The following is a 115,343-nucleotide window of genomic DNA, read 5'->3' as shown; positions in this document are numbered from 1 at the left end:
GTCCTTTGTGATGTAATATCTTGCAGGGCGGAGTCCGTTTCTGTCAAGACAAGCGCCCATAACGTCGCCGTCGGTGAAAAGTATCGCCGCAGGACCGTCCCACGGCTCCATCATTGTAGCGTAATATCTGTATAAGTCGCGTTTTTCACGGCTTATATTTTCGTCGTTTTTCCACGGTTCGGGAATTGTTATCATAACCGCAAGAGGAAGAGGCATACCGCTCATAACCAAAAATTCCAGAACGTTGTCAAGCATAGCCGAGTCGGAACCTTCTTTGCTTATAACGGGCAGAATTTTGTCCATATCGTCTTTTAATACTTCCGACTGCATTGTTTCCTCGCGCGCCGCCATTCTGTCGGCATTTCCGCGGATTGTGTTAATCTCGCCGTTGTGCAGAATAAATCTGTTCGGGTGCGCTCTTTCCCAGCTCGGGAACGTGTTTGTGGAAAATCTCGAATGTACCATTGCAACGGCGCTTTCGTAGTCTTTATCCTGCAAATCCATATAGAATTTGCGGAGCTGATTTACCAGAAACATACCTTTGTAAACTATAGTCCTCGACGAAAGCGACGCAACATACGTGTTTTCCACGCTTTGCTCGAAAAGACGTCTTACAATGTATAATTTTCTGTCAAAATCAAGGCCTTTTTCCACATTTTCGGGACGTTTTATAAAGCACTGCGCAATATACGGCATATCTTTTTTCGCGTTTTCCGCAAGTACCGACGCGTCAACCTCTGCCTCTTTCCAGGCTAAAAATTCAACGTTTTCCTTTTTGCATATTACCTCAAACATTTTCTGCGCCTGTTTGCGCAAAAGCGCGTTGCGCGGAAAGAAAAACATTCCCACGCCGTAGTCGCCCTCGCCGCCCAAATCTATGCCGAGCTTTTTGCCCGTCTTTTTAAAGAATTTGTGCGAAACGTGAAGCATAATGCCCACGCCGTCGCCGATTTCGCCGGCAAAGTCTTTGCCGGCGCGGTGCTCAAGCTTTTCAACAATCAGAAGTGCGTCCTCAACAATTTTGTGTGACGCTTTGTTATCTATACTCACAACCGCGCCGATACCGCACGCGTCGTGTTCAAACGAAGGTTTATATAAGCTCTTATTATTCCCGTTATTATCCATAATACGGTTACTCCTTCCTCTTTATTTTCCGCTGTCGCCGTAGTTTGACAACACCCTTGCCGACGGGTCGTCAACCTTACAGCCCTCCCACTCTTTATTGGGCATCCAGAAATCTTTAACCATTTCCGCCTGACCTTCATAATATTCCTCGAAAAGTTCGCGGTACAAAAGCGACTCTTTTGTAAACGGCTTTGCAAAAGTGTATCTTTCGCGAAGCTTTGCATATTCGGTGTCGGTATACATATCGTTTGCGTATTCTTTCAAATCGTCTACCATAGAATGACCTACCGCGTCCGAAAACGCCGCCTTTTCACGCATCAGAATGTCATACGGCAGATAGTCGCCCTCAAAAGCGTGACGGAGAAGATATTTTCCTTTGTTATAAGTATTCATCTTAATTTCGGGTTTTATGCTCATAACATACGACGCAAAATCAAGGTCGCCGAACGGAACGCGCGCCTCAAGCGAGTTTACCGAAATACATCTGTCCGCACGCAGAACGTCATACATATAAAGTTCGGACACCCTTTTTTCCGCCTCTTTCTGAAATTCCTCGGGCGACGGTGCAAAATCGGTGTATTTGTAGCCGAAAAGCTCGTCCGAAATTTCACCTGTCAAAAGCACGCGCAAATCGGTGTTTTCGTGAATGTATTTGCACACAAGATACATACCGATTGACGCTCTTATTGTGGTGATGTCGTATGTTCCCAAAAGTTTTACAACCTCGGGAAGTGCCTTTATAACGTCATCACGCGAAATGATAACCTCGGTATGCTCCGCACCGATGTAGTCCGCAACCTCTTTTGCGTATTTTAAGTCAATCGCGTCTTTGTCCATACCGATTGCAAAGGTTTTAATCGGTTTATCAGAAAGCGACGCCGCAACCGAACATACCAGCGACGAATCAAGACCGCCCGAAAGCAAAAATCCAACCGGTGCGTCCGCGTCAAGACGTTTTTTAATACCGCTTATAAGTTTTTCTCTTATCTTTTTGCACGCGGTTTCAACGTCATCATCCGAAAATTTGTCAACCTTTGAAATGTCGCGGTAGCACACAAATTTTCCGTCCTTATAATAATATCCCGGCGGAAACGGAATAACCTTTTTGCAAAGCTTTACAAGGTTTTTCGCCTCAGACGCAAATATGATTTTGCCGTTTTCGGTGTATCCGTAGAAAAGCGGTCTTATGCCGAACGGATCACGCGCGGCAACAACGCTTTTGTCTTTTTCGTCGTAAATGATGAGAGCAAATTCCGCATCCAGCATTTTAAACATATCGGTGCCGTATTCTTTATACAACGGAAGAAGAATTTCGCAGTCCGAGTCGCTTTTGAATTTATAGCCCTTTTTAATAAGCTCCTCTTTGAGCGGACGGAACAAATATATTTCGCCGTTGCATACAAGATGTGCGTTATCAAAATTAAAAGGCTGCATACCCTCTTTTGTCAGTCCCATAATTGCAAGACGGTGAAAACCGAGTCTTGCGCCGTTGTAATTTTCTACTTTTGACATATCGGGACCTCGTGATTTTGTTCTTTCAAACCCGTTTATAAAATCCTTCTCGGAAATTTTTTCGTCAAAGCAGCCCATAACAGAACACATAGCTAAATCCTCCTTGAATGTATTAAAGCACATTTTAACGGCTTGCCGTTTATGCCGAGACAAGCCGAACGTAACGGTTCGGCTTATCATAATTTATTATTTTTTCTCTGCTTTTTGCCTTATCTTACACCGAACAAAAGCTCGCCGTAGGAAGGATAAGGCCAATCTTTCTTGGAGGAAATAGCCTCTGCACTGTCAACGCTTATGCGGAGCGCCGCCATATCGGGAAGGATTTTATCCTTGCAGTACATTGCGTATTCGGGTGCGGAGGTGATGTCTTTTGCCGCACTCAAATCCTCCTCCAGTTTCAAAACGTGTTTGTAAGCTTCTTTTGTCATATCGCCGAGCTTTTTAACCGTTTCTTTTTCATATGTCAAATCAACATCGGCAACAAACTCTTTCTTTTCGAGCGCCGATTTTGAAAGTTTCTTTGCAAATTCGCTCATTGCGGGGAGAATGTCTTTTCTCGCCATATCAAGCATTGTAAGCGCCTCAATGTTGATAATCTTGCCGTAACTTTCGTTAAGCACTTCATAACGTGCGGTAAGCTCCGCCTTGCTGTAAACCTTGTGGCTCTCAAAAAGCCTGATGTTCTTTTCGTCAAGCAAATGTGCGAGCGCCTCGGGTGTGGTTTTAAGGTTCAAAAGTCCGCGCGACTCTGCCTCTTTAACCCACTTGTCGTCGTAGCCGTCGCCGTTGAAGATGATGCGTTTGTGCGCCTTGATTGTATCTTTGATAAGGTCGTGGAGCGCTTTTTCAAAATCGTCCCTGCCCTCAAGATAATCTGCAAATTCTTTGAGCGTTTCTGCAACCGCAGTGTTCAAAACCGTGTTTGCGCACGATATTGACGACGCAGAACCGAGCATACGGAACTCAAATTTGTTACCCGTAAATGCAAACGGGCTTGTTCTGTTTCTGTCGGTGGTATCTTTCGGGAATTTCGGGAGCGTGTGAACGCCTATTCGCATAATCTCTTTTTCTTTCGAGTCATAAGCTGTGTCGTTTACGATTGCGTCGAGGATTTCCGAAAGGTCGGTGCCGAGGAACATTGAAACAATCGCCGGGGGCGCCTCGTTTGCACCGAGACGGTGGTCGTTGCCTGCGCTTGCAACCGAAATTCTCAAAAGGTCCTGATATTCGTCAACCGATTTGATAACCGCCGCAAGGAAGAGCAGGAACTGCGCATTTTCGTAAGGCGTTGCACCGGGTTCCAAAAGGTTTGCACCCGTGTCGGTGGAAATCGACCAGTTGTTGTGTTTTCCGCTTCCGTTTACACCGGCGAACGGTTTTTCGTGGAGCAGGCAAACCATATCGTGTTTCTTTGCGACTTTCTGCATAATTTCCATCGTAAGCTGGTTGTGGTCAGCCGCAATATTGGAGGTTGTGAAAATCGGTGCAAGCTCGTGCTGTGCCGGCGCAACCTCGTTATGCTCTGTTTTTGCCAAAATTCCGAGTTTCCAAAGCTCGGTGTTAAGCTCTTTCATAAACTCCGCAACTCTCGGTTTGATTGCGCCGAAGTAGTGGTCGTCAAGCTCCTGTCCTTTCGGGGGACGTGCGCCGAAGAGCGTTCTGCCTGTGTAAATCAAATCTTTTCTCTGGTCGTAAAGCGCCTTGTCAACAAGGAAATATTCCTGTTCGGGTCCTACCGTTGTTTTAACCGATTTAACGTCCTCGTTGCCGAAAAGTTTAAGAACTCTCAAAGCCTGTTTGTTAATTGCCTCCATAGAACGAAGGAGCGCTGTTTTCTGGTCGAGCGCCTCACCGCCGTATGAGCAGAAAACTGTGGGTATGCACAAGATATTGTCTTTAATAAATGCATAAGATGTAGCGTCCCACGCGGTGTAGCCTCTCGCCTCAAAGGTTGCGCGGAGTCCGCCCGACGGGAAAGACGATGCGTCAGGCTCGCCCTGAATAAGCTCTTTTCCCGAAAATTCCATAATAACCTTGCCGTTATCTCTGGGTGAAATAAAACTGTCGTGTTTCTCGGCTGTAACACCCGTCATAGGCTGGAACCAATGCGTGAAATGTGTTGCGCCCTTTTCAACCGCCCAGTCCTTCATCGCGTTTGCAACAACCGTTGCAACCGACAAATCAAGATGTTTTCCGTTTTTAATGGTATTTCTGAGCGCTTTGTATGTTTCCTTGGGTAAACGTGCCTGCATAACCGCGTCATCAAATACCATTGAGCCAAATTCGCTTGAAACTGTGTTCATAATATCTACCCCTTTTCTTAATAAAAAAAGCGGCAAGGGTATTAAGGATAAACTCCTTAAGTGACTTCCTTGTCGCTTTAAATTCCTATGTAAAAACAAAAAATGCCACAGACATTTTTTCCCTGTCTGCGGCGTCCTTGTCGCTTTATGGGTAAAGTATAGCACCGAAAACGAAATATGTCAAGTGTTAATTTAATTTTTTTGACGTTTTGTGCAAATTGAATTATTGACAACAAATTCGCGGTGTGATATACTGTTAAAATCAAACAAAGGCTAAATTTTTTGCTTTTCAAAGGAGCTGAAAATCTTATGTATACCTATTCTTATGAAGATGTTTTGGAGTTTATAAACGACGAGGACGTTAAGTTTATACGTCTTGCGTTCTGCGACATTTTCGGAAATCAGAAAAACATTTCCATTATGCCCGACTCGTTAAAACGCGCGTTTGAGGACGGCATTTCGTTTGACGCGTCCGCGGTTCTCGGCTTTAACTGCGGAATAAAGTCCGACCTTTTGCTTTTTCCCATTCCGTCGACAATAAATATTTTGCCGTGGCGTCCGTCACAGGGCAAGGTTGTGCGTATGTTCTGCGATATTAAATATCCCGACGGCACACCGTTTGAAAACGATTCGCGCCACATACTCAAAAAGGCAGCGGAATACGCAAAGAGTAAGGGAATTACCGTGAATTTCGGCTCGGAATTTGAGTTTTATCTTTTCAAAACCGACGACGACGGCGAACCCACGGGAATACCGTTCGACACCGCCGGATATATGGACGTTGCGCCCGAGGACAAGGGCGAGAATATAAGACGCGAAATCTGCCTTACACTTCTTGAAATGGGAATTTTGCCCGAAAGCTCGCACCACGAGGAGGGTCCCGGTCAGAACGAAATCGACTTCCGTTACAGCGACGCAATGTCGGCTGCGGACAACGCAATGAATTTTATCACCGTTGTAAAAGCCGCGGCGGCGCACAACGGACTTTATGCGTCGTTTATGCCCAAGCCCATAAAGGGAAAAAGCGGAAACGGTATGCACATAAACATTTCGGTAAAATGCACCGACGGCAAAGACAGAAACGCGCCGTTTATGGCAGGAATTATGGAGCATATCAGCGAAATTACAATGTTTTTAAACCCGTGCGAAACATCGTATGAGCGTTTCGGCGAATTAAAAGCGCCCAAATACATCACGTGGTCGCACGAAAACCGCTCACAGCTTATAAGAATACCTGCCGCAAAAGGCGATTTTGAGCGTATTGAGCTTCGTTCGCCCGACCCGATGGCAAATCCGTATCTTGCATATGCGCTCATAATTTACGCCGGAATTGACGGTATAGACAACAATATGCAGCCGCCGTATCCGGCAAATATAAACCTTTATCAAGCCGACGCCGACGCGCTTAAAAATTACAGAACCCTTCCGCAAAACTTTGCCGAGGCTTATGCCGAGGCGAAAAACAGCGCCTTTGTGGCAAAATATCTGCCCGAGGGCTTTGCGGATTTATTCGCACAGTCGCACATTAAATAATTCTTTTCGGAGGGGCGAATATGAAACCTGAAAAAGAAAAATTAAGGGTTGTTGTTGCGTCGGGCGCGGACAAAGCGTTTGAATATATAGCAAATCTTCTTCCCGTCAGCGAATTTATGCCTGCCGTGCGCGCGAAAAGCGCCGGCGAGGCAAAGCGTATGCTTGCGGATAACGGTGCGGATATTCTTATCATCAACACACCGCTCCCCGACGATTTCGGCATAATGCTCGCGCTTGATATGTCCGAAACGAATATGGGAATTTTGCTTATGGTGAAAAACGACGTTTTTTCACAGGTTGCCTACAAAGTGGAGGACAACGGCGTGTTCACGCTGTCAAAACCGCTTTCGGCGCATTATTTTTACAGTGCGTTAAAGCTTGTGTCTGCATACAACAAAAAGCTTAGAAAAATAGAGGAAAAAACCAAGTCGCTGAAAGAAAAAATGGCGGATATACGCGTTGTCAACCGCGCAAAATGGTTACTTATGGAAAAGCTCAATTTAAGTGAAAAAGACGCGCATTATTACATAGAAAAACAGGCAATGGATTTGAGAATTCCGCGCCGTGAGGTGGCGGGAAATATTATAAGAACGTATGAAACGTAAAAACGGGACGATGCGGGCATCGTCCCGTTTTTTATTGTCCGTCACCTACGGACATATTCATCTTAAATTTTATTTCTCAAAACAAACGCGGATTTTAAAATTGCCGAAACGGATTTTCCGTCGCATATTTCGCCGTTCATAACCATTTTCACCGCATCGTCAAACTTAACCTTGATAACGTCAAGATATTCGTCCTCGTCAAGATGCTGACCGAACTTTTTAAGACCCGTCGCAAGATACGCATAAATCGTTTCGCTGCAAAATCCGGGCGACGAATAGAATTTTCCCAGACTCTCAAAATTTTCGGCGGTCATTCCGGCCTCCTCCAACAGCTCGCGTTTACCGCATTCAAGCGGGTCTTCACCGTATTCAAGCTTGCCTGCCGGAAGCTCGGTCACAACCTCGTCATACGGCTTGCGGTACTGCTTTACAAGATAAATATTATCGCCGTCGTATGCCACAACGCACACACCGCCGGGGTGGCGCACCAGCTCGCGCGAAGCTTTTTTGCCGTCGGGGAGCACCACCGTGTCAACGCTGACATCTATAATTCTGCCTTTAAAAATATGGGTTGTTTCAATCGTTTTTTCTTTAACTATCACGAAATCAGCCGTCCTTTCTTGATAGAATGTAATTTGCGGACACAACGCACAAAATTCCGAATATCACGCCGAACAAAAGGAACAGAATAATAATTTTGGACACATTGCGCGGACTTTCGGGAACCTGCGGTTTATCTGCCAAATCAGTTTTATTTTTGTTGAAATACACTACATAATCGTCCGCACGGCGGTTGATTTCAAACTTTTCTCCGCCGCTGCCGATTGCATAAACCAAGTTGTTGGAATATTCGTATTCGGTGCGCTCACCGCCCGAATGTATGTAATATCCGAGCGCCAAAAGCTCATTTATGCAGTCGTAATTCTTAATTTCCTCGGGCACTTTCACCTTTGCGCCTGCCGAAACATTGTCCACCATAAACGCGTCGGAGTTTATATGATACGCACCGCCCGAATAATCGAGCGCAACGATTATATTATCCCCCATTTGCGGATTGTTATAATTGTCCGCATGCTCGACGCAGTAGCCGTATTTAAACTTTGTAACGGTGATTGTGTCGGGAATGTTCACGTTTTCTTTCTGGCGGATTGCAAACCCCTTTGTAAGCTCAAACGTGTTGTCCGAAATATTTGTAACCGTCGCAAGAATGACAAACTGCGCGTCGGTGCCGATGATGGAATCGACCGCGTTTTTTGCACTGCAAACATTAAAGGATGTCAAAATAATTAAAGCGGTAAAGAGTGATATTATTTTTTTTGCCATAGCCCCCACCCTCAAAAATTTATTTTATTTCGGTAACCGTGCCGGTCGTTTCGATGTATCTGCTTGAGAACACAACCGACGAAAATACGCCGATTTGATACGTTCCGTCAAGAAAATATCCCGTGTCGTTAGCCGTTCCGCTTCCCTTCACCGTGATGTAAACGTCATACCTTTCGGGAATTTCAACTTCGCCTGTAAGCGTTCCGTCCGCCTTGTTGACAACCTCTTTTGCCGGCTCAACTCTTTTGTCGATAATTTTGCCTATTTTCTTTTTTGTGGTCTTTTCGGTAAGACTGTCGCCGATATTAAGCGCGTCCGCAGATATATCGCGGATTGCCTTAATCTTCATAACATAGGTTATTTCGTCGCCTGCCGAGCCGACGTTTTTGTGTGCGGAAAAGCCGAATTTAAAGCAAACGGCGGCAACCGACACAACAATTATCAAAACCGCTAAAAGGTCGATAATGTTAATTTTTCCGAATATTTTGCCTTTTTCATCAATTATCATTTTCAATCCGCCCCCTTATTTACCGTCGTTTACCGAAATGATGTAGCCGTGTCCGACATAGTTTTTCGACTTCATATGAAGCTGTTTTCCGATTTTGATTTCCTGTGTCGCAAAAAGGATTTCGTCGTCGGTATATGTTGTCGGCACGCCCGAAATTGTAAGATACACGTCCTTGCGGTTTTCAAACGACGACTGCACAAATCTGCCGTTTTCGGCATCCTCGCGCGTTTCAACGTTGTCTTTTATCTCAACTTTTTTAACGCTTCCGAGATAACCGCCCTTAACGCCGTCGGTGATTTTGTCACCCTCTTTGAAAACGTCAAGATACTCGTCGGAAAGCGATTTTAATTCCACAACGTACGAAACCTCGGGCACGTTATATGCCTTTTTTGAATTCGCGGTAAAATATTTCACTGCAAAAACCGCGCATACAACGGCAATCAAAATGATAAGTATATCAATTATGCTCAATTTTTTCTTCATTTTCGTTTCTCCTTCTGCAAAATAACCTCGTCATAAACGCTCTCTATGCGCCGTGTCACCTTATCGGCGGTAAATTCGCTTTCAAAAATGCGCCGGCTCCCCTCGCAAAGACGCTTGTAAAGTTCTTTATCGTCCATTGCAAGCTTAATTTTTTCATAAAGCGATTTATAATCCTTGCTCGGCACCAAAAATCCGTTTTCGTTATCCCTGATAACACCCGGATTTCCGCCGAAATCGCTGACAACCGCCGGGATGCCGAGGCTCATTCCCTCCAGCAGCGAAAGGCTGGTCGCCTCCGTACCGAACGAAAAGTTGAGGTTTAAATCGGTGATGTTGTTAAGCGCTTCAACGTCCTTGACAAACCCAGCCATAATAACATTGTTTTCGAGGTTCAGCGCCGAGATTTCATTTTTGATTTCGTCCTCATATTCACCCGTGCCTGCGATTATAAGCTTAAAGTTTTCGCCGTCGTCCGCAAGCATTTTCACGGCTTTCAAGATGTATTTATGACCTTTCACATAGGTGAGCCGTGCCGCGATTGACAGCACAAATTCGTCATTTATTCCGTAGTTTGACTTAATTTTTGCAATCGTTTCGGCATCATACCGTTTAAGAGAATCCACGCCGTTTTTTATGACGGTAATCTTCTTTTCGGAAACTCCCGTTTTTGTGAGATTATCCTTTGCCGCCTCGGCTACCGCGATAATTTTATCCGCAAAAAAATTATTCACCGCACCGTTTATAAACTTTCCTATGCCGTGCGAAATCTTTTTCGGCGGTTCAAAAACGCTGTGACGCGTGTAGATGATTTTTGCGCCCGATATTTTTGCCGCAATGCGCGCGCTCATTACTGCGTGCGCGTGAACAATGTCGGGTTTAATCTTTGCAAACGCTTTTTTGAGCGCCTTTATTCCGTTTATATCAAGCGATTTATCGCTTATTCCCTCAACCTCAATATATTTTCCGCCAAGCGCTTCTATTTCGGGTATAAGCAGACTTTTCGGCGGAACAATCACCGTAAGATCGTATTTTTTTCGGTCGTAATGCTTTAAAAATGTGAGAATACATTTTCCCGCACCGCCGATATTCGCGTCGGAGGTGACGTTTACAACTTTAATCATTCGCCTCCCCCTTTCGCAAAATCAAAACCGAACATTCCAAAAGGGCAAGAAACATAAAAAACATCATAACAATTCGGTTGTTATACCAAACGTTGTCGAACACGCCCTGCACAAGATAGCCTGCCAAGCCTGCCGTAAGCGCGGTACAGCACGCTTTTGCATAGCTTTTTTTTGCGCCCGTTATTGCCGAAATTGAGTCTTTGAAAAGCACAATCAGCAGTGCAAGGAACACCAAAATCCCCAAAATTCCGTTTTCAGCAAGAATTTGCAGATACAAATTGTGCGAATGAGGCGCGACAATCGACGCATACGCATAATGCGGATAAATCATATTAAACGCCTCTGTGCCGGGGCCGATACCGCAGAACCAGTAGTCTTTGAGCATCTTTATTGTACCGAACCAAATGTAAACGCGGTAGGATGTCGAGGTGTCCGAAACGTCACCGATTGAAAGAAATCGGTTTACAATGCTTTGAGGCATAAAGAGCGGTGACAAGAGCACAAGCATTATGCCGAGCCATATGAATTTTCTGTCGTAAAACGACACGAAAATCACCGCCGCCGCGATAAGTCCGAGCCAGTTTCCGCGCGAATACGTGAAAATCATACAAAGTCCCAAAAGTCCGAGAGGCAAAAGGTTTACAACGCGGTTGCCGATTTTCGGTGCGTTCCACACAAACGCGCACACGGCAGGTATCATCAAAAGAAGATATTCGCCCAAAACATTCGGGTTACCGAACGTCGAAACAACCCTTGTTTGTATATCTGTAAACATTTCGGTGTCCGTCCACGTTGTGCCTTCGGCAAAGCCGAAAATGTGCTGATAAATGCCGTAGAGCGCGACCAGAACCGCCGAAACGGTCATAATCGAAAACATAAGATACAGGCTTTTTTTGTTTTTCACCGTGTTTGTGATGATAAAATATCCCATCATAAAAACGGAGTAAACCATAAATATTTTCATACTGCTGTTTCGTGCGAACGACGTGACCGACGAAATGAACATTACAAGTGCGAAAAGCAGAATAAACACGTCAAGATTTGTTTTTGTAAATTTGAAATTTTCGTCGTACGCAAGCTTTAAAAGCATTGACAAAAACGTGAGGAGCATAAGTCCCGCAACCGCCATTGTCGGCAGAAACGGGAAAAGTCCGGCTATGATGTATATGCCCGTTTTAAAGTTTATCAAAACCGCACTGACACCGCAAAATGCTATAACCGCCGCAAAAACGTACAACGGCGGAACATATGCCGTCACCGCACCGCACAGCGCGCCCAAACCTAAAAAAACCGCACCGCAAAAACGCGTTGTTTTAACCGTTTTTGCGCTCTGTTCAAGGTCAATGCCGAAATAGAGCATTATTTTTTTAATAAGTACGCTGTTTTTGAACATCGCCGAAAGCGATATGTTGAGCAAAATCAAAACTGCCGAGAAAATCGCCGCCGCAAGCGCGATTATTCCGCCCGAACCTCCGCTTATAACCAGCACCGCCTCGTAAACAACCGAAAAAGCGAGCAAAAATAAGCCGTAGGTGCGCAGAGAAATGTCGAAAACGTTATCGTAAAGCCACAAAATCCCGTTAAGAACCGCGGATTTTTTCAAAATTTTCACCGCGCCTCTGATAATCTTTGCAAAAAAGTTACATATCGCCAGGAAAAACCTTGCGATTGCACTGTTTGACACCGCATTGCTTAAATTCGGCGCTTTTGTGAAAAATCTTACAAAAAAACTTTTTTGCGCGTCTTTTTTGAAAATATTCGCAAAAAAATCTTCGATTTTCTTTAAAATACTGCCTTTAAAGCAGGCGGAAAACCTATTGAAAAAATTTATTAAAAATGTTAAAACCAAGCTTTTTTCCAAATTTTACGCCTCCTTTAAAAATTTTCTCATAACTGTTTTTAGTATTCCGAAAAATTCTTCGGATTTTAATATAACGCACATTACAACATAAACAACCGCACCCGACACCGCAGGCACAAAAAGCTGTAAATACTTATTTGCAAACGGCAGTGCGTTTTTTACAAAAATGACAACCGCGCACATAACAACCGCGGAAATAATGCTTTTTACCGCCGACGCAAAAAGGTCTTTGGTAAAAATATTTTTAACGCGTCTGCTCAAAAGGATGAGGAGTCCGAAACCGATAATATTCGCCGCAACCGACGCCGCAAATGCGAGTCCCTCAAGCCCCGTTTTAACGAAAACCACCGCAGAAACCGACAGCGCAATGTTTACGCATATGCCTGCAACCGACGCGCGCATAGGAGTTTTGCCGTCCTGGAGCGCGTAAAACGATTTGTTCATCACCTCATTTATGCCGAACCCGACCATTCCGATTGAGTAGAAAAACAGTGCCGTTGAAGTAAGGCGCGTTGACGACGCGTCAAACGCACCGCGCTCGTAAAACACGCTGATAATGGGCGTTGACAACAGCATAAACCCTGCCATAACCGGCGCAATGATGAAAATTACGTATTTAACCGATTTTCGCACCGTTTCGGCAAATGATTCCATATCGTGCGCCGCCGCATAGCGCGAAAGCGACGGAAATGTGAGGTTGGTTATGGTATACGTAAACACGCCCACGAGAATTATATAAAGCTTATTTGCGTAGTCCAGCGCAGGCACCGCCGCACCGCCGCTTAAGCCCGACGCGAGGTTTATATTTATCATTGTGTTAATCGGCTGAACCCACGCGCTGACTATAATCGGGAGCGCCAAAAGGCACACGCGCTTTATGTTTTCGTCGCCGAACGGATTTTTAATTTTAAGCCTATATTTCATTTTAACAAGCGGAGGAATTTGAATGACAATCTGCAAAATCCAGCCGATAAGCATAGACACCGCAATGCCCCAAACGCCGAATTTGTCACCGAAAATGATAATATACAAAATTAAAAACGCGTTTGAAACAAGCGAAATAAGCGCAGGAATTACAAATTCTCCGTCCGACTGCAAAATGCCGACAAGGCAATATGCAACGCCCGTTATGAAAATCGCGGGGAACAGTATTTTGACAAGTCCCGATGCAAGGCTTAATTTTTCGCCGTCAAGACCGCCTGCGATTATGCGCACAACCGTGCCCGAAAACGCGATGCCGACCGTCACCATAACGAGGGTGACGATTGACACGAGCGTAATGAATTTGTTTGAAAAATCCTGTGCTTTTTCTCTTTCGCCCTTTTGCAGAAATTCGTTGTAAATCGGAATAAATGCCGCCGTTACGGCAGTTCCGAGCGCAATATCGAAAAACAAAAGGGGTATTCTTGATGCGGTGGAAAACGCAATGGCGTTGACGCTTTCGGTGCCGTAAAGGTATGCGATTAAAATATCGCGGAGCATACCGAAAAACTTGGACAAAAGCATTGCCGCCGATACGATTATCGCCGTAACCGCCGCATTTTTTGTTTTCTTTTGGGAAAATTTCATATTATTTATCTCTCAAATATTCCTTGAAAAGCTCCTCTAAAATTTCATCTCTTTCAAGTTTTGAAATAAGGCTTCTGGCATTGTTGTAGCTTGTGATGTAGGTGGGGTCGCCCGACATAATGTAGCCGACAAGCTGGCTTATCGGATTGTAGCCTTTTATTTTCAGAGCCTCATACACCGTTGAAAGTGTTTCCTTAATAAGCGCCTGCTTATCAACACTGCCGTTGAACACCATAGTTTCGTTAAATTCCATAATCCTTACCTCCTTAAAAATTTTGAATTTTTACAAAGCCTTTTTTCGGTTTATCTAAGCTGTGCGCCTGTCTTTTCGGCAATCTGTTTTATCGTCTTATCAAAAACAGCCGAAATTTCGTCATCGGTAAGAGTTCTGTCGTCCGCACGGTAGATAACCGAAAATGCAAGGCTCTTTTTGCCTTTTTCAATCTGCTCACCCTTGTAAACGTCGAAAAGCTTAACGTCCTCAAGAATTTTACCCGAGCATTTTTTAATGATTTTTTCAATCTCGCCAACCGTTACCGCGTCGTCTGCGATAAGCGCCATATCCCTTGTAACCGCCGGGAATTTCGGGAGTGCTTTATACTGAATGTTATTGTTTGACATCTCGTTTAATTCTCTTATGTCGAGTACCGCGATATACGCTTTTGCGCCGACCGAGTAGTTTTTAAGCACCGTCGGGTGAAGCTCACCGATTATACCGATTTTCTTTCCTTGGCACATAATGTTTGCGCATCTGCCGGGGTGGAAAGTGGTGTTTTCGGTTTCCGCCTCAAATTCGTAATTTTTAATATTGAGCGCGTCGAGAATACTTTCCGCACTGCCTTTCATATCGTAAAAATCGTAGTTTCCGTACATTCCGAGGCAGATTTCCTTGCGCTCGTCGGGAAGTTTTTCGCCGTTAACGGGAAGGTAAACCTTTGCGATTTCAAAGAATTTTCCCTGCGGTGTACGCTGATTGTAGTTGTACGAAATTGTGTCCATCATCGACGGAATAAGCGTTGTGCGCATAATGGAGCAGTCTTTGCCGAGCGGATTTGTGATAACAACCGCGTTGCGCAAGTTTTCGTCGTTCGTGTTGATTTTGTCGAATATATCGGGCGAAACAAACGAGAAAGTCATTGTTTCGTAGTGACCCTGTGCGATTGCCGCCTCCTCGATTTTGTTGACAAGTTTCTGCTCTTTTGTTTTCATACCCTGGGTTGTTTCACCGCGCAAAGGCGACGATTTGATTTTGTCATAGCCGTAAATTCTTGCCACTTCCTCGGCAATATCCGCCTCGCCCTCAACGTCCGCGCGGAACGTGGGGACGGTAACCTTATCTCCGTCCACTTTAAACTCAAAAGCGGTGAGAGTTTTAATCATTTCTTCTTTTGAAATGTCCGTTCCGAGAAAAGCGTTGATGTAATCGGGTCTGAACGGCAGAATATGCGGAGTTTTGTCCGAATTGTCAACGTCGATTATTCCCGACACAACCTCGCCGGCGCCGAGCATTTCAACAAGTTCGCACGCACGGTTTATTGCACCGATAACGTTTTCGGGGTCAAGACCTTTTTCGTAGCGCGACGACGCCTCGGTGCGGAGTCCGAGTTTTTTTGCGGTAAGACGTACGTTTGCGCCGTTAAAGCAAGCCGACTCAAACAAAAGCGTCTTTGTGGTATCCTCGATTTCGCTGTTAAGACCGCCCATAACACCGGCAACCGCAACGGGTTTGTCCGCGTCGCAGATAACCAGCATAGTGTCATCAAGCTTTCTTTCCTGTTCGTCGAGAGTGGTCATAATTTCGCCGTTTTCCGCTTTTCTGACGATAATTTTGTGTCCTGCAACATTGTCCAAATCAAAAGCGTGCATAGGCTGACCGTATTCCAAAAGAACGTAGTTTGTGATGTCTACGATATTGTTAATGCTTCTTATTCCGCTCAATTTAAGTCTGTCCGCAAGCCATTTGGGGCTTGGCGCAATTTTAACATTTTTGACAACGCGCGCCGCATAACGCATACAGTCTTTTGTGTCGAGAACGGTAACAGACGCATAGTCTTCAACTTTGTCGTTTGTTTCGTGAACCTCGGGAACGCCGATTTTAAGCGGTTTGTCAAAGGTTACCGCCGCCTCGCGCGCTATTCCGAGAACGCTGAAGCAATCGGCTCTGTTAGGCGTAATTTCAAACTCCACAACGTCCTCGTCAAGACCGAAAATTTCTTTAACGTCCATACCGAGCGGATATTCTCTGTCGAAAATTAAAATTCCGTCCTCAATCGCATATGGCGCGTCCTCCAAAGTGAGGTTAAGCTCGCCGATTGAGCAGAGCATACCGCACGACTCAACACCGCGGAGTTTGCCTTTCTTAATTACAATTCCGCCCGGGAGATGCGAACCGTGGAGCGCAACGGGAACAAAGTCGCCCTCGCTCACATTTTTTGCGCCGGTGACAATCTGCAAAACCTCGTTTTCCACATCGACCGAGCAGATAACAAGCTTATCCGCGTCGGGGTGTTTCACAATTTTCAAAATTTTGCCCACAACAACATTTTGAATTTCTTCGCCCGCGTTTTCAACGCCCTCAACCTTTGAACCCGACATTGTCATTGCGTGCGCAAATTCTTCGGACGTAATGCCGTTTATATCAACATAATCATTAAGCCAACTTATTGGAAATTTCATATTCTGCTACCTCCGTTAAAACTGTTTCAAAAATCTTAAATCGTTCTCGTACAAAAGACGCATATCGTCAATGTTATACGAACGCATAACGATACGCTCAAGACCGATACCGAAAGCAAAACCGCTGTAAATTTCGGGGTCAATTCCGCACTCTTTCAAAACTTTCGGGTGCACCATACCTGCGCCGAGAACTTCTATAAATCCCTCTTTTTTGCATACACGGCAACCTTTTCCTCCGCATACAAAGCACGAAACGTCAACCTCTGCGCTCGGCTCGGTAAACGGGAAATGGTGCGGACGCAGACGGATTTTAACGTCGTCGCCGTAAAGCTTTTTCATAAACAGTTCCAAAGTTCCTTTAAGGTCGCCCATTGTGATGCCCTTGTCAACAACAAGACCCTCAAGCTGGTGGAAAACGGGCGAATGTGTAGCGTCAACCGCGTCGCTTCTGAACACTCTGCCGGGGGATATAACCCTTATCGGCGGTTTGGTTTTTTCCATAACGCGCACCTGAACGGAGGAGGTCTGCGTTCTCAAAACCACATCGTCGTTGATGTAAAACGTATCCTGCGTGTCGCGCGAAGGGTGGTTTTTGGGAATGTTGAGCGCCTCGAAATTGTAGTAATCAAGCTCAACTTCGGGACCCTCGGCAATAGAAAATCCCATTCCCATAAAAATATCTTCAAGCTGTTTTCTTACTATTGTAAGAGGATGAGCGCCGCCGATGTCGCTTTTTCTGCCGGGCATCGTAACGTCGATAACCTCTTTTTTAAGCTTTTCCTGCAAAACTTTTTCCTGCATTGCCGCTTTTTTCTCGGCAAGACCTTTTTCAATGTACGCTCTGATTTCGTTTGCAAGCGCGCCGACTTCTTTTCTTTCGTCAGCCGCAACCGATCCGAGCCCTTTCAAAACGCCCGTGATTTCTCCTTTTTTTCCGAGATATTTCACTCTGAAGCTTTCAAGCTCCTCCATTTTGTCAGAATTTTCCAACGCTTTGAGGGCTTCCGCTTTGATTTTTTCAAGTAGCTGTTTCACCTTTTTAACTCCTTCCGAGGTTGTTTATGTAAACCTAATTTTATACAAAATTTATCCCGATTTATACAAATTTTATCCTTACATTGTATCATATTTTTTTCGGTTTTGCAATATTTTTTAAAACGCGCCGAACAAAAATTCGTTCATAGCCGTTAAAAATTCGCTTTTTTCGTATTTTTTCAAAATATCACGCGCCGAATTTCTGTGATAAATAAGCTTTTCGATGGCTTTTTCCTTACCGAGAAGATTTATAAAGTTCGGCGTTTTTTCCTCTTCCTCTTTCAGCTTGTCCTCCTCCTCGTCCTCAAAATCGTCCCTTATCTGAAACGCCGTGCCGAGGTGGTACGCGTAATTTTTGATATTTTCAATATCTTCGCCGTCCGCGTTTGCAATGCGCGCGCCCGCAAGCGCCGCCGCGGATATAAGCGCGGTTGTTTTGTATTCGATAAGATTTTCGACGTCGGGGAGCGTAATGTCTTTTTTGCTCATCAAATCAATGTCAATAAGCTGACCTTTTATCATACCGAAAATTCCGGCGCGGTGCGCAATTTCCGCCGCCGCTTTTTTCTCGCCGTCACCGCCGTTTAAAATGCTTTTAAGCATAACCTCATACGCAAGGTTTAAAAGCGAGTCGCCGCAAAGCACGCCCTTTGCCTCGCCGAATTTTTTGTGACAGCTAAGCTGACCCCTTCTGTAATCGTCGTCGTCCATACAGGGCAAATCGTCGTGAACAAGCGAATATGCCTGAATAAACTCAATCGCGGCTGCAAATTCGAGCGCGGTTTTTTCATTTCCGCCGAGCATTCTTGCAACCTCAAGCGTGAGTATTCCCCTCACCCTTTTTCCGCCGTTCAACACACTGTAAACAGGCGCCTCGGTGACAAAACTTTCAAGATTTCTGCACTCATTTGCAAAAAAACTTTCAATATGCTCATTTATAAGCGTAAGACGTTTTTTGTATTCGTCGTTGAAATTCATATTTTTTACCGTTTAAGCGTCGTTCTGAACAAAATCAGTTTCGCTTACCTCTCCGTCGTTATTTTTCACCAAAAGCTTAATTTTCTGCTCGGCGTCGTCAAGCATTTTTATGCACTCGCCGGTAAGCTTTACGCCGTCCTCAAAAAGCGCAACGCACTCATCAAGCGCCGCGTTTCCGTCCTCAAGCTTTTTCACAATTTCGTCAAGCCTTGTGATGTTATCTTCAAATTTATTCATATCATTTCTCCCTCTTTTACGGATTTCACTTCGCAGTTTGCGGTTCCGTCCGCAAATGTAACATCTATTAAATCGCCGTTTTTAAGGCTTTTTGCGTCTTTGACGATTTTTCCGTCCGCGCCTTTCACCGACGCAAAACCGCGTTTTAAAACCGACGCCGGATTGAGCGCCTCAAGCTTTGAAAGATATTTCAAAAGCTCGGTTTTGCTTTTTTCCACCTTTTTGGCATACAAATCGGCCAGCGATTTTGAAAGCATATCGAGATAAAGCCGTTTGTCGTCGAAAATAATTCGGTAATCGGCAAAAACGCGCGATTTTCGTATTCTTTCAAGCTGTTGTGCCTTTAGTTTGTATAAATTTGTAAGGCACACCGCAAGCTTGCTTTTCTGCATAATAAGGCTTTGGCGCACGTCGGTCTGCGACGGTGCGGAAAGCTCTGCTCCTGCCGACGGCGTAGGCGCGCGCAAATCGGCGGCAAAATCCGCGATTGTAAAGTCTGTTTCGTGTCCTACTGCCGAGATAACGGGAATTTCGGAATTGTATATCGCGTATGCAACTTCTTCTTCGTTAAACGCCCACAAATCTTCAATCGAACCGCCTCCGCGGCCCACAATGAGCACGTCCGCCTTTTTTTCGCGGTTGAAAAACTCAATTCCCTCGGCGATGGTTTTCGCCGCGCCGATACCCTGCACCAGCGCCGGGTAAATGTAAATATCCGCGAGCGCATAGCGCCTTTTTAAAACGTTTAAAATATCGCGCACCGCCGCGCCCGTAGGCGAGGTTATAACGCCGATTTTCGCGGGATATTTCGGTATCGGCTTTTTGTGCGATTCGTCAAAAAGCCCCTCTTTCGCAAGCTTTTCTTTAAGCTGTTCATACGCAAGATAAAGCTCGCCCACGCCGTCGGGCATCATACTTTCAATGTAAAGCTGATACTGCCCGTCGCGCTCAAAAACCGCCACGCGTCCGCACGCGATAACCTTCATACCGTTTGACGCGTTAAACTTAAGACCCGACGCCGCCGAGCGGAACATTACCGCCCTTAAAACTCCTCCCTCGTCTTTTAACGTGAGATAAAGGTGTCCCGACGAATGGCGCTTGAAATTTGAAATTTCACCTTTTATATAAAGACGCTGAAAATTTTGGTTGCTGTCAAAACAGCGTTTTATGTAATTGTTAAGCTGACTAACAGTGATTACCGCCATTTTTTAAGCCTCTTTCAGTTTTTTTACCGACTCCAAAACGCCGTTGACAAACCTCGGCGCGTCGTCGTCGCAGTATATTTTCGCAAGTTCGATAGCCTCGTTCATAGCCACCTGAACGGGAATATCGTCGTTAAACTCCATTTCGTAAACCGCAAGGCGAAGTATTGCCGCGGTGGTTTTGGGCAAACGTCCGACCGTCCAGCCGATAAGCTTGGAATTTATTTTGTCGTCTATGATTTCAAGCTTGTCAAAAACGCCCGAAACGGTGGATTTGATATATTTTAAATCGTTTTCGGTAAGATTTTCTTTTTCAATTCCGTCAAACGTATTCATAACCGTTTCAAAATCGTTTTTGTAAAACGGTGCTTCAAAAACAAGCTTGAAGGCGTTATCTCTCGCCGTTTTTCTGCTCATTGGTTTTCCTCCAGTGCAACTAAAAATTCACATAATTATACATAATAAATATTATACAACAAATTTTCAAAAAAATAAAGCATTATTTCATATTTTATGAAAATTTGTTAAAAAAATAAACTCCGCACAAATTCTTATTATGCGAAGTTTATTTGAATTTTTAGTTTTCTTCGGTTGTTTCGGCAGTTGTTTCAGCGTCCGTTTCGCTTTTTTCCTCTTTGATTTCTTCCTTTTCTTCCTCTTTAACCTCAATGCCCACAACGTGAATATTCACCTTGCGCACCGAAAGTCCCGTCATAGACTCAACGTTTTTCTTAACGTTTTCCTGAAGCTCCCACGAAACGGCAGGAATTTTTGCGCCGTATTCAACCACAACGCTTATATCCACCGTAACCTCGCCGTTTTCGGTGACAACCTTAACGCCCTTTCCGGCAGGCGCTTTTTTGGAAAGAATTTGCTTAATTTCGCCTGCAAACGACGAACCCGTGCCGATTATGCCGTCAACCTCATTTGCGGCAATCTGCGCGATCGTTGCTATAACCTCGTCCGATATTTTAACATTTCCCGAATTTTCGTTAACTTCATATGTTTTGTCCATAGTTTTATCCCGTCCTTTCATTACATTAAAAACATAAGTTTTAATATTTTTTTCATTTGTTTTTTATATTATACTACACTTTTTACGGAACTTCAACTATTTTTACATTATTTGTGCTTACAAATTGTTCAACCGCGTCGTTAAGCTGTGCTGTCTGGGGAGCGGTGAGCGACTCGGCGCGCACTGCAACGCTTACCTGGTCGCCGCTTACAGACACCAAAACGTCCGAAAATCCTTTCGATTTTATTACGTTTTCAATGTTAACCTCGTTTTCGATATTGTCGGAAATCGCAAAAATTTTGTTTTCCGCCTCCTGCCTTGCCTCCGCCGACACGTTCGCGTTGTCGATTGTGCTTTTCAAAAGCTCAATGCTCTCGCTCCGCGCGGTTTCGCGGTTCATTCTCGCCGACGTGAAATAATCGGCGCTTTTTGCGTCCGCGCTCACGGGCTGTGCCTCGCCTGCGTTTTGCTGTTCGTTTTCAATATCCTTTACCGTTTCGACATATTCGTTAAGCGTGCTTTGCGTACCGTCCGATTTGTCGTAAACAAAATTAAGATAACCCGCAACTCCCACCAAAACGACCAGCGCACCCAGCGCGACCGCTTTTTTCTGACAAATGAGCAGTTTCGTCATTTTCTTTTTTTCAACGTTTTTCATACAAATTCTCCTTTATTTTAAATTTTATTTCTCTCTCGGCATAACCTCAACCTTGTGAATGGGAACGTCCAAAACGGCGCATACGGCTTTTTTTAAATTTGCCGAAACATCGGCGTTTTCTGCGCCGTCCGCAACAATCAAAACTCCCCTCACCTTCGGATTTACCTCGGCTTTCACAAACGGCGACGACGCGTTTCCGTCCTTTTGCATAACCGTCACTCTCTCGCCCGAGCTTTCGTTTTTTGAGCCGTCGGACGAAGATTTCGACGTTTTTGTGTCTGCAACCGTCACTTTTTCGGACGTGGATTCGTATGTAATCATCACCTCTGTTTTGCCTGCGCCCGAAATTTTGCCGAGCATCGCCGAAAGCCGTTTTTCCGCATTGTCGGCGCAAACTGTCGTTGTTTCGTTTGCCTTTTTATCGTTTTTCGGCTTTTCGGACGCAAAAAGCGACTTTGAGCAAACAAGCATCAGCACTCCTATAAGTAATATTATAAAAAGCGTGTTTTTATTCTTTTTAAACGAAAAGTTTTTAATAAAAGGCATAATATCCATTTTAATACCCCGTTTTTTCATTTTTCGCACATTGCAAGCCGTATTTCTGCGATATGTAACCGCTTATCTTGTCAAAATTCCCATCACCGCACGAAATATAAATTTTTGTGCATTTTCCGCCGTCGTAATCCGCCGAAATTCCGCAGTTTTCCGAAAACTTTTCTTTTATGTCGTCTTGTATAACCGCGCATATTTTCCGTTCAAACTCATCTTTTATGATTTTTTCGGTGTCAAATACCGCGGTTTCCTCCGCGTCGGGTGTTCCGCCGTAAAACGCATATTTTTCATACAGCGCGTCAAAGTCGGAAAATTTCAGCGCAGGATATGCAAGCGTTACCAAAATCACAAGTCCCAGCGCGGTTTTGACGTATTTTCCGAACGTCCCCGACGGCATAACCGCCTCGGTGAGAACGCTTAAAATCAAAACTCCTGCAACGCTTAAAACATAAGCTTTTATCTGTTCCGTTTATCCCACCCCCATCGCAAATTCCGCAAGATACGCTATTGAAAGCGAAAACACCACCGCAACGCACACAAGGAGCGAAAATAAAAGCGAAATTCCGTTTGCCGCCTCGTTCACCGCGTTTGAAATGCGTTTGTCGGCGAGCGGTTCAATTATCGCCGCGGCAAGCTTGTATAAAAAAATCAGCGCGCCGAATTTAAGCACGGGATAGGCGCACAAAAGCGCAACCGTGACAATACCGGCAACACCGAGCGCACTGCGCAAAACCGACGCCGACGCGTAAACCGTGTCGATGGTGCTTGACAAAACGTTTCCCACAACGGGAACGAAATTCTGCGCCGCGTATTTTGCCGCGCGCACGCTTAACGTATCAGCACTCTGCGCGCTCATTCCCGAAAGAGTCAAAAGCGTCACAAACACCGTCATCAGCGCGGTAAGCGACCTTGTAACAATAAGGCGCAAAAGGCTCACAAGCTTTGTTATCTGCATTTTGCCCGACAGGTTGTTTATCACCGACAAAATGAAAATCATAAACGAAAACGGAATGAAAAAATCTTTCACTGCGATTGAAATAAGCGAAATAAAATACAAAATCACCGGCTTTGACGCGGCGGATTTCAGCACCGAACCGCTCGCAATCATCATTCCTATGTACGTCGGCGTCGCCGCCTGCAAAAATGCGCTTTGCGCCTCCACTGTCTGCCGTGCGCTTTCAAGGCAGTTGTAAACGCACACCGTCAAAATTCCCGAATACATTGTGTAAAACGCGAAAAATGCCGTTTCAGCGGTTGATTTTGCATTGAACGAGCTTTGAAGATTTGAAATTATTCCGCCAACCAGTGCAAGGGCAATCAAAACAACAAGCATATGCGCGTTTTCCATAACCGCACCGAAAATAATTTTCATTGCTTTGCCGACGATTTTTTTCGGCTGAAAAACGTTTCCGTTTAAAATTTCCTTTGTAAATTCGGCAAAATCAAATCCTCCGTACACCTTGTCGGTGTTTTCGTTCCTCGCCTTTTCGCCGATAATATCAACCGCATCGGAACCGAAAAATTCATCTGAAACGGAATCTGCAAAACAGCTTTGCGAAAGCGAAAAAACGCATAAAACAGCAAGGCACGAAATCAAAAATTTCACAAATAATTTCATTGGTTTTTTCACATTTTTTCCTCCGTCTACAAAAAATTTGCAAGAAGGTCGATAAGCGACGTTATAATCGGCATTGAAAGGTATACGATAATGAGTTTTCCGCCCGTTTCCACCTTCGACGCTACCGCGCCCTCGCCCGCGTCCTTGCAAATGCCCGACGCAAACTCGCAGATGTACGCAACGCAGATTATTTTGAAAATCACTTCAACCGCCGTGCCGTTTATGTTAAACCGCGCCATAATATCGCCCACTGTGCCGACCGCCGATTTGAGGTATACGAAAATATATCCGAAAATCACAATACCCGTAAGGATTGACAAGGCAACGGCAAAATCCTTGCGGAACGGCTTTATTGCAGTGATAAGAAGCACGCCGACAACCGCCGCGGCACTTATTTTAACCGCCTCCATAGCCTAAAGCCCGAATACGGATTTTACCGTTTCAAAAAGCATACTTATCTGCCGAACGATTATGAGCAGAACGAAAATCAGCCCGGCAAGGGTTGTCATCATCGCCTGTTCCTCGCGCCCCGAGCGGATAAGCACCTGATTTAACACCGACACAAGTATGCCGATTGCAGCAATTTGAAAAATTAAATCCACACTCATTTTGACCTCCGTTTTCTTCGCCTAAAAAAACATTATCACAAGCAAAATTCCAAAGTAAAATCCCAAACTTTTATAAAGGCGCGCGTTTTTGTTTTTGTCGCTCACCGCCTCGTCAAGACGCATATTTAATGCTCTTTCCGCCTGCAAAATCAGCGCGCTCTGCCCGTCGGTGTCGCTCTTTCCGAGCGAACGCGCAAGAAAATGAAGCCCGTCGCCGTCGCCTTTTTTAAGCGGAAAATATTCGTTTATTTTATCTGTTTCCGCGTCAAATATTTCGGATAACGGCATATCTTTGTTTTGCACAAATTTTTCCGCAACCTCGCGGTAAAACGCGCCCGTTTCGCCGTTTGAATTCCCAAGCTTTTGCAAAACCTCAAAAATCGGCGTTTTAAGGTGCGTTATTTCGTTTTTTATAAATTCCAAATCCGATATGAAACATCTTAAAATTTTCTCTCTTTTTTCAAAATCCGCCGCTTTTAAAAATCCCAAAAAGGTGCTTGAAAAAAGCACCAGCGCGCACGATAGAAATTTAAGCATATTTATCACCCGTTTGTATAATTTTCTGTATTTGCCCGACGTTTTCGCGCGAAAGGAGCGCTGCACAGCCGAAAATTTTTAAAAATTTTTCCGCGTCCGAAAAACTTGCGCCGTGCTTTGCCGCAACAACCGAAACACCCGACATTACAGCGTTTTTCACCGCAAAAAAATCCGCGTCACTGCCTATTTCGTCAACGATTATCACCTCGGGCGCGAGCGAGCGCACCAGCATATTTAATGCGTCACGTTTCGGGCACATATTCATAACGCAGGTGAGCGCACCGACGTTGTTTTTCGCCGTTCCGTTAACCGACGCGGCAATTTCTCCGCGCTCGTCCGCAACCGCGACACGGTATAAAAATCTGTCGGACAAAATCCGCGCAAGGTCGCGTATAACGGTGGTTTTTCCGCTGTGAGGCCCGCCGATTATCAGCGTGCTTTTAATGCCTCCGCCGTCGGTGATATACTCCGCAAGCTTGTCTGCACAGCCGAAAACCTCGCGCTTTATTCTGATATTCAAAAAGGAAATATCCTTAATATATGAAACCTTTCCGCCGTTTAAAACCGCACTTCCGCAAATTCCGACGCGGTACCCTCCGTCAAGCGTAATAAAGCCGTTTTTTATCTCGTCTGCAACCGCGTAAACCGAGCCGTTTGTCATAAGCTCAAGCGTTTTTTCAATATCACGCCCGTCCGCAATAAACGCACCGCACGGCGAATTTAAAAATTTGCCGTTTTCGCTCACAAACACCGCACCGCGGACAAGCGAAAGCGAAAGAGGCATATTTTTGCCGATACGGATTTCACACACGTTATCAAAATTTTCAATTTTCTTCAAAACCTCTCTTATCCGCGGTGACACAAAAGGCAGAACACCGCGCAAATCATAAGTACAAATCATATTTTCTCCCCCGTTTTTATACAGTATATTCGGCATTTTCACCAATTAGAACCGCGTCAGATGTAAAATACGGACAAAATTAAAACAAAAACTTGACAAGCAAAAAAATTTTATGTAAAATTAAATAGTGTACTTGGAGGAAGGAGGCGCTTTGTATGTCTTATGACGCGCAGTGCGGTTGTGCGGATTTTAACGGAATGTCCGACGAGGAAATTGTTTCCGCGGCAAAGGCAGGAAATGACAGCGCCACCGAATACATAATCGAAAAGTACAAAAATCTTGTTAAATCAAGAGCGAGAACGTATTTTCTTATAGGCGCTGCACAAGAGGATATTGTTCAGGAGGGTATGATTGGTCTTTTTAAAGCGGTAAGAGATTTTAACGGCAGCAAAACTGCGTCGTTTAAGGCGTTTGCCGAGCTTTGCATAACACGGCAGATTATCACCGCCATAAAAACGGCAACACGGCAGAAGCATATTCCGCTTAACTCGTACATTTCGCTTAACAGACCTGTTTTCGACGACGACGCCGAACAGACTTTGCTTGATACAATTTCGGAAAAAAAGGTTTTTGACCCCGAAGAAATAGTGATTACAAAAGAGCATTTTATGTCACTGCGCGAGAAAATGTCAAAAAATTTGAGCAAGCTCGAATGGAATGTTTTATCGCTTTATCTCGACGGCAAAAGCTATGTTGAAATTGCCAAAATAGTGAAAAAAAGCGAAAAGTCGATTGACAATGCGCTTCAGCGTATTAAACGCAAGGTTGCAAAATTTTTGCAGTAGGCGCACTATGTTTTTATGTTTTATTCCATTTCGGAATTAAATATTATTTTTCTAAAGTGAGGTAAAGGAAATGTACGAAGACAAAACACTGGTATGTAAGGATTGCGGAAATGATTTCATTTTCACCGCGGGCGAGCAGGAGTTTTATGCTGAAAAAGGCTTTGAAAACGAGCCGTTAAGATGCCCCGACTGCAGAAAGGCAAGAAAAGAAAGCTTTAAAAACAGCAAAAAAATGTATACGGTAGTTTGTTCAAACTGCGGCGGCGAGGCGGTTGTTCCGTTTGAGCCGAAGGGCGACAGACCTGTTCTTTGCAGCAAATGCTTTGAAGAATCCAAAAACCAATAATTTTTAATAAATATCCGCTCGTTTTCGGGCGGATATTTCATTTTGCACAAAAAGAGAATTGCGCAAAAAAAGAGCATTCAATACAAATGCTCTTTTTTTATGTAAATAACGTTTTATTTTTTACTGACTCCTATAACAGATTTGTACGTCTTAACCGCGTTCGGCGCTATAAAATCAAATCCGCATTTTTTGCGGTCAACAGGCAAATTCGGGCAGTTTGTAATCCATGTCTGCGGTTCGGTGCACACAAATTTTGTGCCGTCGCCGTTAAAGAGCATACAGTATTTGTATTTTTCGTCAGCAGTGTACGTAACATATACGTTTTCTTTGTTTTTATACAGCACAAATCCGCCGTCCGACACCTCGTATAATGCGCTCACCGCCGTGCCGTACGGCAGAAAATCTCCCTGCAAAAGTGCGTTTTTTTCATCAAAAGCGTCCTCAAATTCACCCGTCGGAAGGTACGTTTCGGAATTTCGCAAAACTTTTCTGCGCACGGGAATTTTCACCCTGTCGCCGTCGCTTAAATTAAATGTCGTGTGAAACGCGAGCGCAAACGGCATATTTTTGTCAGATGTGTTTTTAACCGATACATTCTGATGCACTCCGTCGGGAAGAATTTCGTACCAAATTTTAAACTCAAAAGTGTGCGGAAAAGTCATATATTTATTTTCGTCAGACGCGGTGTAAATGCCGATAATATGCGTTTTGTCACACTCGGTTACATCAAACGCAAGCTTGTGCAAATCGCCGTGGCAAAAGTTGTTGAGCTTCGGCTCGTTTATCGGCAAAATGTACCACCTTCCCTCAAACTCAAACCGTCCGCCCGATATTCTGTTGGGGAAAAACAAAACGGGCATACCGTATAAAACCTGCGATTGCAAAACGTCCGCATCATCGGGTGTACGAAGAACGTCAACACCCGTTTCGTGAGTGATTTTTATACAGTTCATTCCGTAGTCCGCAACAATCTGCGCCGTGTATCCGTGCGCGCTCAACTCATATATTTTCGCCATAATCTCACCTTTGTAAATAAATTTAGTCATCTGATGCCTATCTGCACAATAGCGTATATTCGACGCAGTAAGCTTTTTCCCTTTTAATACGCGCAAAAAATCTGCTCTGCAACACTTCATATTCAATAAATTATGCCTGCACGGCACAGCGCTGTCACATTTTTATTTATATCAATATTTAGTCTATTTCAAGCATACCGTACCATTTGCGGTAGTGTTCAGGCGAAAACGGGGGCAGTCCGCAAAGATAGTGATTTTTGTGCTTAACGCCGTCAACCTCATAATCAATAAGGAGCATCTTTTTATCAGAATAATAAAGCCTTATACTGTCGGCATTTTGTATACCGTTTGCACAAATTACGGCAGAACCCTCGGCAAGAACGTCTTTCGTATCGGCATCGGTAACCCTATATTTAACAGTCACTTCTTTTAACGTATCGTTTGCAATAACAACCCTATGATGCCAATTTTCCATTTCGCTCAACATCACGCACACCGGCTGCTGAACGCGCTTTATATAGTAATATGCAATCTTTTTTTCAAAGTACCAGTCAACAACCGCGTCGGAAAATTGAGGCCAGCCGTCAATCAAATTCCACCAGATAAGACCTGTTTTCACCGGCTTGTTACAGCGGAAAAGCTCAATATAAAACTTGTTTGCCTCTGCCTGTGAAATCTGCGACAAAAACGAAAATTCCTCCAAGCTTTCGGGAGTGTATCCGAAAAACTGCCTTATTTGCTCACCCATAAGCTTCATTCTGGCGTTGTTTCCGCATTGGTCGGACGAATGTAAAATCCAGTCCTCGCTGTCCTCGATATTTCCCCAAAGCTGACCTTGCGAAATAAATTTTTTCACAGACTCGGTCGGCGGACAGGCGTGATAACCCAATTCGCTCGCAAAATGCGCCGGAGTGTTTTTATAATAATCCGACTTATAAAAATCGCGCGGACCCCACAAATGGCGTTCAGACGTTTCAAATTCGGAATGTCCTTTTGCAATATACGGCGATGAGGGAAGGTAGCTTCTTGCAAAATCGTTCCGTGCGACCGCTTCGGGCAGAATTTCGCGCGTAAGCCTGTTCTCTTTTCCCCCGGCATACTGCCAAGCCATCTGGTCACACTCGTTATCGCCTGTCCACAAAACGAGTGACGGGTGATTTCTGTATAATCGGACAACCGCTTCAGCCTCTTTTTTCATCTTTTCCGCAAACTCATCATCTTGCGGATACGTTCCGCAAGCCATCGCAAAGTCCTGCCACACCATAATTCCGCGCCTGTCGCAAAAATCGTAAAATTTCTGTTCGGGATACACATTTCCGCCCCAACACCTTACCATATTACAGCCGATGTCATCAAGCAAGCCGAGTGCTCTGTCATATCTTTCGTGCTCACGGCTGTGAAATGCGTCGAGCGGAACCCAGTTTGTTCCGTACACCGTAATCGGAACATCATTAACGATAAAACCGAAATATCCGTTCTTTCCGTCGGTTGTGTCGGTGCGCTTAAGTTCAGCTTTTCTTATGCCGACGTTAAGAGTTTTTTCAGACATCACCTTACCGCCGTTTAAAATCCGCACGGATGTTTTATAAATATTCGGCTCCCCGTATCCCTTCGGCCACCAGAGCTTTGGATTTTCAACGGTAATATCTTCGGATTTTGCCTTAAATCTAACCGCACGGCGGCAGTAAAATTCCGACTCGCCGCATATGCCGTGAATTTCTATTTCGGTGCCTTTTTCGGGAAGTCCGTTAAGCTCATAGAAAAACGTTACCGCCGCATTTTTTCCGCCATCTGCCGAAAAATTCTTCACAAAATACGCAAGCTGATTAAAGCCGTAATCGGTTTCGTCAGCAATATATACATCTCTCCAAATACCAGCGCTTACCGCCCTCGGCATTATATCCCAGCCATAAGAATGACGCGCTTTTCTTATCGGAAGCGATTCGTCGATTTCTCCCTGCCAGCTCATTGCACAGCTAAGCATATCGAACGGAATTTTTTCCGCTTCGATTATCGGCGAACGCAGCCGTACGCAGAGCGTGTACGTTTTACCGGCAACGGGATTTTTAACGGGAATTTTAACGGGAATGAGCATATTTTCCGACTTCCCGATTTTTTCGCCGTCCAGCCAGTATTCCGCCAGCGTGTCTACACCCTCAAAATAAAGATACGCCCTGCCTTTTATATCAGGCATTGTTATTTTTGTTTCGTACCACCATTCATATTTTTCGTATGCCTCGGTGAGTCTGATATTCTGCCCCATATAAATATCTTCGGGCAAAATTCCCTGATTTATAAGTTCAAGTTCAACGTTCCCCGGCACTGTGCAGGGTATACTTTCTCTGCCGTGAAGGTCGGCAGGGCTTACCTCATTTCTTTCGTACTGCTCAAAATAATAAAGCCTCCACTTGCCCGAAATTTTGATTTTTTCCATCTTTCCACCCCATCGTTATGTATAATTTATTTCTACAAGCAACATTATGCACATTAGTTAAACTCTTTAACTAACGTGTCAAAAATATATAAGTGCACATATACTAACCCTTTTGCGCACCTATCACACGACGAAATTATATCATACCGATGTTTTGGTGTCAATATATTTTTGATTATACATATAAAAAACGTGCAAAATACAGAAAAATTTTGATTGACACAAAAGCTTCAGTATGGTATAATTCAGTTGGTTAATAATTTGTTAATTCATTTTATAAATATATTCGGGGTGATTTAATGCGCGGAACAAATGCCGGCCTGATGAAAGAAAACAACAAATGCCTTATTCTCCGTATGATAAGACGGGGCGGCTATTCGCGCGCCGGCCTTGCAAAAGAAACGGGACTTACCAAGGCGACAATATCGCTCCTCACCGACGAACTTATGCAAAGCGGTCTTATCTTTGACGAACCTGCACAGGATACCGCCGGTGTCGGCAGAAATCCGCTCATACTTAAACTTTGTGAGTCATCGCGCTGCGTTATCGGCATCGGTCTTTCGCGAAACGATTATCAGCTCGGACTTTTCGATCTCGGCGGAAACTGCCTTGAAATGGAAACAAAAAGCTATTTGCACGGCGATGCACAGTTAAACGCCCAAAATATTGCAGAGCAAATCGAAAAATACAGAGGAATGCTTCCCGACAGGAATATTATAGGCATCGGAATTGCCTCGCCCGGACCTGTAAATTACAAAACCGGAACAATTTTAAATCCGCCCGATTTTTCAAAATGGCACAATTTTAACATATGCGAATATCTTTTTAAAAAAACAAATCTTCCATGTGTGCTTGAACGCGACTCTTACGCATATGCAATGGCGGAACAGTATTTCGGCTGCTGTCAAACCGAAGATAATTTTGCATATGTGGTGATTGACGAGGGTATAGGCGCCGGAGTGGTTATAAACAACAAATTTTACCGCGGAAGTCAAGGCAGAGGATGCGAGCTTGGACACATCACGCTCATTCCCAACGGAAAACCGTGCACTTGCGGAAACCATGGCTGTCTTGAGTGTTATGCCTCAATCCCTGCTCTTATCAAAGGAACAAAATACTCGTCATGGCGCGAAGTTATCGACGCAAACGATACAAAAATTATAGAAAAAGAAGCGGAATATATGTCGGACGCATTGGTTAATCTGATAAACCTTTTCGACCTTGAAACGGTTGTTTTGGGAGGCGGAATTATCTACGGCGGTCACCGCCTCGCAAACATAATTCAGTCACAGGTCAAAAGCAGAACCATTGTAAACCACCCGGTGCGCGTGACTATTTCCGCGTCGGAAAAAAGCAAAGCGCTCGCAGGCGCGTCAACGGCTATGCACAATCTGTTTTTCCGTCCCTTGGATAAATCACTTTATAAGGCAAACGAAACACAGTTTTAAAACCGTATTTTAGCTGTCGTATGCAATAAGGAGGTATTTTTTTGAACAAAAAGTTAAATTGTTTAACTAATTATATTTTTATTTTTAAAAAAGGCTTTAATTTCTCACAGGACGGTCCTGGGAACAGACTTGTTTATCATTTGCAGGGCTGTAATTTCAAGTGCAAGTGGTGCACAAATCCCGAAAGTATGGCTTTTCCGGGTGAAAACAGCATTAAATACCAAGTAGGCGAGCTTGTTGACGAGGCAGTAAAATGCCGTCCTATGTTTTTTGAAGGCGGAGGTGTTACGCTGACCGGAGGCGAACCCACATATCAGTTTGAAAATGTGCTGTGCCTTTTAAAAGCGTTAAAAAAAGAAAAAATCAACACCGCTATAGAAACAAACGGTTCACATAAGCATCTTTTCAAGCTTATCCCCTACATTGATAATCTGATAATGGATTTTAAGCATTTCGACGAGGACACACACATTTTATACACAGGTCATTCACTGAAACAGACCAAGGAAAACCTAAAAATGCTGTCGGAACAAAAAATAAAGGTGCTGATACGCACTCCCGTTATCAGCGGCATAAATGCCGACCCTTACGGCTTTGCAAACTATTTTTCGGCGCTTGACTGCAAAAGTTTTTCGTTTGAACTTCTGCCCTATCACGAATTCGGCAAAGCCAAATGGCGCGAAAAATACGAAATTCAAAACGGATTTATAACCAAAGAAACATTGGATAAATTTAAAGAAGTATATGCAAACTGCGGTCTTAATGTAATCAATACATAGAAAGGAACGATGTATATGTTTAAATTTAAAAAAGGCGAGCTTACCGATATGGCAAAAGCTCTCTTTGCACAGGAGCGCGCAATAAAAAGGCTTGACGGCTGGTTTATTGCACAGGAAACAATAATGAAAACTTCGGGAAAGTATAAATCAAAGGAAATCGACAAGGCGAACACCCTATTGGAAACAGTGAAAATTCTTCCGCTTTCGGTAAGCGAAAACAACATCTTTGTCGGCACACAGCGTGACAGTTTTGCAAGAAGCTATGCACTTATCAACCCGAGTTTTAAGGTTGAAGAATTTAACGGCGACTGTGACCCGACTGCGGTTTTCAATGACATTGAGCCGAATAAAGAATTTACATCGGAACGGATACAAACGGTAAGACAGTATATGCAAAACACCGATTATGTAAAAACATTGTCCGAGGTTTATAAAAAATATGAAAGCGACACAAAAGAGGTTGCATATTTTATTGAACAGGTTACGGGACATCTTATACCCGATTTCCGTTATGCGTTAAAGCACGGCGTATTAAAAATGATTGACGGAATAAAAGACAAAGAGGGCGACGGCTGCCGCGCTATGGAGCTCGCCCTTCAGAGCGTAATCGTTCTTGCGGACAGATACCGTGAAATTTTGGAAAATCAGCTTAAAGACGCACCGCAAAACAGAGCAAATCAGCTTGAATATATGATAAAAACTTTGGAGCGTGTTCCGCGCCGCGGCGCAAGAGGACTGTTTGAGGCAATACAAATGTTCATTCTTCTGTGGCAGGTGATGTGTCTTGAACAGGCGCCGAACCCGTTTGCGTTTTCGGTCGGCAATGCGGACAGAATTTTTGCGCCTTATTACGACACCGACAGAGAAACAGCGACAGAACTTTTCGAGCATTTTCTGGTCTTTTTCAACGTTGCGGACAGAAGTTGGGCAATTTCGCAAAATATCATTCTCGGCGGACGCGATATTGACGGCAGCGACCTTACAAACGAGGTTACATACGCAATTATGGACGCATATTACAATATGAATTTGCCGCAGCCGATTTTGTCGGTAAAGCTTCACAAAAACACCCCGAAGGAATTTTATGAAAATATGGGGAAATTTCTGTTTACCCCCGGCGTTCTCACTCCGTCGTTTTTCAACGACGACTCGTTGTTTGAGATTTTGAAAAGCCACGGGGTCGACAGTGAAGATTTACCCGATATTTCAATAGCCGGGTGCCAGGAACCGCTTATAATGGGAAAAGATAACGGCAACACAACAAACAGCTGGCTTAATCTGCCGAAAATTTTAGAGCTTACAATAACCGGCGGTGTTTCGCTTGTAACAGGCGAAAAGCTTGCCGACATCAAAAAGGCGCCTCTCGAAAATATAAAAGAGGAGTTTTTTAAAAACACAAAATATTTTGCAGAGCGTATGGCAGACGCCGCAAACGGTGCGTCGAAAGCAGTTTCGCACCTCCGCGTGCCGTTTCTGTCTTGCTTTATGGGCGGTTTTGAAAACGGCATTGACGTCCGCGACACAAAACATCAAGGTACAAAATACAACGGAAGCGGCTGCCTTATTCACGGCATAAGCGTCGCTGCTGACAGCATTGTTGCGATAAGGCATATGTTAAACGAAAGACCGAATGACAAAGACAGACTTGAACAAGCGTTAAAAGCTGATTTTAAAGGCTTTGACGATTTGCACGGCTATCTTTGCAAATGTCCGAAATACGGCAACTTCATCAATGAGGCAGACAACGAAACCGCCGAGGTTGCAAATATGGCGGCAGATACCGTTGCAAGCCTTAAAAATTATCTCGGAAACAGTTTCAGACCCGACTTTTCCAGCCCGTCAACGCATCTGCTGTACGGATATTGGGTAGGCGCAACTCCCGACGGCAGACACAGCCGCGAAATGCTCGGATACGGTGTCGACCCGCTTTACGGCGACGCGTCCAACGGTATGGGTTACCGCGTTTTGTCATCTTTCGGCTTGCCGTACGAAAAAATGAACGGCGGTTATGCGTCGCACTTCGGTGTTGACCCTAACTATTTTAAAGGAAATACATTTGAGAAAAAAGGTGCGGAATTCGGCGAAAGAATTATAAAACCGCTGTTTTTCAACGAAATGAAAAAGGGCATTTCACCGTTCTACCTATACGTCAACGTGACAACTCCGCAGACGTTGAGAAAGGTGCTTGAAAACCCGAAAAAATATGCGCCAAGCGGTGTTTACATAATGAGAATACACGGAACTTTTGTAAACTTTCTCGACTTATCCCCGGCAATACAGCAGGATATAATAAAGCGCCTTGACCCGTGCTCGGCGTCGCTTTAAAGGAGATTTTTTATGAATACAATAGGTCTTGACATCGGCACAACAAGCATATGCGGTGTGCGCATAAACGCCGAAAGCGGAAAAAGCGAAAAAACAGTTTCGGCAAAAAACGATTTTTGGATTGACGGCGCGCCGTTTGAAAGGCTTCAGGACGCAGAAAAAATATTTGATACCGTACTGTCGCTGGCAAACGAACTGAAAGACGAAAACACAGCCGCAATCGGCATAACGGGACAAATGCACGGCATTGTGTATCTTGATAAATCGCTCCGCGCGGTAAGTCCGCTCTTCACCTGGCAGGACGGGCGCGGAAATCTGCCGTACAAAAACGGCACATATGCGTCATTTTTAAACTCATTTACAGGATACGGAAATGTTACGCATTTTTACAATGAAACAAATAAAATCATACCCGAAAATGCGGTTTTGTACTGCACAATTCACGATTATGCCGCCGCGCGCCTTGCCGGCAGAAAATCGCCCGTTATGCACGTTTCGGATGCGTCGAGCCTCGGCGGATTTGACATAAAAAACAATAAGTTTGCCGTCGAAAATCCGTTTTTGCCCGAAACAACCGACACTGCGGAAAAACTCGGCGAATGGCACGGCATACCCGTTTATACGGCAATCGGTGACAACCAGGCAAGCTTTATCGGTTCGGGGTGCAATGACGGGTGCGTTTTGGTTAATATAGGAACAGGGAGTCAGGTTTCGTTTTCGGTAAACGAACCGATAACAGCCGACGGACTCGAAACGCGTCCGTTATCTGACGGAAAGTTCATAGCAGTCGGAAGTTCGCTTTGCGGCGGCAGAGCATATGCTGTGCTTGAAGGTTTTTTTGAAAAGGTTTTAAAAATGTGCGGTGTATCTCAAGAACCGCTTTACGAAAAAATGGCAGACGAAATCGGCGAAACGTATAAAACCGGCATTTCTTTTGACACAAGGCTTTGCGGAACGCGCAAAATGCCCGAAATCCGCGGAAGCATCAAAAATATATCAACAGAAAACTTTACACCGCGCGATATGATTTTGGGCTGTATGCACGGCATTGCAAACGAGCTTTACTGCCTTTACAAATCGGGCGGAACAAACTGCACAAAACTTATCGCAAGCGGAAACGGCATAAGAAAAAACAGGCATCTGCAAAACATAACCGAAAACACATTCGGTATGAAGCTTCACATTCCGTCGCTGTGCGAGGAGGCGGCGGCAGGCGCGGCAATTTTTGCAATGACAGGGTGCGGAATATACAAAAATTTGGAAACGGCAGAAAGGATAATACAGTATGATTTACGATAATCCTATATTTTTTGAAAAAAACAGAGTATACAGGGCATACAAAGGCGGTGCGCTTCTGGGAAAATTCGTGGGTGACGGGAGCGGTGACGGAAATTATCCCGAGGAGTGGATAGCCTCCTCCGTAACTGCGGAAAATCCCAATCCGTCATCTGAAAAAGAAGGCGTTTCAATAACCGATAACGGAGGTTTTTATCTTGATGATCTCATCGGCAAATATCCCAGGGAAATACTCGGTGAAAAACGCGAACTCGGAGTTTTAATCAAGTTTTTGGACAGTGCACTGCGTCTGCCTGTTCAGGCACACCCCGACAAGGAATTTTCGCTTAAATATTTTAACAGCACTCACGGAAAAGAAGAAAGCTGGCTTATTCTTGCAACAAGACCCGGTGCGTCGGTGTATTTCGGGTTTAAAGACGGTGTCACAAGAGAAATGTTTTCAAAAGCTGTTGACCAAAGCGAAACAGATGCCGGCGCAATGGAGCGTCTGCTTGTAAAATACAGCGTAAAAGAAGGCGACGTTATATTCGTACCTGCGAAAACCGTCCACGCAATCGGCCCGGGATGCCTTATTCTCGAAGTGCAGGAACCCACCGATTTCACAATTCAGCCTGAACATATGTGCGGTGATATAAGGCTTACCGAACACGAGATGTATATGGGACTTGACAAAAACGTATGCCTTGACTGCTTTAAATACCAAAGCACGCCGCTTATAAAAGAAAAACCGATTACAATAAGCGAAAACGGCAATATGCACCGTGAAATGCTGATAGGAAAAAATCAAACCGAAAACTTCGGAATTAACAGAATTATCTTGAAAAACTCAAGCTTCACTCCCGACGTAAGCGCCGGTGTTTACGTTGTTCTTTCGGGGAACGGCACCGTAACCGCACCCGATGTAAAACGCAAAATAAACAGAGGCGACTATTTTCTTCTTCCGCACAGCGCCGTCGGAAAATGCGTCATTGACGGCAATCTTACGGTTGCGGAATGTTTTGCGCAATAAAAGTCAAAAAAACAATCCGTCGGTCAAAAAATCTGGCGGATTGTTTTTACATATTTTCAATCCAAATATACACCGTTGTCAATCAAAATTTTCTGAAGTTTTTTAACGTCAACTCTCGGCGCAGATACTTTTTCTGTAACCGCCATTGCCGCCGCGGTTCCTGCCGCCTGACCCGTCATAATGCAGGTGCCCTGCACGCGCGTGCTGGAATTTGCAACGTGGTCAACCGAAATACACCGTCCGCAGACAAGAAGATTTTCAACCTTATCGGTAACAAGCGTGCCGTAGGGAATATCGTAAAAATCTCCTTTTATATCACCGCCGAACGCGGATTTTCTGCCGTTCGGGTCGTGAATATCTATAATATACGAACCGCGCGCAATTCTTTCGTCGTTTTGCTCTGCCTTTATCGCCTCAAGACCGCTCAAAACGTAATTTCCCTTTAACCGCCTTGTTTCGCGCACGCCGAGCGAGCTTGCCGACTGCACAAGGCAGCTGTTTTCAAAACCGGGAATAAAAGTTTTTAGAAAATCGACAATCGCAATCACCTGAAGCTGTGCTTTTATTTCGCCGTCGTTTAAGCTGTCCGCGTCGGTGCCGTCAATGCCTGTAACGCGCGACATATTTATAACCGCGGTGTGATTTGACGTACCGAACGAAACGAGAATACGTCCCTGCGGAAGGGGAATTTTTTCGTCGGTGATTTCAAATCCGCACGTACCGGCAAACTCCCATTTTTTAAATTTTTCTTTCGTAATGCCGAAATCGCCGAACTTATAAACCTTGTTGTTGTATTCAAACGCTTTTTTCATATCGACGTTTTCCATTGTGAAGAAAATTGAAACGGGTTGCATAAGACCGCTTTTTTCGCCGCCGTCCATTTTCTCGTCGGTGAAATGGCGCTTGTCCATTCCCTCCTCGGCAAGCTGATGATAAACGCCCTTTTCACTGCCTTTCACATAGTCCGCGCCCGATTTGACAATCAAATCGCCGTCGCCCGTCGCGTCGATAAACATATCGGCAGAAATTTTCATAAACCCGTTTTTGTCCGACACGATAACGCTTTTAATTTTGCCGTTTTCACATTCCGCGTCAATAAACTGTGTATGGAAACGCACATTTACGCCCGCCTCAACCGCCGTTTTCAAAAGAACATATTTCAAAATATGCGGTGACGCTTTAAGGTCCTCAAAACCCTCTTTTGGGGACGCGTATTTTTTTGTAAGGCGCGATACATTGTCGTAAATCTCCCTGCAAAGACCGCCGAAACTTTTTCGGCTTATCGTTTCGATAGAGCCGACGGGCGTTACAATTCCGAAACCTGCCTGACCGCCGAGGCACCCTCCGCTCTCAATGAGCATAACGTCCGCACCTGTGCGCGATGCCGAAATTGCCGCCGACACACCGCCGACACCTCCGCCGGCAACCAAAACACCGCACTTTTGCGTGCGTGAAATTTTAACAGTATAATCCTCCATTTTTAAACCTCCGCAAACCGAAATCAATCTATTCTCCAACCTATCGTAAGCGTTTCGCTGATATGCTCGGCAATCACTTTTTTACCGCCGTCCGCCGTTTTTGTTTCCATATTTTGAAGCACCCAGTCGGTTTCGTCTTTATACAAAAATCTTGTATACGACGGTTTTTTCGGTGCGACAAATGTAACGTGCGCGTCCTTTAAACCGAAAATTCTTATGCGTCTGTCAAGACTGTGCGAACTGCACGGAACTGTAACAACCGACACTTTTGTACGTTCCTTTTGCTTAACGTAAACAAGACATTCGCCGTGCATAAACATATTAAAATCATACTCCGCGCCGTTTTCGTCAACACAGCACGGGCAGTTTGTAACAAGCGGTGCGCCGTCGGGGAGCATAACCTTTGCGCGCGCGCCGTTTACGCTCGATGCACCCGAAATGTAGAGCGCGTTGTCCTTTTTCGCAAACGCGAGCATATCGCATTTACCGTTCGGATTTTCAAAATTATATGAAATTTTAATGCCGAAAACCGAAAGAAAACGTCTGAAAAGACTGCTTACGCAAAACTCGTCACTGCGTTTTTTCTGTTCGGGGAGCGACTTTTCGGGTGTGTTTTTGTGCGGAAAGCTCGCCCTTATCCACACAAGACGTCCCGAAAGCGCGTTTTTGCTGTATGTTGCATACACTCTTTCGTTGTTTTTCTCATCACAAACATATGCAAGAACCTCGGCACTGCCGTTTGAAACGGTGTTTATATCGCCGTTTGAAAGATGCGAAACGTGCTCAAATGTATCGGCAAATTTTCCGTTTTCAAGCGTGTCAATGTCATATTCAGCGTACATTTTTAGCCGTCCGTCAATTCCGTCCGCCAAATTTACGCCGATTAAATTTCTGACCGTATCCGACGCATTCCGTACGTCGCCGTAAAGCATAACCGAACACGAATTTTCAAGCAGTGTGACAAGAATTTTTTCAAGGTATGTACCTTTGTTCGGGACGGGCATTAAAAGAACGGTGTCTTTGTAAATGCTCAAATCGGACTTTAAAATATTTCTGTCCGCAACGACGTTTGATATTGAAAGTCCGTTATCGAGCGCGCTTTCAACCGTCCAGTCGGAGAATGCCGCCTCGCCGTTTCTGCCCGTTTTTGCGCCCTGTTCGCAGTAGTCGAACGGATAAACCCACGTTACAAAACCTACCTTGTTCGGCGCGTGGTTATATGCCGATAGAATATGCGGCGTAACCTCGCTCGCGCCCTGCCACGAAAGCTTTCCGTAGGTGTCGTCGCAGGTTAAAAAGTTTAAATATTTCGGATTTTGCACCTTTCCGTTTTCGTCTATTCTGCCGATTGCAAGCGGTAGGTAAATATCGTGCGGACTTTCGCGGTAACGGTCGAACCACGGCGAATTTTTCCACCACGGGTCGTTGAGGTAGTACCTGAACATAAATTCTTTGTTTTTTTCGGGCAAAACCGCAATGTGCGACATATATCCCGAAAGCTCCAGACCGTAACGGAAATCGAGCGCCGCCCACGGTGAATTTGGCGGCGCAACAACGTTGTATTCGCCGTAAATATCCTTTATCGGCGACGCGTGCGCGCCTATATCCATACCTGCCGTGATGTTGCTTCCGCGCGTTTCAATTCTGCAATCGCAGTATTTTGTAAACTCGCTCCAAAACTCTTTAATTCCGTTTATAACCTTGTTTTCGCCGTCGCAAAAGCATTTTCCGTTGTACCCCTCGCCCGTCCAGTTCCACGCGCGCAGAGAATATCCGAATCCGTTTGAAAGCCAGATGTAGTCAAAACCCAAATCGTTTTTAAAGCGCTCAAACTGCTTGCCGAAAAACGTGCCGAAACACAGTCCGTCGGGTATTCCGTCGGGATATGCGGCGTATTTTTCGCTGTCACCGTTCAAGTTTCCGGCGCAGTGATACCAAATACTTTCCGCCGCCTCGCCGTTTCCGCAGTCTATTTCGGGGTGGCGCCTTGTTTTGAAATCAGAAAGCGAAAATTCGGGGCCGGGGTCGAAAGTCGCGCCCACTTCAATGTCAAAGCCGAGCTTTTTCTTTCCTGCCCTTTTAATCGCCGAGATTATCTTTTTGAGCGCACCGTAGGTCATATTGGGAATTTCATTGTCGGGAAGATATTTTCTGCCGTACTGCAAAATATCGTCGGGCGCGTGCTTGTAAACCGTTTTCCAGTTTGCAAGACCCACAAAATAGCACCATTCAAACTTATCGTCAAAATTTCCCGTATATTCAAGAATTTCGCTTCCGTCCGCCGACCAAAGCATAACAGAGCACCCGTTTGCAAAATGCAGAAGATTTGTCCACTGGTCAAAAAGCTCGCCGCACACTTCTTCTATATATTCATCGTCAAGCTTTTTAAACGGTTTTAGGCTTATTTCAAGACCCACTCGCCCCACCGACAAATTTTTATCATAATCAAATCCAAACATAGCCTTAATCCTTTCAAATGTAATCACTCAAACGCAACTCTTCCGAAATTGTAAACCTCCCAGACAGAATACCTTTCGCCCTGTCCCCAGTAATTTTGCGAAACGAGATTTCCGTTTGTGTCATAGTTGTTGATTTTAAACGAAACCGCAAGCGTGCCGTTATCGGCATACCACGGATAAAGCTCGCTTGCGTCTATGTGAACCTTATAAGTTGTAACACCGCCGTTATGCGTCACAAAAAGCTTGCATCTTACGACCTTACCGCCTTTTTGAGTATACCCGCCGGGCAAATCTCCGCCGATTTCGGGCGACTCGGTTTTTATAAGCGCACAGGATATATTATCCTCCGTTCCGTGCGTTTTGAGCGAAAACTCCGAAAGGTCGGTTCTTATGCCGTTCGCAAAGGTGTCGATTCCTATCGTTATGCCGTCACCGTAGTATGCAAAATACGGGTCGGGATTTTCGGTTTTTATAATAAAATCTACACCGTCCGTGCATCTTGACACCGCAAACGACGCGCCGTCATTCTTCCAGCCTTCGGTCACAAATTCCGCCTGTTTTTCCGCGCCCGACGAATGGTCGAAAATTTCGCCCGCTGTGCCTTTTGCGGTAAAACTTTCATTCGCCGACTTTTTCATTTCGTAGTCGCAGTAAAGAACACTGCCGTTATAAATCTTATCGTTTTTAGCCGACTCAAAATTTATCTTTGACGCGTCGGCATTTTTTATAAAATACACATTTTCGCTTTTCTTTCCGATGTCGGAAACGTTTGCGTTTCTGCCCTCCCAGTCGGTAACAAGCGTATTTTCGCCGATAAGGTTTTTCACGCTTTCCGGACAGTCAAACGGCTTTAATTCGTCCGCCCAGAGTATCAGCGACGTGTCATTTCCCGTTTTTAAGCGCACAATGTTTATATCGCCGAGCTTGTATTCGTCCTCGTATACGGTGTTTTTATCGGCAAAATTTATAAGATTGTGAATAACCGCCGTCATAAATCTCGGCGAAACCTCTGGTTTTCCGCGCAGAATGTTAAACTGCTGTTCGGCAGAGGTGACATACGATTTGTAATAGTCGATCTCCTCACAGCTTGCAATGCTTCCCAAAGTGAACACCGCATTTTTCTCAACGCCGTATTTTATCTCTTTCAAATACTCTTTGAGAATGTTTAACGCGCTTTCCTTTTCGGTGAAATATATATCGCCGTCCGCGGTGGAAAGAAGCGCCATATGCGACTCGCTGTCGATAACGCCTTTCGGCTCAATGCCGTATTTATCGGTCACCGCGTTGTAATTCCACGGGTCAATGTCCTTGCCGTGCATAACAAGCTTGTCGGTATAGTTATATCCTCCGCTCTCGATAAACCGTCTGTAAAACGAAAGATAGCGCCGTGCGCCGATACCGCCCATAATCACCCCGGCGTTGCCGTTTGTTTCCGACTTCGCCGTTTCGTAGCCTGCCTTTAAAAGCTTTACATAGTTTTCGGCGGTGTCGTTCCAGAACACGCTTCCGCCCGGAAGATGCGGTTCGTTGTATATCTCCCAGGTGTCAACATATCCGCCGTATCGGTTTATTATATCGGTCATAAAATCGGTAAAATACGTCATATCGCTCGGAATGTATCCGTAATATTTATCACTGTCCGCGTTTGACGACGCCCATTTCGGCGTTCTTACAACGTTTCCGATAATGTCAAACATCATATCGTCACTGTTTTTAAGGTAGTTAAACACACCGTCAAGACCCGACCAGTCGTATGTGCCGTTTTGCGGTTCCGCCTTGCGCCAGTCAATTTCGTGCAGACGCAGAAACGAAAATCCGATTTTATCGGCAATGTCATAGTAATATCTTGCCGTATCGGGACTTATGGAAAGTCCGAAAAATCCGTTTCTGTCCGCCATATTCACACGGCTGTGCGGTGTTACGTAAAAATCTTTTCTGTGCCATTTTAAATAGTCGATTTTGCCCGAAACAGAATTGTAATACATCTTCATAGGCGTGTATTCGCAAATTCGCTTGCCCGTTTTTGTGCTCAAAAAGAAAACAATACTGTAAAATCCCGCGCCGTCGGGGGTGTAACTCCATTTTTCGCCGTCATCCGCACTGTCGGTTTTAACACGCGCAACCTCCTCGCCGTACGAATTATACACAATGCCCTCGATATAATCCATATCCTTGTATGACGAACTGTGCACGGTATATGTCACCGCACTGCCCTTTTCATACCACGCGAACGGTGTTTCTGCACCGTCTGCCGATATTTTATTGTCACATTCGGTGTAAAAGTAGTAGTTGTCCGCTTTTATGCTGTCAAGATAAACAAACCCTTGCGCAGTTTTGCCCGAATTGTCGTACTGCGTGACAAACGCAATCTCAACTTTCGCAGTTTCTTCGGGGAAATCCCGGCAGTCGATATTTATTGTGTTGTGCACCCACTCGCCGTTTTTAACCTGCATTTGCATATCCTCACCGGCGAGCGAGAAAAACTGATTTTGCGCATTGTAGCACAAAAACAGAATTTTGGGATAGTTGCCCGAATAATTCTCCGACGTTTTTATGTCGAACGAAAGCCTGAAGCCCTTTTCGGGAAGTGCGATTTTTTTGGTAATGCCCGCTCTGCCCTTTTGCACCGACGCAATTTTCAAAGAATAATTACCGTCCGATTTTTCGTCTGCTGTAACGCCCGTGTCATATGCGCTTTCACTGTTTCCCCATCTTCCGAACGACCAGCCGTTTACAAGTTTGTTTCCGCTTAAAATAAGGTCGTTGTCAACAAAATCATCTTCAAAATTTTCGGTGAAAATCGCACCGTCAGTGTCAAAACCGCCATCAATCAAAAGAGTGTTTTTCACCGCGGCGGGCTTTAATATGCCGTCCTCCCAGACGTAAACTTTATATGTTCCGTTTTTCTCACTTTCAAGCGCAAACTGACGTTCAAAATAGCTGTCGTAAAATTTTTTGCGCGTGAACGTTTTTGTGCTTTGCATAACTCCGTTTTCATCATAAAAAACAACATATGCGGTGCACGGCTTTTCGCCCTTCGGATTGTTTGCGCAGACGGTCAGAATTTTGCCGCCCGCATACGCACCGACCTTGTTTTCAACCGCTCGGCGGCTCCTTTGCACAAAAAGATTATCAAGGTTAAATTCCGCGCCTTTCGCGCTTATTCTGATGCCGTTTATGCCGACCGTTTCGGATTTTATATCGAGCGGACAGTCCTCGATAAGATATTCATAAAGCGTGCGCTCGATATTTTTATAAACAAGCACGTCGAATTTCTTTAAATTTGTGTCGATTTCAAAGTCAATGCCGTAGCGCGCATTTTCGTCAAACGCGCAGTCGGTGCTTTGCTCGGCGCCGTTTTTGTTATAATAAAAAACCGAAAGCTTTTTTAAATTTTCATTCCTGCATATTTTGATTTTGCCGAGTTCGCTTTTTTCGGTAATATCCGAAATATCCGCGCCGATGAGCGAAATTTCCGCATTTGCACCATCCGACGCGTAAAAATCAAGCCCGAAACGCGTCTTGCCCGTATATGACGCGTCGGAAAAACACATTTCATATCCGCTGTCTGCGCTTATTTTTTTGATTTTGTTTCTGTCCGAAAGACCTGCATCATCAGCATCATAACCGTTTTTGTAAACATAGTATTCGTCCTGCAAAAACAGCGTGAAATGGTGCTGTGAGGCAAAAACGCTTTCAAACGCAAACGAGCTTAATATAATTGAAACTGCCAGTGCAAAATGCAAAAATTTTTTCATAAATTCAACCTCTTACGGGCAAAAAACACATCGCTTTAAAATGTGTTTTTTGCCTATTTGATTATCACATTATTTATCGATTACAAGTTTTCCGTAATGAGCGGTGTTTTTGGTTTTGCCTATTCCACTGCCCCATTCAAGGTATCCTACCCTCTCGTTTGTGTCGTTGTTGTTTATAAGCATTGAGAATTTAATCGAGCCCTGTTCGGGTGAATACGGATAAACCTCGTCAAACGGCATAAAGAGCATATATGTCGTTTTGTCGCCCGTACGCGAAATTTTGTGAACACAGTTTTTCACAACATCGCGCGTTGCGGTGAAGTTTTCGGGAACGTCCTTTCCGGCAACCGACGGAACGTTTTCTTTAAACAGCACCGAATTATCGGGATTTGACAAGATGCGTCCGAATTGATATTCCGCTCTTAACGCGTTGTTTTTCTCGCCCGTTGTGTCAATGGCAAACTGAACCGAGTCTACCGAATACAGTCCGCCCGCGGTTTTTGCAAGCGCGTTGTCGGTGGTGTCGTTAACCTCCCAGATAAGGTACAGTCCGTCGCCCTCAACAACCGACGACGCAAACCTTGCCGAGAAATCGCCCTGTTCTTTTCCGTCAGCGCAGACAACCCATTCAAGACTGTCAATCCAGTTTATGCCGTCCGCATATGAGAAATTGTTTTTGTCGAACAGCGGTTTTGCGCTTATTTGCGCCTCGGGTGCAATATAGTTGCCATCCGCAAAAAACGCGTCACGGCTAAAGTATACTTTGCCTATTCCGCTTCCCTTTGTTTCACCTTTTAAAACGTCCGACCAGATAAGGCGCGCGCCGTTTTGCGCATTTATACTTGCGCCGAACGAAAATACTTTTGACTCGTCGCGCTGATACGGATAAATTTCGCCGTCGGGAAGGAAAATTTTATAGTATTTTTTACCGCCCTTTTCTTCGGTTTTAACAACTGCCGAGTTTGCAATCCCGCCCTCTTTTGTGTAATCGGCTATAACATCACCGCCGATAAACGCCTCGGACGATTTTACAAGCACACATTCGCCGTTCAAAATTCCGAGAGAATACACAACAGCGTCTTTTGCCTGGCGTGCTCCGCCTGTATCAAAGGCAAATTTCAAAATGTTGTTTTTGTCTATGTCATCAGTCTTGCTTACGATCGGCGCGTCGGAAATTCCCTCTGTTTCAAACACAAAGTACATTCCGTCATCACCTGCCGACACGCTGAATTTCGCGCTCTTGCCGTCGGAGAACGCACCGTCGGTGTCCGAAACGGTCTGCCAGTCGGTTGTTACATATGCAATACTGTCAGCCAATGCGCCGCTCGTTTTATCGAACAAAGCGCCCGTGCCCGTGATTGCCGAAACGGCGTTTAAATCCGACTTTGCAAGCTCTGCCGCGCGCTCGGTAAGATTATATAAAACGTCGCCTTTTCCGTCGCCGCCGCCTTTTCCCGAGGGAAGTGCATCAAGCTTTTCGGAATTTGCGCCGTATATAAAATACATAGTTTCGGGACGGAGCGTAAACGAGGGCAAGTCGCTTACTTCAAGTTTTCTTCCCTCCCAGTCGTAGATTTCGTAATCGCTGTCAAGAAGCGATGCAACCTTACTGCTCAAAATTTCCGCCTCTGCCTTGCTTCCGCCGTCAAGCCATACAACAAGCTGTTCTTTGCCGTTTGTGTTCATTCGCACAACGTTCTGGTCACCGAAAAGATACTCGTCGGTGTAGTCGTACTGCTTGCCTGCGTGCTCAAAAAACGTGTGCGACGCCGCTGCCAAAAATCTCGGGAACTGCTGGGGATATTTGGGATAACGGCGGTAAAAGCCGTTTGCATAAGCATATTCTGCCGAAATTTTGTTGTCGGTCATATATCTTATAAGCTCGTCGTCCGCCTGACTTCCGGGAAGCGAAAAATGCGCGGTAAATTCCGAGCCGTATTTTATGTCTTTTAAGGTTGACACCAAAAATCTGAACGTTTCTTCCTTTTCGGTGTTATACGCAAATTCACTGCCGGGAGTTTTGAGAGTGAAATGGCACTCGGTGGAGCAAATTCTTTTCGGCTCCTCGCCGTAAGACTTTGCAATATTGTTGTACGTCCACGGATCAAGGTCCCAGCCGTGCATTGCAAGAAGGTCGAAATACTGCCAGCCTCCGTATTTAACGAGTTCGTTCACAAACGACGTGTAGCGCCGTGCGCCCAGTCCGCCTAAAATAACCTGCTCGTTTTCGCCTTTTGATTTTATGTATTCATAGCTTGTTTTCAAAAGCTTTATAAAATCGGGGGTCGTACCTGCCCAGAATACGCTTCCGCCGTAAACGTGCGGTTCGTTCCATACCTCCCAGTAGTCGCAGATGTCGTCCCACTGATCGACGCATTTTTTCATATACGCCTCATATGCCTTGATATTGTCGGGCATATACGCGTAATACTGCTTGCCGTACGCATCGGTTTTGGGGTCAAATGCACCCTTGGGAGAATTAGGCGCGGCATAGAGCGGAGTACCGTAAAAATTTGTTATAATCGTAAAACCGTACCGCGCCGCCTCGCGCATACTCTCGTCGTATTCGTCAAAGTAAAAATCACCGCGCTCGTGGTTTGAAACGGTGTCCATATTTGAGTTAAAACTGTGCGGTGTAAACGCGTGAAAACGTATTTTTGAAAATCCCACCAAATCGGCAAGCTCAATCGCGTCCTGCTGATGTCCTTTCGGGTGGGAAATCTGCTCGCCGTTTTTCGCAGGGTAACGGTTTGTATAAAGCGACGCCGACCATCTCGGGCTTCGCTCGTCCATAGGCTTTGTGTCGCCGGGGACGACAATAATGCCCTGACCTGGAATATCCATTCTCACATATTTTGAGGTTTTGGGGTTTAAATAATTGTAAAATTCGTTATACGTTGTCGTCTGACCGTAAATATCGGTGCGCGTGAACGAAAGCTCGTAGTAGCCGATATCATCGGGAACATACGAAATTCCGTCATTAAAGCTTTTCGCCGAAACGGTCTTTTCGTAAACAGGCTCGCCGTACGAATTTTTAACCGTCATAGCCGCGGTTTTGTAAACGTTTGTATCCAGCTTTTGCGTCGGCGTCATTGTGACGGTTTCGCCGATTTTGTACCAGTTCATTTTTTTGTTCGACATAATCTGCGGACTTTTTTCCGCGCTGTCGTTTCTCGGCTGTGCGGATTTTAACGAAATATCGTCAAAATACAGCGCGCCCGACGTTGCGCCCGACTGTCCGTTTCCTGCCATTGCAACGACAATGTCAACGTATTCAACTGACGCATTTAGTGCCGACGGGTCGAGAACATAGTCATACCGCGTCCATTCGTTGCCGTAGTCGCCCTTTGCAAGGTCTTTGAAAACCTCAAGCGACAGCCACGCACCCGACTCGGAATATCCCATCATACAAAGGCGCGGAAAATTGTTTTTAAAATCGTCGGTTGCTTTCACATAAAACGTCACAACGTACATTTTCGACTTGTCAAGCCTTACTTTCGGGAACGAAAATCCGGCATATCCCGCGCAGTCTTGCGGAAACGCGGTGAGTTTTAAACTCTTTTCGCCCGAGTGTTTGTCCTCATCGGTAACGCCCCACGATTTGTAAAATTCGTCATCAACATTTTTCGCACCGCTCCATTTTGAAAGCGTTCCGAATTTCAGGTTTTGGTCGAAGTCGTACAAAACCGCCGTATCGTAAACCAAATCTTCAATCTCCGAGCGAAGATAAGAAAATTTTTCGTCGTTTAAGTCGTATTTTTCGCTTACATACAAAATACGCTTGTTGTCAAAAACATTAAGTCCAAGCTCTTTTGCAATATATCCGGTAGGCACATATACGCAGTTGTTATGCGTGAACGCGCCGTTTTCTTCAATGTCAGCATATGCGTCAAAAAGCTTAACGGCAACCTTTGTGCCGTTTTTCTCAAACGATAAAAGGCCGTTGTTTCCGTCGTACGCATACTTTGCGCCGAAGGTTTCGGAAAAATAAGCATACTCGGCATAAATTGTGTTATCCTTAAAAATAAATGTCAAATCCTCGGCCGGTATTTCAAGCCTTTCGCCGTGAGAATACATATAAACCGAAGAATAATACCACACAACCGCGTCATTTACCGCGTCCTGCGCCGTTAAGCTTTCCTCCGCGAAAATTTCGGAGGGAAAGAACGCCGATGTAAAAATAAGCGCAAAAGCCAATATAAATGCAAAATTTTTAAATAAAGCGTTTTTCATAAAATCCCTCCGCCGTTTATTCCGTAACACTGCCGTTTGCAATGTTTATTTCCTTTTCGGCAGCCGTGTTAAAATACGGTTTTGCCGAATTTATGCCCGACCACGAAAACGCACGAACGGTGTATTTTCCGTCGGGAAGATTTGAAAGGTCTGTTACGTCGGTTTTCGCCTCTGCCGAGGTGTAACCGTAAAGTCCCGTTCCTCTGCCTGCAATCGAAACGTCCTTTTTCACACTGTATGCAACAAGATTTTCGTTTTCGTCATACAGCGAAACAACCGTTTCGGGAACGGTGTATTTTTCCCATTTAAAGCCGTATCCGAGCCAAGTCTGGCTTGCGGACACCGTATTTTTGTCAATGTTTATAACCGTATCGCCGTCCGCCCAAACGTCCTCGCACGTAAGCGAAAGGTTTCGCATTTTAAACTCGGTTTTGCCCGACGGACACTGCACGCCGATATTGTACCACATTGCCGACGACTGGTCGGACGCTGTGGTTTTTGTCAAAAGCGCACGGCTGTCGATTTTAAATCCGAAATCGCATACGGACGAAACAAAGTTTCCGTCATCATCAACCCTGCCGGCGGAAAAAACGCCTCCGCCCGTGTACGGGTCGAGAAAAACTTTAACCCTTATCCATTCGCCCGAAACATCGCCGTCATACACAATCAAGCCGTTTGTACCGTCCGACAGCGTAACCGCGTATTCGTCCGCGTTGAGCCAGCCGTCAAATTTCACTTTAGCGTCGGACGACGGACCTGCAATCATTTTGCCGTCCGAGAAAAACTGCACCCAAAACGGTATGCTTTCTGCATTTGTGCCTTTGAATTTTTCGAGTGCAAGACGCACCTTGCCTGCTTTTTCGATGCTCTCAAAATTAAATTCGCCCGTGAACACAAACGGTGTTCTTACACTTCTGCCCGACGAATTTGTTGTGTTCCATCTGAACTGTTCAAGCACGCGCGTGTTTTGATATTTGGGTGTGCACGAAACGCTTGTAACGCCGTTTTCGACGGTGAGTGCCGACGTCTGCGAATTTGTGTAGGTCATTGCGGTGTATTTTTCGCCGTTCCGCAAAAAAGCGTCCTCAAATGCCGAGCCGTCGGTGTTTACCGCGTATGCGCCCGACGATGCGAAAAGTGTAAAAACAAGTCCGAGCGTTAAGCTTTTTTTCATAAATTTAAACATAATCTTTTCTCCCTTGCTGTTGTTCTTCGGGATTTCAAATCAAATTTTCACTCCGTTTTTTGCCTCTTTCCGATACGGCACATCGGCGCCGTATCGGGGATTTTTGTAAAAATCAGTCGGTTGTTAATTCGGTGATTGTTTTGCCGTTATCGCCCGTTTCAACTTTATAAGTTTTAACCGCCGACGCCGACGTTTTGGGCATTATGTCCGCAAGCGACTTCCATACAAACGCTTTAACGTCATATACGCCGTCAGAAAGTGCGGATAAGTTAACGTCTTTTTCGGCAACTTTAGTTCCGAAATTGAAGAATCCGTTTCCGCGCTGAATATCCTGAACCTTGCTTTCAACTTTGACAATTTCTTTTGTATCGCGGTTGTATACCGCGGTGATGAGCGGATATATGTTATGCACTGCACCGCTGTACGAAAAATCGTAGAATGTTGCCGACGCTCTTGCTTTGCCCTCGGTTAATTCAATCGTCGGTTTTTCAAAAATCGTTGTTTCGGGAACGTATATTTTTGCATTTCTGATTTCGATTGATGTTGCCGTTTTTGCAGTATTAAAAAGCGCTATGGAATAGTTTTTGGAATTTGCGTTCTCCGTTGCAGTGACATCAGCGGCGGTAAGTTTTTGAGATTTCGCAATTTCAAATTCAAATACCTCAGAATCGGTAACATAAGTATCCAAACTTCCGTCTTTCGCAACTAAATACTGTCTTACTTTTGCCGAACCCTTTCCCGTAAACGGGTCTAAATAGAGATAAACACGGGCAAATTTTCTTCTTATGCCGTCGCCTGCATAACCGTACCATTTGTCGGACAAATGCGGAGTGCTCAAAGGCGAGGCAAGTTTAACCGCGGTAATACCGTTCGAGAAATTTCTGTCTGCACCTATGGAATGAATATAAAATTCACCGTTGTTAATTCCGAGATAAACAGGAATTGATTTATACGCATTGTTTTCGCTTTTTATAACTACAAAAGAAATATCACCGCTGTAATCCGTCGGAAGCTTAACGTCGCACGCAAAAACAAAAGGCGATTTAATGCTTCTTCCGCCCGTTCCTACATTTGTACTGCCGAAATGGAAAGCCGAAGTTATCGGCAATCTCTGATAGTTGGACGACGGTGCATCATATTTCGTCCATTTTGTTGTTTCATTGGTTGTCTGTGTTGTGTTTGTTTCCGCAGCTGCCTCTCTCAAATCAAAACCCGTGCTGTCGGGGAGAAACTGCGTCACAAATTTTGCGTCGTCTGCCGAAGTATCCGAATAAACCTCGTTATCGTCAGCATCTGTCGCAAAACCTGCAACCGCAAATGCCGAAACAAGCATTACCGCCATAACCAAAATTCCGGTTAACCTAAACAATTTCTTTTTCATTTTTTTCACTCCTATAAAATTTAATTTATATATGCAAAAACTAATTGAAGACTATGATTGCACTCACCCATCGGTAGTTTGACACAACCGCGATTTTTGAATATTCCGCGCCCCAAACCTTATATGTTTTAATATCGTCAAACGAGCATTTTTCAAGCTTTTTGCTCTTTTTGTCATACTTAAACACATTGCTTGTGCGCGACATAACCTCCGCGGTGTAAATATCGTCGTTGCCGTTATCGAGCGCGTATTTCGTTTTTATATACGCATACTGCGCGTTGTAATCGACAACACCGCCGTAATACAGACAGTACATTGCGTCAAAACCGTCTGTGGACGAGGTGGAAAAACTGTCCTCCAAAACGCACCCGTTGTTTGTTATTGCAAACGATTTTATGGTCGGCGTCGTTCCTGCCGAGTTATACGCAAGTATATTCGGTGTTTGGTCAAACTCCATATTATCGGTTGAGAAAAGCTTTTCGGTATAGCGCAGTTTTTCGCCGCTGAAAAGGTAATATCTTATAATATCACCCTCGTCAACGTCCGAAATATAGCTTTCGTTTTCCATAAAATATGCCGTTGTAATGCCGTTTGAAAGGTCGGTGATGTAAATATTCACGCCGTCATCGCCGTTTTTAACCGCTTTTGTGATATTTTCAACATAGCCGTTCAAAAGCGACTGTGTTCTGGCAAACGGTCTTTGCAAAACAGGGCGCTGATTTGACGGGTCTTTGCCCGTAAGCACCGAATTTTCAATTTTGCCGGTATATTCGGGATAGTATTTATACACCACAACCTGTGCGGAGTAATCGCTGTCGTCGCGCGAATACCCTTCTGTTAAATAGTAGCAGTCCTTTTCAAAATAACTGCGCGAATAGAGCATATAATCCTCATCTTCGGGGTCGCCGCACGCAGGGATTGCAAAAATCACCGTGTCGCCCGACATAAGTATGCCGTTTTTAAACGTTCCCGAACCGCCTCCGAAATACGGTATTCCGTATTGATAATCGTTTTTGTTATAAGCAAGTCCGCCCATTTTGTAGACGGTGTTTTCAGCCTCTCTGCCGTTTTCGCCGACTTTTTTATAAAGCGAATAATCAGCCTCGCGCTCTGCGGTTTGTTCAAGGCAGGTGTCGATTACGCGGATTTCGCCGTCGTAATTGAGCGACACAAACGCGATTTGCTTTATAATTTCGCCGTTTTTGTATAACTTCGACTTTTCAAAATCGGCGCGTTTTATGCTTTTGCCGTCAACCGTGACACGCTCCGCAACGGGGCACTCCAAAAATCTGCCCGTCTGCTTGAAAAGCTTTACTTTCGGGTTGTTTCGGCTTTTTTCGTCAGGTGTTGCCGACGCGATATATGCCCAGAAATCTGAATTGTCGGTATTGGATTTTATATAAATAACCCTGCCGTTGTTATCGAGCCAAAGCTCCCTTTTGCCGAGATTTTTCAAATCGAGCGGTTTCGATTTTATAACGTTTTGATATTCCTTGCTGATTTCATAAGTTACGTTTTTATATTCGTGCGCGTCGTAGTCGTACTGCTGAACCGAAATTTCGTCCTCGCCGACCTCTTTTACTTCAAGGTCGGACACTGTGTTTTTGAAAATTTCAATCCGTGCGCACTTGCCGTCAAGGCTCGCCGCGCTTGACACGACAACAGGCGCTTTCACGCTTTCAATGTTTATCTGCGCGCCGTTTTCAAACGTTTTTATGTAAGAATTGTTATCCTTTTCAAGCAAAACGGAATTATACGCGTCATCTTCGGGAATAAGCCTTATCTGCCGTTCGTCGGAATAGATACTGTCCGCCATAAACGTTTGATACGATGTGATTTTAACAATGCCGTAAACGTTTGAATTTGCTTTAATAAGCTTGATATTTCCGCGGTTAACGTCAAAAAGGCTTTCGTCGTATTCGCCTGCGCCGAGCGCCTTGCCGTTGTAGATAATATCTGCCGACGGCGAGATGTTTGCGGTTTTTTCTCTGCCCGATTTTGTATACGTCAGAGTAAAATCGTCATAACCGTCTATATCCTCGTCCGCAATTTCCAAAACGTCGTATTGATCGTCGTTTTCAACATACAGAATTTCGTTCTGCGCACTTCTGTTTTCGCGGTAGTAATATTTAACATATTCGCCGACGTAATCCTCGGCAAGGCTTTCGCCCGCGCGGAATTTGTAATTTTCTATAATCACAAAGCCCTCCTCTGCGGTGCTTTTTCCGCGGAGCGACGTATAGCCGTTTGCGTAAACAAAACCCGTATCTTCATAAATATCGAGATATTCCGAAAGAAGCGTTACGTCCCTGTCGGTATCGACTTTCACGTTTCCGTCCGCGATTGAGGTAACCTGCAAAATCGGGATTTCAAGCGCGTTGAACGCGATATTTACAAAGTTTTCAAAGTCGATATATTCCTTTGTAACGTCCGCGTCTTTTGTAAGCTTTAAGTCCGCTGAAATGCCGTATGCGTCCTTTTTCGTCCAGTCATAGTATGCGTCGTAGCCGAGAATGTGGATATAAAGCCTCAAAAGCGTTTCGGTTTTGATGTTCTCGTCGGGAAAAATTTTGTTTTCGTTGTTTCCCGAAAGAAGCGCGGTGTCAAATGCTGCCGCAAGCGAGTCTATGTATTTGTGCCCCGGCAAAACATCGGTATAACCGCATTTGCCGTTTTTTACGGGAACGCTTTTTCTGATACTGCGCACCGCCGTGTCAATCGCCTGTGCGCGTGTTACATTCTCGCCTTTTTCCTTTGTTTCTCTTATGATTTTAAGCGTGGTGAGAATTTTTGTTCTTCTCTCAAACTCCGCGCTGTCATTTTCCGCAGACGCAAGCGATACGGGTATAACCTCAAAAATCATTACAAACGAAATAATAATTGCAATTAACTTTTTCATTATTTTTGAGACGCCCCCTCACCTTTTAAAATATTGTAAATCACAACCGCTGACTCGGCGCGCGTGATGCTTGATTTCGGATTGAAATTACCGTTTTCGTCACCCGAAAAGATTTTTGCGGATTTTAATTTTTTAACACTTTCTTTCGCGTAATCGGCTATTTCGTCCGCGTCGGCAAAATCGGTGTTTTCGGTATTTTCCGAATTTACAAAGCCTGCGAGCATAACCGCCGAATCCTGGCGCGAAATGGGATTGTTACTTCCGAAAAGTCCGTTTCCCATACCGTTTACAATGCCTTTTTCCGAAAGCGCCGAAACGCTTTTGTAAAACCATTCGTTTTCCGAAACGTCGGCAAAATCCGACTTCGCATTATCGGTATCAAGCTTCATTGCCTTTGCGAGCATATGCGAAAATTCCGCACGCGTAACGGTCGCCGACGGGTCAAATTCCGCTTCCGACCTGCCGTTTATTATACCTTGCTCTTTGAGTGACAAAATTGCATCTTTCGCCCAGTCAAAGCCGTCCAAATCGGCAAACGTTTCTTTTGTAACGCCCGGCTCGGTTTGCGCGGTGTCGGTGTCGGGGAGTGTTTCCACAGGCGGTATAACAGCAATTCCGCCCGATACCTTTCCGCCTCCTCCGCCTCCTTTTGAACCCGACTGCGGCGGTTTTTTGATGATTTCTTCGTCGTCGGACTGCGAATTTATTTTCGTCACCGCGTTTTCGATAACCTTTTTAAATCCGTCAACCGAGCTTGCGGTGTTTATTGTGTTTGAAATTTCTTTAAGCAAAGCGTCGCTGTTTTTTGCCGACTTATATTTTGCCAAAAGCTCATCATCAAACGAAAAAACGTTGTCGGTGTTTATGATTTTGTCAAACGTTGTGTAATAAACCGTCTGCGCGTCCCAAAGGCTTTTTACCGTGATGTCCGCAACGTTTCCGAAAAGGTCGTCAGTTTTGTTATTTTCAAGATTTGTTATAACGTAGTCGAGAAGATTGTTTTCGGTTATGTACGCAAAAACCTTTTTATCCGCGTCACTGCCCGAATCGTTGTAATAGCTTGTGAGAAGACCTATTCTGCTTTCCTTTGAAAACTCGGGAAGATAAATAAGACTGTCCCTTGTTTCCTGTGCAATTTTATTAAAACTTTGGTGGAAAGCGTCTATATTTTCATATACGCCGTTTTTTTCGTATTCGTCAATCAGCGCACGGCACACCAGAATTTTCGCCTCGCCGTCAAGACTGTCGTAAATCGACGTGTCGTAATCGAGAAATTTTTTGTCGCTCAAAAGAAATGCTCCGAGTTTTTCCGAGTCCTTTTCGGCAAGGACGTTGTTAAGGTCGATTACCGATTTGTTGTCGTAGCTGAAAATTTCGCGGTACGCAACGCCGTAACGCGTGGTAATCTGCAAAACATAGTCGCCGTTTTTGTCAGCAAGCGGAAACACAACTTCAAAATTTCCGTTTTCGTCGGTCGTGCCCGATTTAAAATAGCTTAAGTTTTCATACGAAATATTGTATTCGTCACCGTCCGTACAGGGCGCCGTCATCATAACAAAGCTTATCGGCATACCGACCGACGCGCCGTAATCTTTGTCAAGTCCGATATTTGCGCTTGTAAGGCATCCGCTGACCGAAATTTTTCGGAACATACTCTCCGCGTCAAGCGTTATTTCGGCATTGGGAACCGCCTCGCAAAAGCACGTCAGCGCCGAGAAAACCGTTAAAACAAAAACGAGTGCGGATACCGTAAATTTTTTCATTTTCATCATTTACCTCCGTGTAAATTATCCCTTAACCGCGCCGTTTGCAAGACCGGCAACAAAATATTTGTTGCCGAACGCATATGCAAAAAGCACGGGAATAACCGCTATTGTCGTTCCGGCGAGCATAAGGTTCCAGGACGACGCCGCCTCGCCCGACGTACGCAGTGACGTTATGCCCACGATAAGGGGCTGCTGTTCGGGAAGTCCTGCGGTGAAAATCGCCGGAAGCAGGTATTCGTTCCAGGTGTTCTGGAATGTCAAAATTCCGACGGTCGCGAGTATCGGCTTTAAAAGCGGTGCGATTATGCGGAAAAACGTCCCCGTAAACGAGCACCCGTCAAGCTTTGCCGATTCGTCCAGTTCTTTCGGGAGCGTGTTTACATATCCGCGCACCAGATACATATTTACAATCGGTATGCCGAAACATTTTAACACGATAAGTCCGAAAAGCGACTTGTTAAGGTGCAGTGCGGTTAAGATGTCAAACTTCGGGTAAAGTGTAACCGAACCGAATGACAAAAACATAAGCGACGAAAAAATTGTGAAAATCGTCTTTTTAAACTTAAACTCACCGCGCGAGAAAACATATCCCGACACCGACGAAGTAATCAGCACCACAATAACGCTGAAAATTGTGTAGTAAAGGCTGTTCCACGTCATACGCATAATGTTTATCGAGTCGGAGCGGAACACTGTTTTGTAGTTGTCCCACGTGGGATTGAGCGAAAATATTCTTTCGGGATACGCTAAAATTTCCGCGTTGGTTTTAAACGACGACGCCGCTGTGTAAACAAGCGGAAAAAGCGTTATAAGCGTCACAATTACAAGCACGAAGAGTGTAATAATTGTATCGGCAAGATTTCTTTTGTTATCCAATCAGTACACCCCCATCAATATATGTTTGTCATTTTTTTGCTTGCTTTTAAGTAGAATGCCGCAACCGACGCCGTTATGGCGGTGTTTACAAGCGAAAGCGCACAGCCGTAGCCGATGTTTGCCGTCGTTTCGGCAAAGCCCGGCGCAAACTTGCCGATAAGATACGCGCCTGCGGTGTAGGTTGCACCGCCCGGAGCGCCGTTTGTCAAAAGTATTACGTATTCGCCCGTCTGGAGCGTTCCGTTTATCGAAAGAAGAAGTATCGTCTGTGCAACGGGCGCGATAAGCGGAATTGTAATTTTGAAAAACGTTGTAAATTTTCCGGCGCCGTCTATTTTCGCCGCCTCGTAGCAGTCCTCGGGCACGTTTTGCAGTGCGCCGAGAAAATACAGAATGTTTGTACCGAAGGTATTCCATATCGACGAAATAACCAGCACCCACATTGCGGTGGATTTTGTTTCAAACCAGTTAAAAAATCCTTAATAATTCCAAGCTTTATAAGGTACATATTAACAATGCCGAACACGCTGAAAAGGTTTGAAAACATCAGCGCGATAAGCGCCGCGCTGATGACGGTAGGCATAAAATACACCGTTCTGAAAAATCCCGAGCCTTTTATTTTTTTATTGAGCAAAACCGCAAGAACAAGCGCGAGCGGAAGCTCTATCGGAAGTTTCATAACCGCAAATTGCAGTGTTGTGAGCCACGTGCCCCAGTACACCTTGTCTTTGAACGCGTTTACAAAGTTTTCAATGCCCACAAAAACGGTGTTTGACGGTATGCCGTCGTGATAGAAAAACGAAAGGCGCATCGCCCACAAAATCGGATAAAGCGTAAACACGAAAAATCCGATAAGAGGAAGTCCTAAAAGCAGGTAGCACTGCGCGCTGTCCGAAAGACGTCCGCTTTTGATTTTCACTCCGCTTCGCATATTCATTGTTGTTTTCATTAAATACACCTCTTAAATTTGTTTAAATACGCTTATTTTATCTTCTTGCGTCCCAGTTTTCAACAAGGAAAGATTTTCCGTCGTATTCGGGGTGAGCGTCCGCGTATTTTTTCACGCCGTCGTTAACAATTTTTGAATAGTCGGTCAAAAGCTTGTCAAGGTCGGTTGTTTTGCCTGCCCAAACGTCCTCGGCAAAGCGTGTCGAAAGATTTCTCTCGGTGCCGATGTCGTATTTTATGGTAACGGGCGGAAGTATGCTGATGTTTACAAGCTCGGCAAACTGTTTGAATTTCGGGTTGAGTTTGGACGAATCCGCCTCTTTTATAACCTCGCTGTCATAGGGAATGTCAATGCCTTTTTCATAGAATTTTTTCTGTTTTTCTTTTCCGTTCAAAAGCTCAAAAATTTCAAAAGCCTGTTCTTTTGTGATTTTATCGGTAATTTTGCTGTTCATATAAGTTGAAAGTCCGCAGCCCATAACCTGTTTGTAGACTTGCGCGTTTTCGTCAGCAACGGGGAGAGGAGCAACCGCCCAGTCGATTTTTGTGGAGAACTGCGTGTCAAAAACGCCGACATCCCACGAATCGGCATAAATCATACCGATAAGTCCCTCCGCAAAAAGCGCTCTTGCGGTGTCGTTTTCCATTGTTTCGCATCCCGGGTAATAACTGCCGTCTTTTTTGATGTCGAGCACAAGCTGCATTGTGTCTTTAAGGTTTGTATAGTCAAATGTTCCGGTAACGGGGTTATAGCCGTTGTATCCGCAGTTTACCATTGACGGGCTCTGAATTGTCGAGCCGAACCAACCGCCGTATTTCATAGCGTATGCAATGCCGTACTGTCTTTTGGACGTATCGGTGAGTTTTTTCGCGTATTCTCTGATGTCTGCAAGAGTTTTGGGTGCTTTTGCCTCTCCGTTTTCGTCAACAATGCCCGCCGCCTTGAACAAATCTTTGTTATAGGCAACACCGCTTGTTGTTGCAACGGTGGGGATTGCATAAAGCACGCCATGATACTTGCATCTTAATTCCGCAAGCTGGCCGTCATATTTTTCTATGTATTTTTCCATTCCGGGAAGTGTGGAAATATCCAAAAGATTTCCTGCCTCCGCCTGTTTCTGGAAGCTGCACGCCGTGAAGATGTCGGGCGCCTGACCCGATGAGAAAGCAAGGTCAAGCATTTTTTCCATCTCGTTTTCTTTCATAACAAGCTCAATTTCAACGCCGATTTCTTTTCCTCTGCCCTTGTTAAAATCGTCGATAATTTCAACAAGCGCCGACTTTGCGTGCGAATTGTGCGACCACATAACAACTTTTTTTGTGTCTGCGGTATTTTTACTTCCGCATCCCGCGAGTGCGCCGAGCGCAAGGCAAAGCACAAGCGCCAAAGAAACAATTTTTTTCATTTTGAAAACCCCCTGAATTAAATTTATATATTTTTTTAATTCTAACACAAATAAAATAAAAAACAAACGGCAAAATTTACCGCAGTAAAAACAGATGTTTTTGCTCTGTTTTAAAGCAGGATTTTCCGCAGTATAAAAATTTTATTTTACATCTTGATTTTACAGTCTTTTTTGTGTATAATCAAGTAACAAAGCAAACTAAAATTTGTGTAAAATAAATATTTGGGAGGAATTGTTTTGAAATTGGAAGATATTTCGCCTTTCGTAAGATACATACGCTATCTTGACGTGGACAAAACAACGAAATTCGAGCTTTTTGTAGCCTACGACGCACGTATGTTTTACACTCTTGACGGCACGGGATGTATCGTCGTAAACGGCACCGAATATATTATGAACACGTCGAGCGTGCTTATCATAGCGCCCGGAATACCGTATCAGATTTCGTCGCTCGAGGACGGCGCGGCAAAATATATTGCGGTAAATTTTGACTATACTCAAGATTTTTCGCACCTTAATCTTCCCGTCCATCTTTCGCGCATTTTAAGCTTTAAACACAGTGAAATTCTGCGCAAAAGCGACTTTGAGGACGTGGAGGAATTTAACGGAATTTTGTATATTCCGAACATTAAAAAAATTGAAAAGCACCTTGTCAAAGCCGAGTACGAATATTCGCACAAGGTTATTTGCTGCCGCACACAGGTTAACGCGTATTTTTCGCACTGTCTTGCAAACTGCGTGCGCTCGCTCACTTTCAACGACTTTTTCTCGCAGAATGCAAACTACAAAACCGAAAAGGTGCTCACATACATTCACGAGCATTACAACGAAAATCTCACAAACAAAAAGCTGGGCGAAATTTTTTCGTTCCATCCAAACTACCTTAACCATATGATTAAAACGCACACAGGTTCGTCGCTTCATCAGTACATTCTGCACATTCAGATTATGAATGCGGCGCGTCTTTTGGAGGAAGGTCAGACAAGCGTTGCCGAGGCGGCGGAAAAAACGGGATTTTGTGACATCAGCACATTTTCAAAACATTTTAAAAGAATTATGGGCGAAACGCCGATACGGTATAAAAACAAGCTTGTATAGCAAAAAATACTCTCAGCATAAACTGTTGAGAGCATTTTTTATTTTCATATTTTCTCAATTTCAAACACGCACGCATCGTGAGGTTCAACATTTTCAATATCGCCGTAAATCACCTTTGAAACGGCAAAATCCTTTGAAATTTCAATCTTGTTTTTGAGGCTTTCGTCACCGTAATTTATCGCTGTGCAGATGTATTTTTCACCGTGCTTATGGCGCGTAACCGACATTTTTATGTCGTTTGAACGCACAATTTGCTCGGTATTTTCAAAAAGTTTTTTATACACAAGATGCCTGTTCTGTTCAAAGCCGAAACTGTCGTCGGCAAGCATTGTTTCAAGCGGAAAATTGACGTAAAAAACTCTGCCCTTGCCGTATTTGTTTTCGCAGATTGCCGGATTTCCGAGGTTATCGTACGACAAAACTTTTGCACCGCAGGGCTTTACAATATACCTTTTTCTGCGCTTAAATTCTATCTTTTCGCCGTAGAGTTCGGTAAATCCGTCCTCGTCAACTTCAAGCGAATTTACAACCTCAATGCCTGAAATTTCGGCAAATTTCGCAACAAATCCGTTGTCGTTGGATATATAAAGCGCGGCGCCGTTACGCACGCGCTCCAAAAGTTCGAGATAGCGCTCCATACACATAACGCGCGTACTGCAAATTGACGGAAGCATATAAATTTCCGAGTCGGGAAGCTTTTGGTCGCTCCACGCAAACGAAAGAGTTAAATCGTTCTGTTTTGCAAGAATATATGCCGAATATGCCGCTCCCCAAGCGTCCTGATTTCGTGTCGAAATAAGCACTGCGTCCTTTTCGGGCGGATTGATTTCACCGCCGAATTTTTTCAAAAACTGCGAAAATTTCTTTATCGCCAAAAGCGTTTTGCGCGGTTTGCGCTCTTTATCGGCAAGACCCAGCTCGTCCTCCATCATATCCCAGGTATACGGCGCTCTGTCGATGTCGGCAAAGTCGGAATTACACCAGAACATCAAGCCTTTCGACCCGTTCGCCCACACCGAAAAAAGGTTATTGAACAAAAATTTTGACGCGGTTTCGTCGTTACACGTCATAGGTCCAAGCGTGCCGATTTCCTCAACAAAGCACGGCTTTTTGCCGATGTCGGAATAGTACGCGGTTTCGCACGACGGGTGCAGGAGCGTACGCTGTGAGGTGAGCGTGTTTTTAAAGCAATGCGGAACAAAATGCGGATAAGGGTGAGTGGTGAGAATATCGGTGTGCTCCGCCTGGTCGAAAATCGTCCACGCGTTTTCAGTGCCGAGCGAATGCATACCCGAAACGACGGGACGCGTGCTGTCGTATGCCTTTATGGTGTTTGCAACAATCGCCGTCCACGACGAGGCGGTGCTGCGGTATTCGGTGTATGTTAGGCAGTTGCACTCGTTGCCCAAATCCCACGCAAAAATTGATTTTTGATGCTTTGTTGCGCCGATAAAGCCTTTTATAAAGCGCATTTCAAACAAAAGCGCAGTCGGGTCAGTGTAAAGATTAAGTCCCTCCAAAATCGGCGGAACAAACAGCCGTCCGCTCATCCAGCCGGTCAAAAGTCCCACAATCAGTTTGATGTTATATTTTTCCGCAATACTGCAAAATTCGTTAAACCGTGCAAGCATTGTTTCGTCAAGATAATTTTCGTTTGTCGGAAAACTCTCATCGGTCATAAGATACTCATATTCGTTTCCTGCCCACTGGCGCATAACTTTGACAGGCTGAAAATCGCGCCAGTTCGGGAAAACGCGCATATAAGAAACGCCGTTTTCGGACAGCACCTTCAAATCCTTGTCCACCGCGTCCGCGTCCCACCGCTCCCACATAAGCGCGCCCGCGTTTGACGCCCAATAGTTACAGCCGAGCATAAATTCCATAAAAATCTTCTCCTTTTTTGACTTATGTAAATTTCGTTTCCGAAATAAAGTTTTTGTGCTTTCACCTTGATTTTACTTTATTTCGCGGATATAATCAATAAAAAAAATAAACATTTATTTGTGTAAAATAAATGTTTAAAAAGTCTGCATACAAAACCACGGACATCTTCGCGATGTCCGTGTTATATTTTACAATTCCTCTTTTATGCAAAGCGGTTCGAGTGACGGCAAAGACGGGAACGTCATAATTTTTACGGTGTCGAAATCTTTGTCCGTTTCGGCTGTGAGGTCGGATACATCACACACTTTTATGTCGGCAAGCGCACCGTTTTTGTAAAATCCTACCGTGACCTTCGACTGCGCGTCTATATTTTTCGCGTTAACCGAAACGGTCGCTTTCTCCTCGTTTTCCGTCACCGACGACACCGTGCACGGCGTGTTGCAGTGAAGCCGTACATTCTTTAGTCCGCCGTCCTCGGAAAGGTCCTCTACGCAAACTTTGCCGTCTTCACGTCCCGTCACAACATTATCGGCAGAAACGGCAAAATATATATCTTTTGTTTTTTCCGCTTCATCATAAAACGTATCGCCCCAAATTATGATACTGTCCGAAAAAATATTAACGCGTGTCAAATTCGGACACCCCGAAAACACGTAAGCCTTAATAACACCGCTGTTTCGGAATGTGACGGTTTTCAAACTTTCGCAATCTTCAAAGGCACTGCTGTTAATCAAAGTGACACTCTGCGGAATATCAATTTCCGTCAGCGACGTGCATCGCTGAAAAGCAGAAAAATCAACGGTTTTTACAGAACCCGGCAATTTTATATTTTTGAGGCTTTCACAGCCGTAAAAGGTACTGCGCGGAATTTCCGTAAGATTTTTCGGAATATCGGCATATTTAAGCGCACCGCATTCATAGAATACACCGCTCCCAAGCGTAACAATGCCGTCGTGCAGAACCGCCTTTTCAAGATTTGAACAGTCTGAAAAGGCATAACTTCCGATTTCGGTAACATTTTTCGGTATTTCTATACCTTTGAGATTTGTGCAGTCAGAAAATGTATTATCAGCAAGTTTGCTTATATTCTGCGGAAGTGTTACGTCCGTCAGATTTTTGGCATACGAAAACGCACTTTCGTAAATGTTCTGTACGCTTTCGGGAATAATGTATGTACTTCTTTCGTTTCCCGACGGATAGCGCACAAGCTCGGTTTTATCCTTATTAAACAGCACACCGTTCTCTGCGGTGTATGCGGAATTTTCATTTGTATAAAAGTTTTTTAAATACAGTTTTCCGTTAAGAGCGCCGTCGGTAATTTTCGTCACCGTATCGGGAATTGTATAGTTGCCCTCATTTTCTCCGATATTTTCCTTATCGAACCAGCCGTTCGGAAAATATATAAGATTTGTTATGTCTTTGTTAAAAAGCACTCCGCCGACACTTGCAAGATTTTCATTTTCAGGCGAAACGGCAATTTCTTCAAGATTTGGGCAGTTAGAAAACGCAGACGGCGTGATTGACTTTAAACCCTTGCCTATTTCAACAGTTTCAAGCCCCGTGCAGTTACTGAATATAAGTGTGCCGACACTCGTAACACTGTCGGGAATTTTAACCGAGGAAAACCATTTCAAATCACATAACAATTCGTGCGTAAGATATGTTATTCCTTCCTCTATAACAACATTATATATATCGTTTCTGTAACTATACCAAGCCATATCAATAAATTCGTCCATTGCACCGCTTCCGCTGAACGTAAGCGTATTTCCAACTATCTTCCACGTAACGCTGTCACCGCATTTTCCCTCGGCAATGACGTCTTCCGCAAAAACGTTCGGCGCAAGGCACATCACCATTGACAATGCCAACACAATACACAAAAATTTCTTCATCATTTTACACTCCCCCTATAAAATATCAGTCCAAAAAGTCGTACTCGTCGCCCATACGGTCTTTAAACATCTCGAACGCGTCGTCCAGCTCCTCATCATTTTCGATATACACCAAAACGTCGTCCTCGCCCTCTTTTTCGATACGCATAATAAACACCTCGGTGTCGTAATCGTCGTCATCGGCAGGGAGCAGTGCAACGTATTCGCTTCCGTCCATTTTAAACGCGTCTATCACTTCAAAATTCACTTTGTTTCCGTTTTCGTCCTCAAAAGGTATAATATTTCTCTCTTTATTTTCGTTAAAATTAAATTCGCTCATCATTTTTCTCCTTTTAAAATATTATTTCTCTCGCTGTCGAGATAATTCTGCAAAATCACCGCCGCAGATACGGTGTCGATAACCTTTTTGCGTCCGCTTCCGCGCGTGTTTGTCGCCGAAAGAAATCTGTCCGCCATAACGGTTGTAAGCCGTTCGTCATACAAAACAACCTCGCTGTTTTTATATCTTTCCTCCAGCGTTTTTTTAAATTCAAGCGTTATTTCGCCCCGAAATCCCACCGAACCGTCCATATTTTTGGGAAATCCCAAAACGATTTTTTCCGGCTTGTATTCGCTGTAAATTTCGTCAAGACTCAAAAGCATTTTGTCAAAAACCTTGTTCGGCAGTGTTTTTATGCCCTGCGCCGTAAAAAGCAGAGGGTCGGACACCGCAACTCCCACTCTTGCGTCGCCGTAATCAATCCCCAGTATTCTCACTGTGCGCCTCCTCGGTATTTTCCGCGTTTTCCTCCGCGTCAAATGTGATAATCGTTTCCTTATTAAGAAGTTTCATTGCAATGTCCGCGTTGTATTTCGCCTTTTTGCAAAGAACGTCTATTCGTTTTTTAAATTCTTCCTTTATCGTGTCTTTGTTTTTTAAACAGTCGCTTATTATGCCTATAAAATTCTCGCCCGAAATTTTTTCCGCGCCGATAAAATGCGTCTGACCGACGTAATCGAGAAAGCTTTTAACTTTCGGGTCATAGACAATGCCGACGATAGGCACGCACACGCTCGCCGCATAGATGAGCGAATGGAGGCGCATACCGATTAAAAGCGAACACCGCGAAATTATACCGGCAAAAATTTTCTCGTCGTAACGCGTGCCGATGATGTAATACGGCGTTTCGAGATTTTCGCAGATTTTCTTTGAAAATTCCAAATCATTCGGCAGTTGCATAGGCAGAAAAACGGGGTAAACGTTATTCATACGGCAGATAATGTCGAGATTTTTCGCAAAAGTTTTTTCAAAATTGTGCTCGTTTTTGTTCCATTCGCGCACCGACACGCCGATTAAATTTATATCGCCCTTTATTCCGTGCGACCTTAAAACATTTTCGGTAAGTTCCGCGTCGGACGGCACAAGATTAAGCGCCGGGTCGGCAGTGAGAATAATGTTATCGTTCGTCACGCCGATTTCTTTAAGAAGTTTGAGCGAACCCTCCTCGCGCAGGGTGATAATATCCGCCTTATCGAAAATTTTCTTTGTAAGACGGCGGTTTTTCGCCCTGTTTATCGGTCCTACGCCGTTTGCATATACCATAAGCGACATATGTTTTTTGAGTGCGGTTTTCATAATTGTGAGATAGTATAAAATTGATTTTGTGCTGGTGACGTCCTGAATAAGCGAACCTCCCCCGCTCAAAAGCACTTTTGTGCGGTTCATCACTTTCATCACCTTAAACGGAGAAAATCGGTTTATCGCGTCGACGTTATACCGTTTCACAGTTTCGTCGGGACGGCGCGACAAAACCACAATTCTCACATCTTTGTCAAGGCTTTTGAGGTTGTCGAGCATAGCCTGCAAAAGCGCGTCGTCGCCCGAATTGTTAAAGCCGAAATATCCCGAAATCATAAAATCGTAGCTGTTCGCTTTTTCGCGCAGAACCTTTTTATACGCGGTTATGGTGTTCTCCGCCATTGCGGTTACCGAATAGTTTTTCAAAACAGTTTCGCGCCCGAACTGCGTGAGCGCCGACCTTTTTTCGTTCGGCATATTGTAAACGGTCATAATATCTTCAAAAAATGTGTTGTCCGACGCGAAGTCCTCACCGCGGCAGGTGAAATTGTTCTTAAGGCAAACATCGAGATTGTCGGGCGAAAAAATTCCGCCGTAACCGAACTGACCCGTAAGAATTACGGGAACGCGCGCGCTCATAGCCTCGAGCGCGGCACGGCTTATGCCTACAAAAACGTCGGCTATTGACAAAAACTTATGAACGTCGGTGCGCGAATTTGTCATAACAAAAATTTCCTTTTTCAGCTCACTGTTTTTCTCGTCGCAAAGCGCGCTTATCTTTTCAAATTCGCTGCCGCCTCCCACCATAATAATTTTAAGTTCGTCAATCTGCTCGCTCAATTTGCCGGCAATGCTCAAAAGCGAGTATGCCGCGTTGGTGTTGCCTGCATCAAGACGGCTGACGCACACTATTTTGAACGCGTGCTCGGGCAGATTAAACTCGGCAAGCGTGTCGTAGTGTATAAAATCGCCAGAAAAAACGTCGGTATCAATGCCGTTTATTGTGATAAGCGTGTTGTCGGGCGAAAAGTTGTAGTTTTCAATGACGTATTTCTGCACGTCCTCGCTCACGCACACCGCCTCGTCGCCCCAGTTTGTGAGCATTTTGTAGTGCCAAGCTGTGGAATACACCCCGTGAACGGTGGAAACAAGCGGAATACCGAGTTTCTTTTTCACAAGAGAGCTTACAAAAGCAGGTATCCTCGCGTGCGCGTGGATTAAGTCGATTTTTTCGCGCAGTACCACATTTTTAATCACACTGTATGATTTATACATACTTATCGGGTCTTTTTTTGTAAGAGGCGCGTAATAATGACGCACTCCGGCGTCGGCAAGTTCTTTTTCGTAAACTCCTCCGCTCGACACCGCATAAACAATATATCCTTTTTTGCACAAATATTTTGCAAGTTCCACGGCGTGCGTTTCGGCACCGCCGATTTCAAGCCCCATAAGCGCAAGCAATACTCTTATTCTTTTCATTTTAATGTACCTCACTATCAAAAATACATAATATTACATTGTATATATTACCACATATTCAAAAAAATTTCAATTACAATTTTATTAAATAACGCAAAATATATTTACATAAATTTATATGTGATGTATAATGAAATCAACTTTAATATAAAGGAGTTTTGGCAAATTGAAAAAACTGACATCGCTTATTCTCGCACTTATGCTTGTTTTTACGTCGGCATACGCGGCGGCGCCGATATACAGTCTGTATGACGAAACGGAATATATCGACGGACTTAAAATTTCACATATCCGCTCGCTGACCAAAAACGGCTGGCTGAACATCAACATTGCAAGCGCCGACCTGTCGAAAGACTACATCGACGCGGAACTTTTGAAGGACGAAAACGACATACGAAAGCTTACAAACGTTAAAACGCTTGCCGAGAAAGCCGATACATACGTTGCGGTAAACGGCGACTTTTTCTCGTGGTCGAGCACCGAAAAGGGCAAAGGAAGCCCCGTCGGCGTTGAGATAAAAGACGGTGAAAAGCTCACGTCCTACGCAAAGGCAAGCACGTCCAACGCGGTTTTTGTGAAAACCGACGACAAACATATGCTTTTCGACTACATTGACACATATATGACCGTGACCGCGCCCAACGGCGAGGGAACGCAGATTAAGCACATCAACAAATACGACGATTTGGACGGAATTGTTATGTATAATTCCAAATGGGGCGAAACCTCACCCGGCTCGCACGCATATCAGGTTGAAATGGTGGTTGAGGACGACACCGTGACCGCAATAAACTACGACGCAGGTCCGTGCAAAATCCCCGAAAACGGCTATGTTCTGTCGTTTTTGAAAGACCGAACGACATTTCTGCTTGACAACTTCCAAATCGGCGACAAAATTGTGTTTGACATCTCGCTTCAGCCGAATTACGAAAACATAAACCTTGCAATGGGCGGAGGAACACTGCTTGTAAAAGACGGAAAAACCGCGAAAAACACTCACAACATTGCAGGGTTAAATCCGCGCACCGCGCTCGGACTTGACAAGGACGGCAAAACCCTTTACCTCATCACCGTGGACGGACGTCAGGCGGACAGTATCGGAGTGTCACTCGCGGAATTATCGGAAATCCTCATAAACAACGGAATATACAACGCGATAAACCTCGACGGAGGCGGTTCGACGACAATGGTTGCAAAAAACACCGAAACGGGCGCAAACGAGGTTATAAACCTCCCGAGCGAGGGCAGTCTGCGCAGTGTCATAAACGGTATCGGCATAAAAATGACCGCAACAAAAGGCAATGCGTCAAAAATGGTGTTAAAGCCTGCAAGCAGTACCGTTTTTAAAGGCACGTCCACTCTTGTGGAAAGCCTTTTGTACGACGAAAACGGAATGTATATCGGCGCCGTTGCACCCGACGTTGTGGAATGGAGCTGTGAAAACGGCAAAATCGAGGACGGATTTTACTATCCCGAAACCGAGGGTGTCGGCAAGGTTTTTGCAACATACGAAAACGGAATTGATGAAAACGTTATAGAAGCGTCCTGCGAATTTACGGTTCTCGGTGACATTTCCGCAATTTATCCCAGCACAAAAACCGTAAAACTCGGAGCCGGCGAAAAGCAGTACATCAGCCTTGAGGGCTGTGACAAGGACGGCAAAAGCGCGCCGATAAACCTAAAAGACACCGACATAAACTTCACCGACGACGTGTTCACGCGCGAGGGCAACAACCTCGTCGGCGCGAAAGAGGGCAGTGCGATTATGACAATCGCGTGCAAAAACGTCAACACGCACATTGCGCTCTACTGCGGAAATATCGCGGAGGATATTCCCCTCCCCGACGACGTTTCGTCGCTTGACGGATTAAAGCAAATCACGCCCGGCGCAAATTCGTTTTATTTCACCGCGTTCGGAAGTCCCGTTTCAAAAAATACGCTTTTGGAACGCGCGATTGTCCGCAAATTCAACGAAAAAACGGCGCAGAATACCGAAGTTTCAATCTTTTCGGGCAACAAAACCGACTCGGTGAACACCAAAATCAAGAGCGTCAAAACCGACGTATGCGAGGTTTACGAATACAAAAACTGCCTGTTTGTCACGGCGAACAACTACGGCGGAACAATTTCGGGAAATTCTCTTTCGCAGTGGCAGAAAATCATATCCGCGCTTGACGGCACAACCAGCAAAAACGTATTTTTGATTTTGCGCGAAAAGCCTGTTTTCAAAAGCAAAAACGAGCAGGATTTGTTTGACGATTTAACCGAAAAATATCTATCCGACAAGTCGGGCAGACGCGGATTTGTGCTTTACGACGGCGAGGTTAACTCGGTTTACGCAAAAGGCGGAGTTAAATATTTTGAATTAAAAGGAATACGCGGCAGCAACATATCAAACTATGCCGACAGCGAATATTTCAGCTTTGCGGTTGAAAACGGCAATGTTACCTACGGTATTAAAAAAGTTTTTGAATAAATAAATTTTACAAATATACATTCAATTATTGTGCAAAATAACTATTTTTTGAAAAGCATGTAGACTTTTGTAGTAATATGTAGTATAATTTTGTAGATTTGAGCGTGATATACGCTTTTAAAAATTACTTTAAGAAAAGAGGCAGCAAAATGAGCAAAGTTCACGTTATGGACCACCCTCTTATAGTTCATAAAATCACAAAACTCCGCGATAAGGACACACCGGTAAAGGAATTCCGCGAGCTGGTTAACGAAATTGCACTTTTGATGGGCTATGAGGCAACAAGAGATTTGAAGCTTGTAGACAAAGAGGTTGAAACACCCATCACAAAAATGGTCGGAAAAGAAATTGCAAAACCCATTGCGGTTGTTCCCATTTTGAGAGCAGGTCTCGGTATGGTTGACGCAATTATGAACATAGTTCCGTCGGCAAAGGTAGGACATATCGGTCTTTACCGCGACCACGAAACGGCACAACCTGTTGAATATTACTGCAAACTCCCCGTTGACGTTGACAAAAGGGAAGTTATCGTTGTTGACCCTATGCTTGCAACAGGCGGAAGCAGTGTTGCGGCTATTGATTTCATCAAGCAGAGAGGCGCAAAAGACATCAGACTTATGTGCATAATCGCCGCTCCCGAGGGCGTTGAATGTATGCAGAAGGCTCACCCCGACGTTGACATCTACTGCGGTGCGCTCGACGAAAAACTCAACGAAGCAAAATATATCGTTCCCGGTCTCGGCGACGCGGGCGACAGACTTTTCGGCACGCTTTAATTTTGAAATTACCGCATAAAACCGAGATTGCGCGCGCATCTCGGTTTTGTTTTGTTTAATAACGCTTGAAATTTTTTTGAAAATTTGGTAAAATATAATTTAGTGAAATTTTACCGAAATCGGAGGTTCTTTATATGAAAGTTGAAAGCTTTGCTCTTGACCATACAAAAGTTAAAGCGCCGTTTGTGCGCAAATGCACCGTTCTTACGGGCGAAAAAGGCGACAAGGTTACAAAATTTGACATTCGCTTTATGCAGCCGAACAAAGAGGAAATGCAAAGCGAGGGTATTCACACGCTCGAGCACCTTTTGGCAACGTATATGCGCGACGATATGGACAACATCATCGACTTATCTCCTATGGGATGCAGAACGGGTTTTTATATGACCGCCTGGGGCGAGGACGATGTTAAAACGGTTATCGGCGCGGTGGAAAACTCGCTTAAAAAAGTGCTTGAAACCGAGGTTGTTCCGGCTATGAACGAGGTTCAGTGCGGAAATTACAAACTTCACAGCCTTGCGCTTGCGAAAGAATACGCAAAAAATGCGCTTTCCAAAGGCTTTACCGACAAATTTATGATTGAATAAAATTTTATGGCTTAAATAAAATTTTTTGGGGGAAATTATGAACAGAACACTTCTGCAAGTGAAAGTTTTATATGATAAAATGGGCCGTGCCGAGAAAAAAATCGCCGACTGGATTTTGTCGCACCCGGGCGATTTAATTCCGCTCTCCATTTGCGAGCTTGCGGAGGAATGTAACTGTTCCGAGGCGACAATCGTGCGTTTTGCGCGCCGGCTCGGCTGCAGCGGATACCAGGAACTTAAAATTTCAATCGCGCGCGACGAGGGCAAAAAGAACGTTGACGACACCGTGAAAAAAGGCGACAGCTGTTTTGAAATTTTTGAAAAGGTGTCAAACGACATTTACTGCTCGCTTGAAAAAACAAAAGGCGCGCTGAAAAAAGAGGAAATCGAAAAGGCTGCAAACGCCATTGCAAACGCGGAAATCGTGTCTATATACGGACTGGGAAATTCCGCCGCGGTGGCAATCGACGCACAGCATAAATTTCTGCGCGCGGGGTGCAACGCATTTGCGTACAGCGACAACCATATGCAGGCGATAAACGCGTCGCACCTCAAAAAAGGCGACGTTGCAATCGGCGTTTCGCACTCCGGTTCCTCGAAAGACGTCGTGGAGGCGCTTAAAATTGCGCGCGACAACGGCGCAACCACAATTTGCCTTACAAACGAGGGAAAATCGCCTATTTTAAAGCAAAGCGACATTGTGCTTTTCACCGCGTCAAATGAAACGCGCCACTCGATTTTGGGACTTAATTCGCGTATTGCACAGCTTGCGATTATCGACGCGCTTTACCTTTATCTCGTGTGCCAAAAGGACGATTTGGCGCTTAAAGCTATTGAAGATACCGAAAGAGCGCTCTTGAGCAAAAAATATTAACTTCCTCATTTTTGGAAAAAGACGGGATAAATTTTCAAAAAACACTTGACATATCGCGCGTTAACTGGTATAATAGTTTACGTTGCAAAACTGCACGGAGAGGTGTCCGAGTGGTTTAAGGAGCTAGTCTTGAAAACTAGTGATGCTTTCAGCACCCAGAGTTCGAATCTCTGCCTCTCCGCCACTTTGTTTTGCAATGTGAATTAAATATTTTATTTTCAGCAAACTTTTTGGAGAAGTACTCAAGAGGTCGAAGAGGCGCCCCTGCTAAGGGTGTAGGTCGGGCAACCGGCGCGAGAGTTCAAATCTCTCCTTCTCCGCCACAATTTTATGGTCATTTTTGATAATGACCATAATTTTTTTGCCCTAAAACAGCCATAATAAAGCGGTTGTTTCTTTGCCGCAATATTACGGCTATCACATAGCCTGCTTCAAAAAATTTATTTCTGAATTTTTTAGATTTCCCACAAATTTATAGTTTATGTCTACATCTTGCGTTGTTTCGCCGTCAACCTTATAATATGCGGAAACAGTTATCGGCTCAATTAACTCACGAGCTAAAAACTTATTCATTTAACACAATGGCTTCAAGAACCTCTTCACGGATATTATGAGAAGTGCATACATTTTTCCCGTGATTTGAATATGTACCGCATCTTAAACTCCTGTTCAATAACTATTATACATTATTGTAGCGATTAACGCAAAAAATTACTGTTCAGATTGTATTGATAAAAAAACTCCCTGTTTTAGTGCTTCAATCAAATCTACTGTATTATTAAATTTGCTTTTCACATTTATTACACAACCGCCCTTGACCTTTATTTTTGTAAAAGATGATTCCTTTCCCAATTTAGATTCTTTAATTGTTATAAAATCATTTTTTTCTATCATAAGGCACCCCCTAAAACTTAATAATATAAGCAAAAGGACTGATATACAGATAACAAGGTTATCGAATTATATCAATCCCTTTGATTATGCTATTAAATAGCCGTACCCGTCACAGCCGTTACACCTCCTTCCGAAATTCATTGTAGTACCTAATGTCACAAGCCCATTGTAACTTTCAAAAAATAATTTCATAATTTCACCCTTTTGTGTAAATTTTGTTGAATTTGCACAAAAGAGAGAGGCGGAGCACGGCTATGATACGGTGGTGGTTTTCTGTGATGTTTTCCCGAAGATTTGCGGTGATGTCCTTTAGGCTTATGCTTTTTGAGCTTTGCACTGGCTTCATAAAGTGTCCTCCGTGCCGCAGGGCATATCCGACAAAAAGCATAATTTTGTCCTATGCAGGGCAATTTTTTATTTATGAGGTAATCGCTTTCGCTTCCTTTGCTTTGTAATATCATATAAAAAGGCACAAAAAAGCCGCCCGGCAATAAAGGCGTTTTGCCTCTATACCGGGCGGCCTGCTATGCCGTCACCAATTTCCTGTTCGGAAAGCTTTATTTAGTGTTACTTTGTTTCAGCCTTTTTGATTTCGGGCTTTGTGATAATTACCTTCTTATCCTTTTCAACCCATTCAACACTTGCGCCGAGTTCCTCGGATATAAAGCGAATTGGTGTGTAGGTGCGGTCATTCTCAACAAATGCGGCAGAATCAAGCTTGATTTCCTTGCCGTTTACCTTTGCTGTTGCAGCGCCGATGGTAATAAGTATAGTTACATCCTCACCTGTTTTAAGATTTTTCCCTTTAATCGTCACAAGTTCTTTATCGCCGTCCCACGAAACATCAGCACCGAGGTTTTCGGCAACAAACCTTGCCGGAAGCATTGTACGGTTGTTTACGATTTTCGGAGCAACATCATTTGATTTCGCCTTGCCGAATACCTGTGTGTCCTTTTTGCCGATTGTTAAGATAATCTGATTTACCGAATTATCCTTTTCCGTCCATTTTGCATAGAGTGTGAAGCTCTTTGTTACCTTTGCGGAAAAATCGTACTTGGTTTTGAGTTTCTTATCCGAGTACCAACCGTCAAAATCAAAGTTTTCTTTTGTCGGCGCTGTCGGCTCTTTCATAACGCTGTTTCTTGTAACGGTCTGATTTGAAACCTTGCTGCCGCCGTTCGATTCAAACGATACGGTGTAGCGTGAAGTGCTTCGTCCGCCGCCTCCGCCCGATGATTTGTAATAAAGGCGAATTGTTCCTGTCAGTGTTTCGTAATTGTTTGTGTCGGTCGGTGTGAACAGCCATTTGTAATAGGTGTTTGCCGCAACCACAGTTGTGTCCGGAAGCGGTGTTACGCCGTCGTCAGCCACCCAGATAACTGTACCCAAAGCAGTGAAGTCTGCGCCTGTTGTCGTTATAGCTGCGTCTGCAAGAGTTTTGTCCGAAGAAGTTATTTCCGTATACTTCGGAGTTCCCGTCGGAACAGCCTTTTTGATTTTAAGCACGGCGCTCTTTGTACCGTAATTGTCATCATCCTCATAGGTTGCCGTTACGGTGTATGTGCCTGCGTTCTGCGGCTTGCCCGAAGCATCGAGCGAGCCTGTGCCGGAGGGTGCGTAAACATAAGTCCAGCCGGGGTTAGCGCCTGCCGTAATGCCGGAAATGCTTGCGGTTTCATAAGCCTGCCCTGCGCCGTTATATGTCAGCTCGCCGTCAGCGAAGGTGATGCTTGCGCTGACATTCGTTTTATCAATAACTTCTACTGTTACATCAACATTTGTCGCATTTTCATAATTGCCTGTTGTATCTGTGTAATTTGCCTTAAAGGACTGCGTTCCGGCAGTGTTCATAACTGTCGTGCCGTCAGCCCAAGCCCAGCCGCCTGTAAGAGGAACGGTTGCAAGCGTTTTACCCTTCATACCGCTTAACCCTGTGGGAGCGGACGGAGCAGGAGCTTTTTTGATCTCAAAGTATACTGCGGTCGTATCAAGGCTCAGTATATAGTTTGATGCTTTGAAGGCTCCGTTGTCTTTAAGAGCCAGCGTGCCGAGGAGAATTTTATAATTGCCGACATTTTCGCCTGCTTCTCTTTCCAGCTTGCCGTCAATTATGTACATCTCACCGTAAATAGTTCCGCTTACAGTGCTGCTCAATGCGGGGTCTGCCTCGCCGTATTTTTTGCTCAAGCCGCTGTCCGGTTTAACCGTAAGAGTTCTTTGATAGATGTTTGCCTTTGCAGGCTCAACGCTGTTAATTCTGTAATTGTCCTTATCTGCGCCTGCAAGCTTCACGCCTGTGAAATTAACGGAAATATCATTGCCGACATCCTTTTGTGCAAAGTTTGCCTCTGCGGCGGTGGTGTCAACGGTTACATCATCGCCCGTTATCTTGCCGACGATTTCTGCGGCGGCTGCATTAAAAGATGTTTTCGTATCGCCGTTATAAGCGCTGTTCGGCACCTTAAAGCCGCGTATGGTAACATCTTTTTGTGCGATTGTGAAGTCCGCAGTTCCGCTGTAAATTGTATCCGCCGTTTCAAGCGTTAACTTTACGGTGTAAGTCCCTGATTTTACGGGTTTTGCTGCGGATTCCGCATAGGTTGTGCCGCCTTTGCCCATATAGGTAACTTTTATTGTGGAATCAATCGTGCCGGCGGGCTTTGTGTAGCTCGGTGCAGAAAGCGTTTCACCGTAGGTGCAGCCGCTTTGCGTAAGCCCCGTCAAAGCTGCGGTCGATTTTGCAGTTACATTGACCGAAACATCAACATTTGTCGCATTTTCATAATTACCGGTTGTATCTGTGTAATTTGCCTTAAAGGTCTGCGTTCCGGCAGTGTTCATAACTGTCGTGCCGTCAGCCCAAGTCCAGCCGCCCGGGAGGGAAACTGTGGACAAAGTCTGTCCTTTTATACCCTTTAAACCTGTGGGAGCAGCAGGCGCCGACGCCTTGTTTACCTTAACATTAACATCAATATCTTCAACCGTTGCATAATTTGCCGTATCTGTGGGAACAAACTTTGCTTTAAGCGTTTTTGTGCCTGCGTTGCCGTAGGTTGTTACACCATCTGCCCATTTGAATGTTCCTGCAACGGAAGCCACTCCGCCCGTTAACGCACTGTCGCTTACTGTGTCGCCATAAGTTACGGTTGCTGTTGGAGCTGTTGTGATAGTTGGAGAAGGTTTGGGAGGAGCAATAAAGGTTATGCCGGTTCCCGCATCAATTGAGGGTGTTATAGAAAGTGTGTCCGGTGTGCCATCAGTCTTCCCGTAGATAAGGGGCTTATTGTCTGCACCTATAAATACAACTATACCCGACTGAGCACAGCCATCTGCTTCGGCTGCCGTTGCCAATGCAATACTGTCTTGTGAAATTCCGCTATCAACCGAACCGCTCTTAAGCTTCAAGTGAACAACTGCGAGAGCGGTTTCCGTTGTGTATTCTTTTTTTGCCATTGAACTGCCCGATAAAAGATTGATAAGAACAAATGTCCAATTCCCTTTTGCTTCCGTATAGATTCCGCTGTTGTTCCAAAGACCGGGAGAATCTATCACAGCTACCCTTTGAGCATAAGATGCATCTGTATATTCGCCAAATAGATTGTCGCTCATGGTTTTTGTTGTTATAACCTCACCGTCATTTGTCAGCATATCATATTTCGTATTGTCATACTTAAATATGATGGCAGAAACAGTTTTCATAACGGCTCCGTTTTTGGTTTGTGCCATCCATTTAATATCTATATTGGAATTAGAAACCTTTTCCACAACCATTCTGGTTGAATAATCTCCGCCGGCAGCAAATGCCGCCGAGGAAATCATGCCGAGAACCATGACCAATGTCAATAAAACTGAAATTAATTGTTTTGATGTTTTCATATTCATCCTCCTTTTTAGTACGTTAATGTACACACATCACAAGACTTATTAAAATGTATCGGATTAAGAATAATAGCATAATCCAAATTGTTAATTTTTTTATCTCCGTTAATATCTGCCGATATATCTTTCACATCACTCGGAGAATTATATCCCTTATTAAAGTTTAAGGGATTCAGCACAACAGCATAGTCGAGATTGTTTATTTTTCCATCGCCGTTCACATCACCCGCCAACAGCGTGATTGTGCTGATTTTTTCGTTTGCGTGAGTCTTTAGGTCTATGTCACTGTTGCTCACCTCTATACCTCTTACAGTGTATAACAAATGTCCGCTTTTTATGACAACAAGGTCATATTTGCCGGCATTTACCGTGTCAAAGGTGAATTCGTGCGTTATTTTATCACCGACCGCCTTGCCGCCGTCAAGAACCGCATCATAAATTTTGACTCCATTCTGTCTTAATTCAACAATCGGCGGATTATTTGGGTTATAACTTACCGTCTTTCCGATAACCTTCGTTCCATTGGAATTCAGAGTGAAGGAATACTGAATTCTAACACGAGTTCTGTCCGCCTCTAAGGTCACACCGTCGGTGAGCTGAGCGCCATCCACAGTAACTGTGAAGTCATCTGCAAACCGGCATGAATCGGAGGAAACATAAATCACATCAAACTCATATTTCTTTCCGGGCAACAGCGATTTACCAAACATACTTTCCCCCGTCTCCACATCCTTAACCCAGTATGATGAAGACGCGAAACCGTCTGCGTCATAACCGGGATACTCGTTGAACCGATAAAATGCCATCGGGTCGTCCTTTATAAATGTTGCGTCAAAACGTCCGACTAAGTTTGTGCTTTTATTATAGTGGTATGCACCGCCGGTGGAGTTGTCAACGGAGAGCAAAGCGTTCGCACCGTTATCCAAAGTCATATACAGCTGGAATATACCGCCGTTTGCAATGCGTCCTCCTTCGGAGGATACCTCCACAAACACGCTGTATTTTCTGTCTGCACGGAAGGTGCCGTTTGCAGTCAAATCGCTGTTGGCAGAATCATAATTTCCCTCACTGTCGTATCGAATGCGGCACTCCTCACCGGAATCATATTTTTGGTTGCCGTTTTTATCCACAAACCAGATAAGCTTGGAAACATACAGTTCTTCTGACTCTTCCACATAAGTTTCCTCCACAAGAGTGGGCATTTCGCCGATTCGGGGATCGCAGATTCCCTTCACAGTGGCAGAGGTGTATGACTCAGTGCTTCCCACGTCAAAATAATACTTGAAATAAATAGCCGTGTGCAAACTTTCGTCAAACTGAAAATCATAGTAGATAGTGACGTTGTTCATAGCATGACCGTTCACATAAATGGTGGCGTTGGGGTCAACGGCGAACTTCTGCCCGGCTGCAGTATCCTTCCACGCAAGCTCCATAGTAACATCGTTGAAATAAGTGCCGTCGGTATAGCGTGCAGTGGGCTTTTGTTTATCATCATAAACCGGCTCTATCACGCCGTTCCACCATTCCAGAGAACTCTCGCCTTTTGCATCTTCATAGGGATTGCCGCTGCCTTTGGGCGGCTCCGTGAGCTTAGAAACCCTGCTTGAATATCCCCAGAGCTCTTCACCGTTTACATCGGTAACCCCCCTGAGAGAGCTTATGTTTCCGTTTAGATAGGTGGTGTAGTATCCATTTTTCCAGTCATCGCCCTCATAGCGATAATCGTTTTTAACCGGCTCACGAGTTGTGATATTCACTGTTTCCAGATATGTGGTATTGGGATCTTTGACAAATACGGTTGTCGGGATGCACAGCTTTGAAATAGCGGGATCGCCCTCTTCAAAGGCATAAACGCCGGTTTCCTTATAACAAAACGTTCGCGCCCAATAATTCTCGCTGCCCCCCTGATAGGCGGCATATGCACCAATCTCTTTTGCCTTGTATACCTTGTCATCACCCGTAAAGCCTTTAATTTCCAAGGCATCTGCGTTCACGCAGTAGTAAACATAGCCGCCATATTCACTGTCTCTTTGCAACGGTAAGAAATAGCCGTTCTTGGTGAACACCCGATAATTAAACCTCAGATAATCGTTATACTGAATTTTGTTGATATCCGCACCGGACATAGCGCTGGTGGACCAGCTTCTGATGTCGAAATCCAAATATTGATCCGTATTTTCGGTGATTCGCAAACCGCTGGCAGCCCAAACCGCCTTAACCTTCGGTTTCAGGTTTATGTAAGACTCTCCAATATGAGCGGCGTAGTCTATTGGCTCTATTTCAAAACCGGCAATCGGCACATCAATCCGAAGCTGCGTGCCACCCAAAACAATGCCGTCCGGCTCATAAATATGAAAACCAACCTCAGTTGTTCCCGGGCGCAAAACCTCGGCTTTTCCGGTTTTGCTGTCGATCTGAATAATGTCCGGATCCTTTGAATACCACTCAAATCGGTTATTTCTGTTCACATCAATAGTTGCGTCGGCAGGCCACGTAATCTGTTCAAAGTCCAAATTGCTCACTCCTGCCGGCACGGTGTATGGAATACAAAAAGAGTTAGCCTTTGCCGGATCGTATACGGTTTCGCCGTTTATGCGAATTGCGGTGTCGGTGGACTCTTTCTCAAACCGAACAGTGAATGGCTCGGATTTCATCCGATAGTTGTGTCCGTCTCCGTCTATTCCATAAACAAATGCCTCAAAGGTATAGTCGCCGGGCTTAAAGTTATCCGCGGTCGTTGTTCCGCTGAAGAACTTTTTGATATCCAAACTGCCGTTGCTGTCACACTTTTTTTGGCTGCTGCCGATGCTGGCGCCATATGGATGACTTTTCGCTTTCAGCCAATATTCCGTTACGGTATACCAGTTGGCATCCTTATTCAGGTTAATTTGCAGCACATGCGGGTCTGACCAGGATGTGTGACTGTTTTTGCCGGTGATATAGGGCATTCTGTTGTTATCATAGTTCTTGCCCGAGAGCAAAATCGGGTTTGGACTATACCATGTTCTGCCATCGTAGGTGAATTTTGCACGATAGGTGCCGCTGCGATCAACGGAGCAGCAGCCGTTATTATCCACGTCGACGTCAAGAGGCACATATCCCGTCCCGCTCAATTCACGAAACTCCCATTCCACATCGGCAACGGTTAGCTTTTTCCCTGTTTGCGGGTCTTTTAAGTCAAGCTCATTTAAAAACTCTAACCCGGGATTTAAGGTGACGTTCATGCCCGTTATTGCATAAACAACGTCGTTGCGGTCGGGAGTCACAAATTCTGTATCTCCCGAACCTTCGCGCCAAACACTGATAGAAGGCATAGCGAATACGGTTTTATATATCTTCGTGTAGCTGCCTTCTCCGCCGTTGCCGGGAATCAAAAGACCCAGGCGCAAATCTATGGGACCGGGCTTAAGCGGCGCAAATGCCCAACGGGCTTCCGGCGGTTTTCCGCTGCCGTAGTCAATCCACTTGGTGTACACGGTTTTACCGAATTCATCAAGGTAATAATACCGATAATCATAACTGCTTTCTGTGTCATCCTTGATGCCCATTTCTTGAAGCTTGCTTATTGTTGCGGCGTCGGGAAAAGACTCAAAGTTCTGCGGTTCTCCCGTTCCCGTGACTGTGGTTTTCACCTCAAAATTCATAAATTTCGTGACCTCGCCTACCGGTGCGTCGGAAACATAAAACATATACGTACCGGCGAAGGACCTGGTGTAGGTGTTGTGTCCGACCCATTTTTCCTCCACCCGCATTTTGAGCTGATACATCTGCCCGTTCTGATAGGTGATTTTGTCGCCTTTATTAGTTCGCAAATCATTCAGATTACAGATTGGAGCAGTGGATTCCAGCTCTGCAGAAAGCGGAGAGTCGCCCAGGCTCTTATAAAGAGTGTAATACCACTTGATAGTGCGATCGGTTCTGTTCTGATAGTCATAAGCCAGCCATTCCTCCTCTTTCAAAGAGTAATATGGAGTATACTTGGCACTGACATAATACGGTATATTTTCGTTGGGGTTATACTCCTTAGAACCGTCGGAGGTGTGGTTTTCGATTTCAACCCGCGAATCACTGTTGAAATATTTGCTCTGGGTTTTGGGTTTTATAACGGTTTTTTTGCTGCCGGTTGCGTCTCCGTCCTCCTCGGTGAGCTCCTCGCCGCCATAGATAAGGTCGGCCTCATCCATATTCACCCATTCCTTCAGGATGTTCACATCACCATATCTGCCGGGCATATAGTTATCTCTTGATAACCCCTTGAATGCGTTGGGTATATCAGTGGTGGATGAGAGATGACCTTGGATAACCACTTTATCAACCTTGTGGGTGTCAAATGTGCCCGCTTTGATATTCACGCTGATTTTGTCCTTGTCACTATACCAATATTGGAACACATCAGCGCCGCCGCAGCCTTTAAAATATCCGTCCGTAATGTTGATTTCCGCACCCTTTGCCACCTGGAAAACGGCACATTTTTTCACACTTTCTGCGCCGCCGCTCGGCTTCCAGCCGGTACTCGGTGTCAGGCTGTAGCCCCTCGCCAAAAGAGAGCCGCCAACCACGGTTACCTTACTGTTTTCGCCTGCTACGACCACAGAGCCGTTAACCTGACCCCGGGCATAACCGTCATAGCAATATTCATTATCGGGACCGTTGCAGGAAGCAGCGTAAAGATACTGCTTTTTCGAGCGGCCGCAAACAAACTCTGCACCGGAGGCGTTGATAAACAGCTCGCCGCCGGACGAAACATTGAACATATCCACACAGCTTGTTTCCGCATCGTCCATATCTTTTTCGGAAAGCAGCCAACTGTCGCACCTGATTTTGCCGCCGCCCTTGCTGTCCACAATGGTGAGCTTGGAACCGTTTCCGATATTGAACATGGTATAATGCTTTGCAATACCGGTGGAAAAATTCTTGCCGTAGAAAAAAGTGTTATCCTTATCATATTGATAGGGCTTAATATAAATAGTTTTGCCGTTTAAGTCAATAACCTTGTTACGCTTGACATTAACATCGACTATCCAATTATTTTTTTCGTTTTCAAAGAAATTTTCTTCCACAGAAATGTCGCTCTGCAACCGGATTTTTGCATCGGCGCTTTCACTTTCCAAACACAGCACCATGCCCTCATACCAAAATTTTGAGTCTGCTTTGTAATTGGTGCCGTCGGGTGCTTTGTGGTTTCCGATGTTAATCCACTGAGAATAATCGTCCGCTGCAAGAGCCATGTCACCCGAATTTGCCCCCATCGACGCCATCATCGGCGTCTGCGCTTCTTCTTGGTTGAGTGAGCCAAATTCAACAATATTTCCCGACACATCCGGCGTTTCATCTTCTTCCGGAAATTCCGGCATCTCCATTGCTTCGGGCATGTCAGACACTTTCGGAAATTCCGGAACATCAGACTCCGTCGGCACCTCAGGCGCTTCTGTTGTTTCCGCTTCTGCCGTTTGTTCAGGCGGTTCCGCCGCAGTCGGCAGTTCAGGCGGTTCCGCCGCAGTCGGCGATTCCGGCGCTTGTGCCGTTTCGCTTATAACAGTGTTCTCAGACGCATCAATGGAATCAGCGCTATTTCCCTCAGAAGCAGCTATTCCAATACCCGAAAGCATTGCAACCGCCGTAACAAATGCCAAAATTCGTGCTGTCACCAGTTTTTTTCGCAATCGTTTCATTTTGCTGTTTCCTCCTTTCATTCTTTTGATGTGATATTTTACATTCCTCTGCAAAATTTGCCGGAATGTATCGGATTACATAACAGTATAATCCGAACTTCAGATTTCTGTGTCTGCGTTAATATCTTTCGATATAACTTAGCATCTCCTTTCTTTTGGATTTTGCATTTATCCGATATTGCGGCTTGAGATTGCATTTCCGCAATACTCACATTTACCGGAGCTTCCGGCGCGGATCCTTGTTGTTCCGTTGCATTTTTCGCATACAACGTTAACAAAGCTTGTTTTACTGTTTTCTCTGCCCGAAAGAATCACGCAGGGCAATCCCTGCTTTTGCAGAGTGCAGTCACAGAACACTCCTTTATCAAAAAGCTTATCAAGCTCGGAAAGCACCCTGAACGGCGGTTTTCCGGATTGCTTTGCAAGCTCGTCAATTGTCACCGTGCCGTCAATATCGCACATAAAGATTGAGTTGTAGCGATATGCACGCGCCGCCATTGTGCCGTTTTTAATGCCGTTTAACAAAAGGAGTGCGGACGGAACAAGCATGACTATATTGGTAATCAAGTTATCACGAAGTTCTTCGTTATACCCCGTAACCCCCGAAATAATTCCGAACAGAAAAACCGCTGTGAAGAATCCGCCTATAATCATTTGTATGTGTTTTTTTAATGTAAGCCTTGCAATTGCCACTTTTGAAATATAGGTTCCGCCTCCGGAGAATAATTTTGTATTCGTCTTCATTTTCACTGCCTCCGGAATGCCATCATTCCAACACCGATTATTGCAAGCAATATTCCTGCCACGATACCGAAAATCGAGCCGCCGCGCACACCTTTTTTGTTCTCCTCGGCAAATTCTTCCGCCGTCATAATTCCCTTAACGGTTGTAACAGAATCTACATCTTCGCTCTTTATCAGGGTATCGCCTTTTTGTACGCCGATAACCGTATATTCGAGCGGATCGTCGGGCGAAACAATACCGTAGGATATTTTTTGAGCTCCATATCCCGTCGTTGAGTATGTACCTGTTGATTTTTTCGGCAGCCAATTTTCTTTTGAAACGCAGTAGCTGCTTTCTCTTCCGCCCGAAAGCACCTTCCAGCCCGCATTGAGGCTCTTCTCGTCATATTGCTTAAATTCCGTGTTTCTTATAATCGGATTGAGCAGGTTGCTCTCCACCTTAAACTCACCGAGTAATGTAGGCGCGGCAAGCATAGTTGTTGTAAGTATTTCGGCATTGATTCCGAAATTTGCCTTTTCGCTGTAGTCGGTATTCTCAGGCTTCCAGTCCCACACCTGTTCATCATCGCTGTTGGTATCCCGTTCATAAGTCCAAACGGTTCTTTTCGCCGTTACTCCAGGAAGCTTAACACCAGTTATGGGATCCTGAAGCTGTTCGGCAGGTTTAAGCGTTCCCGAGACAACCACAAGCTTCCCTTCGTTTTCGGGAGTAAGCTTGCCGTCCTTAATCGTTGCCGCAGCTCTGATTTTCTCGTAGGACTGCGGTGCTGACACAAGAGCTTTTACAGCAAGCAAAGCAAAGAAAATGCCTCCTATAATCAGTATAACGCCGATTATTTTTTTCATAGTCATTCCTCCGTTCTGCAGCTATTCAAGCTTTTTTGCCTGATTTTGATACTCGTCCTGTATAAATTTCGCATTCTTATCGGTAAGAGCGTTTATAACCTCGCCAAACGCTTCAAACTGCTCTTTTGTGCAATGCACCGCAACGGGTTTGCAGGCATATCCGCGCGTCATACGTCCTAAATTTTCGTTTTTTACAAGTCCGAGCATAACTTCATAAAGCTCATCTGTATTGAAATATGTTGCTTTTTCCTTCCATGCGTCATAGTTCTTCTCGGATTTGTTTGTAAAGCTTGTCACAGCTGCCCATGCGGGAACTTTGTCGCTGCCCGGTGTGGTTTTAAAGTAGTCTATCGTGGCTCTGTATGCCGCCTCGCTTGTGTTTTCGTGCGACGGATAATCATACCACAGCCAAACAAGACCTCTTACACCGCTTGAATGAAGGTCTGCGTCAGCCTCGTTTTTCAGCATTTCCGAGATAGGCGCAACCACCCTGTCATCACCGAGGAGACCGGCATACTCATACGCTGCTTTCCGAACCTCTTTATCCGGATCCTTCATCAGCTCAATCTCTGCATCAACCGCTCCGTTAAGAGTCTTGTTCCATGTGCTTCCGAGAGCAACCGCCGCCTGCCTTCTTACAACTGCGTTTTCATTCTTTGCCGCATCAAGCAGGAATTTGCCGATTTCTGCATCCTTGCCGCCTTCATTTCCAAGAGCTTTTACCGCACATTTAATAACATAAGGCTCTTTTTCGGTTTTCAGAATCTCCTTTGCCGACGCTTTATGCGAATCACTTGCCCCGAAAAATGTGGCGATGTTTGAAAAAGCATAGCCTCTTACCTGCGGTGCGTCACTTTTTAAAAGAGGCTCAACAAATTCCTTTGCCGCCGGCAGCTTTGCTTTATTTTCTTTAAGCTTTTTTATTGCTTTGTCTGTTATATTTTCATCAAGCTCAAGCTTATTGTTGATTGTTGCATATGAATATGTAGAAACAAGGTCTATAAATTCATCCAAGGTTATATTCTGCTCATCTTTAATAAACTCTTTTATCAGATCGTCCTCTGTCATATTTGCGTAGTCAATCTTTTTGGTTTCCTGCTTTGTTTCGGTGCCTTTTCCGGTTTTTTCACCGCCGCACGCAGCGAGCGAAAATACCATTCCTACTGCTAAAATTAACGCTAATATTTTTTTCATAATATAAAGTTCCTCCCATTATTTTATTGTTTATCATTATCATCAAATATGTCACCGCATTCCGGACAGAATTTCGGCGGATTTTTGGGATCTTCAGGCTCCCAGCCGCATTTATCGCATTTATAGGTCGGTGCGCCCGCAGGTTTCGGATTCCCGCAGTTTTGGCAGAACCTACCCTTGTTGACCGTTCCGCACGAACACGTCCAGCCGTCGGGCGATGCCTGCGGTTTTCCGCAATTCATACAGAATTTCCCGGTATTGCCCGTCTGACCGCATTCACAGCTCCAGCCTGCCGCTTGAGGCTGCTGTGCCTGCTGCTGAGACTGCTGTTGCTGCTGACCCATCGCAAAAAGATTGCCCGCATTCATACCGCCTGCGTTCTGCGCCATATTCATTCCGAAAAAGCCGCCCATTGCACCCATTCCGCCTTCGTTTGCCGCTGCCGTTCTCATAGCGTCTGTCTGCCCGCCGACAATGCGCGCCGCCGCAATATTCGGATTGGTTGTCATAACGTTTTCCTCCCACTCGGTAATCTTCTTTCTCTGGTCCTCGGGGATGGATACACCGTTAATGCTTACGGCGAAAAGCTCGATTCCGCGTTTTTCCTTCCACTCGGCTTTAAGTTCCTCGGCAAGCGCCTTCGTAACCTCTTTTGTATGTGCCGGTATTTCCGAATACATTATTTTCATTGCCGAAATTTGCGCAAATGCCGGTCTCAGAGCGTCCAGAAGCTCGCTCTTTAACATTTCGTCAATTTCCGAACGGCTGTATACATATTCCACATTACCGCTTACGTTTGTATAAAACATAACAGGATCGGCTATTTTATAGGAATACACACCGTTACACCTTAAATCCACCGACAGCTTATAGTTCATGGACTCATCTATCGTTACCCTGAACGGAACGGGAGAGGAGGTGCCGAATTTATTGCCGGTAATTTCCTTTGTGTTGAAATAATAAACCCTCTGATCCTTGCCCGGTTCGCCGCCGAAAGTAAAACGCTTTCCGACCTGCTGAAAGCTTTGCTTAATGCTTTCGCCTAAGCTGCCGCAGAAAATACTCGGCTCTGTGGAATTATCGTAGACAAATTCTCCGGCTTCTGCGCAGAATTCAACAATCTTTCCGGATTCCACAATAATCATGCTCTGCCCTTCGTTTACCGAAATGACAGAACCGTTCGAAATAATGTTGTCGTCTCCCTTTTTGTTGGAGTTTCTTTTTCCCACTCGTTTTTCACCTTTTGCCACAAGTGTGTCGGCATCTAAACTTTCGCAGTAGAAAAATTCTCTCCACTGGTCAGCCAAAACACCGCCAAGAGCGCCTGCGCCCGCCTTTAAAAGTCCCATAATTATATTCTCCTCTCAAAATTTTTATTCTTTATAGTCTGTTATATCCCATATATCAGGGGTACATATCAGCCTGTCGTTTTCATCCGTATCAAGCGTGATTTTGTGTCCGCCGCGTATGACGATATAAATTTCAACATCGCCGCCGCAGTTTATTATATACGGTGTGCCGTCATCTGCTTTTTGCAAATTTTTCTTGTCGCCGTTTTGAATCAGCTCGTTCTCATCTCCGTACCGCGGAATAACAAGATACCATTTTTCTCCGCCGTAATCATAATGACTTATTGCCCGGCATTTTTCCTCTGAAAGCTTTGAAAAAAGTTTTTCTATATATTCATTTGCCGTATTTTTGCCGGTTTCTCCCTCTCCAAGATATGCGACCGCCCAATAGGGATAGTCCTCGATTTCATCGAACGGAAGAGTATTTGCGTATTCTGTACGATGCTCACTGTCAACATACACCATGCCCGGTCCGTCCAATATAAAAGGTTTTTCTCCGGGAGCCCTGCATCCGAAAAGACCGGCAATAACCGCAAATATCGCAATTGCTTTCATCAGCCTCACCTTAATCACCCTTTCGGCAATTCAATCCGCATATCGTAGCAAAGAATTCTCGAAATAAGAGCCGCCGCTTCACTGCGTTTTACATGTGAATCCGGATAGAACGCCATGTATTCATCGCTTCCCACCGCAATTCCTTTATTATAAAGGTCTAAAATTTCATATGCGAAGGGCGTTGTGTCATAAACGTCCGGAATATCGGTTATCGGAACATCGTTTATATAATACGGATTGGTGTCGCACCGCGAAAACAGATATGCCATCTGTGCACGCGTTGCGTTTTCCTCCCAATCGAAGATAATATAATCTTCAAGTATTGCATTGTCATAGCAATAATCCACATAAACATCATACCAGTTTTCACCGGTCATTTGGAATTCAACTTCCTCTCTTTCGTATTGGCTTTTATTGTGAATTACCGCGGCAATTTTGGCTGCCTCCGCGCAGGTAAGCCCTGCATTCGGGTCAAATTCCCTTTTGTTTTTCCCGTTTATGATGCCGAAGCTGTACGCCGTCTGCACATAAGAATAGTACCATGCGTCCGGCGATATGTCCGCAAACGGCAGAGAGGTATCCTCCAGATATTTGCTTCCTTTAAAGCCGCAGTCCTCGCAGTATATCATGTTTTCACCGAAAATATCCTTTTCCGTCATACTCTCAACAAGCGCAGTATGCATAAGTGAAAAACTAAAATTCCCGTCACCCTTTGCGTCGGATATTTTTTCGTACATCACATGCTCATCTGCCGTGCACGGGATATAAAACTGTATAAATCCGGTTCCGGCAAACACATCAAAATCAAACGTTATTTCCTCTGAATTCAATGTAACCTCATTAAGATTTGCGCAGTTGGCAAAAGCGCGCTCACCGATATTTTTCACACTTGACGGAATATATGCACTTTCGGTATTGCAGCCTTCAAATGCATTTGTGTTTATCAATTCAATTCCTTCGGCAACGGATATGGCTTCAAGTCCTAAGTCAAAACAAGCCATAACACCGATTTCATTGATTATTGTTCCGTCTATTTCTGCCGGGAAAAAGGCAAATTCATCACCGTAATAAGCGGTAATTACTCCATCCTTTGTGTATTCATACATACCGTCTGCCGATTTGAATGTTTCCCATTCCGCACTGACAACAGTGCTGCTTAAGATCAGCAGTGCTGCAAGCAATAACGATAGTTTTTTCACGTTTTGCACCTCCCGTTACTTTATTTTGGCTTCCGCATCGTCCGCACGTCTTGTGTAAACCGCCATGCCGCCGGTCGCTGCGTCGTTCATAGCATTTATGCCTTCCTTCAGTTTTTCTTTGTCCGCCTCCGTTACGGCTTCCTCGCCTTTTGTTGCAGCCTTAAAAGCCGTTCCGAATGCCGCCGCCATTCCAATCGCTGCCGCATCCTCTCTTTTTTCTGCCTTGCTTCTGCCAAAGCCGAACAAGCCTCTTTCATCATCGTGAACGCCGAAAATATAATCAAACTTGCATTTTGCATTGTGTGCATACTGCAAATCCGAACGGTCTTTTTTGCTGAAACAAACTTTAATTTCATGCTTAATATACGGATGAGGACGAAGACCTTTTTTGTTGTCTGTATTAACCTTGCTCATATTTCCGCCCAAAAGCTTGATTTTTAATCCACATTCCTTAAATTCAGGATTTTTTCCCGGCTCGGTTGCCGGTGTTTCATCTATGTATTCCTCATAGCTTGCCACCTGATCGTAGCGGAAAAGCTCGTTCATTTTGCCTCTGCCCGTGTTGCTTCTGTGCAAAATCCGAAACATTCCCAAATCATCGCAAAATTCAATGCCCATTTCCTTGAGCGACGAAGGGTATGTGTCTTTCTTTCCTTCTTTGGAATAGACCTCCTCAAAAAGTCTGTTCTGCCTTTTCATATATTCTATATGCCCCTTGACTTCGTCCAATGTCAGCTCGCTCAGCCTAATGTACTTTGAGCATAGATTTCCGCAATCGTCACATAAAAATTCCTTGTTCCTGATTTTTGTGCGATGCATCATGCCGCATTCCTTGCCGCATAATGCACAAATTTTTTTACCGAAAATGTTCTTAAAAAAATCACCTATTCCCATAATTCTTTCCTCCTTAAAATTTGTTTTTAAAAACTTCCGCCCCTTCCGCCGTGACTTCTTCCGGAAGACGATGTATGGCTGCCGGAATCCGATTTCGGTTTTTCCGTTTTTGTCACGGTGCTGTAAAGGAATATATCCCTTGAAAAGTCAAGATTCATACTGTTCGGCTTCATATAATTGCCGGCATAGTCCTCTTTGACCGCCGTTTTCATTGCGCAGAGCTTTTTGTGCATCATAAAATACGCAAGAATAAGGGGAAGAAGAAGCGCCCCGGCAACCACACACAGGATATACTTCATGCTGTGCTGCCTCTTGTTGAACGGCTTACCCTCTGCTGCCATCTCCAAAAGCTCTTCCGTACGGTCGGCGTATGATTTGACTGCAGCATAATAGTTATCTTCCTTTAAATACGGCACAATCTTTTTTTCAAGGTATGCAAGACCGTTTTTGTTAAATATTGTCTCGCCGCTGCCGCAGACGGAAAAATGATATTCTCTTTCGGAATCTGCTATATAAAAAAGTATTCCGTCATAATTATCACCGTAACCGTAGCCATTATAATCGTAAATGTCGTCTGCCGCCGCTTGTGCGTCATAGGCAGATAATCTATCCTCTGAAACAAATACGATGTCAAAATTATATTGTTCACGAATTTTATCAAGCCTTGCCGACAGCTCTTTATTTTGTTCCTCTGTCAGGTATCCGACCGAATCCGTAATCGTTGGATTGATAAAATCCGCATATACGGTAATTGTCGATACAAAGCAGAGAAGGGCAATCATGATTGCAACAAATCTTTTCATTTAGCTCCCTCCTAATGCAGCAAGAAATATGCTATAACTGCAGCTGCTATATAAGCAAAGCCTGCAATTTTCGCAAAGTATCTCCATTTTTTTCCGTTATCAATAGGATATTCACCGACAACCTTACCGGTCTGTCCGTTGACAGCAAACTTATAGGTATTGTTCATATATTTGATGTTAAGCATCCAAACCGGGAGAAGGGAATACCTTATTTTACCGCCTGAAAAGCTGATTTTTGTACTTTCGGGAATCACCGCAGCGTAACCGCTCGTCGTCTCCTTAAATACCGAAACCGTTGAATTTTTTACACGTTCGTTAGCTCGCTCTATGCTTTCCTCTGCCGAAACATCATATTTATCCGCCATATACCCCGAAAGATATGCGCCGTTAAACTCCACTGCATCATCATAACAAAAAGGTTCTACCGCCTCCATATATGCGTCATCCGCCTTTTTTGAGCCGTCAACAGGAATGTTGGCAAAACCCACACTGCCGCTTCTGAAAAGTCTGTAATAATCTGTTTTGGTATAATTGTAATTGGAATCACTCCAGCTTGTGGTTCTTTGTGCCCCGTAAGTTATTGCTGCGTTGCAATCGCAATCGAACATCCAGAATGGCACGTAAACACCTGTCATTTCTTCAATTTTCTTCTTAACCTTAAATTCGTCCGGCAGAAACGGCGCATTTTTGAAATCTGCCTCAAACGCCTCTATTGCCGCCTTTTTTTCTGTTTTAAACGGAATAATATAATCAGGGCGCAGTGTTCCCTCAAACTGTCCCTTGATTACCGCCGCATCACCGCAGTAAGGGCAGATGGTCGACCCCATTGTATCGTCACCGGTTATCTCCGCACCGCAGGAGGGACAGGTATAGCTTGCAAGTTCAATTTCTCCGTCTGTTTCATAGTTTCTCGGTTCGTAATGCTCCCAGTCATATTTTGACTCTCCCTGCATTTGCGATCCGACATCCTCAATTTGCCGCATAGCGTCAAGCTCAAAATCATTTCCGCAGGAATCGCAGTGCAGCGACTCGTTTTGGAAAATCAGCGAAGCACCGCAGCAAGGACACTTATAGCTTTGTACTGTTTCCATCGTTTCACTCCCTTAATATGCTTATCATAATTTGCATCCGGTAAATTTTACAGCATCGCCGCTGCAGAAATTATAATAAGAATTATTTGAAAAGTCACAGCCGGAAAATTCAATATCCGAACAATCGTAAGCGCTTATAAAATACGAATTCTCCGAACTGTTGTTATTTTTAATTTCCGAGTTTGTTACGCTTACACCGCTGCAGCCGTCCAGTACAAACATTGAAAACATCCCGGAATCTCTGAATGTGCAGCCGTTAAACTTAATTCCGCCACAGTCGCTTAACTCAACAAGCCCATATGTGCACTCATATATTTCCGTGTTTTCCACAGTTATTTCAGCAGAGTCTGTCGCAGTTATTCCGTACGTTCCGCAGCCGTACAGGCCGCATTTATCAATATTTATATCCCGGCAACCGTCAAGCATTATTACGCCGCCGGTACAATAGCCCTTCTCAACCTTATGTCCTGCCGTGATATTTTTAAGCACAATACCGCTGCATCCCTTAAAGCTTAGTACGTTTGCGTAGGGAGCCTGAGTTACAACAGAAGCGCTTATTCCCTCCGGTGCTTCTATAACAAGATTGGATACGTCTTTTATTATATATTCGTATCCTTCAAAGGTATCGTCTGCAAAAACATTGGGGTTATCAATATTTATCGCGTCAAGCTCCGATAAATCATATTCCTGCTCCTTAAGAATGATTTTTGTATAGCTTGCCGCATTAAGTATAATATCATGAGGCGTCTTTGCCTCCACAATGTTATATTTTATTACATTTGCAATATTATTTTCTTCGTCCCATTTAACCTCACATCCCATTTCCTCGGCAACCAGCCGCAGGGGAACAAAGGTTCTTTCGTCTTTAATTACCGCAGGAACGTCCATGGTTCTTTTTTCACCGTTTTTATAATAGTCTGCGCTGCCTATGTAAAGCGTAAGCTTATCGGAGGGCGAATCAATATCGACTCTTTGTTCCTCCGCAAACCACTCAACGCTGTACTTTAAATGCTCCGAAACGGCTCTCACCGGAACGAGCGTACGTCCGTTTTCCACAAAGGGTGAAACCTCCGTTTCGATAACTTCCCCGTTTATCGTTATTCCAACCGCAATATCTGCGCCGGCATTGACGCAAAGTATATTACCGAAAATAAAAAGAAATAAAACCGTTAAAAAAGCAATATATTTTTTAATAAAAATCACCTCTTGAATTTTGGCACATATGCTCCCGCTGCCAAAAACCGGACGGCGGGAGCATTCGGATATTTTACTTATGCCGGCTCTTTATTTTTTACCGCACCAATTATGTACAGAACCGGAATAATCAGACCGGCAACGTAGTTAATGATGTTAAAATCACTGCCAAGCACGTTTGAAATAACGTTTCCCGCTACGCTTAAAATTGCCACAATTACGCCAATAACTATGCAGCTTTGAGCCTTTTCGGGTTTATCGCAGTTTTTTACACCCATAATTCCGGCAACCAGCTGAAATACTGCACTTGCCAGAATCAGCGCACTTGCAAGCATAAGCCCGCCGGCACTCGTTTCAAGAACCGCCGCCAAAGCTCCTGCTCCGATCATTGCAACAATCCCTCCGATGATACCAAATGCTCCTCCGATAATCATCAGAATACCCGTGACCTTCAAAAACTTTCTTCCTTTCATGATGAACCTCCTTAAAAATTTTTATCTATATCCACATTTTAAAAATGGATATTACAATTAAATTATTTGTTTATCGTAAACGCATCGCAAAGCGGTCTCAGCGTTTTAAGATTTTCCCAAAGAAATATTTTGCCGCCCGCATCAAGCGTTACATCCTCCGGAATTTTAACATCTTTATATTGACTCTCTTTCATTATTTTGTTTCGCCCCGCACAAGGGACAGTACTCCGCGTCATCCGGAAGCACGTTCCCGCATTTTTCGCAGCAGCGGTGCTTTGCTTTGTAAATATCAAAAAGCGTTTCATCGCGCAACTTTGTATGACAAACCTCGCAAAGCTTGTTTTTTGCGGCCTGTGCGTTGCCGCAGCACTGACAGATTTTAAGCCTTTTCATATTTTCCGTACCGAAACCGAAATGCTCCAAAACTTCTTTTCTTGACGGATTATTATATTTCGCCATTTTCACCGGCACCTCCGTATAACAACTTTTTTTCGCATACGGAGCAAACTATGTCGCCGTTTTTCGCTCTTGCTCCGCAGTGCTTGCAGTATTTCGCCTCCTCCTCGAGAGGAGCACAGTCCACGCACATCAGCACATCCGGATTATACACAACGGAATCAACCCATCTTCCGCATCGGTGACAAACATTAAAATTATTTTTGCCCTCTGATTCCCAAGCGGTAAAAAGCTCTTTTTCCGGATTATCCGCATAATATGTTCCGCTTGTGCAAACAAGCATCCCCGACAATTCGCAGAAAAAGCTGTAACGGTTTCCGCCCTGTGACGGAATAATTTTGTATGCAGCCGTTTTATGCTTCTCATTTATCATACGCCTCGCCTCCTCTCTGAAAAACTTATAAACCCGTTTCTTTTTCACAAACCTACGCAAATTATCCGCAAGCCGTTGACTAATTGCCAAGAATGTGATATACTCGTGCTGGATATATCAGCTGAAAAAGAACCCGTCTTTTTATTTAAGAAACTGCGATTACTTTATAATAGGTTGAAACACATACGTAAAAGGTCGCCCCTTTATCTTTTTTTGCAGATAATTCTTTCCGGTGCTGCAAATTGTTGTTTTTACATGTTTTCATTATACATAGAAATATCTTTTTGTCCCCATACTTTTTGCCAAAAGTATAGGATGAATTTCAAAAGAATTTAAGTTTTTTTGAAAAAGTAGGGGAAAAAGTATAGGATTGATTACATCTGTTGGCAACTTACCGGCATAAAACAGGAGAAACGGAAAAATCATCAAATCATATCACGGAGGAATCTAAATATGAATTCAGCAAGAAAATTATTTTTGCTTTTTCTCATTTTCAGCATATCAATATGCTGCCTTTCCGGCTGCAAAAAATCGAAGCTTGATAAAAACAAACCCGTTACGCTTACAATGTGGCACGTTTACGGAGAACAAGCGTATTCGCCGATGAATCGGCTTATTGACGAATTTAACGAGACAGTTGGCATGGAAAAAGGCATTATTATCAATGTTACGGCAATGTCGAATGCCTCCAAAATAGGCGAAAAACTGCTTGACGCACATAATAAGATTCCCGGTTCCGCCGAAATGCCCGACCTTTTCTTTGCGCACAAAAGCAACGCGCTGGAGCTTGGAACGGATTGTTTACTTGACTGGAACGAATATTTTTCCGAAAAAGAGCTTTCGGCATACGTTCCGGAGTTTTTGGAGGACGGCACGGCAGAAGGAAAGCTGTCCGTGTTCCCGGTGTCCAAATCCACCCATCTTTTGTTTATCGCCGGCGGTCAGTTTGAACGCTTTTCAGCCGATACGGGCGTTACATATGAAGCGCTGTCCACCTGGGACGGGTTTTTCGATGCTGCCGCGAAATATTATGACTGGTCGGGCGGAAAACCGTTCTGCGCTCTTGATTATCCGCTGCGAGCCATTGAGCTTGCGGCTGCGGAAAGCGGCGCAGGAAATATTTTTGCCGACAACGGATTCTATGACCCGTCAAACGTGATTTTTAAGCAAACCTTTATGAAATTTGCGGATTCGCTTGCAAAAGGGCATATTATGCTTTCAAATCTCTATTCAAACACACAGGTGATGACAGGCGAGGTTGTAGCCGGCATAGGCTCGTCCGCCGCAATTCTTTACTATAATGATACCGTGACATATGAGGACGGAACGAGTGAGCCGATGGATCTGGATATACTGCCTCTGCCCGCTGAAAACGGAAAAAAGCCGTATATCACGCAAGCCGGAGTCGGTCTTTGCGCATATAAAACATCAAGTCAAAAAGCAGAGGCTGCAGTGATTTTTGCCAAATGGCTCACCGAGCCGGAGAGAAATCTTGAGTTCGTAAGCCAAACAGGTTATATGCCGGTTACAAACGGTGCGTTTGACAAAATAGACGACTGCCGTTTCAAGACAGCCGATTATGAAAAACTCTATGCAGCCCTAAAAAAAATTAAGGAAAGCTCGGAGGTTTTATCGGAACAGCAAAGTCCCGAATATTACAGCAGAGTTTACGCATTTTACGATTATTTAAGAAACGAACAGAAACAATTTATATTAAGCAACACGCCGCCCGAAGCACTTGCCGAGGGACTTTGGCAAAAGCTCTGCGAAAAATAGACGGGGGATTGTTATGCAAATATCGGTAAGAAACAAAAGACAATCTATGCAAAAAAAGCTGTTTGGATATATGTTTATCCTGGCTATCGTTTTATTGCTTATATTTGCGGCTTTTCTTTTCCTGTTCGGACGTTTTTCGACAACCGAGGATAAAATATCGGATATATTAAGCCTTCAGATTGAGTTTTTCGACCGTGAAATGACGTCTTACTACAATGATATTACCTTGCGCGGCGCACAGCTTTCCGAAAAAGCCGCACAGCTTACCGAGCAATATCTCAATTCGGAAAATACAGATTTTGGCGTCGTTCAGAATTCTTTTTTGCATATCAACGCTCTTGAGGAACGCTATATTGATTTATTGAAGAACGAGCTTTTAAAGGCAAGCTGTTCCGGCGCTTTTATTCTGATTAACGCATCTCAAACCGGCGAAAGCGGTTCAAAAGCAGGCGTGTACCTTAATCAGGATCTGTTCGGAACAACGGACAAGGAAACAATGCTTCTTTACAGGGGAAATGTGAAGGCTGCAATAAACAAAGGCATTATGCCTCACCGTAAATGGCATTTGGAATTTGACACCGGGGGATTCCCGAATTTTGAAGAAGTTCTTTCGGATACCGCCGAGCCGATTGAAAAAGCCACTCATATTTGTAATATTATAACGCTTCCCGGAACGTCGGAGCGTGTTATGCTTGTAGCGCTTCCTATCAGAGGCGACGGCGGCCGCGTTTACGGCATCTGCGGCTTTGAAGTAAACGAAAGCGTTTTTAAGTCCGCACACGCACAGCCGTCCACGCTTCCGCACATAACCTGCATATTCTCCCGCTCGGGCGATAAAGAAATCAATATCAAAGAGGGATTAAGCTGCGGAGCAAAAAACGGATATTTCCTTGCACCTAAGGATTCCCTCAAAATCAAGCCGCTGAAAAAGGGTCTTGTCGCTTTAAAAAATGAATACGGCGCATATATCGGCATGACGAGAAACACAACTCTTTATTCCGAAAACACACCTTATTCTATTACGGTTATGATGCCGTATGCGGATTATTCCGGGCTGGAAACGAAAAACACCATACAGCTTATACTCATAATTCTGATTTTGGGATTTGCTGTTTTAAGCCTTAGCCTGTATTTTTCAAATCGATTTATCCTTCCGATAAAAAAATCGCTTGACAAAATAAAGCAATCCGAAAAGACATATTCCGACGAAAGTCAAAGCGGTATTATGGAAATTGACGACCTTTTTGCATTTCTTGCCGGAAAGGATAACGAATATCAAAAAATCTTCGATGAGCATTCCGAAAAAAACGAGAGTCTGCAAAGCGAGATTGAACGCATCAGAACCGAAAACAAGCGTCTGATGAAAGAGCATAAAAATATCATCATACAGGATGATTATGATCATTTCTGTTCGGGTTTACGCAGCCTTACTCCCAAGGAGAGAACAATATTTGACCTCTATCTGGAGGGAAAAACCGTTCCTGAAATTTTACAGATTGCAGAAGTTAAAGAGAGTACACTTAAATACCATAACGGCAATATTTACAGCAAGCTCGGCGTTTCCTCAAAAAAGCAGCTTCTTAATTTTGCGGCACTGTATGCACGGGAAAAATAATAACAGAGCCACACAACAGAGAATAATTCTCGGTTGTGTGGCTCTTTCATACAGGCAGCGAAAGGCATATAGAAATGCTCCCCGCTGTCTTTTGTTTTTAATAGCACCTCGGTCTTGCCGCGAAACCGAAACCGCTGTTTGTTGTAATAACGACATTATTATTACCGCTCGAACAATGGATAACAAGAATGTTTCCGTCAGCGTCCTTTACGGCAACGATTCCGACGTGCGATAAATCACCGTAAAAGGCCAAATCCCCGGTTTGAGAGCTGCCCCAAGATATTCGGCTGTACTTTGCGATTTGCCCTTTCGTTCTGTGTCCTATGCCGGAAGCATTAAACCCGGAATTGATAAAGCTCCAAGTAACAAACCCCGAACAGTCAAGCCCGAAAGGTCTTTTTGTCCCGGTTGTTTTACTGCCCTCCGCCGATACTGTTTTACTTGTACAATGCGGTAAAGTATATCATAAAAAATTAAAAAAAGCATATTCCTCATATTGCCGTATAAGAAACTACAATCAAACCATATCGTGTATTTTGCGTGTATGAATGATTAGGATATTGAGAGAAGTTTGAACTTCTCCGCCGGCAAAAAGCAAGTCATTTTATAGCTTGCTCAGACTGTCGAAAAAGTCCGGAAAAGTCTGGGCTTTTTCGACAGTCTGAAGAGAGTATTTATACTCTCTTTTTTATATTTTCTCCCTTATATCCTCCCCCAAAATCGAGAGAAGCAGAAACGACGAATTAACACGCGACTTTACGCGCGGAGAATAAAAATTCTCAAGGTCGGCAAGCGAAAGGTTTGAACTTATAACCGTGCTCTTTTTGCTGTCGGCGCGCGAATTGATTATATCAAAAAATGCCGCCTTTGCAAATGTGGTGGAAAACTCGGTGCCGAGGTCGTCTATAATCAGCATATCGCAGTTGTAGATGTAATCGTAAAACTGCGAAAAAGCGTTTCGGTCAACGCGCATAAATTTATAGTCCTCCAAAAACGAAAACAAACGGTACGCGCTTTGATAAAGTACCGTATTTCCGCGCGAAATAAGGTAGTTTGCAATACAGCACGAAAGGTACGTTTTGCCCACTCCGGCATTTCCCGAAATATAAATTCCGCGCTTGTTTTTCGAGAAATTCTCGCAGAATTTTTTGCACGCCATAAGCACTTCTTTTATGTTTTCAAGAGGCGTAATTCCAAGATTGTTTTCGTCGCGGTCGGGGTAATAATCAAGCTTAAATTTATTGAAAGTGCATTTTTTGTTTTCGTCGGTCATATGCGAAAGTTCGTATAACTTTTCAACAAGGCGCGTTTTCATACATTTGCACATTTTGCCGTCAGCATATCCCGTGTCATTGCAGATTTTGCAGTCGGCAGACGGGTTTATGTAGCTCGGGTCGATATTGTTTTTTGCAATATACTCCTCGCGCTCGGCTTTTAAGAGCGAGAGCGTTTCGAGCATTTCTTTTGAAACGTCCTCCGCCGTGCGCGTTTTGTCTATAATTTTCCTCGCACAGCGCAGTGCGGTGAGCGAAATATCGGTGTCAATTTCTTTAAGACGCGGATGCTCGGCATACAAAATTTCCTTTTTGCGCTCATATTCGTTTTCGTTTCGCTCTTTTTTCTCGAAATATTCCTCCGAAAGCTCCTGTTTGAGCATTTTTGCAATATCCATTATGCCTCTCCTTTCGCGATGTATTCACGGCGCTTTTTAATCATATTAAGGTCGTTTTCGTCGAGGTCTTTGCGCTCGGTATAGTTCAAAAATCCGCCTTTTGCCTGCTTGGACTTCGGCTTGTCAAACGTGCCGTCCACAATTGACTGCAAAACGGTGGTCATATACGGATACGACAGCTTTTGCGTGTTGGTCACCGTCACGTCGTACGCTTTTTTTATCATATCAATATCAACCGACATATCGTTTATCCATTTTGAGATATATTTTAACTCCGTTTCGGTGAAATTTCGGTCTTTTATCTGGAAAATATTTTTAATTTTTGTTTTGACAAGGTTAAATTCTTTTGCCGCGCGAAGATGCGCTTTTGCCTTGTCGAGCGTGTCTATGCCCTTTTCCGACCACGAAACGGCAACCTTTTCGATGTATCGCATATTTGTTTTGCCGATTTGCGCGCAGTGCTCCAAAATCATCAGCACAACCTCTCGCGGAAGTCCCAGCCAGTCGTACATACTGTAAAGCGTGGTGATTTCGGTGGTGCTTAAAGGACGGTTTAAAATTCCCTGTGCAATCTGATACATATTTTTCATATCGTCGTTTTCCTGTATACAGCGCGTAACGTCCTTTGCCGCATATTTCGGCGTTGCGTGTGCCTTTTTGTCGGCGGTGTTTTCGGTATCGGTGCAGGACAAAAATTCTGTTTCGTAGCCGAGCTTGGTTTTTTTGAACTCCATAATTCCGACTTGTTTCCAGTATTCAAACGCGTTTATAACGTCGCTCTCGAGAATATTAAGCTTTGACGCGATACTCTCGATTGTGATTTCATAGCCCGTGTCAAACGATAAACGGAGCGCGTATATGTAAACCTTAACGTAAACTGCATTTGCGCTGGGCATATATTTATCCGCAAACGCATACGGCACGGGAAAGGTGTTTGATTTATTGTTTATTTTTATGCTCGGCATAACTTTGATAACTCCTTAAAGTGAGATAAAGTAAGTATATCACACTTTTAAAAAAATTGATAGTGCTAATTTGACAAAATTTTTATTGTTTTTTTGGTAATTTTCTATTTGCTTTTGACTTTGTTTGTGATATAATAAAAAAGGTGTAATATTTTTTGCCGTATTACATCGGTTTTACATATGATAAATTAAGGATTTTTCCTATATAAATAAAGGGGTTTTTTATGTTGAAAAAGAAAATTTGCGTAATCTTCGGCGGAGAGTCTACCGAATATGAGATTTCTCTGCGCTCGGCTGCATCGATTATAAACGAGCTTGACAAAGAAAAATACGACATTATGACCGTCGGCATAACGCGCGGCGGAAAGTGGAAAGAATACACCGGCAAGGTTGAAAACATCATCTGTGACAGGTGGTATGACGACAGCCTTAAAGACGTTTCGGTTGACCTCGGCGGTGCGGACGGAGCGCTTATCGTTTACGGAAACGGAAAACTTGAAAAGGTTAAAATCGACTGCGCGTTTTTGGGACTTCACGGCGCAAACGGCGAGGACGGCACGGTTCAGGGTATGCTTAAACTTGCGCACATTCCGTATACAGGTCCCGATATGCTCACCTCCTGCCTCGGTATGGATAAGGCATACACAAAAATTATGCTTGAAAGCGCAGGCATTGACCAGGCAAAATGGGTGACGGTGAACGACTACGACCGCGACGAAATTATGAAAAAAGTTGTGGACGCGGAGGAAATTTTCGGCTATCCTATGTTTGTCAAACCGGCAAACGCAGGCTCGTCAATCGGCATAGGCAAAGCGAAAAACAGAGATGAGCTTATGAGCGCAATCGACAACGCGTTTAAATTTGACAGACGCATTATCATAGAAGAATTTTTGTCGGGCAGAGAGGTTGAGTGCGCGGTTATGGGCAAACGCGGAGTTGTGAGAGTGTCGTGCGTGGGCGAAATCAAGGCAGCAAACGAATTTTACGACTACGAAGCGAAATATTCCGACAAGGTTGAAAGCAAGCTTATAATTCCGGCAGAATTTAAAGACGGCATTGAAAAGCGCATAAAAGAAACAGCAAAAAAAGCGTTTATCGCGCTGGACGGCAAGGGATATTCGCGCGTTGACTTTTTTGTAAACGAGGACGACGGCACGGTGAAACTCAACGAAATCAACACACTTCCGGGCTTTACGAGCATAAGTATGTTCCCCAAGCTTTTTATGCACGAGGGATTTTCGTATGCTGAAATTTTAGACAGACTTATAGAAATCGGTATGGAGTAAAATTATGGATAACAGATACATAGGCGTCTTTGATTCGGGCGTCGGCGGACTTACTGCTGTAAAAGAGCTTATAAAAAAACTTCCCGGCGAAAACATTGTGTATTTCGGCGACACGGGACGCGTGCCGTACGGCACAAGGTCGAACGAAACCATCATTAAATACGCGGTCAGCGATATGAATTTTTTGAAAACGCACGATATTAAACTTGTTGTAATCGCGTGCGGAACGGTAAGCTCGGTTGCCATAGAAACGCTCAAAAGTATGTTTAACATTCCGATAATCGGCGTTGTTGAACCGACTGCAAAAGCGGCGGCAAAGGCGACGAAAAACAAAAAAATAGGCATAATCGGCACAAGCAGTACGGTTGCGAGCGGAAAATACGAACAAGCAATCGGCGAAATTGATAAAGACATTTTTGTGCACAGTATCGCCTGCCCTATGTTCGTTCCGCTTGCAGAGAACAATATGGCAGACTCCGAGGCGGCTTATCTTATCGCAAAAGAATATCTTTCGGGCTTTGACGGTATGGATATTGACACGCTTATTCTCGGCTGCACGCACTATCCGCTTTTGAAAAATACGGTAAGGCGCGTTATGGGCGATAACGTTGCGCTTATCGACGCAGGCAAATCCACGGCGGATTTTGCGGCGCAGAAACTTCGCGACGAAAACAGTTTTGCCGAAAAGAAGGCAGATGAACAGTACAAATTTTTTGTCAGCGACTCGGTTGACGGATTTTTGAATGTTGCTAATATATTTCTTGACAAGGACATCGGAAAAATGATTGAAAAGATAGACATAGAGAGGTATTAGAAAGTGGAAAAAAAGAACGTTTTGATAAATATTAAGGGCAAACAGCGAAACGCGGAGGACGAAAAAGAGGACGTTGAGCTTGTGACCGAGGGCGTTTTTTACAAGGAGAACGCGCGGTATTATCTCGTTTATACCGAATCGGAGGTCACGGGTATGGACGGCACCACGACGACGGTTGAAATCGAGCGCGAAAAGGTGTCGATAATAAGGAGCGGTTCGGTGAACAATCAGCTTTTGTTTATTCCCAACCGCAAAACGACGTCTTATTACAACACGCAGTTCGGCAGTTTTTCGGTGAGCGTTTTAAGCACCGAGGTGGGCGTTGACGTCACCGACGACGGCGGTGTTGTGAACGTCGGCTACAAAATGGACATCAACGACGCTTTTGCAAGCGAAACCACACTTTCGATAAATATAAAAGAAGCTTAATCTACGGCTTAAAAGGAGAAAAATATGGACATTACGGCTAAAATAAAAGACCAGATAATTTCGGCAATCGGCAATTCGTGCGCGGTTCTGGAGGATAAAAAGGTTTTCAAATTCGACGAGCAGGGCTATCTTCTGCCTATCGAAATTGAAATTCCCAAAGACAAGAAAAACGGCGACTTCTCAAGCAATATTGCAATGAAAATCACCAAGCTTGTCAAGAAAAATCCGCGCGAAACGGCACAGTTAATTCTCGATAACATCGACATTGAGGACACATACATTGACCGATGCGAAATCGCAGGTCCCGGATTTATCAACTTTTATCTTAAAAAAGACTGGCTGTACGACGCGCTTAAACTTGCTCATAAAATGGGCGCGGACTACGGCAAAACCGATATGGGAAACGGCGAAAGAGTGGTTGTCGAATTTGTCAGCGCAAACCCCACGGGTCCTATGCATATGGGTAACGCGCGCGGAGGTGTTATCGGCGACGTTTTGTCTAACATTTTAAAATGCGCGGGTTACGACGTTACAAAGGAATTTTACATCAACGACGCGGGCGCGCAGATTGAAAAATTCGGCTATTCGCTTGAGGCACGCTATATTCAGGCGTTAAGGGGCGATGACGCGGTGGAATTTTCGCCCGACTGGTATCAGGGCGACGACATAAAAGAGCACGCGAAAAACTATATTGAAAAATACGGCGATGCACTTCTTGAAAAGGACGGCGAGGAACGCAGAAAAGCGCTTGTTGACTACGCTTTGCCGATAAATATTGAAAATCTGAAAAAAGGACTTCTCGACTACAAAATTTCGTACGACGTGTGGTTTCCCGAAAGCACGCTCCACAAAGACGGCGAAGTTAAAGAAACAATGGACGCGCTCAAAAAGAGCGGTTTGACATACGAAAAAGACGGCGCGCTTTGGCTTAAAGCCACCGATTTCGGCTGTGAAAAAGACGAAGTTTTAATCCGTCAGAACGGTATTCCCACCTATTTTGCGGTGGATATTGCATATCACCGAAACAAATTCGCAATCCGCAAATTTGACAGGGCGATAAATGTTTGGGGCGCCGACCATCACGGTCACGTTGCGCGTATGAAAGGCGCTATGAACGCAATCGGTCTTGACGGCGACAAACTTGAAATTGTGATTATGCAGCTTGTGCGACTTATGCGAAACGGCGAAATCGCACGTATGAGCAAGCGCACGGGAAAGATGATTACACTTTCCGACCTTATCGAAGAAATCGGCGTTGACGCGGCGAGATTTTTCTTTAATCTGCGCCACAGCGAAAGCCACCTTGATTTTGACCTCGATTTGGCGGTTGCGCAGAACAGCGAAAACCCCGTTTTCTACGTTCAGTATGCGCACGCGCGAATTGCAAGCATTATAAATTCGCTCAAAGAGGACGGCATTTCGTTTGACGAAAATGCAGATTTGACCGTTCTTACCGAGCCGGAAGAGGAAGAATTAACGGCGAAAATCGCAATGCTTCCCAACGAAATCTGCATCTGCGCCGAAAACAGTGACCCCAGCAGAATTACGCGCTACGTGCTTGATTTGGCGTCGCTTTTCCATTCGTTCTACAACGCGCCCAAATGCAGGGTTAAAAACGAGGACAAAAACTTAACGCTTGCGCGTCTTTACCTCATCACGGCGGTTAAAACGGTTATCAAAAACGTTTTGGACATTCTCGGAATTGACGCGCCCGAAAAAATGTAAATTTTAAAAAGGTGAATAAATTGAAAATAAGAAAATTTGTTTGTCTTGCGCTTGTGCTTTTGCTTATCGGGCAAAACGCGCTCTGCGCAAAGCTTTACGGCGACAAAAAGGCTGACTTTTCCCTTTCGTACGACGCAGGCGAAAATGCGGACATTCTTATGCTTTTGAAAAAACTCGGCATATTTGACGGCGAATATCTGCCCGACCGCGGTATGGCATACGAAAAAGCGGTGAAAATTTTCGGAATTGACCAAGATGACGGCGGAAACGACGGCAAAATTTTGACAAACGAAGATTTTTTCCGTCTGTGCGCGGTAAGCTTTAATCTCAAAAGCGAAAACAGCCAAAAACTCTGTGATTTTTACGATTTTGCGCTTTGCAGTGCAGAAAACCGCGGATACGTTTCGGCATATCTTGAAAGTTACGAAAAATGCGAAAATCTCGACGGCAAAAAGCTTTTGCGCCCTAAAGATGAGCAAACCGAAAAGGATTTTTTCGCAAAGCTTGCGCTTTTTGACGCGGAAATCGCAAAAAAACACGGATATGACGTCACGAACGGCAAAATAAGCGACGTTTCCGCGATGGGAAGCGAAAAAACAATTTCGCTCACAAACGGAAACGACGTTGTCACAAAGGAAAACGACCTTATTTTATACATCGGCGACAAGCCCGAACAGGGGTGCAGTGTATTGTGCTTTGCAAAAGACGGTACTTGCTTTGCTTTAAAAATCAAAAAGAATGACGAAAACCGCTTTAAAACGGGCGGAATTTACAAAGGCGACGTTTTTTTATATGACAAAAGCGGACACAAAATAATTTTCAAAAATCTTAAAAAATATCAGAAAGGCGAATTTATGCCGGCCGCCGAAAACGGCGTTCTGACAGGCTTTGACGCATTTTCAAACTTTCTAGTTTACGAAAATTATTCCGATTCGTCGCAGGACAAAATAAACCGCTTTCTTTTAGACCGCGAAGCCGTGTTTTTTACTATGATTGACCAATACGGCAGCGAAAAAATATGTTATATAATTTATGTGGGATAAGGTGAAAATATGAAAATAAAAAACAAAATTTTATCGTTAATTCTTGTGTTAAGCATAATTTTTTCAAGCGTTCCCTGCTTTGTTTATGCCGAGGATTTGCAGACAAACGAGAGCGCACAGAGCGAAAACACGGGCGAAAACACCGACGGAAATACAGACGAAAACACTGCGGAGGATAAATCCGACGGCGAACTTAACCTTGACACCTTTGAAAACTCGCTTATCGACCGCACGCTTAAAATGCTTGAACAAACGTATAAATACGACGTTGAGGCAAAGGACGTTTACCGCAACGCACTGCGCGTTATTTTGGCAAAACACCCCGAATATCTCGACGACGCGCTTAAAGGAATTTTTTCAAATCTCGACCCCCACAGCGAGTATTACACCGCTGAAGAATACGACAAATTTATTGAGGGCATAAACAACGAATACTACGGTATCGGCGTTATCGTCACCGCTGTTGACGGCGGTTTGAAAGTTGTGCGCGTAATTAAAAATTCGCCTGCGTCGGGCGCCGGAATTAAAAAGGACGACCTTATCGTAAGCGTCGGCGGAGTAAATATCGTCGGAATGGGCATCAACGAGGCGAAAAGCCACATTATCGGCGAGCAAGGCAGTGAGGTTTCGGTCGATTTAATCCGCGACGGCGAAAATATGACGTTCAGTATGAAACGTGACCTTGTGAACGACGAATCGGGATTTTACGACGTTATCGACGGCAAAATCGGCTACATACTTTTGTATTCGTTCGAGGGACACAGCTCCGATTTTATATCCGAGGCGCTTTCCTATTTTGACACTCTCGGCATCACAAAGGTGATTTTCGATTTGCGCAGCAACCCCGGCGGTTCGCTTGCCGAGCTTGTGAAAATCGGCAATATGCTTTTCCCGAAAGGTCCGATTATTTCATTTGAATACAAAGACCCGAAAAAGAATTTTTCGTTTGACTCCGACCTTGAAAACCCGAAATACGACATCATCGCGCTGATAAACGGCAACAGTGCAAGCGCGTCGGAGGCTTTTGCCGGTGCGGTTCAGGATACAAACGTCGGCATTGCGATAGGCGAGCAGTCGTACGGCAAGGGCACAAAACAGCTTGTGAGCAGAATTGTTTCGGGCGGAGGCGTAAGGCTCACCGACTCGGAATATCTCACCGCGGGCGGACGTCACATAAACGGTGTGGGAATTACGCCCGACATTTACCTTAAAAACCGCGTTGTGAAGTATGACAGAAAATATTACGCGCCCCTTGTTCACGACAGAATTTTGTCGCAGGGCGACACGGGCGAGGACGTTTTGTGCTTTAAACAGCGTCTTGACGCGCTCGGATTTTTCGTTGAAATTCCCAACGATGAATTTGACGAAAATATGTATTACGCGGTTAAAGATTTTCAGCAGATGACGGGACTTTACCCCTACGGCGTGCTCGATTTCACCACCCAGCTTAAAATCGAGGAGGTTTTAAAGCAGTGCGAGGTTGAAATTGACGACCAACTTGCAAAGGCGGTTGAGGTGTTTAACTACGGCTCGACGGCTGAATATATGAAAAAATATAAGGAAGAAAATTAGTATGGAAAAACTTATCGACCTTCATACACATTCAAATAAATCGGACGGCTCGCTTTCGCCGTCCGAGCTTGTTATGTACGCAAAAAATCACGGACTTTCGGCAATCGCGCTCACCGACCACGACACGACGGACGGCGTGAAAGAGGCGGTTTTAACGGGAAAAAGAGAAAATATCGAGGTTGTAACGGGGATTGAACTTTCGGCGAAATCCAAAACCGAAACGCACATTTTGGGATATTTTATCGACGTTGACAACGAAAATCTGCAAAAAGAACTTGCCGACCTTAAAAGAGTGCGGTGCGAGCGCAACAGGGAAGTTGAACAAAATCTTATAAAAATGGGTTTTGACGTATCGCTTGCCGAGGCGGAAAAGCTGTCCGGGGGCGGTACGGTGGGACGTGCGCATTTTGCGCGCGTTATGATGAACAAAGGATACGTCAAAAGCGTGAAAGAAGCGTTTGACAAGTACCTTTCAAGCGGAAAGGGCGGTTATTCGTCCAATCAGAAAATCACTGCCGAGGAGGCGGTGAAAATTATAAAAAACGCCGGCGGTATGGCGTTTGCGGCGCATTTACACCTTATGAAACGCACCGATGATGACCTTTTTAAATTTATAAAGTCGCTCAAAAATGCAGGTCTTGACGGCATTGAGGGATTTTACACCGAATACACGCCCGAAATGCACAAAAAATATCTTGACCTTGCAAAACGGCTCGGTCTTAAGATTTCGGGCGGTACGGATTTTCACGGTGCAATGAAACCGCACATTGAGATAGGCACAGGTTTGGGAAATTTGAAAATCCCTTATAAAATTTTGGAGGATATGAGAAGATAACGGGACGATGTTAACGGGACGATGCGGGCATCGTCCCCTACATTTTTTCCAAAGTATACAAACTCCTTTTGGGAGCAATGCTCCGCCCTTGACCCTTATGACAATCATATCATATCAACAATAGGTCGTCGTTATTCTCTTGAATTAAATTCCTTCTTTTATCACTTGCCAAATATCCGCGCTTTCAAAGCCTCTGCGCCAAGACGCAACACCTGCAAGCGAATATTTTCCGACAAGCGAAATTTTATTTTTTATCGACGTTTCGTCCTCCATATAAATTTTATAGTCATATTCTCCGTCCGGCCAAGTGTAAATATTCTGCCCTATTTTCGCGTCATAGCGCACGTTTGCGCCGTTTTCCGACGCGGTTTTTTTCGCGTAATCCATCGACACGGCACTTGATTTCACAACCTTGCCGTTCTTTTCCTGCCAAATGCGGACATAAAACGGCACACCCAAAATCAGCTTATCCGCACCGACCTCATTAAGCGTGGTTTTCACGACATCTTCCGCCCAGTCAAGCCCTGCAACGGGTCCGCTCGTTTTGCTCCAGTTCCCGTTTTGGTCGTACGCCATAATTGCCGTGTAATCGGCATAAACACCGAGTTTATCGCGGTCGTAGCACAGCGACCAGTTTCCGCCCGTTTTGTCGTATTTGTTAATATCAACGCTCGTCACAAGTCCGAGTCTGCGCAGTGCAAGCGACACGGCGCGGACGTGGTTTGCAAACGCGTATTTGTCTCTCATATTTTCAAAATCAATGTTAATGCCGTCCGCCTTTGTTTCCGCAAGACCTTTAATCAAAAACCTAACCGCCGAATTTTTCGCGCTGCCGCTGTTTAGAAATTTTGCGGTGTCGGATGAATTAAAATTGTTTCGGTACGCAATCCACACGTCATAGCCGTTTTTCTGCGCATAATCAAGATACTGTGCGCTCGATTTGTCGGTGATTTTCAGCGTCGTTTGCTTATCCTGATAAACGGTTTCGGAATTTTTGTAACTGTTGTCCGAAATAATTTCGTACCACGTCGGCGACACGACGTTCACACCGTCGGGCGCATACGACGGAACACCGCCGAGCACCTCCCACGTAAGGTTGATTTTTTCCTTTAATTTCAAGCTTTCTTCGGTTTTATAAACCGTCCATTTACCGTTTTTTCTCATCATTTTCACGGTCGTTTCGCCCGTGTATACGCGCATTTTTCCGCTCCCGTCACTGTATTTTGCATCAAAACTTATATCATACGAAAACTTTGCGTATGCGGTGGAATTTTTCACTTCATAGTCAGAAATTTTAACATTTTCAACCGTTCTGTCCGCGGTAAAGCCGAGCGAGTACGCGTAGTCCGCAGCCTCATCTCTGTAAACATTTTCCGTGCTTTCCGCACCGCTTGTATCTATGCCGTTGCCCGTGACAACGTAGTTTTCCGCCGACTTTAAAACGCTCGTCACAGGGTCGGCTTTTCCGTGGTTTCCTTTTGTCAAATAAATCATTTTTGCACACTCCGAGCGCAAAGCAAAGCCCTGCGGATTGAAATTTTTGTTTTCGTCGCCCGAAATTATTCCGAGCCCGTACACCTTTTCAAGCTCGTCAAGATAGAGATATTTTGACGAAATATCCTTAAAATCCGTCTTTTTGTAAGCGTCCTTGTCGGCAAGCACACGCGCAGTTATTATGACGATTTCTTCGCGAGTGATATTTTTGTCACCGTTAAAATATCCCCGTTCGTCACCCTTTATAATGCCGTTTTGCACCGCAATTCCGATGTTTTTGTAAAAAATATCGTTCTTTTTAACGTCGGGAAAATCCACCGTACCGTCAAATAAATCAACGTCGTAAAGCGCACGGGTTATCAGCGCGCAAAATTCACCGCGCGTTATGTTTTCCTCGGCGCGCGAATTGCCGTTGTCACCTGCCATAATGCCCATATCAAACAGCTCGTCAATGTATTTTTCCGCCCAGTGACCGTCGGTGTCCGAAAGATAAGAAAGAGATGTAAACCCCTCCGCGCCCGCCGAAAATGCAGACATACAAAGTGCAAGCGCACAGATTAAAGCCAAGAATTTTTTCATATGTGAACCCCCGATATGTTTTTGTATATCTCAAATTATATCAGATTTTGCGCATATCGGGCAACGCACAATATTTTCCTATATCATTTTTGTAATCTCTTTTTTCAGCCGAACGATTATGCGTTTTTCAAGGCGCGAAATGTACGACTGCGAAATTCCGAGCATATTTGCAACCTCTTTCTGTGTCTTTGCCGCCGCACCGCGCACGCCGAAACGGAGTTCCATTATGCGTTTTTCGCGCGGTGAAAGCTTGTCGAGCGCAATGAGCAAAAGCTCTTTGTCCACCTCGTTTTCAATGTTCTGGCACACCACGTCTGCGTCGGTGCCGAGAATATCGGACAAAAGCAGTTCGTTGCCGTCCCAGTCAACGTTAAGCGGTTCGTCGATTGAAATTTCAACCTTGCGGTTGCTGTTTTTGCGCAGATACATCAGAATTTCGTTTTCAATACACCGCGACGCATAGGTTGCAAGCTTGATTTTTTTGTCGGGTTTAAACGTGTTTATCGCCTTGATAAGCCCGATTGTGCCGATTGAAATTAAGTCCTCCGCGCCGACGTTTGTGTTCTCGAATTTTTTTGCGATATACACAACAAGGCGCAGATTGTGCTCGATTAAAATATTTTTCACGTCCTTGTTGTTTTCGTCAAGACGTGCTATGTATTTTTCCTCCTCCTCTTTTGAAAGAGGCGGCGGCAAAGTGAGCGAACCGCCGATATAATGCACTTCTCCGCGTCTTAAAAGGCGCAGTATGTATGAAAAAATTTCTCTAATTTTCACCTAAAAATCCTCCGTTTCAAGTGTTTTAAAAATTAAAACTGTTTTGGTTTGCCGACGGAATATGCAAAGCTTCGGGGCTTATCAGCGCGTTGTACGAATGACCGTTTGAAAGCGGTCTTGCGCAAATTCCTATGCAGACGTTTGAAACAACGCTTTTTCCCACGGTGATACTGTCGGGCTTAAACCCCAGCATTATGCCGTTTTCTGCGCCGAGCGAGGTAAACGGTATCATCCGTATGCGCCTTTCAAAATCGGTGTTTTTAACCGCCTCCGACACCGTTTCAAGGTCGTTTTCCTTTTTTTCGCGGAAAACTTCGATAAGCGCGCCGGGCAAAAGTTTTTTTACGCTCTCAAGCTCGGCAACCACCACGGGAGAATTTGTTATCGGGTCGATAAGCAAATTTCCCGTGTCCACCAGCGCGTTCAGTTCCGCGCTGTTTCGGCAGATTTCCACCCTTATGCGCCGATACGACAGGTTTTTGTCGCGCTTGTATATCGCAAATCCCGTTTTCACCGCGATGTACGCAACAAGACAGGAGAAAAACAAAATTTTCCACGGCAGTTCAAAGTAAAAAATGCCGTTGTTAAGCGCTCCGCCGTACTTTAACCCTGCGTCGGTGAAATAGAAAAGCGCGAGCGTGACACCGCCGAACAGAAACGACGAAAGATAAAACACAAACGCGGTTTTCACTGTCAGCACCGCGTTTTTTGCGCCGTATGCAATGAGTATCAGCAAAAACGAGGCGATTATTTTAAACGCGCACCCGTACAAAAATTTTATCTGCGGAAAAAACATAAAACACGCGTAGAGCGCGCCGATAATTGCCGCCGAAACAAGCCGTATGTACGATTTTTCGCGCCGCATAATTTTGCCCGTTATAAGCAAAAGCACATAATTTACAACAAAATTTATCACAAACAAAACATCTATGTAAACTGTCATAAACCGCCCTCCCATACCGATATTTTATCACAGTGCAAACAATAAAAAGGTCGAAAAAACGCATATACAAAAATGTATTTTTATGCGCATAACATTGCATAAAAATACAAAATAACCATAAAAACAACTTTGACACACACCTATGTGTGCATATTGCATAAATAAGGCGCTGATGTGTTGATTTTTGCGGTAAGATGTGGGATAATAGACTAACAACAATGTATTAAAATGAAAATTATTTTCACATTTTTTAAAAAATATTAAAAAGAAGGCGAAAATTATGATAAGAGCAGGAGTTTTGGGCGCAACGGGTTATGCGGGAATTGAAACGGTGCGCATACTTTCAAACCACCCTACGGCGGAAATTACATTTGCGGCGTCAAAGACATATGCGGGCAAAAAAATTTCGGACGTTTACCCAAATTTAAAAGGCGTTTGCGATATTGTTTTGAGTGAAGTCGATATTGCGCAAATCAAGGAAAAATGCGACGTTGTTTTCACCGCGCTTCCGCACGGCGCGTCCAAAGAGGTTATCCCTTCGCTGTATGACGCCGGTGTGAAAATCATTGATTTGAGCGGAGATTTTCGCTATAACGACGAAAAAGTTTACGAAAAATGGTACGGCGCACCGCACGACTGTCCAAAGCTTTTGAAAAAATCGGTTTACGGACTGTGCGAACTGCACCGCTCGGAAATTAAAAATGCCGATATTATCGGCAATCCCGGCTGTTACACCACCTGCTCGATTATGGCGCTCGCACCGCTTTTAAACGCAAAAGCCGTTGACACGAAAAACATCATAATCGACGCAAAATCGGGTGTTACGGGCGCCGGCAGAACCACAAATCTTGACTACAGCTTTTGCGAATGTACCGAAAATATGCGCGCGTACAAAATTGCAACGCACCGCCACACGTCGGAAATCGAACAGGAACTTTCGCTCATTGCCGGCGAGGAGATTTTGGTGTCGTTCACCCCTCACCTTGTGCCGTTAAAACGCGGAATACTCGCCACAAGTTATGCAAATTTGAACGGCGATTATACCGATGACGACATATACAAAATTTTTGCCGACTTCTACAAGGGCGAATATTTTGTGCGCGTTTTAAAAGACGCTCTGCCCGAAACAAATCACGTTGCCGGAAGCAATTTTATCGACATCGGCTTTAAGGTTGACAAAAGGCTCAAAAGGGTTGTTGTGTCAAGTGCGATTGACAATCTTTTCAAGGGCGCGGCAGGTCAGGCGGTGCAGAATATGAACATTATGTTCGGTCTTGACGAAAAATGCGGTATTGCGAACGGAGGTTTTTATTTATGATGGATTCTTACACCGAAGGTCTTATAAAAAAAGCAGGCATACTGGTTGAGGCGCTTCCCTACATTCAAAAACTCTACAAAAAAACAATCGTTATAAAATACGGCGGAAACGCTATGATAAACGACGAGCTGAAAAAAAGCGTAATCGAGGACGTTGTGCTTTTGAAATTCGTCGGCTTAAACCCCGTGCTCGTTCACGGCGGCGGTCCCGACATTTCAAACGCGCTCAAAACGTATCACGTTGAGAGCAAATTTATAAACGGTCTGCGCGTGACCGACGAGGACACAATGCACATTGCGCAGATGGTGCTTGTGGGCAAAACCAACAAAGAAATTGTGTCGCTTTTGAACGCAAAAGGCGGTAAGGCGATAGGTCTTTGCGGTCTTGACGGAAAACTTATTGAGTGCAAAAAGCTCTACACCTATGTTGACGGTAAAAAAGAGGACATCGGCTTTGTGGGCGAGGTTGAAAAAATCAACACAAAGGTGATAAAACTTCTCACCGACGACGAATATATTCCCGTTATCGCGCCCGTCGGAGTTGACGGAAACGGTCAGAGCTACAACATCAACGCCGACACCGTTGCGGCGGAGGTTGCAAAGGCGCTTAAGGCGGAAAAGCTTATCTATCTCACCGACGTTGACGGTGTAAAAGACAAAGAGGGCGAGGTTATGCCCGTTATTCCTACCGACGAGGTGGACGGATATATTGAAAAAGGCGTAATTTCGGGCGGTATGATTCCCAAAATTTTAAGCTGTAAAGATGCCGTTTCGCACGGCGTTAAAAGGGTTCATATCATTGACGGACGTATTCTCCACTCAATTTTACTGGAAATATTTACAAAAAAAGGTATCGGAACAATGATTACCGCAGACGAATTTCACGACTGATTTTTGAAAGGGAAATATAATGGCGCAAACCTTCGGAATAACTCTAAATCAAGTTTTAATGATGTTTATATTCCTTTTAATCGGCTATTTTGCGAAAAAGGGAAAGCTTTTAAACGACAGTGCCGGCGGTGTGATTTCAAATCTTTTGGTTTGGGTTTTTCTGCCTGCAATGTGCTTTAACACGTTTGCAACACAGTTTAACATAACGTCGCTTTTTAAGAACATAAATTTTGTGATAATCGGCGCATTTGTGATGATATTTGAAATCGCGCTCGGCTTTTTGTGGGCAAAGCTTATGACAAAAGACAAATTCGAGCGCGGAGTATACGCATACACGGTGATGTTTCCGAATTATACATATTTCGGCTATCCGCTCATTTTGGCGCTTTACGGTGAGGAATGGCTCTACTATGCGATGATGTTTATGCTTGTCGGCAACATTGTGTGCTACGTTCTGGGATTTTACATTCTCGATCCGACAAAAACAAAGCTTTCGTTCAAATCACTTTTAAATCCGCCCATCGTTGCAACGGCGGTGGGAATTGTGTTCGGAATATTCGGCATAAAACTGCCCAAAGTTATGTCAACGGCGGTGCAGAACGCGCAAAACTGTATGGCGCCTATGTCTATGATTTTGGCAGGCTACGTTTTGTCGTCTCTTCCGCTCAAAAAAGCGTTCACAAACGTGAGAGTTTATCTCACTCTGTTTGTGAGAATGGTGTTTATACCTTTCTGCACGGCGCTCGCGCTTTATCTTTTGGGCTTTGACAAAACGGTGATTATAATATCGGCGGGAATGATGGCAATGCCGGCAGGATTGAACAGCATCGTTGTGCCTGCGTCGAAAGGGCTTAATTCCACCCTCGGCGCGTGCATTGCGCTTATATCAAACGTCGCCGCGCTGATAATTACGCCGGCTGCGTTTATGATTTTGGCTATGATATAACAAAAAAAATCAGGGAGAAATCCTCCCTGATTTTTTTATTTGTCAACCGTGTTTTTATACGGTGTTCCTATAAATCCGACCTGTTTGAAATCGGCATAATTGTGACGCACAATATAGTCGATATACGACGAAATCACCTTCGCGGTGAGAATATATCCCATCGGATTAAGATGTCCGCCGAGGTAAAATCTCTTTCTGTAATCGTCGTCCATAACGGGAAAATATTTTTCCAAATCTATAACATACGAATTGTCAAAAATTTTAGTAAATTCTCTTAAAATCTTGTTAAACTCGGTAAATCGCGCCCTTACTTTCACCGAATTTTCATCGGTTTTGTCGTTTCTCGGGAGCGTCACGAAAAAGAATTTCGCATCGGGCGAAATGATTTTGTAACGCTGAATAACCCTCGCATACCAGCCCGTGACGGTGTCGGCATTTTTGGTGTAGTCGTCAAGGCAAACATCGTCGGTTGTGCCGATTGTTTTGTTCGCCGTCAAATTCAAATCGTTAACGCCGAGCGCTATTATGTAAGCTTGACCTGCCTTGTTTTTGTCCCACAAGCCGTTTTCGTCCGCAAAGGTTTCACAATACCATTTAGCCGTCATACCGCCTCTTGAAAAATTATATACCTTGC

At 44.5% G+C, this 115,343-nt stretch carries 97 protein-coding genes, 2 tRNA genes and 2 pseudogenes (2 of these 101 cut by a window edge); 28 read left to right on the top strand and 73 right to left on the bottom strand.

Features of this window, described 5'->3' with window-relative positions; genetic code table 11:
* From gltB to H8706_RS04210, 3 genes are all read right to left on the bottom strand, one after another.
* On the bottom strand, positions 1–1,125 hold the 5' portion of the coding sequence (gene gltB, locus H8706_RS04220) for a glutamate synthase large subunit (RefSeq protein WP_262431625.1). Its footprint begins 3,393 nt before the window's first position; 1,125 of the gene's 4,518 nt are visible here — the first part of the coding sequence; it begins with the start codon at positions 1,123–1,125; its stop codon lies beyond the left edge, outside the window.
* A gap of 21 nt (positions 1,126–1,146) precedes the next feature.
* Positions 1,147–2,727, bottom strand: coding sequence for an asparagine synthase B (gene asnB / locus H8706_RS04215; RefSeq protein ID WP_262431624.1), 1,581 nt, complete (start codon positions 2,725–2,727; stop codon positions 1,147–1,149).
* Positions 2,728–2,846: 119 nt separating this feature from the next.
* A complete protein-coding gene (locus tag H8706_RS04210; protein ID WP_262431623.1) occupies positions 2,847–4,940 on the bottom strand; it encodes a glutamine synthetase III family protein in 2,094 nt (697 codons plus the stop codon).
* A gap of 309 nt (positions 4,941–5,249) precedes the next feature.
* Here H8706_RS04210 and H8706_RS04205 point away from each other — a divergent pair, with 309 nt between their 5' ends.
* Both H8706_RS04205 and H8706_RS04200 read left to right on the top strand, forming a co-directional pair.
* The gene (locus tag H8706_RS04205) at positions 5,250–6,473 is read left to right on the top strand and encodes a glutamine synthetase family protein (RefSeq protein ID WP_178347205.1); all 1,224 of its coding nucleotides are present in this window, start codon (positions 5,250–5,252) and stop codon (positions 6,471–6,473) included.
* Between the two features lie 20 nt (positions 6,474–6,493).
* On the top strand, positions 6,494–7,078 hold the full coding sequence (locus H8706_RS04200) for an ANTAR domain-containing response regulator (RefSeq protein WP_262431622.1): 585 nt from the start codon (positions 6,494–6,496) through the stop codon (positions 7,076–7,078).
* A 62-nt stretch (positions 7,079–7,140) separates the two neighbouring features.
* On the opposite strand, the gene H8706_RS04195 is transcribed toward H8706_RS04200, so the two are convergent.
* From H8706_RS04195 to H8706_RS04085, 23 genes are all read right to left on the bottom strand, one after another.
* Positions 7,141–7,680, bottom strand: coding sequence for an NUDIX hydrolase (locus H8706_RS04195; protein ID WP_262431621.1), 540 nt, complete (start codon positions 7,678–7,680; stop codon positions 7,141–7,143).
* 4 nt (positions 7,681–7,684) lie between these two features.
* Positions 7,685–8,401, bottom strand: coding sequence for a hypothetical protein (locus tag H8706_RS04190; RefSeq protein ID WP_178347202.1), 717 nt, complete (start codon positions 8,399–8,401; stop codon positions 7,685–7,687).
* A gap of 19 nt (positions 8,402–8,420) precedes the next feature.
* Complete coding sequence (locus H8706_RS04185) at positions 8,421–8,909, bottom strand: DUF4330 domain-containing protein (protein WP_262431620.1); 489 nt, start codon at positions 8,907–8,909, stop codon at positions 8,421–8,423.
* A 15-nt stretch (positions 8,910–8,924) separates the two neighbouring features.
* On the bottom strand, positions 8,925–9,392 hold the full coding sequence (locus H8706_RS04180) for a DUF4330 domain-containing protein (RefSeq protein WP_262431619.1): 468 nt from the start codon (positions 9,390–9,392) through the stop codon (positions 8,925–8,927).
* Positions 9,389–10,513 (bottom strand): glycosyltransferase family 4 protein, encoded by a 1,125-nt coding sequence (locus H8706_RS04175; protein ID WP_262431618.1) that lies wholly within the window; start codon positions 10,511–10,513, stop codon positions 9,389–9,391. The genes H8706_RS04180 and H8706_RS04175 overlap by 4 nt, the downstream gene beginning before the upstream one ends.
* A complete protein-coding gene (locus H8706_RS04170) occupies positions 10,506–12,374 on the bottom strand; it encodes an O-antigen ligase family protein (protein WP_262431617.1) in 1,869 nt (622 codons plus the stop codon). The genes H8706_RS04175 and H8706_RS04170 overlap by 8 nt, the downstream gene beginning before the upstream one ends.
* A 3-nt stretch (positions 12,375–12,377) precedes the next feature.
* Positions 12,378–13,943 (bottom strand): murein biosynthesis integral membrane protein MurJ, encoded by a 1,566-nt coding sequence (gene murJ / locus H8706_RS04165; RefSeq protein ID WP_262431616.1) that lies wholly within the window; start codon positions 13,941–13,943, stop codon positions 12,378–12,380.
* A 1-nt stretch (position 13,944) separates the two neighbouring features.
* Positions 13,945–14,196 carry an IreB family regulatory phosphoprotein gene (locus H8706_RS04160; protein WP_262431615.1) on the bottom strand — a complete coding sequence of 84 codons (252 nt, stop codon included), beginning with the start codon at positions 14,194–14,196 and terminating at the stop codon, positions 13,945–13,947.
* 50 nt (positions 14,197–14,246) lie between these two features.
* Positions 14,247–16,619: a phenylalanine--tRNA ligase subunit beta gene (gene pheT, locus H8706_RS04155; RefSeq protein WP_262431614.1), complete on the bottom strand. Its 2,373-nt coding sequence runs from the start codon at positions 16,617–16,619 to the stop codon at positions 14,247–14,249.
* Between the two features lie 15 nt (positions 16,620–16,634).
* Positions 16,635–17,654 carry a phenylalanine--tRNA ligase subunit alpha gene (gene pheS / locus H8706_RS04150; protein ID WP_178347194.1) on the bottom strand — a complete coding sequence of 340 codons (1,020 nt, stop codon included), beginning with the start codon at positions 17,652–17,654 and terminating at the stop codon, positions 16,635–16,637.
* A 117-nt stretch (positions 17,655–17,771) separates the two neighbouring features.
* On the bottom strand, positions 17,772–18,632 hold the full coding sequence (locus H8706_RS04145; RefSeq protein WP_262431613.1) for a polyprenyl synthetase family protein: 861 nt from the start codon (positions 18,630–18,632) through the stop codon (positions 17,772–17,774).
* Positions 18,633–18,644: 12 nt separating this feature from the next.
* Positions 18,645–18,869, bottom strand: a complete 225-nt coding sequence (gene xseB / locus H8706_RS04140; protein WP_178347192.1) for an exodeoxyribonuclease VII small subunit — start codon at positions 18,867–18,869, stop codon at positions 18,645–18,647.
* Positions 18,866–20,074, bottom strand: a complete 1,209-nt coding sequence (xseA, locus tag H8706_RS04135) for an exodeoxyribonuclease VII large subunit (RefSeq protein ID WP_262431612.1) — start codon at positions 20,072–20,074, stop codon at positions 18,866–18,868. The genes xseB and xseA overlap by 4 nt, the downstream gene beginning before the upstream one ends.
* 3 nt (positions 20,075–20,077) lie before the next feature.
* Positions 20,078–20,488 carry a transcription antitermination factor NusB gene (gene nusB / locus H8706_RS04130; RefSeq protein ID WP_178347190.1) on the bottom strand — a complete coding sequence of 137 codons (411 nt, stop codon included), beginning with the start codon at positions 20,486–20,488 and terminating at the stop codon, positions 20,078–20,080.
* A 160-nt stretch (positions 20,489–20,648) separates the two neighbouring features.
* The gene (locus H8706_RS04125; protein ID WP_262431611.1) at positions 20,649–21,086 is read right to left on the bottom strand and encodes an Asp23/Gls24 family envelope stress response protein; all 438 of its coding nucleotides are present in this window, start codon (positions 21,084–21,086) and stop codon (positions 20,649–20,651) included.
* Between the two features lie 82 nt (positions 21,087–21,168).
* Positions 21,169–21,744 carry a SpoIIIAH-like family protein gene (locus tag H8706_RS04120; RefSeq protein WP_262431610.1) on the bottom strand — a complete coding sequence of 192 codons (576 nt, stop codon included), beginning with the start codon at positions 21,742–21,744 and terminating at the stop codon, positions 21,169–21,171.
* Between the two features lie 24 nt (positions 21,745–21,768).
* Complete coding sequence (locus tag H8706_RS04115; protein ID WP_262431609.1) at positions 21,769–22,299, bottom strand: hypothetical protein; 531 nt, start codon at positions 22,297–22,299, stop codon at positions 21,769–21,771.
* A gap of 1 nt (position 22,300) precedes the next feature.
* Positions 22,301–22,723, bottom strand: a complete 423-nt coding sequence (locus tag H8706_RS04110; RefSeq protein ID WP_178347186.1) for a stage III sporulation protein AF — start codon at positions 22,721–22,723, stop codon at positions 22,301–22,303.
* Between the two features lie 42 nt (positions 22,724–22,765).
* On the bottom strand, positions 22,766–23,926 hold the full coding sequence (locus H8706_RS04105) for a stage III sporulation protein AE (protein ID WP_262431608.1): 1,161 nt from the start codon (positions 23,924–23,926) through the stop codon (positions 22,766–22,768).
* A gap of 14 nt (positions 23,927–23,940) precedes the next feature.
* A complete protein-coding gene (gene spoIIIAD, locus H8706_RS04100) occupies positions 23,941–24,324 on the bottom strand; it encodes a stage III sporulation protein AD (protein ID WP_178347184.1) in 384 nt (127 codons plus the stop codon).
* Positions 24,325–24,327: 3 nt separating this feature from the next.
* Positions 24,328–24,522, bottom strand: coding sequence for a stage III sporulation protein AC (gene spoIIIAC, locus H8706_RS04095; protein WP_178347183.1), 195 nt, complete (start codon positions 24,520–24,522; stop codon positions 24,328–24,330).
* Positions 24,523–24,543: 21 nt separating this feature from the next.
* The gene (locus H8706_RS04090) at positions 24,544–25,059 is read right to left on the bottom strand and encodes a stage III sporulation protein AB (protein WP_178347182.1); all 516 of its coding nucleotides are present in this window, start codon (positions 25,057–25,059) and stop codon (positions 24,544–24,546) included.
* On the bottom strand, positions 25,052–25,960 hold the full coding sequence (locus tag H8706_RS04085; protein ID WP_262431607.1) for a stage III sporulation protein AA: 909 nt from the start codon (positions 25,958–25,960) through the stop codon (positions 25,052–25,054). Before H8706_RS04085 ends, H8706_RS04090 begins: the two co-directional genes overlap by 8 nt.
* A gap of 155 nt (positions 25,961–26,115) precedes the next feature.
* Between H8706_RS04085 and sigH the strand changes: the two genes are divergently transcribed.
* On the top strand, positions 26,116–26,745 hold the full coding sequence (gene sigH, locus H8706_RS04080) for an RNA polymerase sporulation sigma factor SigH (protein ID WP_262431606.1): 630 nt from the start codon (positions 26,116–26,118) through the stop codon (positions 26,743–26,745).
* Between the two features lie 70 nt (positions 26,746–26,815).
* A complete protein-coding gene (locus H8706_RS04075) occupies positions 26,816–27,091 on the top strand; it encodes a zinc-ribbon domain containing protein (RefSeq protein ID WP_262431605.1) in 276 nt (91 codons plus the stop codon).
* Positions 27,092–27,204: 113 nt separating this feature from the next.
* Here the strand turns inward: H8706_RS04075 and H8706_RS04070 are convergent, their stop codons facing one another.
* Both H8706_RS04070 and H8706_RS04065 read right to left on the bottom strand, forming a co-directional pair.
* Complete coding sequence (locus H8706_RS04070; RefSeq protein WP_262431604.1) at positions 27,205–28,137, bottom strand: aldose 1-epimerase; 933 nt, start codon at positions 28,135–28,137, stop codon at positions 27,205–27,207.
* A 148-nt stretch (positions 28,138–28,285) separates the two neighbouring features.
* On the bottom strand, positions 28,286–30,541 hold the full coding sequence (locus H8706_RS04065) for a glycoside hydrolase family 2 protein (protein ID WP_262431603.1): 2,256 nt from the start codon (positions 30,539–30,541) through the stop codon (positions 28,286–28,288).
* A gap of 299 nt (positions 30,542–30,840) precedes the next feature.
* Between H8706_RS04065 and H8706_RS04060 the strand changes: the two genes are divergently transcribed.
* From H8706_RS04060 to H8706_RS04040, 5 genes are read left to right on the top strand one after another with little or no spacing between them, the layout of a single operon-like run.
* Positions 30,841–31,989, top strand: a complete 1,149-nt coding sequence (locus H8706_RS04060) for an ROK family protein (RefSeq protein ID WP_262431602.1) — start codon at positions 30,841–30,843, stop codon at positions 31,987–31,989.
* Positions 31,990–32,030: 41 nt separating this feature from the next.
* On the top strand, positions 32,031–32,768 hold the full coding sequence (locus H8706_RS04055) for a radical SAM protein (protein WP_262431601.1): 738 nt from the start codon (positions 32,031–32,033) through the stop codon (positions 32,766–32,768).
* 15 nt (positions 32,769–32,783) lie between these two features.
* A complete protein-coding gene (locus tag H8706_RS04050; protein ID WP_262431600.1) occupies positions 32,784–35,093 on the top strand; it encodes a pyruvate formate lyase family protein in 2,310 nt (769 codons plus the stop codon).
* Between the two features lie 12 nt (positions 35,094–35,105).
* On the top strand, positions 35,106–36,392 hold the full coding sequence (locus H8706_RS04045; protein WP_262431599.1) for a sedoheptulokinase: 1,287 nt from the start codon (positions 35,106–35,108) through the stop codon (positions 36,390–36,392).
* Positions 36,379–37,398 (top strand): class I mannose-6-phosphate isomerase, encoded by a 1,020-nt coding sequence (locus tag H8706_RS04040; protein WP_262431598.1) that lies wholly within the window; start codon positions 36,379–36,381, stop codon positions 37,396–37,398. The genes H8706_RS04045 and H8706_RS04040 overlap by 14 nt, the downstream gene beginning before the upstream one ends.
* Positions 37,399–37,454: 56 nt before the next feature.
* Here the strand turns inward: H8706_RS04040 and H8706_RS04035 are convergent, their stop codons facing one another.
* The 12 genes from H8706_RS04035 to H8706_RS03980 all read right to left on the bottom strand — a co-directional run bounded on the left by H8706_RS04035 (position 37,455) and on the right by H8706_RS03980 (position 59,788).
* A complete protein-coding gene (locus H8706_RS04035) occupies positions 37,455–38,876 on the bottom strand; it encodes an FAD-dependent oxidoreductase (protein ID WP_262431597.1) in 1,422 nt (473 codons plus the stop codon).
* Between the two features lie 23 nt (positions 38,877–38,899).
* Positions 38,900–41,362: a hypothetical protein gene (locus tag H8706_RS04030; protein WP_262431596.1), complete on the bottom strand. Its 2,463-nt coding sequence runs from the start codon at positions 41,360–41,362 to the stop codon at positions 38,900–38,902.
* A complete protein-coding gene (locus H8706_RS04025; protein WP_262431595.1) occupies positions 41,359–45,093 on the bottom strand; it encodes a beta-galactosidase in 3,735 nt (1,244 codons plus the stop codon). The genes H8706_RS04030 and H8706_RS04025 overlap by 4 nt, the downstream gene beginning before the upstream one ends.
* Positions 45,094–45,162: 69 nt before the next feature.
* Positions 45,163–49,326 carry a hypothetical protein gene (locus H8706_RS04020; RefSeq protein ID WP_262431594.1) on the bottom strand — a complete coding sequence of 1,388 codons (4,164 nt, stop codon included), beginning with the start codon at positions 49,324–49,326 and terminating at the stop codon, positions 45,163–45,165.
* 16 nt (positions 49,327–49,342) lie between these two features.
* Complete coding sequence (locus H8706_RS04015) at positions 49,343–50,512, bottom strand: hypothetical protein (RefSeq protein WP_262431593.1); 1,170 nt, start codon at positions 50,510–50,512, stop codon at positions 49,343–49,345.
* A gap of 112 nt (positions 50,513–50,624) precedes the next feature.
* Entirely contained in the window at positions 50,625–51,893 is a 1,269-nt protein-coding gene (locus H8706_RS04010; protein ID WP_262431592.1) for a hypothetical protein, read from the bottom strand.
* 40 nt (positions 51,894–51,933) lie between these two features.
* On the bottom strand, positions 51,934–54,792 hold the full coding sequence (locus H8706_RS04005; protein ID WP_262431591.1) for a hypothetical protein: 2,859 nt from the start codon (positions 54,790–54,792) through the stop codon (positions 51,934–51,936).
* Positions 54,792–56,555 (bottom strand): S-layer homology domain-containing protein, encoded by a 1,764-nt coding sequence (locus tag H8706_RS04000; protein WP_262431590.1) that lies wholly within the window; start codon positions 56,553–56,555, stop codon positions 54,792–54,794. The genes H8706_RS04005 and H8706_RS04000 overlap by 1 nt, the downstream gene beginning before the upstream one ends.
* 24 nt (positions 56,556–56,579) lie before the next feature.
* Complete coding sequence (locus tag H8706_RS03995) at positions 56,580–57,434, bottom strand: carbohydrate ABC transporter permease (protein ID WP_262431589.1); 855 nt, start codon at positions 57,432–57,434, stop codon at positions 56,580–56,582.
* A 14-nt stretch (positions 57,435–57,448) separates the two neighbouring features.
* Complete coding sequence (locus H8706_RS03990; RefSeq protein ID WP_262431588.1) at positions 57,449–57,877, bottom strand: carbohydrate ABC transporter permease; 429 nt, start codon at positions 57,875–57,877, stop codon at positions 57,449–57,451.
* Positions 57,766–58,383: a carbohydrate ABC transporter permease gene (locus H8706_RS03985; protein WP_262431587.1), complete on the bottom strand. Its 618-nt coding sequence runs from the start codon at positions 58,381–58,383 to the stop codon at positions 57,766–57,768. The genes H8706_RS03990 and H8706_RS03985 overlap by 112 nt, the downstream gene beginning before the upstream one ends.
* Before the next feature lie 37 nt (positions 58,384–58,420).
* Entirely contained in the window at positions 58,421–59,788 is a 1,368-nt protein-coding gene (locus H8706_RS03980) for an ABC transporter substrate-binding protein (protein ID WP_262431586.1), read from the bottom strand.
* Positions 59,789–60,025: 237 nt separating this feature from the next.
* On the opposite strand from H8706_RS03980, the gene H8706_RS03975 reads away from it, so the two are divergent.
* Complete coding sequence (locus tag H8706_RS03975) at positions 60,026–60,886, top strand: AraC family transcriptional regulator (protein WP_262431585.1); 861 nt, start codon at positions 60,026–60,028, stop codon at positions 60,884–60,886.
* Positions 60,887–60,930: 44 nt separating this feature from the next.
* Here H8706_RS03975 and H8706_RS03970 read toward each other — a convergent pair whose 3' ends face one another.
* From H8706_RS03970 to csaB, 5 genes are all read right to left on the bottom strand, one after another.
* Positions 60,931–62,769 carry a glycoside hydrolase 5 family protein gene (locus tag H8706_RS03970; RefSeq protein WP_262431584.1) on the bottom strand — a complete coding sequence of 613 codons (1,839 nt, stop codon included), beginning with the start codon at positions 62,767–62,769 and terminating at the stop codon, positions 60,931–60,933.
* Between the two features lie 189 nt (positions 62,770–62,958).
* On the bottom strand, positions 62,959–64,668 hold the full coding sequence (locus H8706_RS03965; protein ID WP_262431583.1) for a leucine-rich repeat domain-containing protein: 1,710 nt from the start codon (positions 64,666–64,668) through the stop codon (positions 62,959–62,961).
* Between the two features lie 22 nt (positions 64,669–64,690).
* Entirely contained in the window at positions 64,691–64,984 is a 294-nt protein-coding gene (locus tag H8706_RS03960) for a DUF1292 domain-containing protein (protein WP_262431582.1), read from the bottom strand.
* Positions 64,984–65,421 carry a Holliday junction resolvase RuvX gene (gene ruvX, locus H8706_RS03955; protein ID WP_178347167.1) on the bottom strand — a complete coding sequence of 146 codons (438 nt, stop codon included), beginning with the start codon at positions 65,419–65,421 and terminating at the stop codon, positions 64,984–64,986. The genes H8706_RS03960 and ruvX overlap by 1 nt, the downstream gene beginning before the upstream one ends.
* Positions 65,402–67,702 carry a polysaccharide pyruvyl transferase CsaB gene (gene csaB / locus H8706_RS03950; RefSeq protein ID WP_262431581.1) on the bottom strand — a complete coding sequence of 767 codons (2,301 nt, stop codon included), beginning with the start codon at positions 67,700–67,702 and terminating at the stop codon, positions 65,402–65,404. The genes ruvX and csaB overlap by 20 nt, the downstream gene beginning before the upstream one ends.
* A gap of 166 nt (positions 67,703–67,868) precedes the next feature.
* Between csaB and H8706_RS03945 the strand changes: the two genes are divergently transcribed.
* The 6 genes from H8706_RS03945 (at position 67,869) to H8706_RS03920 (ending at position 72,738) form a co-directional block, all read left to right on the top strand.
* Positions 67,869–70,178, top strand: coding sequence for a phosphodiester glycosidase family protein (locus tag H8706_RS03945; protein ID WP_262431580.1), 2,310 nt, complete (start codon positions 67,869–67,871; stop codon positions 70,176–70,178).
* Positions 70,179–70,327: 149 nt separating this feature from the next.
* On the top strand, positions 70,328–70,954 hold the full coding sequence (gene upp / locus H8706_RS03940; RefSeq protein WP_178347164.1) for a uracil phosphoribosyltransferase: 627 nt from the start codon (positions 70,328–70,330) through the stop codon (positions 70,952–70,954).
* A 134-nt stretch (positions 70,955–71,088) separates the two neighbouring features.
* The gene (locus H8706_RS03935; RefSeq protein ID WP_178347163.1) at positions 71,089–71,541 is read left to right on the top strand and encodes an S-ribosylhomocysteine lyase; all 453 of its coding nucleotides are present in this window, start codon (positions 71,089–71,091) and stop codon (positions 71,539–71,541) included.
* Positions 71,542–71,578: 37 nt separating this feature from the next.
* Positions 71,579–72,415: a MurR/RpiR family transcriptional regulator gene (locus H8706_RS03930; protein WP_178347162.1), complete on the top strand. Its 837-nt coding sequence runs from the start codon at positions 71,579–71,581 to the stop codon at positions 72,413–72,415.
* Between the two features lie 96 nt (positions 72,416–72,511).
* Positions 72,512–72,599, top strand: a tRNA-Ser gene (locus tag H8706_RS03925).
* 48 nt (positions 72,600–72,647) lie between these two features.
* Positions 72,648–72,738, top strand: a tRNA-Ser gene (locus H8706_RS03920).
* A 94-nt stretch (positions 72,739–72,832) separates the two neighbouring features.
* Here H8706_RS03920 and H8706_RS03915 read toward each other — a convergent pair.
* The 21 genes and pseudogenes from H8706_RS03915 to H8706_RS03820 form a co-directional block, all read right to left on the bottom strand.
* On the bottom strand, positions 72,833–72,988 hold the full coding sequence (locus H8706_RS03915; RefSeq protein WP_262431579.1) for a DUF4368 domain-containing protein: 156 nt from the start codon (positions 72,986–72,988) through the stop codon (positions 72,833–72,835).
* On the bottom strand, positions 72,981–73,088 hold the full coding sequence (locus tag H8706_RS12410) for a zinc ribbon domain-containing protein (protein WP_394354517.1): 108 nt from the start codon (positions 73,086–73,088) through the stop codon (positions 72,981–72,983). The genes H8706_RS03915 and H8706_RS12410 overlap by 8 nt, the downstream gene beginning before the upstream one ends.
* Positions 73,089–73,126: 38 nt before the next feature.
* The gene (locus H8706_RS03910) at positions 73,127–73,309 is read right to left on the bottom strand and encodes a hypothetical protein (protein WP_262431578.1); all 183 of its coding nucleotides are present in this window, start codon (positions 73,307–73,309) and stop codon (positions 73,127–73,129) included.
* Between the two features lie 196 nt (positions 73,310–73,505).
* Positions 73,506–73,655, bottom strand: a complete 150-nt coding sequence (locus H8706_RS03905) for a hypothetical protein (RefSeq protein ID WP_262431577.1) — start codon at positions 73,653–73,655, stop codon at positions 73,506–73,508.
* Positions 73,656–73,876: 221 nt separating this feature from the next.
* Positions 73,877–77,185 carry a stalk domain-containing protein gene (locus H8706_RS03900; protein ID WP_262431576.1) on the bottom strand — a complete coding sequence of 1,103 codons (3,309 nt, stop codon included), beginning with the start codon at positions 77,183–77,185 and terminating at the stop codon, positions 73,877–73,879.
* A gap of 14 nt (positions 77,186–77,199) precedes the next feature.
* Positions 77,200–82,860: a dockerin type I domain-containing protein gene (locus H8706_RS03895; RefSeq protein WP_262431575.1), complete on the bottom strand. Its 5,661-nt coding sequence runs from the start codon at positions 82,858–82,860 to the stop codon at positions 77,200–77,202.
* A gap of 168 nt (positions 82,861–83,028) precedes the next feature.
* On the bottom strand, positions 83,029–83,604 hold the full coding sequence (locus H8706_RS03890) for a hypothetical protein (RefSeq protein ID WP_262431574.1): 576 nt from the start codon (positions 83,602–83,604) through the stop codon (positions 83,029–83,031).
* A gap of 2 nt (positions 83,605–83,606) precedes the next feature.
* A complete protein-coding gene (locus H8706_RS03885; RefSeq protein ID WP_262431573.1) occupies positions 83,607–84,449 on the bottom strand; it encodes a TMEM43 family protein in 843 nt (280 codons plus the stop codon).
* Positions 84,450–84,470: 21 nt separating this feature from the next.
* Positions 84,471–85,643 (bottom strand): HEAT repeat domain-containing protein, encoded by a 1,173-nt coding sequence (locus H8706_RS03880; protein WP_262431572.1) that lies wholly within the window; start codon positions 85,641–85,643, stop codon positions 84,471–84,473.
* Positions 85,644–85,666: 23 nt separating this feature from the next.
* Entirely contained in the window at positions 85,667–86,992 is a 1,326-nt protein-coding gene (locus H8706_RS03875; RefSeq protein ID WP_262431571.1) for an SPFH domain-containing protein, read from the bottom strand.
* A gap of 24 nt (positions 86,993–87,016) precedes the next feature.
* A complete protein-coding gene (locus tag H8706_RS03870) occupies positions 87,017–87,547 on the bottom strand; it encodes a hypothetical protein (protein ID WP_262431570.1) in 531 nt (176 codons plus the stop codon).
* Between the two features lie 14 nt (positions 87,548–87,561).
* Positions 87,562–88,746, bottom strand: a complete 1,185-nt coding sequence (locus H8706_RS03865) for a leucine-rich repeat protein (protein WP_262431569.1) — start codon at positions 88,744–88,746, stop codon at positions 87,562–87,564.
* Positions 88,747–88,761: 15 nt separating this feature from the next.
* Positions 88,762–89,445, bottom strand: coding sequence for a hypothetical protein (locus tag H8706_RS03860; protein WP_262431646.1), 684 nt, complete (start codon positions 89,443–89,445; stop codon positions 88,762–88,764).
* A gap of 27 nt (positions 89,446–89,472) precedes the next feature.
* Positions 89,473–89,640: pseudogene (locus H8706_RS03855) on the bottom strand (DUF4428 domain-containing protein); the annotation flags it as partial.
* Positions 89,641–89,666: 26 nt separating this feature from the next.
* Positions 89,667–90,443, bottom strand: coding sequence for a TPM domain-containing protein (locus H8706_RS03850; protein WP_262431568.1), 777 nt, complete (start codon positions 90,441–90,443; stop codon positions 89,667–89,669).
* 11 nt (positions 90,444–90,454) lie between these two features.
* Entirely contained in the window at positions 90,455–91,534 is a 1,080-nt protein-coding gene (locus H8706_RS03845; RefSeq protein ID WP_262431567.1) for a hypothetical protein, read from the bottom strand.
* Positions 91,535–91,558: 24 nt separating this feature from the next.
* On the bottom strand, positions 91,559–92,737 hold the full coding sequence (locus tag H8706_RS03840; protein ID WP_394354516.1) for a stalk domain-containing protein: 1,179 nt from the start codon (positions 92,735–92,737) through the stop codon (positions 91,559–91,561).
* A 68-nt stretch (positions 92,738–92,805) separates the two neighbouring features.
* A complete protein-coding gene (locus tag H8706_RS03835; protein ID WP_262431565.1) occupies positions 92,806–93,201 on the bottom strand; it encodes a hypothetical protein in 396 nt (131 codons plus the stop codon).
* 62 nt (positions 93,202–93,263) lie between these two features.
* Positions 93,264–93,395 carry a hypothetical protein gene (locus tag H8706_RS03830; protein WP_262431564.1) on the bottom strand — a complete coding sequence of 44 codons (132 nt, stop codon included), beginning with the start codon at positions 93,393–93,395 and terminating at the stop codon, positions 93,264–93,266.
* Positions 93,376–93,660 carry a double zinc ribbon domain-containing protein gene (locus tag H8706_RS03825; protein WP_178347239.1) on the bottom strand — a complete coding sequence of 95 codons (285 nt, stop codon included), beginning with the start codon at positions 93,658–93,660 and terminating at the stop codon, positions 93,376–93,378. The genes H8706_RS03830 and H8706_RS03825 overlap by 20 nt, the downstream gene beginning before the upstream one ends.
* Complete coding sequence (locus H8706_RS03820; protein WP_262431563.1) at positions 93,647–94,030, bottom strand: hypothetical protein; 384 nt, start codon at positions 94,028–94,030, stop codon at positions 93,647–93,649. Before H8706_RS03820 ends, H8706_RS03825 begins: the two co-directional genes overlap by 14 nt.
* Before the next feature lie 453 nt (positions 94,031–94,483).
* Here H8706_RS03820 and H8706_RS03815 point away from each other — a divergent pair, with 453 nt between their 5' ends.
* Positions 94,484–95,806, top strand: a complete 1,323-nt coding sequence (locus H8706_RS03815; protein WP_262431562.1) for an extracellular solute-binding protein — start codon at positions 94,484–94,486, stop codon at positions 95,804–95,806.
* 13 nt (positions 95,807–95,819) lie between these two features.
* Entirely contained in the window at positions 95,820–97,421 is a 1,602-nt protein-coding gene (locus tag H8706_RS03810; protein WP_262431561.1) for a helix-turn-helix domain-containing protein, read from the top strand.
* A gap of 97 nt (positions 97,422–97,518) precedes the next feature.
* On the opposite strand, the pseudogene H8706_RS03805 reads toward H8706_RS03810, so the two are convergent.
* From H8706_RS03805 to H8706_RS03795, 3 genes and pseudogenes are all read right to left on the bottom strand, one after another.
* Positions 97,519–97,815: pseudogene (locus tag H8706_RS03805) on the bottom strand (NlpC/P60 family protein); the annotation flags it as partial.
* 294 nt (positions 97,816–98,109) lie between these two features.
* Positions 98,110–99,093 (bottom strand): ATP-binding protein, encoded by a 984-nt coding sequence (locus tag H8706_RS03800; protein WP_262431560.1) that lies wholly within the window; start codon positions 99,091–99,093, stop codon positions 98,110–98,112.
* The gene (locus tag H8706_RS03795; protein WP_262431559.1) at positions 99,093–100,058 is read right to left on the bottom strand and encodes a DnaD domain-containing protein; all 966 of its coding nucleotides are present in this window, start codon (positions 100,056–100,058) and stop codon (positions 99,093–99,095) included. The genes H8706_RS03800 and H8706_RS03795 overlap by 1 nt, the downstream gene beginning before the upstream one ends.
* 227 nt (positions 100,059–100,285) lie before the next feature.
* Here H8706_RS03795 and H8706_RS03790 point away from each other — a divergent pair, with 227 nt between their 5' ends.
* From H8706_RS03790 to H8706_RS03760, 7 genes are read left to right on the top strand one after another with little or no spacing between them, the layout of a single operon-like run.
* A complete protein-coding gene (locus tag H8706_RS03790; RefSeq protein WP_262431558.1) occupies positions 100,286–101,344 on the top strand; it encodes a D-alanine--D-alanine ligase family protein in 1,059 nt (352 codons plus the stop codon).
* Positions 101,345–101,348: 4 nt separating this feature from the next.
* Positions 101,349–102,158, top strand: a complete 810-nt coding sequence (gene murI, locus H8706_RS03785) for a glutamate racemase (RefSeq protein ID WP_178347246.1) — start codon at positions 101,349–101,351, stop codon at positions 102,156–102,158.
* 3 nt (positions 102,159–102,161) lie between these two features.
* Positions 102,162–102,587: a DUF1934 domain-containing protein gene (locus H8706_RS03780; protein ID WP_178347247.1), complete on the top strand. Its 426-nt coding sequence runs from the start codon at positions 102,162–102,164 to the stop codon at positions 102,585–102,587.
* 24 nt (positions 102,588–102,611) lie between these two features.
* The gene (gene argS / locus H8706_RS03775) at positions 102,612–104,312 is read left to right on the top strand and encodes an arginine--tRNA ligase (RefSeq protein WP_262431557.1); all 1,701 of its coding nucleotides are present in this window, start codon (positions 102,612–102,614) and stop codon (positions 104,310–104,312) included.
* Between the two features lie 20 nt (positions 104,313–104,332).
* On the top strand, positions 104,333–105,355 hold the full coding sequence (locus tag H8706_RS03770; protein ID WP_262431556.1) for a hypothetical protein: 1,023 nt from the start codon (positions 104,333–104,335) through the stop codon (positions 105,353–105,355).
* A gap of 9 nt (positions 105,356–105,364) precedes the next feature.
* Positions 105,365–106,927 (top strand): S41 family peptidase, encoded by a 1,563-nt coding sequence (locus H8706_RS03765; protein ID WP_262431555.1) that lies wholly within the window; start codon positions 105,365–105,367, stop codon positions 106,925–106,927.
* A 1-nt stretch (position 106,928) separates the two neighbouring features.
* Complete coding sequence (locus H8706_RS03760) at positions 106,929–107,762, top strand: PHP domain-containing protein (RefSeq protein WP_262431554.1); 834 nt, start codon at positions 106,929–106,931, stop codon at positions 107,760–107,762.
* A 144-nt stretch (positions 107,763–107,906) separates the two neighbouring features.
* Here H8706_RS03760 and H8706_RS03755 read toward each other — a convergent pair whose 3' ends face one another.
* The 3 genes from H8706_RS03755 to spoIIGA form a co-directional block, all read right to left on the bottom strand.
* Positions 107,907–109,835: an S-layer homology domain-containing protein gene (locus tag H8706_RS03755; protein ID WP_262431553.1), complete on the bottom strand. Its 1,929-nt coding sequence runs from the start codon at positions 109,833–109,835 to the stop codon at positions 107,907–107,909.
* Positions 109,836–109,913: 78 nt separating this feature from the next.
* Entirely contained in the window at positions 109,914–110,612 is a 699-nt protein-coding gene (gene sigE / locus H8706_RS03750) for an RNA polymerase sporulation sigma factor SigE (protein ID WP_178347253.1), read from the bottom strand.
* A 25-nt stretch (positions 110,613–110,637) separates the two neighbouring features.
* Positions 110,638–111,555 carry a sigma-E processing peptidase SpoIIGA gene (spoIIGA, locus tag H8706_RS03745; protein ID WP_262431552.1) on the bottom strand — a complete coding sequence of 306 codons (918 nt, stop codon included), beginning with the start codon at positions 111,553–111,555 and terminating at the stop codon, positions 110,638–110,640.
* Positions 111,556–111,835: 280 nt separating this feature from the next.
* Here spoIIGA and argC point away from each other — a divergent pair, with 280 nt between their 5' ends.
* Genes argC through H8706_RS03730 form a run of 3 tightly spaced genes read left to right on the top strand, consistent with a single transcriptional unit; the run spans position 111,836 to position 114,709 of the window.
* Positions 111,836–112,873: an N-acetyl-gamma-glutamyl-phosphate reductase gene (gene argC / locus H8706_RS03740; protein ID WP_262431551.1), complete on the top strand. Its 1,038-nt coding sequence runs from the start codon at positions 111,836–111,838 to the stop codon at positions 112,871–112,873.
* The gene (gene argB / locus H8706_RS03735; RefSeq protein ID WP_178347281.1) at positions 112,873–113,763 is read left to right on the top strand and encodes an acetylglutamate kinase; all 891 of its coding nucleotides are present in this window, start codon (positions 112,873–112,875) and stop codon (positions 113,761–113,763) included. The genes argC and argB overlap by 1 nt, the downstream gene beginning before the upstream one ends.
* 19 nt (positions 113,764–113,782) lie before the next feature.
* Positions 113,783–114,709, top strand: coding sequence for an AEC family transporter (locus H8706_RS03730; protein WP_262431550.1), 927 nt, complete (start codon positions 113,783–113,785; stop codon positions 114,707–114,709).
* A 35-nt stretch (positions 114,710–114,744) separates the two neighbouring features.
* On the opposite strand, the gene H8706_RS03725 is transcribed toward H8706_RS03730, so the two are convergent.
* Positions 114,745–115,343: the 3' portion of an SGNH/GDSL hydrolase family protein gene (locus H8706_RS03725; RefSeq protein WP_262431549.1), read on the bottom strand. 217 nt of this gene lie beyond the right edge of the window; 599 of the gene's 816 nt are visible here — the last part of the coding sequence; the start codon falls outside the window, past its right edge; it ends in the stop codon at positions 114,745–114,747.

The organism is Qingrenia yutianensis, from assembly GCF_014385105.1.
Lineage (GTDB): Bacteria > Bacillota > Clostridia > UMGS1810 > UMGS1810 > Qingrenia > Qingrenia yutianensis.
The sequence above is the reverse complement of the archived record's forward strand: the minus strand, read 5'-3'. Positions and strand labels throughout refer to the sequence as shown.

Excerpts from the sequence above, each read along its gene's own strand:
- argB (WP_178347281.1), top strand. The coding sequence starts at position 112,873 with ATGGATTCTTACACCGAAGGTCTTATAAAAAAAGCAGGCATACTGGTT.
- H8706_RS03870 (WP_262431570.1), bottom strand. The coding sequence starts at position 87,547 with ATGAAAGCAATTGCGATATTTGCGGTTATTGCCGGTCTTTTCGGATGC.
- H8706_RS03965 (WP_262431583.1), bottom strand. The coding sequence starts at position 64,668 with ATGATGAAGAAATTTTTGTGTATTGTGTTGGCATTGTCAATGGTGATG.
- H8706_RS03895 (WP_262431575.1), bottom strand. The coding sequence starts at position 82,860 with ATGAAACGATTGCGAAAAAAACTGGTGACAGCACGAATTTTGGCATTT.
- H8706_RS04175 (WP_262431618.1), bottom strand. The coding sequence starts at position 10,513 with ATGATTAAAGTTGTAAACGTCACCTCCGACGCGAATATCGGCGGTGCG.
- H8706_RS03810 (WP_262431561.1), top strand. The coding sequence starts at position 95,820 with ATGCAAATATCGGTAAGAAACAAAAGACAATCTATGCAAAAAAAGCTG.
- H8706_RS03830 (WP_262431564.1), bottom strand. The coding sequence starts at position 93,395 with ATGAAAGAGAGTCAATATAAAGATGTTAAAATTCCGGAGGATGTAACG.
- H8706_RS03930 (WP_178347162.1), top strand. The coding sequence starts at position 71,579 with ATGAACAGAACACTTCTGCAAGTGAAAGTTTTATATGATAAAATGGGC.
- H8706_RS03990 (WP_262431588.1), bottom strand. The coding sequence starts at position 57,877 with ATGTGGGTGCTGGTTATTTCGTCGATATGGAATACCTTCGGTACAAAC.
- H8706_RS03825 (WP_178347239.1), bottom strand. The coding sequence starts at position 93,660 with ATGGCGAAATATAATAATCCGTCAAGAAAAGAAGTTTTGGAGCATTTC.
- H8706_RS04070 (WP_262431604.1), bottom strand. The coding sequence starts at position 28,137 with ATGACTAAATTTATTTACAAAGGTGAGATTATGGCGAAAATATATGAG.
- H8706_RS03985 (WP_262431587.1), bottom strand. The coding sequence starts at position 58,383 with ATGAAAACAACAATGAATATGCGAAGCGGAGTGAAAATCAAAAGCGGA.
- H8706_RS04005 (WP_262431591.1), bottom strand. The coding sequence starts at position 54,792 with ATGAAAAAGTTAATTGCAATTATTATTTCGTTTGTAATGATTTTTGAG.
- H8706_RS03890 (WP_262431574.1), bottom strand. The coding sequence starts at position 83,604 with ATGAAGACGAATACAAAATTATTCTCCGGAGGCGGAACCTATATTTCA.
- H8706_RS04050 (WP_262431600.1), top strand. The coding sequence starts at position 32,784 with ATGTTTAAATTTAAAAAAGGCGAGCTTACCGATATGGCAAAAGCTCTC.
- argC (WP_262431551.1), top strand. The coding sequence starts at position 111,836 with ATGATAAGAGCAGGAGTTTTGGGCGCAACGGGTTATGCGGGAATTGAA.
- H8706_RS03970 (WP_262431584.1), bottom strand. The coding sequence starts at position 62,769 with ATGGAATTTATGCTCGGCTGTAACTATTGGGCGTCAAACGCGGGCGCG.
- H8706_RS04125 (WP_262431611.1), bottom strand. The coding sequence starts at position 21,086 with ATGGACAAAACATATGAAGTTAACGAAAATTCGGGAAATGTTAAAATA.
- H8706_RS04180 (WP_262431619.1), bottom strand. The coding sequence starts at position 9,392 with ATGAAGAAAAAATTGAGCATAATTGATATACTTATCATTTTGATTGCC.
- H8706_RS04115 (WP_262431609.1), bottom strand. The coding sequence starts at position 22,299 with ATGGATATTATGCCTTTTATTAAAAACTTTTCGTTTAAAAAGAATAAA.
- H8706_RS04190 (WP_178347202.1), bottom strand. The coding sequence starts at position 8,401 with ATGGCAAAAAAAATAATATCACTCTTTACCGCTTTAATTATTTTGACA.
- H8706_RS04035 (WP_262431597.1), bottom strand. The coding sequence starts at position 38,876 with ATGGAGGATTATACTGTTAAAATTTCACGCACGCAAAAGTGCGGTGTT.
- H8706_RS03900 (WP_262431576.1), bottom strand. The coding sequence starts at position 77,185 with ATGAAAACATCAAAACAATTAATTTCAGTTTTATTGACATTGGTCATG.
- H8706_RS04075 (WP_262431605.1), top strand. The coding sequence starts at position 26,816 with ATGTACGAAGACAAAACACTGGTATGTAAGGATTGCGGAAATGATTTC.
- upp (WP_178347164.1), top strand. The coding sequence starts at position 70,328 with ATGAGCAAAGTTCACGTTATGGACCACCCTCTTATAGTTCATAAAATC.
- H8706_RS03960 (WP_262431582.1), bottom strand. The coding sequence starts at position 64,984 with ATGAGCGAATTTAATTTTAACGAAAATAAAGAGAGAAATATTATACCT.
- H8706_RS04015 (WP_262431593.1), bottom strand. The coding sequence starts at position 50,512 with ATGTTTAAATTTATGAAAAAAAGCTTAACGCTCGGACTTGTTTTTACA.
- asnB (WP_262431624.1), bottom strand. The coding sequence starts at position 2,727 with ATGTGTTCTGTTATGGGCTGCTTTGACGAAAAAATTTCCGAGAAGGAT.
- xseB (WP_178347192.1), bottom strand. The coding sequence starts at position 18,869 with ATGAATAAATTTGAAGATAACATCACAAGGCTTGACGAAATTGTGAAA.
- H8706_RS03910 (WP_262431578.1), bottom strand. The coding sequence starts at position 73,309 with ATGATAGAAAAAAATGATTTTATAACAATTAAAGAATCTAAATTGGGA.
- H8706_RS04145 (WP_262431613.1), bottom strand. The coding sequence starts at position 18,632 with ATGAATTTCAACGACGAATACAAAAAACGTCTTACGCTTATAAATGAG.
- H8706_RS03755 (WP_262431553.1), bottom strand. The coding sequence starts at position 109,835 with ATGAAAAAATTCTTGGCTTTAATCTGTGCGCTTGCACTTTGTATGTCT.
- H8706_RS04120 (WP_262431610.1), bottom strand. The coding sequence starts at position 21,744 with ATGAAAAACGTTGAAAAAAAGAAAATGACGAAACTGCTCATTTGTCAG.
- H8706_RS03875 (WP_262431571.1), bottom strand. The coding sequence starts at position 86,992 with ATGGGACTTTTAAAGGCGGGCGCAGGCGCTCTTGGCGGTGTTTTGGCT.
- spoIIIAD (WP_178347184.1), bottom strand. The coding sequence starts at position 24,324 with ATGGAGGCGGTTAAAATAAGTGCCGCGGCGGTTGTCGGCGTGCTTCTT.
- spoIIIAC (WP_178347183.1), bottom strand. The coding sequence starts at position 24,522 with ATGAGTGTGGATTTAATTTTTCAAATTGCTGCAATCGGCATACTTGTG.
- H8706_RS03815 (WP_262431562.1), top strand. The coding sequence starts at position 94,484 with ATGAATTCAGCAAGAAAATTATTTTTGCTTTTTCTCATTTTCAGCATA.
- H8706_RS04025 (WP_262431595.1), bottom strand. The coding sequence starts at position 45,093 with ATGAAAAAATTTTTGCATTTTGCACTGGCAGTTTCAATTATATTAAGC.
- pheT (WP_262431614.1), bottom strand. The coding sequence starts at position 16,619 with ATGAAATTTCCAATAAGTTGGCTTAATGATTATGTTGATATAAACGGC.
- nusB (WP_178347190.1), bottom strand. The coding sequence starts at position 20,488 with ATGAGCAGAAAAACGGCGAGAGATAACGCCTTCAAGCTTGTTTTTGAA.
- H8706_RS04185 (WP_262431620.1), bottom strand. The coding sequence starts at position 8,909 with ATGATAATTGATGAAAAAGGCAAAATATTCGGAAAAATTAACATTATC.
- murI (WP_178347246.1), top strand. The coding sequence starts at position 101,349 with ATGGATAACAGATACATAGGCGTCTTTGATTCGGGCGTCGGCGGACTT.
- H8706_RS04205 (WP_178347205.1), top strand. The coding sequence starts at position 5,250 with ATGTATACCTATTCTTATGAAGATGTTTTGGAGTTTATAAACGACGAG.
- H8706_RS03730 (WP_262431550.1), top strand. The coding sequence starts at position 113,783 with ATGGCGCAAACCTTCGGAATAACTCTAAATCAAGTTTTAATGATGTTT.
- H8706_RS03885 (WP_262431573.1), bottom strand. The coding sequence starts at position 84,449 with ATGAAAAAAATAATCGGCGTTATACTGATTATAGGAGGCATTTTCTTT.
- H8706_RS03880 (WP_262431572.1), bottom strand. The coding sequence starts at position 85,643 with ATGAAAAAAATATTAGCGTTAATTTTAGCAGTAGGAATGGTATTTTCG.
- H8706_RS03835 (WP_262431565.1), bottom strand. The coding sequence starts at position 93,201 with ATGAAAGGAAGAAAGTTTTTGAAGGTCACGGGTATTCTGATGATTATC.
- H8706_RS03820 (WP_262431563.1), bottom strand. The coding sequence starts at position 94,030 with ATGATAAATGAGAAGCATAAAACGGCTGCATACAAAATTATTCCGTCA.
- H8706_RS04000 (WP_262431590.1), bottom strand. The coding sequence starts at position 56,555 with ATGAAAAAATTTACGGTATCCGCACTCGTTTTTGTTTTAACGGTTTTC.
- H8706_RS03935 (WP_178347163.1), top strand. The coding sequence starts at position 71,089 with ATGAAAGTTGAAAGCTTTGCTCTTGACCATACAAAAGTTAAAGCGCCG.
- H8706_RS04040 (WP_262431598.1), top strand. The coding sequence starts at position 36,379 with ATGATTTACGATAATCCTATATTTTTTGAAAAAAACAGAGTATACAGG.
- H8706_RS03850 (WP_262431568.1), bottom strand. The coding sequence starts at position 90,443 with ATGAAAAGATTTGTTGCAATCATGATTGCCCTTCTCTGCTTTGTATCG.
- H8706_RS04010 (WP_262431592.1), bottom strand. The coding sequence starts at position 51,893 with ATGAAAAAGAAATTGTTTAGGTTAACCGGAATTTTGGTTATGGCGGTA.
- H8706_RS03860 (WP_262431646.1), bottom strand. The coding sequence starts at position 89,445 with ATGAAAAGGCAGAACAGACTTTTTGAGGAGGTCTATTCCAAAGAAGGA.
- H8706_RS04060 (WP_262431602.1), top strand. The coding sequence starts at position 30,841 with ATGCGCGGAACAAATGCCGGCCTGATGAAAGAAAACAACAAATGCCTT.
- H8706_RS04160 (WP_262431615.1), bottom strand. The coding sequence starts at position 14,196 with ATGGAATTTAACGAAACTATGGTGTTCAACGGCAGTGTTGATAAGCAG.
- csaB (WP_262431581.1), bottom strand. The coding sequence starts at position 67,702 with ATGAAAAGAATAAGAGTATTGCTTGCGCTTATGGGGCTTGAAATCGGC.
- H8706_RS03795 (WP_262431559.1), bottom strand. The coding sequence starts at position 100,058 with ATGCCGAGCATAAAAATAAACAATAAATCAAACACCTTTCCCGTGCCG.
- H8706_RS03800 (WP_262431560.1), bottom strand. The coding sequence starts at position 99,093 with ATGGATATTGCAAAAATGCTCAAACAGGAGCTTTCGGAGGAATATTTC.
- H8706_RS04210 (WP_262431623.1), bottom strand. The coding sequence starts at position 4,940 with ATGAACACAGTTTCAAGCGAATTTGGCTCAATGGTATTTGATGACGCG.
- H8706_RS03980 (WP_262431586.1), bottom strand. The coding sequence starts at position 59,788 with ATGAAAAAAATTGTTTCTTTGGCGCTTGTGCTTTGCCTTGCGCTCGGC.
- H8706_RS03765 (WP_262431555.1), top strand. The coding sequence starts at position 105,365 with ATGAAAATAAAAAACAAAATTTTATCGTTAATTCTTGTGTTAAGCATA.
- H8706_RS03915 (WP_262431579.1), bottom strand. The coding sequence starts at position 72,988 with ATGAATAAGTTTTTAGCTCGTGAGTTAATTGAGCCGATAACTGTTTCC.
- H8706_RS03845 (WP_262431567.1), bottom strand. The coding sequence starts at position 91,534 with ATGGAAACAGTACAAAGCTATAAGTGTCCTTGCTGCGGTGCTTCGCTG.
- H8706_RS03760 (WP_262431554.1), top strand. The coding sequence starts at position 106,929 with ATGGAAAAACTTATCGACCTTCATACACATTCAAATAAATCGGACGGC.
- H8706_RS04200 (WP_262431622.1), top strand. The coding sequence starts at position 6,494 with ATGAAACCTGAAAAAGAAAAATTAAGGGTTGTTGTTGCGTCGGGCGCG.
- H8706_RS03905 (WP_262431577.1), bottom strand. The coding sequence starts at position 73,655 with ATGAAGCCAGTGCAAAGCTCAAAAAGCATAAGCCTAAAGGACATCACC.
- murJ (WP_262431616.1), bottom strand. The coding sequence starts at position 13,943 with ATGAAATTTTCCCAAAAGAAAACAAAAAATGCGGCGGTTACGGCGATA.
- sigH (WP_262431606.1), top strand. The coding sequence starts at position 26,116 with ATGTCTTATGACGCGCAGTGCGGTTGTGCGGATTTTAACGGAATGTCC.
- H8706_RS04090 (WP_178347182.1), bottom strand. The coding sequence starts at position 25,059 with ATGCTTAAATTTCTATCGTGCGCGCTGGTGCTTTTTTCAAGCACCTTT.
- H8706_RS04065 (WP_262431603.1), bottom strand. The coding sequence starts at position 30,541 with ATGGAAAAAATCAAAATTTCGGGCAAGTGGAGGCTTTATTATTTTGAG.
- H8706_RS04045 (WP_262431599.1), top strand. The coding sequence starts at position 35,106 with ATGAATACAATAGGTCTTGACATCGGCACAACAAGCATATGCGGTGTG.
- H8706_RS04020 (WP_262431594.1), bottom strand. The coding sequence starts at position 49,326 with ATGAAAAACGCTTTATTTAAAAATTTTGCATTTATATTGGCTTTTGCG.
- argS (WP_262431557.1), top strand. The coding sequence starts at position 102,612 with ATGGACATTACGGCTAAAATAAAAGACCAGATAATTTCGGCAATCGGC.
- xseA (WP_262431612.1), bottom strand. The coding sequence starts at position 20,074 with ATGGCGGTAATCACTGTTAGTCAGCTTAACAATTACATAAAACGCTGT.
- H8706_RS04085 (WP_262431607.1), bottom strand. The coding sequence starts at position 25,960 with ATGATTTGTACTTATGATTTGCGCGGTGTTCTGCCTTTTGTGTCACCG.
- spoIIGA (WP_262431552.1), bottom strand. The coding sequence starts at position 111,555 with ATGACAGTTTACATAGATGTTTTGTTTGTGATAAATTTTGTTGTAAAT.